Below are 115,343 nucleotides of genomic sequence, written 5' to 3'. Positions count from 1 at the left end.
GATCGCGGCGCGCATCATGTGATTGACCACAGTAAACCGCTCAGCGAGGAGCTGGCGCGCATCGGCATCAAACAGGTGACGCATGTCGCCAGCCTGACCAATACCAGCGATCACTATCAACAGCTGATTGATGCGCTGATGCCGCAGGGAAAACTGGCGCTGATTGACGATCCCGACACCCTGGACGCCCGTCCGCTGAAAGCGAAAAGTATCTCCCTGCACTGGGAATTTATGTTCACCCGCTCCATGTTTGAAACCCCGGACATGATCGAGCAGCACCACCTGCTGACCCGCGTGGCCTCCCTTATCGACAGCGGCGTGATTGAAACCACGCTGGGTGAGCATGGCGGCACTATTAATGCGGAAAATCTGCGTAAGGCGCATAAGCTGATCGAGACACAACGGGCGGTGGGCAAGATTGTCCTTGAAGGTTTCTGAGCCAGGAATCATCCCAAAAGCCTTTCCACGATGAAAGCGGAGCGCGGTTAACGCGCTTCGCTGCTTCTGCTTTGCCCCGCCTTTGCTTACACTTTTTCGCAAAGCGCTGTTGCTTTCAGTCATAAATCGCAGCAATGTTAGCGCGCATGATTTACCAGAGGGCGGTAGAAAAATAAAACGCCTGTCAAAAACGGAGAGATTATGGGTAAGACGAAGATGTTACTTCTGGGCGCGCTGTTGATGACCTCAGGCGCGGTACTGGCTGCGCCGCAGGGAACCGGTATTCAGAAGTATGAAATTCAGGAATTTATTGCCGACTTCACGAAATTTAAACCAGGCGATACGGTGCCGGAAATGTACCGCACCGAAGAATACAATATTAAACAGTGGCAGGCGCGTAACCTGCCGGCGCCGGATGCCGGAAGCCACTGGACCTATATGGGCGGCAACTACGTGCTGATCACCGATGCCGACGGGAAAATCCTTAAAGCCTACGACGGTGAGATTTTCTACCACCGCTGATCGACAGGCCGGGATAAGAGATGCGCATACGCAACTGGACAGAGAGCGATCGCCCTTTTTTACGCACGCTTTATTTGCAGGCACGTCGTCACAGCTGGACATGGCTTGAGGGCGAGGAGTGGCAACTGGAAGATTTCGACGCCGCCACCCTGGGCGAACAGATTTGGGTTGCGGAAGAAGACGGGCACCGGCTGGGCTTTGCCTCGGTTTCGGTGAGCAATAACTTTCTGCACAATCTGTTTGTGGATCCCCACGCGCAGGGAAAAGGCGTCGGCAGCGCGCTGCTGAAAAAGGTGCAGTCGGAATTTACCAGCACCGGGGCGCTGAAATGTCTGGCGCAAAACAAGGCTGCGCTGGCATTTTATCAGCGTCATGGCTGGCATGTGGAAGCGAAAGGCGAGTCGCCGGAAGGGGAATATGTGCTGCTGCACTACCGGCTAAGCTGATGAACGAAAAAGAACCCCTCACCGGACGGCAAGGGGTTTTGTTTTACAGCGCGCGGAATGCGATTTCCGCCGGGATCACATCGCCCTGCCAGTACAGCTGCGCGGCGACACGCCCCGCCAGCTTACGGTACATTGCCGTAAACTCGCTGTCCGGACGGCTGACCACGGTCGGCGTGCCGTTATCCAGATCTTCACGCAGGCTGATGTGCAGCGGCATCTGGCCCAGAAGCTGGGTGTGATACTGCTCCGCCAGCTTCTCTGCGCCACCAGTGCCGAAAATTGGTTCGTGGTGACCACAATTGCTGCAAATGTGCACGCTCATGTTTTCCACGATGCCCAGCACCGGCACTTCCACTTTCTCAAACATCACGATGCCTTTTTTCGCATCGATCAGCGCAATATCCTGCGGCGTGGTGACGACCACCGCGCCGGTCACCGGCACGTTCTGCGCCAGCGTCAGCTGAATGTCACCGGTGCCCGGCGGCATATCCAGCACCAGATAATCCAGATCCGGCCACAGAGATTCCTGCAACAGTTGCAGCAGCGCTTTGCTGGCCATTGGCCCGCGCCACACCATCGCGTTCTCGTCGGTAACCAGATAGCCAATGGAGTTGGTGGCAAGGCCGTGGGCCATGATTGGCGCCATGTGCGTACCGTCCGGCGATGTCGGACGTTCACCTTCGGCACCCAGCATGGTGGGGATCGACGGGCCATAAATATCGGCATCGAGAATGCCAACTTTCGCCCCTTCCGCCGCCAGCGCCAGCGCCAGGTTGACCGCAGTTGAGGATTTCCCTACCCCGCCCTTACCGGAACTGACCGCGATGATATTTTTCACGCCGTTGATGCCCGGCTGATTTTTCACGCGCTTTAAGGTGGCGACCGTGTGCGACAGCTTCCAGTCGATGGCTTTCGCGCCGGTAAGGCGCAGCAGCTCGGCGCTGCACTCCTCTTTCAGCTCTTCAAAAGCGCTGCGCCACGGGAACGGCATCAGCAGTTCGATGTGCAGCGTGTCATCCATCCAGGCGACATGATGGACGGCTTTCAGGGCCGTAAGATTATGGGTCAGCGTGGGGTGCTGGAAATTTGCCAGGGTTCCGACAACTATTGCGCGCAAGGCTTCCGGGGATTTGGCCTGGGATTGCGAGTTCATCCCGACTCCTTTGTATTTGTATGATTAGCTCGTCATGCAAGTTTACCTGAAAGAGGCGGGTTTGTGCTTACTTAATAATTGCTGTTTTGGTAATATCAAAACCCCTTTTTTCACAGAAGAAGTAATGTTCACTATGACTCAAGTCGCGAAGAAAATTCTGGTAACGTGCGCGCTGCCGTACGCCAACGGCTCCATCCACCTCGGCCATATGCTGGAGCACATCCAGGCTGATGTCTGGGTCCGTTACCAGCGAATGCGCGGCCACGAGGTAAACTTCATCTGCGCCGACGATGCCCACGGCACGCCAATCATGCTGAAAGCTCAACAGTTGGGTATTACTCCGGAGCAGATGATTACCGAAATGAGTCAGGAACATCAGACTGATTTTGCCGGCTTTAACATCAGCTACGACAACTATCACTCCACGCACAGCGACGAAAACCGCGAGCTGGCCAGTGTGATTTACGGTCGCCTGAAAGAGAACGGGTTTATTAAGAACCGCACCATCTCTCAGCTTTACGATCCGGAAAAAGGCATGTTCCTGCCGGACCGTTTTGTGAAAGGCACCTGCCCGAAATGTAAATCTCCGGATCAGTACGGTGATAACTGCGAAGTGTGCGGCGCGACCTATAGCCCGACCGAACTTATCGAGCCGAAATCCGTGGTGTCCGGCGCGACGCCGGAAATGCGTGATTCCGAGCACTTCTTCTTCGATCTGCCGTCCTTCAGCGAAATGTTGCAGGCGTGGACCCGCAGCGGCGCGTTGCAGGAGCAGGTGGCGAACAAAATGCAGGAGTGGTTTGAATCCGGTCTGCAACAGTGGGACATCTCCCGCGATGCCCCTTACTTCGGCTTCGAAATTCCGGACGCGCCGGGTAAATATTTCTACGTCTGGCTGGATGCGCCTATCGGTTATATGGGTTCCTTCAAGAACCTGTGCGACAAGCGCGGCGATAGCGAAAGCTTCGACGCTTACTGGAAAAAAGACAGCGATGCCGAGCTGTATCACTTCATCGGTAAAGACATTGTCTATTTCCACAGCCTGTTCTGGCCGGCAATGCTGGAAGGCAGCGGCTTCCGCAAGCCGACCAACCTGTTCGTCCACGGCTATGTGACGGTGAACGGCGCGAAGATGTCCAAATCCCGCGGCACCTTTATCAAAGCCAGCACCTGGCTGAACCATTTTGACGCTGACAGCCTGCGCTATTACTACACCGCCAAGCTCTCCTCGCGAATCGACGACATCGACCTGAACCTGGAAGATTTTGTCCAGCGCGTGAACGCCGACATCGTTAACAAAGTGGTCAACCTGGCATCCCGTAACGCAGGCTTTATCGCCAAACGCTTTGACGGCGTGCTGGCGTCTGAGCTGGCTGATCCGGCGCTGTATAAAACCTTCACCGATGCCGCACAGAGCATTGGCGAAGCCTGGGAGAGCCGCGAATTTGGCAAAGCGGTGCGTGAAATCATGGCGCTGGCTGACGTGGCGAACCGCTACGTTGACGAGCAGGCACCGTGGGTGGTGGCGAAACAGGAAGGCCGCGACGCCGATCTGCAGGCCATCTGCACCATGGGTCTGAACCTGTTCCGCGTGCTGATGACCTGGCTGAAGCCGGTGCTGCCGGAGCTGAGCGCCCGCGCCGAAGCTTTCCTCAACACCACCTTCGAATGGGATGCCATTAACCAGCCGCTGCTGGCGCACAAGGTCAACACCTTTAAGGCACTCTACAACCGTATCGAAATGAAACAGGTTGAAGCGCTGGTGGAAGCCTCTAAGGAAGAAGTGAAGGCGGCAAGCGCACCGGTTTCCGGCCCGCTGGCAGACGATCCGATTCAGGACACCATTACCTTTGATGATTTCGCGAAAATCGATCTGCGCGTGGCGCTGATTGAAAACGCCGAATTTGTGGAAGGTTCAGATAAGCTGCTGCGCCTGACGCTGGATCTGGGCGGCGAGAAACGTAACGTCTTCTCCGGTATTCGCTCTGCATATCCGGATCCGCAGCCGCTGATTGGCCGCCTGACGGTCATGGTCGCCAACCTTGCGCCACGTAAAATGCGCTTTGGCATTTCTGAAGGCATGGTGATGGCCGCAGGCCCTGGCGGCAGCGACATTTTCCTGTTAAGCCCGGATGATGGCGCAAAACCCGGCCAGCAGGTGAAATAATCCCAAATATGCTTAACCGGGCGCTGTTTATACAGCGCCCTTTTTTTATTGCACTATGATTTCAGGGATGGTGATTTTTTCTCATATTAAGGAGCAGTATGAACATCTTAAAAAAATTAGGCGCACTCGTGTTCACGGCGTTCGTGGTTGTCGCGCTGAGCGGCTGTGGCGATAAAGAAGAAAGCAAAACCTTTACCTGGTCAGACGGTAAAACCGATTTATCCCTGACCTATTACTACAAAAATGACGTAGTACTGCGTCAGACAGCGAAAAATACCCTGCACTATGCGGGTCTGGGCGTGGCGAATAAAGAAGAAGCGATGCAACGTCTGGGGCCAATCAGCGAAAAATATAAAGAGATTAAGGGCGTGGAAGAGAGCCTGGAATATGGCGATACCTCTGCAACCGAAACCCTGACCGTGGATTACAGCAAAGTTGACCGTGACGCGCTGCAAAAAATTCAGGGCGCGGAGTTTACCGGTGATGTGAAAGAAGGCGTCAGCATGTCCAAGTCTGAAGCCCTGCTGAAATCTCGTGGTTTTAAAGAAGTTCAAGAGTAAGTGTGATATTGCCCGGCGGCGCAAGCTTGCCGGGCCTACACAAACCTCATCGCCCTGTAGGCCGGTGTAAGCGCAGCGCCACCCGGCAAAACCGCGCAAATTCCACCCTACCTGTAGGCCGGCGTAAGCGAAGCGCCACCCGGCAAATCCCACGCCAGTTCACCCTACCTGTAGGCCGGCGTAAGCGAAGCGCCACCCGGCGCAAAATCCTTATTTCGCGGCGTGCACACGTACCGCCAGACCACGCAGGAAATAGCGCAGGAACTGATCCCCACATTCACGGAAGTTTTTATGATCCGCCGCGCGCATCATGGCGGTGATCTCCGGCATCGACACACGGAACTGCTGCGCGGTTAAAATCGCCAGAATATCGTCGGTTTTCAGGTTATAGGCGATACGCAGTTTTTTCAGCACGATATTGTTATTCACGCGACGCTCTACCGCCAGCGCAGGCGCCGATTCATCCCGGCCACGCTTTTCATAAATCAGACCATTCAGGAAGCAGGCGAGCAGAATATCCGGGCAGCGCACAAAGCCCTCTTCATCTTCCTTGCGCAGCCATGGCACCAGCTGTTCTGCGGTGACATCCGCTTCACCCAGCGCGAAAATACGCAGCAGATCTTGATTGTTGAATTTAGAGATATAGCGGACGCTTCGTAAAATATCGTTACTGATCATAGTGCCTTCGGTGGAGAAAAATACAAAAACGCAGTTTACCACGATCCCCGCGTTTTACAGACCCAGCGCTTCTTTTAGATTTTTCAGATAACGACGGCTGACCGGCACGGTATGCCCTTCGCGCAGCAGTAATTCAGCCTGACCATTATCCTCAAAGCGGATCTCTTTTAAGTGCGCCATATTCACCAGATATTGCCGGTGACAGCGCATCAGCGGCGTACGGCTTTCCAGAGTGCGCAGCGTCAGCTCGGTAAACCCCTCTTTGCCTTCGTGACTGGTCACATACACCCCGCTCAGGCGGCTGCTGACGTACGCCACATCGTCCATCTGCAACAGATAAATGCGGCTGTGCCCGGTGCAGGGAATAAACTTCAGCGGCGCCTGATTTTCCGGCAGCACAGAGACGTCCTGCACGCCGCGCTCCTGGCGTAAACGCGTCAGGGTTTTTGCCAGTCGCGGCGATGCAATGGGTTTGAGCAGATAATCAAAAGCATGCTCTTCGAAAGCCTTCACCGCATATTCATCAAAGGCGGTGAGAAATACCACGTAAGGCCGGTGCTCAGGATCGAGCATGCCCACCATCTCCAGCCCGCTGATGCGCGGCATCTGAATATCCAGAAACAGTACGTCCGGGCGCAGTTTATGCACCGCGCCTATGGCTTCCACGGCGTTGGCGCACTCGCCGACGATCTCAATATCGCTTTCATCTTCCAGCAGAATACGCAGATTTTCCCGCGCTAAGGGTTCGTCATCGACGATCAGCACTTTTAACATGCGCTTTCCTCCACAGGTAAACGTAGGGTAATTCGGGTAAATCGATCCGGCTCGCAGGCCACGGCGATACCGCAATCATCGCCAAAACGCGCCCGCAGGCGCTTATCCACCAGGCTCATGCCCAGCCCGCTGGCATTGGCCTTCGGCTGGTACAGACCCGCGTTATCTTCAATATCCAGCACCATATACTGCCCGTCGAGACTCGCCCGGATAGTGATTTCCCCCACGCCCAGCAGCTGTGAAGTACCGTGCTTAATGGCATTTTCAACGATGGGTTGCAGCGTAAAGGCGGGCAGTTTGTGCCAGGACAGCGCCTCCGGCACAAACAGCTGCACCTGCAAACGCGACTGGAAACGCGCCTGCTCGATTTGCAGATAGGCGTTCACATGCTCCACTTCATCCGCCAGCGTCACCACTTCCGACGGGCGTTTTAAGTTTTTGCGGAAAAAGGTCGACAGGTACTGCACCAGTTGCCCGGCCTGCTCGCTGTCGCGGCGGATCACCGCCTTCAGCGTGTTAAGCGCATTAAACAGAAAATGCGGGTTCACCTGCGCATGCAGCAGTTTGATCTCCGACTGGGTGAGCAGCGCTTTTTGCCGCTCGTACTGCCCGGCAAGGATCTGCGCCGACAGCAGCTGCGCGATCCCCTCCCCCAGCGTGCGGTTAATGGAACTGAACAGGCGGTTTTTCGCTTCATAGAGTTTGATGGTGCCCATTACCCGCTGATTCTCGCCGCGCAACGGGATCACCAGCGTCGAGCCCAGCTTGCACTGGGGATGCAGTGAACAGCGGTACGGCACTTCATTGCCATCCGCATAGACCACTTCCCCGGTTTCCAGCGCTTTTTGCGTCCAGCGTGAGGAAATAGGCCGCCCCGACAAATGGTGATCGTCGCCGATGCCTTTAAAGGCCAGCAGCTTTTCGCGATCGGTGATGGCCACCGCGCCAATGTCCAGCTCCTGATAGAGCACCTGCGCCACCTTCATGCTGTTTTCTTCGTTAAACCCCTGGCGTAAAATGCCTTCGGTGGAGGCCGCCACCTTCAGGGCAGTGGCGGAAAAGGCGGAGGTATACTTCTCAAACATCGCCCGTTTATCCAGCAGGATGCGCATAAAGAGCGCCGCGCCGACGGTATTGGTTACCATCATGGGCGCGGCGATGCTGCTCACCAGATGCAGCGCGTCTTCAAACGGGCGGGCGATCAGCAGAATGATCAGCATCTGCACCAGTTCCGCCACCAGCGTAATGGCCCCGGCGGTCAGCGGACTGAATACTTTATCGGTGCGGCCGCGTTTGATGAGGAAGCTGTGCACCAGGCCGCCCAGCAGCCCTTCGACGATGGTGGACACCATGCAGCTGAGCGCCGTCATGCCGCCCATGGAGTAACGGTGTAATCCACCGGTCAGCCCCACCAGCCCGCCGACCACCGGCCCGCCGAGCAGACCGCCCATCACCGCGCCAATGGCGCGCGTGTTGGCGATGGAGTCTTCAATGTGCAGGCCGAGATAGGTGCCCAGAATGCAGAAAATGGAGAAAGTGACATAGCACAGCAGTTTATGCGGCAGCCGGACGGTGACCTGCATCAGCGGAATAAACAGGCGCGTTTTGCTCATCAGCCAGGCGATGACCAGAAACACGCACATCTGCTGCAGCAGCAGTAACACCAGATTAAACTCGTACATACCCAAACACCGAAACCGCATAAAGCGCGTAACATACAGGGCGTCGGGGATCCTTTCTGTGAAACCGCCGGAAAAAATCAAAAAAACGTGCCCGCCATCACAATAACGCCGCCTGTTGTCACCCTTTCGTATGCCTGGCGAATAAAAAACAAGCAAATGAGAGCCGTTCGCATAACAGCGTCTACAGTTAGACCAGGACCCGTGCAAAGGTGAAACTATGGCGCTATACACCATCGGTGAAGTGGCTCAGCTGTGCGACGTTAATCCTGTTACCCTGCGGGCCTGGCAACGCCGTTACGATTTGCTGACGCCACAGCGCACTGATGGCGGGCACCGGTTATTTAATGATGCGGACATAGACCGCATCCGCGAAATCAAACGCTGGATCGACAGCGGCGTGCAGGTCGGCAAAGTCAAAACCCTGCTGTGGAATGGCGCGACGGACAGCGAATATAACTGGCGGGAGCAACAGGAGCGTCTGCTCGGTTACCTGCAATGCGGTAATCTTCCCCGCCTGCGGCTGTGGATCAAAGAACAGGGGCGCGCGTTCCCGGCCCATACTCTCATCACGCAATTACTCATTCCTTTGCGTCTGCGCCTGCGCTGCCAGGATCCGACGCTGCTCGCCATGCTGAGTCTGCTGGACGGCGTGCTGATCAACCATATTTCGCTGTGTCTTACCTCGTCGCGGAAGAAAAGCAGCAATGATGCGCTGGTGGTCGGCTGGAATATTCACGATACCACGCGGCTGTGGCTGGAAGCCTGGATCGCAAGCGAGCAGGGCTGGCGCACCGGCGTGCTGGCACATTCCCTGACGCAGTTGCGCCCGGAACAGTTTACCGGGCATACCTTAATGGTGTGGTGCGGCGATGCGCCGACGATTTCACAGATGCAGCAGATGGCCAGCTGGCGGGATGCCGGGCATGCGATCCAGATGCTCGGCATTTAATGGTTCGTTAACACTTGCGCTTCACGTTATACTCCCTGCGTTAATCATCAGGAGTAAAACATGAAGGCGTCCAAAATCCTTGTCACCACCCTCTTTCTACTTATGGCTATCGGCGGCACAGGCGGCGTGATGCTGGCGGGTTACTTCTTTATTCTGCGTGCTTAGTCATTGCCCGCGCCAGGCGCTCGAATCCGCGATCGACAATAATCGCGGCCAGCGCCACCAGTAGCGCCCCCTGAATGACATAGGCGGTATTAAAGCCGGAAAGTCCGATGATAATTGGCGTGCCGAGGGTATTCGCCCCCACGGTCGAGGCGATCGCCGCCGTGCCAATGTTGATGATCACCGAGGTGCGCACGCCGGCTAAAATCACCGGCGCCGCCAGCGGTAATTCCACTTTCATCAGCCGCTGCCAGGCGCTCATCCCCATGCCTTCCGCCACGCTTATCACCCCCGCCGGTACGGCGCTAAGCCCTGCCAGCGTGCCCTGCAAAATCGGCAATACGCCGTAGAGGATCAGCGCGATTATCGCCGGATCCCTGCCAAAGCCCATCACCGGCACGGCAATCGCCAGCACTGCCACCGGCGGAAAGGTTTGCCCGACCGCGGCGATGGTTTCCACCAGCGAGCGAAATTCCAGCCCTGCCGGACGCGTCACCGCGATCCCCGCGCCGACGCCGATGATCACCGCTATCACGCTGGAAATCCCCACCAGCCAGAAATGCGCCAGAGTTAAGGTAAGAAAGGATTCCTGCTGATAAACCGGGCGCGGCAGCTGCGGAAACCAGGCGCTGAACAGCGTGGCGCTGTGCGGCAGCGCCAGCAGCAACGCGATAAAGAGGGCGATAAGCCACAACAGCGGATCACGGATGACCTTCACGGTTGGCCTCCGTACTGAGCAGATCGCGAAAATGCAGGCTGCCGCAGGCAATGCCCTGCGCATCCACCACCGGCAACACGTCGCGCTGCTGTGCCACAAAGGCCGAGAGGGCGTCGCGCAAGGTCAGGTTTTCACTGAGCGGTTCGCCTGCGGTCGCATCCCCGGCGCGCTGATAATCTCCTACGCGGCGCAGGGAGAGCAGACGCACGCCCAGTTCGCTGCGACCGAAGAATTCGCGCACGAATGGCGTGGCCGGACGGGTGAGCATCTCCAGCGGCGTGCCCTGTTGCACCACTTTGCCGTTATCCATCAGCACCAGATGATCCGCAAGCTGTAAGGCTTCGTCGATGTCGTGCGTCACCAGCACGATGGTGCGCCCGAGCAGCTGATGAATGCGGCGCATCTCCTGTTGCAGCGCCGCGCGCGTCACCGGATCGAGCGCGCCAAACGGCTCGTCCATCAGCAGCACTTCCGGATCTGCTGCCAGCGCCCGCGCCACGCCGACACGCTGCTGCTGCCCGCCGGACAGTTCATGGGGATAACGCGAACGCAGGCCGGGATCCAGCCCCAGCAGCGCCATCAGCTCATCCACCCTTGCGGCGATGCGCGCCCGCGGCCATTTCTGCAACTGCGGCACGGTGGCGATGTTTTCCGCCACCGTCCAGTGGGGAAACAGACCGATGGACTGAATGGCGTAGCCCATGCGCCTGCGCAGCGTCAGCATCGGAAAAGAGCGGATCTCCTCACCGGCAAACAAAATGGTGCCGGTATCGTGCTCCACCAGCCGGTTGATCATCTTCAGCGTGGTGGATTTACCGGAGCCGGAGGTGCCGATCAGCACCGTGAACGCCCCGGTTTTGAAATGCAGATTCAGATCGCTGACCGCGTCCTGACCATTAAATGCTTTGCTGACCTGTCGAAATTCAATCATGCCTGTTTTACCTTCAGCAGCGCGAGCCACAATCCGAATAATGCGTCCACCACCACTGCCAGCGCGATCACCGGGATCACGCCGAGCAGCACCAGATCCAGCGCGCTACTCAGCAATCCCTGGAACACCAGCGCGCCAAACCCGCCTGCGCCAATGAGCGCGGCGATCACCGCCATGCCGATGGTCTGCACCGTCACCACCCGCAGACTGCGCAGCAATAAAGGCAACGCCAGCGGCAGGCGCACCTGCAAAAAGCGCTGCCGGGCGCTCATGCCCATGCCGGCGGCGCTTTCCAGCACCTCGCGCGGCACCTGATTTAATCCCGCCACCACGCCGCGCACCAGCGGCAGCAGCGCATAGAGAATGAGCGCGATCAGCGCGGGCGTCAGGCCGGTACCGGCAATGCCAAGCTGTCCCAGCACCGGAAAGCGTTGCACCAGACCGGCAAGGGGCGCGATCAGCAGACCAAACAGCGCCACCGAGGGCACTGTCTGAATGACGTTAAGCACCGCGAACACCGGCCCCTGGCGCGACGGATGGCGGTAACACCACAACCCCAGCAGCCCGCCCACCAGTAGCGCAGGCAGCAGCGTGCCGACCAGCAACAGCAGATGGCGGGCCAGCGCATCATCAAACACGTCCTGACGGTTGGCGTACTCTTTCAGCAGGGAGAGATCGTTAAGATAGCCATAGTGCAGCAGAAACAGCGGCAGGATCCAGAGTTGCGCATGTAATAGCCAGCGCCAGACCGGGCCTGCCGTCAGGCGACGAATGGTATCGCTGGCGGCAAGCAGCGCCAGCGCCAGCCACAGCCACAGACCGCTGCCCATGGACGTACGGGCAAGCGTACTGCCCTGCTGCGCCAGATCCGTCGCCGCCCGGCCTGCCGCCCATACCAGCACAATAAACAGCCCTTCCGCGAGGATAAGCGTGGCGGCCTGCGGCCAGCGGCGCGGCAGAAAACAGAGCGCCATCAGCAGCAACGGCGCTGCCAGCCACAGCCATGACGAGGCCGGCCAGACCTGCCATAACAGACGGCTTTCGCCGGATACCAGTCGGTTCGGCGCATAATTAACGAAGGGCAGCAGCGAGGCTGCCAGCGCGATCAGCGCCAGCAGCAACACCACGCGATTATGACAACGGATCAATACCATCCCATCCTGTGATTACTTCACCAGTCCTTTTTGCTTCAGGTAGTCAGCGGCGACTTTCTTCGCGTCCAGGCCTTCCACGGCGATGCTGGCATTCAGCTGTTGCAGCGTTTTTTCATCAAGGCTGGCGAAGACCGGCTTCAGCCATTCGTCCAGCTGCGGATACGCTTTCAGCACCGCCTCGCGCACCACCGGCGTTGGGGCGTAAATCGGCTGTACGCCTTTCGGATCGCTCAGGGTTTGCAGACCCAGCGCCGCCACCGGGCCGTCGGTGCCGTAGGCCATGGCGGCATTCACGCCGGAGGTTTGCTGCGCCGCGGCTTTGATGGTAACGGCGGTATCGCCGCCTGCCAGCGACAGTAGCTGATCCTGACTCAGGTTAAAGCCATAAGCTTTTTCAAAGGCAGGCAGCGCATCGGCGCGTTCGATAAATTCCGCCGACGCCGCCAGTTTGAAGGTGCCGCCCTCTTTCAGGTAACGGCTCAGATCGTCAAGGGAGGTCAGCTTGCCCTTCTCTGCCACGTCCTTACGCACGGCGATAGTCCAGGTGTTGTTGGCGGGCGCAGGCGTCAGCCATACCAGCTTGTTCTGTTCGGCATCCAGTTTTTTGACTTTTTCATAGCCCTGCTGCGCGTTTTTCCACGCCGCGTCGTTTTCATCTTTAAAGAAGAACGCGCCATTGCCGGTGTATTCCGGATAAATATCCAGCTCGCCGGAGGTGATCGCCCCGCGCACCACCGGCGTGGTACCGAGTTGCACTTTATTAACGGTCTTCACGCCGTGGCTTTCCAGCACCTGCAAAATGATATTGCCCAGCAGCGCCCCTTCGGTATCAATTTTGGATCCGACTTTAATCGGCTCTGCCGCCAGCGCCGGCAGGCTCACCGCCGCAATTAACGCCAGTGAGCCGAGCATCCCCTTCTTGATTGTCATCGTGCTTTCCTCGTTATTTGCCGACTGCTATCAGCAGCTTGTGTAAAAAGCGTAGACGATATATCGCTAGTCTGCGGCCTTCCCTGGCAGCTTTAACGGTACGGTCATGATACTGGCCGAAAAATAGAGCAGCGCAATGACCCACAGCGTGCCTTCCACGCCCAGCGGCCCCACGCACAGCGTGACGATAACAGGCCCGGCAAAATTGCTTAGCCCCGAGCCAAGATTAAGACAGGAAATGGCAGCACCTTTGTTATCCGGCAGCAGCGAGGGGATCAACGCGCTCAGCGGCCCAAAGGCGCCGACGCCGATGGCATAGAGCGCAAGCGCCATGAACAGCGCGGCATTGCTGTGACCAAAGATCACCGGCGCATAACAGACCGCCAGCGACGCCAGCCCGCAAAGGGTGCCGGAAAACCACATCACCGTATTGCGCCAGCCGATAGTGTCCCCCAGCCAGCCGAACAGATAGCTGGCGAAAATGTTGACCACATTGACCAGCCCCCAGATGGTCAGCCATTCGGCAATGCTGAAGCCGAAGCGCGGCAGATACACCGGCATGAGGATCACCAGCGAAAATTTGCCGATGTCATTGATGGTTTTGACGATCACCGCGAGACGCATTTTCGGCTGGCGCACCAGCACCATGATCCCCTCGCCCATTGCCTGACGGATGCTCTGGCTGCGGGGAAAACGGGGTCTGTCGCTATTGAGGATCAGCGCGCATACGGCCCCCAGCGCAACAAAAATAAAACCGCTGGCCAGGGTGGCGGTTTCCCCGATGGCAGGCAGCATCAGTCCTGAATACCAGGGTCCGACAATGGTCATGCCGACGCCAAAGGCGATCCAGAACCACGATACCGCGCGGCCTAATATCCGCGCTTCGCAGCGCTGGTTGATCCACACCAGAAAGGAGTAGGCAAAAAGCGGATAGGCCACACCGCGCAGGGCATAGCTGACGATCATCATCGGATAGTGGTTATCCGGCAGAGCGACAAAAATAAAGGGCACCGATCCGGCGAAATAGCACACCGTCGCCGCCCACATCAGCCGCCGCACGCCCAGTACGCCCGCGCCGATGCCGGAAAACCACGACACCGCCGCCACGCACAGGCCGAAAACCGAGGACAGCAGGCTGATATCGGTGGCCGCGAAGCCGCGCGTTTGCAGCATCGACGCCAGCCAGCTCTGTTCGATGGTCGCGCCGGTGATAAAGAGAAAGACGCCGATAAATCCCCAGCAAAGCTCGCGGGGCAAGCCGAGGCGCGCCCAGACGCCCCGCTGGATAAAAAGGCTTTGATCCATGATGTTATCCTTAACAAGATTTTCGTCCCTGAGGGTGAAGGCCGCATTATGTGGGTTTTGTCATGCCATTTTTGTGACGCGCTTTCGGAAAGTGTTTGGCACATCGCCCGGCGGCGCAGGCTTGCCGGGCCTACAAAATAGTCCGCAGACCGGATAAGCCCGTAGGCCGGGTAAAACGGTAGGCCGGGTAAGACGCAGTCGCCACCCGGCGAAAACTGAAAAGCAAAAAAAACGCCACTGGACGGTGGCGTTGGGGATTACGGAAAAAGGATCACAGCAGTTCGAACTCGCCCTGCTTCACGCGGGCGGAATCGGTGCCGATAAAGACGTTAAATTTTCCCGGTTCCGCATCGTATTTCATCTGCTGGTTCCAGAACTTCAGCGCATCAATATCGATTGGGAAGCTGACGGTCTGGGTTTCACCCGGTTTCAGGGTGATTTTCTCAAAGCCTTTCAGCTGTTTCACCGGACGGCTCATCGAGGCGGTCACGTCCTGCAGATACATTTGCAGTACCGTTGCGCCTTCGCGTTTGCCGGTATTAGTCACCTCAACGCTTGCCGTCACCGTGCCGTCACGCTTCATGGTTGGCGCAGACAGTTTCACATCAGACACGCTGAACGTGGTGTAGCTCAGGCCATAGCCAAACGGATACAGCGGGCCGTTTGCTTCGTCGAAGTAGCGCGAGGTGTACTTGTTCGGCTTATCGGCGTTATACGGACGACCGGTGTTCAGGTGGCTGTAGTACACCGGGATTTGCCCGACAGAGCGCGGGAAGGACATCGGCAGCTTGCCGGACGGGTTGTAATCGCCAAACAGCACATCGGCAATGGCGTTACCGCCTTCGGTGCCGGCAAACCAGGTTTCAAGGATCGCATCCGCCTGCTGATCTTCTTTCACCAGCGCCAGCGGACGACCGTTCATCAGCACCAGCACCAGCGGTTTACCGGTGGCTTTTAGCGCCGCGATCAGATTGCGCTGGCTTTGCGGCAGGGTGAGATCGGTACGGCTGGAGGCTTCATGGGCCATACCCTGGGCTTCGCCGACCACGGCCACCACCACGTCAGACTGATTCGCCGCTTTTACCGCTTCGTCGATCATCGCCTGCGGGGTGCGTTCATCCACCTGCACCGCCGGTTCGTACTGGTTTAAGAAGGTGACAATGTCTTTGTCATCGGTGATGTTCGCGCCTTTCGCGACTATCACTTTGCCCTGATCGCCAATGGCATTTTTGATGCCGGTCAGCACAGTCACGGACTGATCCGCCACCCCTGCCGCCGACCAGCTGCCCATCACGTCACGCTTGCTGTCAGCCAGCGGGCCCACCACCGCGATGGTGGCGTTCTTTTTCAGCGGCAGCGTATCAAGACGGTTTTTCAGCAGCACCAGGCTTTCGCGCGCCACTTCACGGGCTTCTTTACGATGCAGACGGCTTTCGGCGTTGGTGTCCTGCGGATCGGTCTCTTTCGCGCCCAGGTGGCTGTACGGATCGTTAAACAGCCCCATATCATATTTCACGTTCAGCACGTGACGGGTGGCGTCATCCAGCTCAGCCATGGTCACTTTGCCGTTTTTGATCAGATCCGGCAGGTATTTGCTGTAATACTCATCGGCCATGCTCATATCGACGCCGGATTTCAGCGCCACGCGCACGGCGTCTGCCGGATCGGCAGCGGTGCCGTGTTTAATCAGCTCTTTGATCGCGCCGTGGTCAGAAATGGTGATGCCTTTAAAGCCCCACTCCTTGCGCAGCAGATCTTTTAACAGCCAGGGATCGGAGGCCGCAGGGGTGCCGTTAAGGGAGTTCAGGGCGATCATCACCCCGCCGCTGCCCGCGTCCAGCGCCGCTTTGTACGGCGGCATGTAGTCGTTGAACAGACGCTGCGAGCTCATGTCGACGCTGTTGTACTCTTTACCGCCTTCCACCGCGCCGTAAGCGGCGAAGTGTTTCACGCTGGTCATTACCGAATAGCGATCCGCCGGGCTTTTACCCTGCATGGATTCCACCATGGTTTTACCCATGCTGGCGGTCAGGTAAGTATCTTCCCCGAAGCCTTCGGAACCCCGTCCCCAGCGCGGATCGCGGGAGACGTCGACCATCGGCGCCCAGGTCATGTTCAGGCCATCGTCAGCGGCTTCATAAGCGGAAATGCGGCCGACGGTTTTCACCGCCTCAAGGTTAAAGGAGGACGCGAGACCGAGGCTAATCGGGAAGACGGTGCGCTGACCGTGCACCACGTCGTAGGCAAAGAACAGCGGGATTTTCAGGCGGCTGAGCTGCATCGCCTGATCCTGCATGGCGCGAATGTCCTGGCGGGTAACGGTGTTAAAAATCGCCCCGACCTGACTTGCTTTGATCATCTCGCGGATGGCTTCTTTCGGGTTATCCGGCCCGACGCTGATAAGACGTAACTGACCGATTTTTTCATCGGTGGTCATTTTGCCGAGTAATTCGGTGACAAAGGCATCACGCGCTTCCGGCGTAAGGGGATGATTGCCGGTCGTTTCTTCCGCCAGCGCGGGTTGCAGCGCCAGACTCACAGCGACACCTACAGAACATAGCCATTTCATGTCGTATATCTCTCGTAATTACAGCCGTATCAGCGGCAGAGCGTGCGAAAAACGCAGTGTGCCATAATCGTAGTAGCTGTTGCAGGGTTATTCTCTTATTTTTCTGACGATTACTTCCGCGTGATGCATTTTCCCGCGCTATGCTTTAAAGCGTCAATTTTGCCCCGCCACAAGGAGTGGATCATGTCTGGTCATCATCCTGATAATAACGCTGCTTTTTTGCAGGAACTTACCCGCCTCGTGGGCCACGCCCATCTGCTGACTGAACCGGCCAAAACCGCGCGCTACCGTAAAGGCTTCCGCTCGGGCCAGGGCGATGCGCTGGCCGTCGTCTTCCCCGGCTCGCTGCTGGAACTGTGGCATGTGCTGAGCGCCTGTGTGCGCGCCGATAAAATTATTCTTATGCAGGCGGCAAACACCGGTCTTACCGCAGGATCAACGCCGGACGGCAATGATTACGACCGCGAGATCGTCATCATCAGCACCCTGCGTCTCGATAAGCTGCACCTGCTGGAAAAAGGCGAGCAGGTGCTGGCCTATCCGGGCACCACCCTTTATTCGCTGGAAAAAGCGCTCAAACCGCTGGGACGCGAACCCCACTCGGTGATTGGATCCTCATGCATAGGCGCGTCGGTCATTGGCGGCATCTGTAACAACTCCGGCGGCTCGCTGGTACAGCGCGGTCCGGCCTACACCGAAATGTCGCTGTTTGCGCGTATTAATGAAGACGGCCAGTTACAGCTGGTGAACCATCTGGGCATTGATCTCGGCAGCACGCCGGAGCAGATCCTCAGCAAGCTGGATGATGATCGCATTAACGACGCCGATGTGCGTCACGATGGCCGGCACGCCCACGATCACGACTACATTACCCGAGTGCGGGACATTAACGCCGACACCCCGGCGCGCTATAACGCCGATCCGGATCGCCTGTTTGAATCCTCCGGCTGCGCGGGCAAGCTCGCGGTCTTTGCCGTGCGTCTGGACACCTTCCCGGCGGAAAAACGCCAGCAGGTATTTTACATCGGCACCAATCAGCCGGAGGTGCTGACGGAGATCCGCCGTCATATTCTGGCGAACTTCACCCATCTGCCGGTGGCGGGTGAGTATATGCATCGCGATATTTACGACATCGCCGCGCGCTACGGGAAAGACACTTTCCTGATGATCGACAAGCTCGGCACCGACAAAATGCCGATGTTCTTCACCCTGAAAGGCCGCACGGATGCGATGCTGGAAAAAGTGCCGCTGGTGAAACCGCACTTTACCGACCGGGCGATGCAGAAGCTGGGCAATCTGTTCCCGAACCATCTGCCGCCGCGCATGAAAACCTGGCGGGATAAGTACGAACATCATCTGCTGCTGAAAATGTCCGGCGAGGGCATTGCGGAAGCACAGAGCTGGCTGAAGTCCTACTTCGCTGATGCAGAGGGCGATTTCTTCGCCTGTACCACCGAAGAAGGCAATAAAGCCTTCCTGCACCGCTTTGCGGCGGCGGGGGCGGCAATCCGTTATCAGGCAGTGCATGCGGAGGAAGTGGAAGATATTCTGGCGCTGGATATTGCCCTGCGGCGCAACGACGAGCAGTGGTTTGAAACGCTGCCGCCTGAAATCGACAGCCAGTTAGTTCACAAGCTCTATTACGGGCATTTCATGTGCTACGTCTTCCATCAGGATTACATCGTGAAAAAAGGCGTCGATGCCCATGCGCTGAAAGAGCAGATGCTGGCGCTGTTGCATGCGCGCGGGGCGCAGTATCCGGCGGAACATAATGTCGGTCACCTGTACGAAGCGGCAGAAAGTTTAAAACAATTTTATCGCAGCAATGACCCGACAAACAGCATGAACCCCGGCATCGGCAAGACTTCAAAGCTAAAAAACTGGGCGTAATGCAAACCGAAAGCGTAACCGCATAGCGCAAGCCCGGCGCTATGCATTGCACTGTGATGTATGGGGTATTCCGTGTTCCTTTTTCGTACTAGAGTAGCGCTATGTCGCCATAGAAACGTTTCTATGGCATGCCATTCAGGAGCCTATGCCCATGTCTGTTATTGATGTTTTAACGGGAATTGAAGTGGAGGTTCGCGATGCACGGCCTGACGATGCCCATGCCGTAGCCGCGATCTACGCCTGGCATGTGCTCCACGGGCGTGCCTCTTTTGAAGAAGTCCCGCCCACCGTCGATGAGATGCGCGAACGCATCGAGGCGGTGACCGCCGACGGGCTGCCCTGGCTGCTGGCGCTCTATCGCGGCATTGTGGTCGGCTACTGCTACGCCAGACCTTATCGTCCGCGCCACGCCTACCGTTTCACTATTGAAGAATCCATTTATGTGGACGCCAGCATGACCGGTCACGGCATTGGCGGCGCGCTGATGGATGCGCTGATCGCGCGCTGCGAAGAAGGCCCGTGGCGGCAGATGATCGCCATTGTCGGCGACGGCCATAATAATGCCGGTTCCCTGCGCCTGCATGAAAAACACGGCTTTACCGTGGCAGGCCAGCTGCGCAGCGTCGGCTATAAGAAAGGTGACTGGCGGGATACGTTGATTATGCAGCGCCCGCTCAACGACGGTGACTGGACGCTGCCGGAATAATTAATCGTTCTGCGCGGTTTGCTCGCCTGCGGTACTGCCGCCGCCGCTGACCATTTGCGCCGCTTTCTGGCGCTTATAGGCCAGCGCCGCCGCCGGTACAGGCTGCGCTTTACCGGTTTCGATCCAGGTGCGCAGACGGCTGGCATCCGCAAAGTGGGTGTATTTGCCGAAGGCATCCATCACCACCAGCGCCACGGATTTGCCGTTAATCACCGTACGCATCACCAGGCAATGACCCGCCGCATTGGTGAAGCCGGTTTTGGTCAGCTGAATATTCCAGTTATCGCGGTATACCAGATGGTTGGTATTACGGAACGGCAGCGTGTAGGCCGGGCTGCTGAAGGTCGCCATCTCTTCCCGCGTGGTGCTTAACTGACCGAGCAGCGGATACTGTTTGGTTGCCACCAGCAAGCGCGTCAGATCCCGCGCCGTAGAGACGTTATGGATCGACAGCCCCGTCGGCTCCACAAAGCGCGTGTTACGCATTCCCAGGGCTTTGGCTTTGGCATTCATGGCGCGGATAAAGGCGTCATAGCCCCCCGGATAATGGTGCGCCAGGCTCGCCGCCGCGCGGTTCTCCGAAGACATCAGCGCCAGCAGCAGCATATTCTTACGGCTGATTTCACTGTTTAAGCGCACGCGGGAATAGATACCTTTCATCTCCGGCGTATGGCTGATATCCACTTTCAATTTTTCATCCAGCGGCAGGCTGGCGTCCAGCACCACCATCGCCGTCATCAGCTTGGTAATGGACGCGATCGGACGCACCAGATCGGGGTGACTGGAATAGATCACCTCATTGGTTTTCAGATCGACAATCATCGCGCTGCCGGAGGCAATTTCGGGCTGGGCAGAAGTCGCGACTGCGGAGGTTTTCGCCAGCGCCTGTGGCATGACAGGCACGCTCAGTAATAACGCAAGGCTTAATAAGGAAACACGGAATTTCAGCATGGTGAGGCTTCTGATAATTATTCACGCACGTAATAACGCGCACCGCTAATGTCGGCAATTAAAAAATAACAAAAGCTGGCTAAGGCATGATAGCCGCCCGTTCGGGTTGTCGCCACAGAAGAATCGTTGCATAAGGTTGCATTGCTGGCATTCACGCCAGCAATGCAATTAGCTCAGAACAGCCGGTAACCGTAGCCCCAGAGGATCACCGTCAGCGCCAGCAGCACTTCCAGCACCAGCACGCCGATGGCGAGGGTCGAACCGGAAAAGTTTAGGCTTTCTTCACGATTGATATTGAGGAAGGTGGGAATGCCGACATAAAGCAGATAACCGGTCCACAACAGCGCCGCGGTGCCCACCAGCGCGCACAGCCAGACCAGCGGATAAAGCGCGACGATACCGCTTAAAAACAGCGGCGTGGCGACATAACCGGCAAACACCATACAGCGCGCCAGCGACGGACGCTGCGGTATGTTACGCGCCATCCAGTAAATCACCCGGCCCATCACCGCCACCCCTGCCAGCATCAGGGCGTAAAACAGAACGCCCAGATAAAAGCCGGTGAACAGCGAGAGTTGCATGACGTTGCCATCGCCAAAGTCCCAGCCGATCTGCGTGGTGCCGATAAAGGCGCAGATCACCGGAATGGCGGCCATCAGTAAAACGTGGTGCGTATAGTGGTGCGAAACCGTTTCGTTTTCGCGTTTAATTACCTGCATTTCACGATCGGGATGGGAAAAGAGTCCCCAGACATGGTTCATAACGCCCCCTTGCAGTCAGCCCGAGCTTCGACCCTGTAAGTATAATGCAGATATTGGTTATTTTTTGAGCGAAACGATAAGTCTGATAAATAACCAGACGCCCGTTGTTGCGATCCGGTTCGCGTTTGAGGGTGTATGCTTTAAAAAATGGATGTAAACAATGAGTTGAATTTGTCGTGGATATAAACGGTCTGATAGCCCAGTACGGCTATGCGGCGCTGGTGATCGGCAGCGTGGCGGAAGGTGAAACCATTACCCTGCTCGGCGGCGTGGCGGCCCATCAGGGTTTGCTTCGTTTCTGGCTGGTGGTGGCGGCGGTGGCGCTCGGCGGTATGATTGGCGACCAGCTGTTGTACCTGCTCGGGCGGCGTTACGGCGAGCGCATTCTGCGGCGCTTTTCCCGTCACCAGAAGAAAATCACCCGCGCGCAGAAACTGATCCAGCGGCGGCCTTATCTCTTTGTGATCGGCACGCGCTTTATGTACGGTTTTCGCATTATCGGCCCGCTACTGATTGGCGCGAGCCGCCTGCCGCCAAAAGTCTTTCTGCCGCTGAATATTCTGGGGGCCATTGTCTGGGCGCTGATTTTCACCACCCTGGGCTATGTGGGCGGCGAGGTGATAGGTCCCTGGCTGCACCATCTGGATCAGCATCTGAAGCATGGGGTGTGGATCGTTCTGGCGCTGGCGATTGCCCTGGCGCTGCGTTACTGGTTTACCCGCCGTCGCGGTAAAGACGACGAATAAGCCGGGCTGCTGCCCGGCCTGTAAAGCTTATTTTGCGTTGAACTGCGGGTTCGCCAGCATAAAGCCGCCATCGACGATAAATGACTGGCCGGTGGTGTAGCTCGACTCTTCCGAGCACAGCCAGCCCACCAGGCTTGCGATCTCCTGGGTTTTACCAGGGCGGGTCAGGGGGACAATCGGCAGCGAGCCGTCTTTGGCGTCTTCGTCGTCCATATCGTTCATTGGCGTGGCGATAGCGCCAGGGGCGACGGCATTAACCAGAATACGGTGATCCACCAGCTCCAGCGCCATGGATTTGGTCAGCCCGCCCAGCGCATGTTTGGCGGCGGTGTAGGCGCTGGCTTCCGGCAGCGGGGTGTGTTCATGCACCGAGGTGATATTTACGATGCGTCCACCCTGCCCCTGCTCCGCCATTTTGCGCGCGGCGATTTGCGAGCACAGAAACGCGCCATCGACATCAACGGTAAACACCTTACGCCAGTCGTCAAACGCCACTTCAAGGAAGGGCGCTTTACTCATCGCCCCGGCGTTATTCACCAGCGCATCAATACGACCGAAACGTTCGATCAGCGTGTTGATGGCCTCTGCACCTTCCGGCAGGTTTCCCAGATCAAGGTGCACATGTTCTGCGCGTCGCCCCAGCGCCTCCACTTCCTTAGCGGTGGCTTTGGCGCCTTCCTCATCGGAATGCCAGGTGATACCAATATCGAAGCCCTGCTTAGCCAGCACCAGCGCGCACTGTTTGCCGATACCTGAATCTGACGCCGTAACGATGGCGACTTTATTCGTCGAAACCATGTAGAACTCCTCCGGGAAATGAGCCTTTAGCGGCAAAGAGGTAAGTATAGGTAATTCACGAGGGTTAACAGGCTGATGCAGAAACGATCTTCGCGATCGACCAGGCAAAGCTGCCAATGTGTGCCTAAACTTATTCGTGCAGGCATATGACTCTTAAAAGGAAAGGACGATGAAAATTTTACTATGGGCGGTTTTGATTATTTTTCTGATTGGGCTGTTGGTGGTGACCGGCGTGTTTAAAATGATTTTCTGAAAATTGCCCCCGTTACGGGGGCAAGTCATTTATAAAGCTACCGAATCTATCGCCGCCGCAATGGCGGCCGAATGTTTCAGGATGCGCACCTGTTCAAAGAGCGCGGTGGCTTCAGCATATTCTTTGCGTAAATACCCTAACCACTGCTTGATACGCGCCACGTGATACAGCCCGGTGTCGCCCTGCTTTTCAAGCTGGCTGTAGCGCTGCAACAGTTGCACCACTTCCGGCCACGGCATGCGCGGCGCGTTGTATTTCACCACCCGGCTTAAGTTCGGCACATTGAGCGCCCCGCGGCCAATCATCACCGCATCGCAGCCCGTTGCCGCCATGCAATCCTGCGCGCTTTGCCAGTCCCAGATCTCACCGTTGGCCACCACCGGAATGGTCAGGCGTTTGCGGATCTCGCCAATCGCCGCCCAGTTGATGCGCTCGGCTTTGTAGCCGTCTTCTTTGGTACGGCCATGCACCACCAGCTCGCTGGCCCCTGCCTGCTGCACGGCATCGGCGATTTCAAACTGTTTATCGCCGGAATCCCAGCCGAGACGGATTTTTACCGTCACCGGCAGATGCGCAGGCACCGCTTCGCGCATCGCTTTTGCGCCCCGGTAAATGAGGTCGGGATCTTTCAGTAAGGTGGCCCCGCCGCCGCTGCCGTTGACCAGTCGCGATGGGCAGCCGCAGTTGAGATCGACGCCCCAGGAGCCCAGCTCGACGGCGCGGGCGGCGTTTTCAGCCAGCCATTGCGGATATTGTCCCAGTAACTGCACGCGCACCGGCGTGCCGCTGGGGGTACGGCTTTGATGCTGTAATTCCGGGCAGATTTTATAGAAGGATTTTACCGGCAGCAGCTGATCGACCACGCGCAAAAATTCGGTGATGCAGTGGTCGTAATCGTTCACGCTGGTCAGCAGCTCACGCACCAGCGAATCAAGCACGCCTTCCATCGGAGCCAGTAATACACGCATAACAGTACCCAATAATTAAGAGGCGCGTATGGTAGCGTCTCTGTGGCAGGGAGGAAAGAGGCCAGCCGCCGGAGGGCGGGCGGTTTTACGCCTAATCTTGTGTGAATGCATAACGTTAATCTCAGGATTCTTTGTTATGCTCGGCTGCATGTTGTGATCGGTAGCACATTTCAGATTTTAATTGTATGATGAATGCATCTCGTCAAGGGTAGTCACCATGAATAAATCACTCATTGTTGTCTGGCAATATCTGCGTGCGTTTGTCCTGATTTATGCCTGTCTGTACGCGGGTATCTTTATCGCCTCACTGCTGCCGATCACCATTCCGGGCAGCATTATTGGTATGCTGATCATGTTCCTGCTGCTGGCGCTGCAAATTCTGCCGGCAAAATGGGTGAACCCCGGCTGCTATGTGCTGATCCGTTATATGGCGCTGCTGTTCGTGCCTATTGGCGTCGGCGTGATGCAATATTATGACGTGCTGATCGCCCAGTTCGGGCCGGTAGTGGTCTCCTGCGCCGTCAGTACGCTGGTGGTATTTCTGGTGGTCAGCTGGAGCTCGCACATTGTGCACGGCGAACGCAAAATCGTCGGTGAAAAGGAGCAGAAACAATGATGGCTTCGATCTGGTGGTCTTTGCCGCTGACGCTGGCGGTCTTCTTCGCGGCGCGCAAGCTGGCGACCCGTTTTCGTATCCCGTTACTGAACCCGCTGCTGGTTTCCATGGTGGTGATCATCCCTTTTCTGCTGCTGACCGGCATTCCTTATGAGCGCTACTTTCAGGGCAGTAAAATTCTCAACGATCTGCTGCAACCGGCGGTGGTGGCGCTGGCCTATCCCTTATACGAACAGCTGCATCAGATCCGCGCCCGCTGGAAATCCATCATCACCATCTGTTTTGTCGGCAGCCTGGTGGCGATGATCACCGGCACGTCTATCGCGCTGCTGATGGGGGCAACGCCGGAAATCGCCGCCTCCATCCTGCCCAAATCCGTGACCACGCCTATTGCCATGGCGGTAGGCGGCAGCCTCGGCGGTATTCCCGCCATCAGCGCCATGTGCGTGATTTTTGTTGGTATTCTGGGCGCGGTGTTCGGCCATACCCTGCTTAATGTGATGCGTATTCGCACCAAAGCATCGCGCGGCCTGGCGATGGGTACCGCCTCGCACGCGCTGGGCACTGCCCGCTGCGCGGAGCTGGATTATCAGGAGGGCGCGTTCAGTTCGCTGGCGCTGGTGATCTGCGGCATTATCACCTCGCTGCTGGCCCCCTTTGTCTTCCCGCTGATCCTCGCGGTGATGGGCTAAAATTTGCGATGCGTCGCGCATTTTTCATTTGAATTTCATAAGTTGCATATACAGTGTGATATGAATCACATATAAAGGCCTGACCGGCCCGTAAACTACGCTCCCATTACACTGTTATGAGGCAATGCCATGCATTCACGTTTTCACGCTGCTTTCGCAAGTCTCGCGGCGGATCTGCAATCCGCGCTGGCGCCGGTTCTGGCGGATGAGCACTTCCCTGCCCTGCTGACCGCGGAGCAGGTCGCCATGCTTAAAAACGCAACGCGACTGGACGAAGACGCACTGGCTTTCGCGCTGTTACCCCTCGCTGCGGCCTGCGCACGCACGCCGGTGTCGCATTTTAACGTCGGCGCTATTGCCCGCGGCGTCAGCGGCACCTGGTATTTTGGCGGCAATATGGAATTTATCGGCGCGACCATGCACCAAACGGTACATGCCGAGCAGAGCGCCATCAGCCATGCCTGGCTGCGCGGCGAAAAATCCCTCGCGTCCGTCACCGTTAACTACACCCCTTGCGGCCACTGCCGTCAGTTTATGAACGAACTGAACAGCGGCCTGTCGCTGCGTATTAACCTGCCGGGGCGCGATCCCCATACGCTGGCGGATTACCTGCCGGATGCCTTCGGGCCGAAGGATCTGGAGATTAAAACGCTGCTGATGGACGAAGAAGATCACGGTTTCGCCGTTACCGGCGATGCGCTGGCGCAGGCGGCCATTACTGCGGCGAACCAGAGTCATGCGCCTTACAGTCAGGCTCCGGCCGGGCTGGCGCTGGAGTGTCGCGACGGCACGGTATTCTCCGGCCGTTACGCCGAAAACGCCGCCTTTAACCCGTCGCTGCCGCCGTTGCAGGGCGCGCTGAACCTGCTCAGCCTGAATGGTTATGATTACCCGGACATTCAGCGCGCGGTGCTGGCCGAAAAAGCCGATGCGACCCTGACCCAGTGGGACGCCACCGCGGCCACGCTGAAAGCCCTTGGCTGCCAGAATATCGATCGCGTACTGCTGGCCTGATCCCCTTTACTGCGGGCGTTCGCGTCCGCAGTGATGAAAATCCCCGCAATCGAACCGCCGTTTCTTGCGCAAAACCGGCGCGTAAAGTAGCCTGAGTGAAATTTCTTCCTTTACTGAGCTATCTGCATGTTGAAGCGTTTGTTTTACAGCCTGTTAGTCCTCATCGGCTTGCTGCTGTTTACTGCGCTTGGACTGGACCGCTGGATCAGCTGGAAAACTGCGCCTTATATCTACGACGATTTGCAGGATTTGCCCTACCGCCAGGTGGGGGTGGTGCTCGGCACCGCCAAATATTACCGCACCGGCGTCATCAATCAGTATTACCGTTACCGCATTCAGGGGGCGCTCAACGCCTATAACAGCGGCAAGGTGAATTACCTGTTGCTGAGCGGCGATAACGCCCAGCAGAGCTACAACGAGCCGGTGACCATGCGTAAGGATTTGATTGCCGGTGGCGTCGATCCGCAGGATATCGTGCTGGATTACGCGGGCTTCCGTACGCTGGATTCCATTGTGCGCACGCGTAAAGTCTTCGATACCAATGACTTTATTATTATCACCCAGCGTTTTCACTGCGAGCGGGCGCTGTTTATCGCCCTGCATATGGGGATCCAGGCGCAGTGTTATGCCGTGCCGTCGCCGAAAGATATGCTGACCGTGCGCATCCGTGAATTTGGCGCGCGGCTCGGCGCGCTGGCGGATCTGTATGTCTTCAAACGCGAGCCGCGTTTCCTGGGGCCGCTGGTGCCTATTCCGAACGTCAGTGAAACTACTGACGACGCGCAGGGCTATCCGGCGGTGACGCCGGAGCAGCTCAGCGAGCAGCTGAGCAAGCCTAAAGGCCGTTAAGCCGAGATATTATCGGCCCACTCAATCGACTGCTGCATCGCCCCGATAACCGTCGCCTGATCCAGCTTAAAGCTGTCGAGCAGCGCTCCGGCGCTCTCCCAGTCCTGTTCCTCGTAAAGACGGGCCAGCGTCAGGAATTGCCAGATCACCCCTTCGTGCTTCGTTAACGCGTTCATGACGTTCTCCGGCAGCAGAATTTGCCGGAACAGATCTTCCATGGAAATGCCGAGAATGGTGTCGAGCAGCGAGAACAGGCCGCAGAAAAAGGCATCGCCCGAAAGCCGGGCGTTGCCGGTTTCTTTCGCCATCAGTTCACAGAACATGCCGCGCACCAGGCTCATATGATAGAGCTGGTCAGTTTTCACATCCGCCATATTGGTCAGGCAGGAAATGGAGACAAAGCGCCGCACTTCGTTAATGCCTAAATAAAGTAGCGTATCTCTGAGAGTGGCGTTTTTACCCAGTACAATGCCGCGGTTTTTAAACAGCACATTTTTGGTGTAACGCATCAGGGTATAGGAGAGGGTCAAATCACGCTTGAGGTAATTCTCAACTTTAAACATATCAGGATTAGGGGTGTTCACTTCCTGAATAAGCTGAAGCTGTAATACCTTACCGGGTGCCAGGCGCTTGTTTTTGATAATTTCCGGCTTACTGTAGAAATAACCCTGATATAAGTGAAAACCGAAGGCTTTGTAGCGCTCAAATTCCTCAGCGGTTTCGACTTTTTCCGCCAGCAATTTTACCTTACTGAGGTGTTTCTTATGCTGATTGATGTACTGGGTAATTTCTTCAAAGGAGTAAGCGCGGATGTCGAACTTCACAATGCTGATGTACGGCATAAAGCGTTGCCAGCCGTTCTCCAGCGTAAAGTCATCCAGGGCAATCTTGAAGCCCCAGCCAAACAGACGACGTACCGCGTCAAAGAGCTCATCGGTGGGTTTTGCCGTTTCGAGGATTTCGATCACCACTTTGTCATGAGGCAGCGTATCCGCAAAGCCCTGGACGATCATCTCCGGCGGGAAATTGATAAAACAGTTATTATTGCCGACCAGCTTGGGTAGTGAGGTCGAGAGAAACAGATCGGAGATGATCTGTCTGGTGGCGTATTCCGGCGAGACATCCGGAAACCGATTCGTCATGCCGTCGCGAAAGAGCAACTCATAGGCGACCGTCGACATGTTCTTGTCAAATACCGGTTGCCGGGCGATGAATGAATACATGAGGTTGCCTCCATGGCGTATACGCATTGACGGAAATGACTGTCGCGATCCGCCCTCTTAAAACCTGTTTTATCTTATACCATGATTTGGCAATTTATTCCCGGCACGCACGGTGACCAGCTTTAATAGTAATAGCATAGTCTGGCAGCTTTAAACGCGCCTCGTTAAACATCTCACCTATACTGATGGCAGGATTTACAAAACATGACGAATTAGTACGTTTTCCATTTTGCATGGAGAGGCTATGAAAATCAGGTCATCATCTTCCACACCCCCTTCCCCTTCACAACCCGTATCGGAAAATGCGTTCTGGCTGAATTTTGAAGCTAACGCCCGACGCTACGGCTTTTTTCTGCTGTTGTTAATCGTCATCGCGGCGCTGTGCGGCGCGTTTTCTAAAGGCTGGCTCAGCCACCAGCAACGTACCACGGCGGATGGCGGCCTGACGCTGGAGTATGAGCGCTTTAACAGGCTGATGAGCGATACGGAAATGAAAATTGTCGTCCATGCAGACACCGGTAAAGAGGTCACTGTGGTGCTGGGAGGGGATTTTATGGAAACCTTCCAGATTACCACTCTCCAGCCGCAGCCCGATCGTATGCAGGCGCAGAACAACCGGCTGGTGCTGAGCTGGTCACGTGACGCACTTCCGGCAGACCATGCCATCTGGCTGGGCGTGCAGCCTTTACAGTGGGGCAAAAGCCAAAGCACGGTGGCAGTGGATCAGGGGCCCTCTCTTCCCTTCTGGCAATTTATTTACCCGTAGGAGCTTGTCATGGATATGGTTTTAAGAGCGATTGCTATCTATCTGATCCTGGTGGTGGTGTTCAAGATCGCCGGACGGCGGGCGCTGCTGCAAATGACCTCCTTTGATTTGATTTTACTGCTCATCATCAGCGAAGCGACTCAGCAGGCGCTGCTCGGTAATGACTTTTCCGTGACTGGGGCGGCGCTGACCATCATTACGCTGGTGGTGGTGGACATTCTGTTTGGCTTACTGAAAAAATATCTGCCGTCCGTGGAAGCCGCCATTGACGGTACGCCGGTGATCCTCGTCGAAAACGGGCGTCTGCTGGAAGCGAAAATGAAGAAAGCAGATATTTCCTGTGCTGATATTATGGTGTCCGCCCGCAATAACCACGGCATTGATAAGTTGTCAGATATTAAATTCGCTATTCTTGAACAAAACGGGCACATCTCGATTATTCCGCTGTCAGAGTCTTCATAAAGGCCGACAGGCACATCTTAAGGTTACCTTAAGCTGATAAGCACTATACTTACTGAGGCTTTAACATATTTTTTACACTGAGCCAGCAAGAAGGGGCCTCACCATTGACAGAATAGCCAAAATCGCACTGCGTCGCCGGGGCATTGGCGTAAGAGAAAAAATTGTTCGCTATCGCGGTCAGTCGGTCTTATTCCGGCTGAACGGCGAGGCGTATGATGTGTATACCAACGAAGAAAAGATCGCTTCTCTTGAAACCAATAATATTAACGAAGCCATCCAGCTATATAAAATTTTAGAAGCGAAACATTAAGTTGCCGGGTGGCGCTGCGCTTACCCGGCCTACATCGTTCAATTGCAGCCCCGGCAAACAGAGCCATAAAAAAACCCACGCTAACGTGGGTTTTTTGTTTATGCCGTTACTTATTTTTTGCGCGCGTACTTCAGGGAGTCCAGCGCCACGGCGAAGATGATGATGCCGCCTTTAATAATGTACTGCCAGTACGGGTTCACGCCGATATAGGTCAGGCCGTAGTTGATGACGGTAAAGATGATCACACCAGTCACCACGCCAAACACCGTACCCACGCCGCCGCTGAAGGAGACGCCGCCCACCACGCAAGCTGCGATGGCGTCCAGTTCATACATAAAGCCAAGGTTGTTGGTTGCAGAGCCGATACGCCCCGCTTCCAGCATCCCGCCGAAGGCGTAGAACACGCCGGACAGGGCATAGATCATCAGCAGGTTCAGCGCCACGTTCACGCCGGAAACTTTTGCCGCTTCCGGGTTGCCGCCGATAGCAAAAATGTTTTTGCCGAAGCGGGTTTTGTTCCACAGCACCCAGACGAAGGCTACGGCGATCAGGGCGTAGAAGGTGATGTAGGACAGACGGAAGGTGCCGAGCGCCACAAAGCCCTGGGTAAAGGTCGAGAAGCCGCTGTCAAAGCCGGAAATCGGCGACGCGCCCACGAAGTCGTAGTACAGGGAGTTGATGCCGTACACGATGATCATGGTGCCGAGGGTGGTGATAAACGGCGTCACGTTCAGGTACGCAATGATGATGCCGTTGATAAGGCCGATGATCGCGCCAATCACGCAGACGATAGCCACGACGGCAATAATCGGCATGGTCGCCATTTCCGGGAACACTTTGTTGGCGTTCTCCATCGATTGCAACAGCGTCGCCGCGACCACCGCCGCCAGACCGACCTGACGACCAGCCGACAGGTCAGTACCCTGGGTGACGATCAGCCCTGCCACGCCCAGCGCGATGATAATACGCACTGAAGACTGGGTAAGAATGTTACTTAAGTTCAGCAGGCTTAAGAAGGTTGGATCCTGGAAAATAATAATGGCCAGTAACACTAAAAGAACGACGTAAATACCGCCCTCTTTCAGATAAGTGAGAAAGCTTTTTTTATTTAACGCACTCATGAGGAGCCCCTGATCTTAAAGGTGCAAAGACGCAAGACGCAAAATTTCGTTTTGCGTTGTCGTTTTAGTGTCAACAATTCCGGAAACGAGGCCATTGCTCATTACCAGAATACGGTCAGTGATCCCTAACAATTCCGGCATTTCAGACGAAATGATAATGATCCCTTTGCCTTTCTTAGCCAGCTCTGCAATCAACTGGTAAATTTCGAATTTCGCACCCACGTCGATACCGCGCGTCGGTTCATCGAGCATCAGGATTTCCGGCTGGGTCAGCAACCAGCGGCCAATAATGACTTTCTGCTGGTTACCACCGGAGAGGGAACCAATCTGCGTGCGATGACCCGGCGTTTTAACACGCATGGCGTCAATTACCCACTGGGTATCGCTCTTCATGCGGGAGTTATCCAGCAGACCGACTTTGTTTTTGTAGTTCTGAATATTGGAAATAAGTGAGTTAAATCCAATGTCCAGATAGGCGTAAATGCCCGTTGAGCGGCGCTCTTCCGTCACCAGCGCAAAGCCGTTATTAATGGCTTCGTTAGCGGTGTGGTTATTAATCGGCTTATCGTGCAGCTTAATGGTACCGGATGATTTTTCGCGGATACCAAACAGGGTTTCCACAATATCGGTACGCTTCGCCCCCACCAGCCCGGCAATACCGAGGATTTCGCCTTTACGCAGATCGAAAGAGACATCGCGAATGGAAGGCTGGCGCAGTGAGGTCAGGTTGCGCACTTCCAGAATGGTTTCGCCGGGGACGTTTTGTTTGTCCGGGAAACGCTGGTTCAGCGAGCGGCCTACCATCATGGCGATGATCTTGTCCATATCCAGCCCTTCCAGCGGCTGGGTGGCAATCCACTGTCCGTCGCGCAGAATGGTGATTTCATCACACAGCTGGAAGATCTCTTCCATTTTGTGCGAGATATAGACGATGCCGCAGCCGCGATCTTTCAGCTTGCGGATAATTTTGAACAGATGATTAACTTCTTTTTCCGTAAGCGATGAGGTCGGTTCATCCATGATGACGATTTTGGCGTCATAGGAGAACGCTTTAGCGATCTCAATCATCTGCATTTGCGAAACAGATAAGGTACCGACGCGCGCTTTCGGGTCAATATCAATATCCAGTTCGTCGAAAATATCTTTGGTGTCTTTATACATTTTGTCCTGATCGACAAACACGCCTTTGGTGGGATAACGTCCCAGCCACATGTTGTCCATTACAGAACGCTGTAATACCAGGTTTAATTCCTGGTGAACCATAGAGATACCGTTTTCCAGTGCTTCTTTAGTAGAATGGAAATCGATCTCTTTCCCCTGAAAAAGAATGCTGCCGGAATCTTTTTGATAGATCCCAAAAAGGCATTTTAATAATGTGGATTTGCCCGCCCCGTTCTCACCCATTAATGCATGGATGGAATGTGGACGAACTTTTAAATTCACATTATCGAGCGCCTTAACGCCAGGAAACGACTTGTTGATACCGCTCATTTCCAACAAGAATTCGCCTGACGACTGAGTAGTATTGCTGACCATATTTATACCTTGTTGGCCTGGCACATCGCGTTATAAAAGGGCGCAAATTAATGCGCCCAGTGGAACGTTCTTATTTGTTGCTGAACTGAGAGAGGTTTTCTTTATCAACACCAACGTAAGGAATACGGACAACTTTATTGTCGAGTTTCCAGTTGGTGCCGGCAGTGGCTTCTTTACCGTCGGCCAGGTTTTTCGCCAGATCGAAGGTGGCTTTCGCCTGGTTGTTGGCATCGTTCAGAACGGTACCGGCCAGCGCGCCAGATTTAACCAGTGCCAGCGCTTCTGGCAGGGCATCCACGCCAAATACCGGCACGGCTGATTTGTTGTGGGCTTTCAGCGCTTCTACCGCGCCCATTGCCATCGCATCGTTGTTGGCGATAACCACTTCGATTTTGTTAGCGTTCGGGCCAGAGAGCCACGCGTCCATTTTGTCTTTCGCCATTGCGGTATCCCACATGGCGGTATCCATTTGCAGCTGCTGGGTTTTGATGCCCTTGTCATTCAGCTCTTTGATAACGTAAGTGGTACGTGCTTCAGCATCCGGGTGGCCCGGCTCGCCTTTCAGCAGCACGAACTGGATCTGGCCGTCTTTGTTCAGATCCCAGCCCTGGTTAGCCGCCCAGTGTTTGGCAATCAGATCGCCCTGGATAATACCGGACTCTTTAGAGTCAGTACCGACGTAATAAGCTTTGTCGTAGCTGTCCAGCGCTTTACGTGAAGGTTCTTTGTTGTAGAAAACGATAGGAACGTTTTGACCACGTGCTTTTTCGATAACCGTGCCCGCCGCTGCCGGGTCAACCAGGTTAATAGCCAGGGCTTTCACGCCTTTTGCCAGCAGAACGTCGATCTGGTCGTTCTGTTTGGACTGGTCGTTCTGCGAGTCGTTCATCAGCAGTTCAACGCCCTGCGCTTCTTTAGCATCTTTCTCAATTGCTTTACGTACAACAGACATGAAGTTGTCGTCGTATTTATAAATGGTCACACCAATACGGGTATCCGCAGCATTTGCAGCCGCGCCAAAAAGCATGCTTGCCATAACAGCAGACAGAGTCAAAACCTTCTTATTCATGGTATCTCCGGGTTTATGCAGGGTAGTTCTTGTGAATAATGATCGGCAGGACAGCAGGTTGGTGAAACGTTACTGTCGCCGAAGGTCACTTAAAATTATTTTCTTCCGTGTTCGGTAACGCTCCAGAATTCGAACGGTTCGTCGTTTTGGGGCCACGGTACGACGAATTAGCTTCATTACCGTTACATGATGTTTCAGCCCCTGGAACGCTGACATCATAGACATGGCGATGTTAAGATACTGTGAATTTACTCACAGATTGAAAACGGTTACATACAACATCGTTATAAGTTAGTGATCGGCGACACAGTTTGCCGCACCGCCACGGAATGACGGCGTACCAGCGTGGGCATAAAGCAATGAGAATCAGCAGGATCCAGCATTCCCGCCGCGCCCTGCAGGGCCAGCTCCGTCGCCAGTTTCGCCATAGAGGCTATCGGATAACGCACCGTGGTAAGCTGCGGATCGGTGTAGCGGGCAATGGGAATATCATCGAAGCCAATGAGTGATAAATGCTGCGGCACCGCAATACCGTTATCTTTCAGCGCCGTTAGCGCGCCGGCGGCCATACTGTCGTTATAGGCAAAGACAGCAGTCAGTTGCAGGTTGCGGCCCAGCAGTTCCACCATCGCCGCTTCCCCGCCCTGCATGTCCGGCTCGCCGGTACCGATCCAGTTCTCCGGGGCCACAATCCCCTGCTCTGCCAGCGCCCGCTGCCAGCCTTCACGACGTAAGTCGTTGTCTTCAATCTGATGTCTGGACGCCAGATAGCCGATGCGCTGATGGCCCTGGCTCAGCATCATGCGCGTGGCCATCATCGCCCCGCTGACGTTATCCAGCGCCACGCAGCGATGGGCATAGCCCGGCACCACGCGGTTGATTAATACCATACCGGGGATCTGCTCCATAAAACCGGCCAGCTCTTCATCACTTAAGGCTTTTGAGTGCACAATCAAAGCGTTACAGCGTTGACGTATCAGCACCTCAATGGCATGACGCTCTTTTTCCGCTTCATGATAACTGTTGCCAATCAGCACATATTTTTGATGCTGCTGGGCGACCATATCTACCGCTTTGACCAGCGCGCCGAAGAAGGCATCGGAGACATCCATCACCACCACGCCAATGGTATCGCTGACCTGCGTCGCCAGCGCCTGGGCGTTGGCATTCGGGCGATAGCCCAGCTGCGCCACGGCTTTCATGACGGTTTCACGCGTATCAGGGCTGACCAGCGCGCTGTTATTCAGCACACGGGAAACCGTCGCGACGGAAACGGCCGCAAGGCGGGCCACGTCACGAATGGTGATCATAGATATTTTCCTTTCTCAGGTTGCAACAGCTCACAGACACCCCCTGTGTTAAGCAAGGGGGTATTCTGTCAGGCAGAGCGGACAACCAGCGTGAAGGACATCACACAGATGGAAACGGTTACATCCGTTTTGTTAATGATTGTGATCCAGATCGTTATCTGGATGTATGGGACAATGAAACGCCTGACGCCCGCGCGGTAAGCTGACGCCATAGCCATTCCACCGGTCCCTGACGGAAGCGGCGCAGCCACCAGACCGAGAGCAACAGATTAACGGCCCATATGAATGGCACAAAGGCCAGCAGTTGCAGACGGTCAAATTTCATAAACAGACCCAGCTGATAAAACAGCGTGGTGCAGATGAGGGTTTGCAGCAGATAGTTAGTGAGCGCCATGCGGCCGACGCAGGCCACCGCATGCACCAGCTTCAGGCGGCTTAACTGCGGCCAGTAGCCATAGGCCAGCGCGGCATAACCCAGAGTTTGCAGCGGCGCGCTCAGTTCGCGCGGTACCTGCAGAAAGAAGGCGCACCAGCGATAATCCCAGCCGAGCTGCCACTGGACGAGGGTTGACGGAAGGTTGATCAACAGGCCGACCGCAATCAATACCACGGCGGTGCGGCGATAATGACGCAGGCTGAACTGCCCTTTTAACCAGCCGCTGCGCATCAGCGCCGCGCCCACCAGCATCAGCCCCGCCAGCTGCCAGCCATACTGCGCGCCGATGGCGAGCAGCGTGTCGGACAGCATATCCGCCCGGTTGCCGATAGCTTCCAGACCGCCGGTGGTTTTCCACCAGGCTTCATATTGCAGGTTAGCCGCATCGGGGATCCAGGCGCGGTTCGGCTCATTGCCGGCGATAAATCCCAGCAGCAACAGCACCGCAATACCGATGAGATAGAGCGCCACGCCGGTGTTAAACAGCGTTTTCAGGGATGACGCATCGCGTATCATGCGCCAGCACACCAGCCCGACCAGGCCATAGGCGAGCAAAATATCCCCGTCCCAGAACAGCAGCCCGTGGATAAATCCCAGCAGCACCAGCAGCGTTAAGCGACACTGGATCCAGCGCTTGCCCCGCCCCTGCAACAGTTGCAGCCCGGCGCCGAACAGAATGGCAAATAAAGAGAGGAATTTCGCCTGCGCGAAGATGTCGAGCAGCGCCCAGGTCCAGGCGTCCCGCGAGGTGATCTCGCCATACCAGGCCGGATTCAGATAGGCCGCCTTCGGCAGGCCGAAGGCGTTAATATTCAGCAGCAAAATACCCAGAATGGCAACGCCACGAATGAAATCCAGCGTGACATGACGTTCCATGGGATTTGCCTGCCTCAATTATTGTGATGACGCACAGCGCGCAGGAACTCCTGGCGGGTGTTCTGGCTGGATTTGAATAACCCGCCCAGCGAGGTGGTGGTAGTGGCGCTGGTGGCATCGCGAATGCCGCGCGCTTTAACGCAGTAATGCACCGCATCAATAGACACAGCCACATTGTTGGTGCCAAGCAGCGTTTGCAGGGCGATGAGGATCTGCTGGGTTAAGCGCTCCTGCACCTGCGGACGCTGGGCAAAAAACTGCACAATGCGGTTAATTTTGGACAGGCCAATCACCGCATCTTTCGGGATATAGGCCACGGTCGCTTTGCCGTCGATGATCACAAAATGGTGCTCGCAGGTGCTGGTCAGCGTGATGTCACGCACCGTCACCATCTCGTCGACTTTCATTTTGTTTTCAATAACGGTGATCTTCGGGAAATTGGCGTAATCGAGGCCGGAGAAGATCTCATCGACGTACATTTTGGCGATACGCTGCGGGGTTTCCATCAGGCTGTCGTCGCTCAGATCGAGGTTTAGCAGTTGCATGATCTCGGTCATATGCCCGGCAATCAGGCGTTTACGGGTTTCGTTGTCCAGGTCGGCCGGTGCGCGCAGCGGGGTTTCCAGGCCGCGGGCGACAAGGGCTTCGTGAACCAGCGCGGCTTCTTTACTCAGTGATGGCATGTCTTTATTCTCCTGCAGGTGTCGCTACCTTTGCCGCTCAGCAGGCAAAGTGCGCAGTCATTGTGCGTGAGGTCACGCACATAATCCAGTGTATTCACCGCGATAATTAGTGAAATCGTTACGGCCTTTCATGCTGACGTTTCCACACCAGCCCGCCGCCGATAAACAGCGCCGCCCCCGCCAGGCCAAGGGCAGGCTCCAGCTGATGCGTCAGCCAGGTGGAGAGCGCAGAGGTCATCGGGCCGACCAGTTGTCCGATGGCGTAACCGGTGGTCAGCAGCCCGGCCATATAGCGCGCATGGGCCGGAGCCAGTTCACGACCACAGACCAGCGACAGCTGCACCGCGCACAGAAAACCGCCGCCCACCAGCAGCGCCCCGCTCACCAGCCCCGCCATACCCGGCAGCAGCCAGGCGGCAATCACGCCCGCACCCTGTAACCACAGCACCACCGCCAGCCGCTGATGGCTGTGTCCGACATGACGTAAGGCGATGCTGAGCGCAATGCCGATCACCGCCGCCGCGCCGAACACCGGCCAGACAAACTGGGCGAAGACGCTGCCGGGGAAGCGTTGCGCCGCCATCTGCGATAAAAAGGTAGCCGGAAGGATGTAGCCAAAGCCCGCCAGACTGTAGCTCCAGACCAGCCGTTTAATATCGGTGGTGAGCTGCAACGGCTGCGGTTTGTCGCCGCTGCGGTGTAACTGTCCCGGTCGCGGCAGCCAGCGGGCGATGAACGCGATCAATACCAGCGCCAGCACGCCGTACACCTGCCAGCCCGCTGAGGCGGACAGCGCCTTTGACTGGATGCCGATGGCCAGCAGACCGCTCAGGGCGATACCTGCCCCCGGCCCGGCAAACACCGCCGCGTTCAGGCCCGGCTTGCCCGCATGGGCCAGCTGGTCGGTGATCCAGGCTGCGGTCAGCACCATCGCCCAGCCGCTCATCATGCCGATCACCAGCCGCAGCAGACCGTGTGCAATGGCGGTATCCGCCAGCGCGGAAAGAAAAGTCAGCGCCACCGCCCCGAACACACCGGCATACAGACGGCTTTCCACGTGCCGGTGCGCGCGCATGGCATCCCATGCGCCAAGCAGATAACCGAGATAGTTCATGGCGGCCACCAGCCCGGCGCTGGTCAGACTGAGCTGACCGTCACGGATCATCAGCGGAACCTGCGGCGTAAAGGCGAAGCGGCCAATTCCCATTGCCACAATCAGCACCACAAATCCACTGAGCGCAATTCTGAGCGCCATCGTTATCCCGTAAGTTAATGTAAAGTTGTGTTTATGATGCAATATGTTGCAGGGATGCGGAAGTGAAAGTTACTCACAGCAAAGTGAATGCCTGTATGATGATGCCTTCATTCTGAGTATGACGAGTAGAGGAACTTCGCATGGAAATGCTTGAAGAACATCGTTGTTTTGACGGCTGGCAGCAGCGCTGGCGTCATCACTCCGCCGTACTGAACTGTACGATGACGTTCAGCGTGTTTTTACCGCCGGAACGCCGGGAAACGCCGCCGCCGGTGCTCTACTGGCTCTCCGGTCTGACCTGTAATGACGAGAATTTCACCACCAAAGCCGGGGCGCAGCGCGTGGCGGCAGAGCTGGGGATTGTGCTGGTGATGCCGGATACCAGTCCGCGCGGCGAGGATGTTGCCGACAGCGAGAGCTATGATCTGGGCAAAGGCGCAGGTTTTTATCTGAACGCCACGCAGCAGCCGTGGGCGGCGCATTACCGGATGTATGATTATCTGCGTGATGAGCTGCCGGATCTTATCCGTGAGCAGTTCAACGTCAGCGATCGCTGCGCCATCAGCGGACATTCGATGGGCGGTCACGGGGCGCTGATCATGGCGCTGAAAAATCCGGGCCGTTATACCAGCGTGTCGGCCTTTGCGCCTATTGTGAATCCCTGTCAGGTGCCCTGGGGGCAGAAAGCCCTCAGCGCCTATCTTGGGGATAATCCTGCCGACTGGCAGGCGTGGGACAGTTGCGCGCTGATGCTGAACAGCAAGCCGGATGATGCGATCCCGACGCTTATCGATCAGGGCGACAGCGATCAGTTTCTGGCCGATCAGCTACAGCCTGCCCGTCTTGCGGAAGCTGCCCGTCAGACCGGCTGGCCGCTGACCCTGCGCGTGCAGCCAGGCCACGATCACAGCTATTACTTTATTGCGTCCTTTATTGAGGATCATCTGCGCTTCCATGCGCAGCATTTGTTGAAGTGACGTTTTGCCCGGCGGCGCAAGCTTGCCGGGCCTACAAATCTGTCCGTAGGCCGGGTAAGGCGTAGCCGCCACCCGGCAACACGCCAACCCCAGGCCGGGTGAGGCGCTGCCGCCACCCGGCCCCCCCATCAGAACCGGTAATCCACCGCCATAAAGTAACGACGTCCGTCTTCGTTATAGCTGTAGTCGTTGCGGCTGAGATCTTTATCCATCAGGTTCAGCACACCCGCACGCAGCTTGACGTTTTTCGTCGCCTGCCACGCACCGCCGGTATTCCAGATCACATAGCCGCCCGGCGTGGTGCCGGTGGCGCTGATATTGCGTTTTTCGCCGCTGTAATTCCCGGACACATAGAATGACCAGTCCTGCACCGGCTGCCAGTCCAGGGTACCATTAGCCGTATGGAACGGCAGCTCCTGCAACGGCGTATTGCCGCCGTTACTCAGATCGCGCCCGTCGTTATAGGTGTAATTCAGCGTCAGCTTCCACTGATCGTCAAACGGCACTTTCAGCTCGGTTTCCACCCCGCGGATACGCGCCTTGTTAACGTTGTAATAGCGGAAAATCGGTTCACCATCGGCATTCAGACCGACGTAGTTCGGGTAGCCCTGCGCCGCGTTGACGTCGGCCGTACGGCTGATGCTGATACGATCTTCCACGTCATTCTGGAAGGTAGTGATGCTCGCCTGCACGCCTTCCAGCCAGCCCTCTTCCCCGGCGTAATACAGACCGAATTCGTAGCTTTCGCTGGTTTCCGGCTTCAGATCCGGGCTGCCGACGATTTCGCACGCGCCGCGGCAGGAGCCGGTGACCCAGTCCGGGCTGAGCTGTAACAGCGATGGCGCTTTGAAGGCTTTCGCCCAGCCGCCTTTCACCGTCAGCGTGTCGGTAGCGTTGTACACCAGATAAGCACGCGGGCTCCAGTGATCGCCATAGGTCTCGTGATCGTCCATACGCACGCCGGTGGTCAGCGCCAGCGGCTCAAGGAGACGCCATTCATCTTCAACAAAGAGTGCGTACTGACTGGTGGAGGTTTCGCTGCTACTGCTGCCGGTAATGTTGACGGGATCTTTCAGCTTATCGTGCCGCCATTCACCGCCAAAGGTGACGAACTGATTAATCGCCTCCACCGGCAGCACGTATTTGCCGTCGATGGTGTTGCTTTCAGAGGTGATGGTGTGGCTGTTGCCGGGGTTTTTGTTATCGACTTTCTCGCCGTAATATTTCAGCTCGCTGTTACCCAGATCCCAGCGTCCGTTGTGGCTCAGGGAGAAGTTCTGCCGCTCCAGGCGGTTCTGGTCGAGGGAGTCGGAGCTGCGATCCTGGCGGTCAAAACCATAACCGGCAGTGAAATCGTGATTGTCATTCGGCGTCCAGGCGAACTCCACGTTCGCATCGCGGCTGGTAAAGCCTTCAATTCGCGGCGTTTCGCCTGTGGCAGCCGTGTCTGAGGGTTCCGCTTTATCTTTTTCGCGTTTCGCCACGCTGCCGAACGCTTTCATGCCGAGCACGCCGTCAATCAGCGGGCCGCTGGTGAAGAACTGACCGTTCCAGGTATCGCCGCGATCGCGTTTTTCCTGAATAGTGGTGTCGGCGGTGAGGCTACCGGTCCACTGTTGACCAATTTTTTTGGTGATGATGTTGACCACCCCGCCGAGGGCATCTGAACCATACAGCGACGACATCGGTCCGCGTACCACTTCGATGCGCTCAATGGCATCCACCGGGATCCAGTTCAGGTCGAAATCATTGTGACGGAATACGGCGTTGCGGGAATTCACGCGTTTACCGTCGACCAGGATCAGCGTGTAGCTGCTGTCGAGGCCGCGAATGCTGACGCCTTTGCGGTTATCGCCTTCGTTGGTGAGCTGTACGCCGGGTACTTCCTGCAGTACATCTTTGAGGTTCTGTACCGGCCTGCGTTGCAGATCCTGCTGCGTGATCACGCTGATGCTGGCCGGCGCGTCTTTCACATTCTGCTCGGTGGCAGCGGCAGTGACCACCATGGTTTCACTGGCAAAGGCTGGCAGCGCGAGTGAAATTGCGGACGCACAGAGTCCTCCCCGCACGACGGGATTCAGGGTAAACATTCCAAATTCTCCATGAACTAAATACAGCAAATAAAAAAGAAGTTGCTCACAATGCGCAGATTCCCGCCCGCTACGGTGGCGAAGGCGGTGATAATAATGCAGGTGACCCGCCGCGTTACGCCGGGTTTTTATCATTCTGAAAACGAGCGTAACGATAATGCAAACAATAACAATTATCAATTGAATTGTTAAAAGTTATGTCAATATGGGAGATTAAGGAGAAGGGATAGCAAAGAAAAGGCCGGGTGGCGCAAGCCCCACCCGGCCTGATAACATCGATTACTTCTTAACGCGTTCCGGGAATTCCATCTCGCGATAGCTGACGAACTTAGTACCGCGACTCAGTTTGTAGCCAAACCAGATGATCAGGAACAGCGGAATACCGATATAGGTCGCCGCCACGCCGCCCCAGTCAATGGTATCTGACAGGAAGGCTTCGTAATTCTGACCGAGCGTGATGATAAGGCACAGCACAAAGGCGAAGATTGGCCCCAACGGGAAGAAACCGGAACGGTACGGCAGTTCGCTCAGATCGCGCCCCTGCACCTCATATCCACGACGGAAGCGGTAATGGCTGATGGCAATGCCGAGCCATGCGATAAAGCCGGTCATGCCAGAGGTGTTCAGCAGCCACAGGTAAACGGTCTGGTTACCAAACATGGAGGTCAGGAAACAGAGTCCGGCGATCACCGTAGTGGCATAGAGCGCATTACGCGGCACCCCGCCCTTCGACAGCTTGCTGAAAATGCGCGGCGCTTTGCCGTCACAGGCCAGGGTATAGAGCATACGGGTTGACGCGTACATGCCGGAGTTACCCGCCGACAGCACCGCCGTCAGGATCACCGCATTCATGATCGCCGCCGCCGACAGCAGGCCCGCATGCTGGAACACCAGGGTGAACGGGCTGACGCTGATGTCTTTCACATCGTTACGCAGCAGGCTCGGATCGGTGTACGGAATAATCAGGCTGATCACCAGAATGGCGAACACATAGAACAGCAGGATACGCCAGAACACCTGACGCACCGCGCGCGGGATGTTCTTCTCCGGATCTTCGGATTCACCGGCGGCAATGCCGATCAGTTCGGTGCCCTGGAAGGAGAAGCCGACGATCATCGCCACGCCAATCATGGCAGCGAAACCGCCCGCGAACGGCGCTTCGCCGATGCCCCAGTTGCTCCAGCCCGCAGGCTCTGCGCCCTGGAAGATACCGAAAATCATCATCACGCCGACGATAATAAAGATAATGACGGTGGTAACTTTGATTAAGGAGAACCAGTATTCGGCTTCGCCGAAACCTTTCACCGAGATCCAGTTGAGCAGGAAAATAACGCCGAGGAACAGCGCGCTCCAGATCCAGCCTGGCGTGTCCGGGAACCACCAGCTCATCACCAGCTGTGCCGCCACGAGATCCACGGCGATGGTCACCGCCCAGTTGTACCAGTAGTTCCAGCCCAGCGCGAAGCCAAAGCCTTCTTCGACGTATTTTTGGCCGTAGGTGGCAAAAGAGCCGGAAACCGGCATATAGGCTGCCAGCTCGCCCAGACTGGTCATCAGGAAGTAGACCATCAGACCAATCAAAATATAGGAGAACAGTGCGCCGCCCGGCCCTGCCTGGGAGATGGTCGCGCCTGATGCAACAAACAAGCCTGTGCCGATAGAACCGCCAATGGCGATCATCGTCAGGTGACGCGCCTTGAGTTCACGACGGAGCGTGGGCGCTTGTGTGGTTTTAGATTCGGAAACCATGGGAAAATGCTGTCCTTCCAAAAAATGAGGCCGGATTGTAGCAGACCAGACGGCATCCTTCCGGCAGAAATGCGCTGTTATAAGAGACCTTCATGACCGGCCCTGGATTATAAGTAAAGCAGTGGATGGGCCGCTTTTCGATAATAAAATGCAATGACGCTATTCACCGCAATAACGTAAAAACCGCTTCAGGGCGCTGGAGAGATGTTTTTGCCGGTGATGAATACGCCACAGCGTGCGCACCAGGCGCGGCAGCGGGATCGGCACTTCCACCAGCGAGCCGGATTCGAGCTGCTCGGCGATCACCCGCCGGGATAAACAGCTGATGCCCAGCCCGTGGCGCACCGCATGTTTAATGGCTTCGGAATTGCCCAGCTCCATCGCCAGCTGAAACTGCGGCAAATGTGACAGCAGCAGATAATCCACCAGCTCACGGGTGCCGGAGCCGCGTTCGCGCAGGATCCAGGGCGCGGCCGCCAGCTGTTCCAGCGTCACGTCATGTTTTAACAACGGCGATGATGGCGCGGCAAAGACCACCAGTTCGTCCTCAAGCCAGGGTTCGGCGATGATTTCCGCCGTGTGGCATGGGCCTTCGATAAGCCCAATATCCACGCGAAAATCCGCCACGGCGTTGATCACGTCCAGGCTGTTACCGACGCTCATCTCCAGCGGCAGATCGGGAAAATCGCGGCGATAGCGGGCGATCACTTCCGGGAGAATATAGTTGCCGATGGTGCTGCTGGCAGATACGCGGATCGCGCCGTTATCTTCGCGGAACAGCTGCTCGATCTCCGTGGCCTGCTCCAGCAGCGCCAGCGCGCGGGGATACAGCAGCCGCCCGTGTTCATTGACCACCAGGCGTTTGCCGACACGATCGAACAATTGCACGCCGAGTTGCCCTTCCAGGTCGCTTAACGCCGCGCTGACCGCCGACTGAGACAAGGCCAGCATTTGCGAGGCCTGCGTTGTCGATCCACTTTTCAGCACTTCCACAAATACGGCCAGCTGCCGCAACGTAATATGCATGATTCACCGCATCCGGTAAGGCGTTGCTTACCACTTATAAAGATTAATTATAAATATATAATCAATTTTATTTTTAAGCCAGCAGGCCTTACGCTTTGTCCACACAAAGGAGAGAGGTTATGACTGAGCTTACCTTACACACACATTCGTCTTTTCATCGTTACGCGCCCGGCCTTGCGCTCAGCGCGCTGGTCGCGGGCTTTGCCCTGTGGGCTGGCAGTATCCCGGCCATTGCCGGTGCCGGATTCAGCGCGCTGACGCTGGCGATCCTCGCCGGGATGGTTCTCGGCAACACGCTCTACCCGCAGGCCGCGCACCATTGTGATACCGGCGTGCTGTTCGCGAAACAGCATTTATTACGGCTGGGGATTATTTTGTACGGCTTCCGGCTGACCTTCTCGCAGATCGCCGATGTCGGCATCAGCGGGATCATCATTGACGCCCTCACCCTTTCCAGCACCTTCGCGCTGGCCTGTTTTCTGGGACAAAAAGTTTTCGGGCTGGATAAACAGACCAGCTGGCTTATAGGCGCGGGCAGCAGCATTTGCGGCGCGGCGGCGGTGCTGGCAACCGAACCGGTGGTAAAAGCGCAGGCCAGCAAAGTTACTGTTGCCGTGGCGACGGTGGTCATTTTCGGGACGCTGGCGATCTTCCTTTATCCGGCGATCTATCCGCTGCTGAGCACGGTTTTCAGCCCGGACGCCTACGGCGTTTATATGGGCTCGACCATACATGAAGTGGCGCAGGTGGTGGCTGCCGGTCATGCGGTTGGCCCGGAAGCCGAAAACGCTGCGGTGATCGCAAAAATGCTGCGCGTGATGATGCTGGCGCCCTTCCTGATCCTGCTGGCAATGCGCGTCAAACGCCTCGCGCCCACCGATAATGCTCAGCCCGGCAAGATCACCATCCCGTGGTTCGCCGTGCTGTTTATCGTGGTGGCGGGTTTTAACTCCTTCAATCTGTTGCCCGCCGCGCTGGTGCAGGCGCTAATCACGCTGGATACCGTACTGCTGGCCATGGCGATGGCGGCGCTCGGCCTGACCACCCACATCAGCGCCCTGAAAAGCGCCGGGGTGAAACCTCTGCTGATGGCGCTGGCGCTGTTTGTCTGGCTGATTGTCGGCGGCGGGATGATTAACCTGGCGGTGGAGGCAGTTTTATCCCCAGCCATAACCCCCATGTAAAATTCCTGTTAACCCGTTATCATAGCGTTTTTGCCCGGCCGGGTTTGCCAGGAGTTTTTATGAAATACATTGGAGCGCACGTCAGCGCCGCGGGCGGTGTCGCCAATGCCGCAATGCGCGCGGCGGAAATCGGGGCCACGGCCTTTGCTCTGTTCACCAAAAATCAGCGACAGTGGCGCGCCGCACCACTGACCAGCGACACTATTGATGACTTTAAAGCCGCCTGCGAAAAATACGGCTACACCTCAGCGCAGATCCTGCCGCACGACAGCTACCTGATCAATCTGGGGCATCCGGTGAGTGAAGCGCTGGAAAAATCCCGCGAGGCGTTTCTTGATGAAGTGACCCGCTGCCAGCAGCTCGGCCTGAGCCTGCTGAATTTTCACCCCGGCAGTCATCTGATGCAGATCCCGGAAGAGGAATGCCTGGCGCGCATCGCCGAGTCGATCAATATCGTGCTGGATAAAACCGAAGGCGTCACCGCGGTGATCGAAAACACCGCCGGTCAGGGCAGTAATCTGGGCTTTAAGTTTGAACATCTGGCGGCGATCATCGACGGCGTGGAAGATAAATCCCGCGTCGGCGTCTGTATTGATACCTGCCATGCCTTTGCCGCCGGTTACGATCTGCGAAGCTTTGCAGAGTGTGAAAAAACCTTCGCAGAATTTGAACGCATTGTCGGCTTTAAATATCTGCGCGGTATGCACCTGAACGATGCGAAAAGTGCGTTTGGCAGCCGCGTTGACCGCCACCACAGTCTCGGTGAGGGCAATATTGGCCATGATGCGTTTCGCTGGATCATGCAGGATACGCGTTTCGACGGCATCCCGATGGTGCTGGAAACCGTTAACCCTGATATCTGGGCGGAAGAGATCGCCTGGCTGAAAGCGCAGCAGTTTAGCGAAGTGACCGTATAAAAAAAGGACAGCCAGGGCTGTCCTTTTTGCACGCCTCTTCAGGGCGATGTAGGCCGGGTAAGCTTTGCGCCACCCGGCAACTCGTCCTCAGGCGACTTTCTCAGCCACTACCGTTTCCGGACGTTTCAGGAAGGCGTAAGCCAGACCAGCCAGCAGGGTACCGGCAATAATCGCCAGCAGATAACCCACTACCGGTGTGATTGCGCCGGGGATCAGCAGCACGAACAGACCACCGTGCGGCGCCATCAGCTTCGCGCCAACCGCCATCGAGATAGCGCCGGTCACCGCGCCGCCCACGATACAGCAGGGGATCACACGCATCGGGTCACGGGCCGCGAACGGGATCGCGCCTTCAGAGATAAAGCACAGACCGAGCACCAGCGCGGCTTTGCCCCCTTCCTGCTGACCTTTGTCGAACTTTTTACGGGCAATCAGGGTGGCCACACCCATCGCCAGCGGCGGCACCATACCGGCGGCCATAATGGCAGCCATAGGCGCGTAAGTCTGGGTACTCAGCAGGCCCACGCCAAAGGCGTATGCCGCTTTGTTCACCGGGCCGCCCATATCGGTACACATCATGCCGCCGAGGATAGCGCCCAGCAGAACCGCGTTAGCGGTGCCCATGGTTTGCAGCCAGTGGGTCAGACCCGTCAGGATGCCCGCGACCGGTTTGCCGATCAGGTAGATCATCGCCAGGCCAACCACCAGGCTTGAGAACAGCGGAATGATCAGGATCGGTTTCAGCGCTTCCATGCTCGGCGGCAGCTTCAGTTTCTGGCTGATGGCTTTCGCCACGTAACCGGCAATAAAGCCTGCGATAATACCGCCAATAAAGCCGGAGCCGGTGCTTACCGCCAGCATACCGCCGATCAGACCCGGCGTCAGGCCCGGACGGTCAGCAATGGAGAACGCAATGTAACCCGCCAGTACCGGCACCATCAGCGCGAAGGCTGAACCACCACCGATTTGCATCAGCGCGGCGGCAAGGGTATCCGGGGTTTTGAAGGCTTCAATACCAAACGCAAAGGAGAGCGCGATACACAGACCGCCCGCCACTACCATCGGCAGCATGTAGGACACGCCGGTCAGCAGGTGACGATAAGCACCGCCGCCCTCTTTCTTCCCTTCGCTTGCCGCCTGCGGTTTACCCGACGGTTGATACGGCTTCGCTTCCGCCTGAGCTTTATCCAGCTCCTGCGCGGTTTTCTTCAGCGCCAGACCGGTCGAGGTGCGGTACATCGGCTTACCAGCGAATTTCGCCAGATCCACTTCGATGTCGGCCGCCACGATCACCAGATCGGCTTCCGCCACTTCTTCCGGGGTGATGGCATTGCCTGCGCCCACGGAGCCGCGGGTTTCCACTTTCACCCACCAGCCGCGTTTTTTGGCTTCGGTTTCAATGGCTTCAGCCGCCATAAAGGTGTGCGCCACGCCCGTCGGGCAGGCGGTGACCGCCACGACGCGCTTCACGCCGCTGGTTGCAGCCGGTGCGGGTGCAGCCGCTGGCGCGCTGTACGGCGCGGCGTGGTTTTTGGCTTCACTTAAAAACAGCTCCGGGTGCGCCACGGCGCGATTAATATCGCCCAGCCACACTTTTTTGCCGTTCAGCGCGCTGTCGTCCGGCACGCGGGTTCCTAATACGATAGCCAGTTCTGCATCATGGGGATTGTCGATGATTTCGACATTGGCTTTTTGCGCCGCCACTCCCAACAAGGTTTTCGCCATGTAAGCGCGGGCCTGGCCGAGACTGGAGTCAATTATCAGCAGCGTTTTCATTATGCTCTCCTGCTGTTAGTTAAAGGGTTTTAAGTCAACGCGCGCCATCATCGCGGCCAACTGGGTACGGTCGGTAATGCCGACGTTGCTCTGGCTGACAGCCAGGGCGGCGACGGCGGTAGCAAGACGTAATGTATGCTCACTGGATTCACGCATCAGCAGGCCATAAATCAGGCCGCCAACCATTGAATCCCCTGCGCCAACGGTGCTGACCACTTCCATTGACGGCGGTTTGGCGATCCATTCGCCAGAGGCGTTAACCCACAACGCCCCTTCAGCGCCCAGAGAAATCACCACATGGGCGATGCCCTGCTCACGAAGTGCATGCGCCGCTTCGATAACATCTTTCAGTTCCGGTAATTTACGACCGGCCCAGATTTCCAGCTCGCGGCGGTTTGGTTTAACCAGCCATGGCGCGGCTTTAAGACCGGCGACCAGCGCTTCGCGGCTGCTGTCAAAAATGATGCACGGACACTGGCTGCGCAGGCGCGTCATCCAGTCGGTGAAGGCTTCCGGGCTGACGCCAGCGGGCAGGCTGCCGCTCACGCAAACCATGTCGAACTGGCCCAGCCAGCTCAGGGAATCCGCAACGAAACGCTCCCAGTCCGCCGGGGTAACATCAAAGCCGGAGAAGTTAAAGTCGGTCACTTCGCCGTCTTTTTCGGTCAGCTTGACGTTGATACGCGTACGGCCCTGCACCACCTGAAAACGGTTGGCGATACCTAATTCGCTGAACAACTGCTGAAAGCCGTCCTGGTTATCTTTACCGAGGAAGCCGCCAACGGTGACATCGATGCCGAGGTCTTTCAGCACTTTAGCCACGTTGATGCCTTTACCTGCCGCATGCAGACCGGTTGTCCGCACCAGGTTGACTTCGCCGCGCTCCACTTCCGGGGTGTAACCCACCAGATCGTAAGCCGGGTTAAGGGTGATAGTCGCAACACGTCTGCTCATTATGCGCCCTCCCCAAGACCAGCCGCGATGGCGTCGCCAATCGCTTTCAGCGCCTGTTCAGCATCTTCGCCCTGTGCGGTAAAGCGCAGGCGATGGCCTTTTTTCACGCCCAGCGCCACCACTTTCATCAGGCTGCGGCCATTGGCAGGTTTGCCGCTGCCGTCGAGGTTGGTGACGGTCACATCGCAGTTAAACTGCTTGATGGTGTTGACCAGCATGGTGCCCGGACGGGCATGCAGGCCGTGTTCGTTACGCACCACGAACTCCGCGCTCAGCACGTCTTCCGCCAGCGCGTCGTCGCTGGTCAGCAAGGCCAGCAGCGTGGCGGCATCCGCCGTCAGCAGACGGTCAGCTTTATTGTTCAGCAGCAGATCCGTCAGACGGTTGAGCACGGCGACCGGCTGGTCGTCGGTCATCGCCACACTGATCAACAACTGGGCGTTTTCACCGTCAACGGTAAAGGCGCTGGCGGCGCGGCTTACGGCAATAGCGCTGCCGAGGTTGCCTTCGGCGCTGTCGTTCAGCCATACACCCTGGCCGAGGTTCAGCGGTTTTTCATTAATGGCGCGGGTCACGAAAGCGGTGTCAACGGCACCCGCTTCTTTCAGACGTCCGGCGTTTACGGCCTGGAGCGTCACAATATCGCTGGCAGTAATGTCGAGCGTCAGCAAATCGTTATCCAGCTTCAGCGCTTCACTCTGTTTTTCACCCATCAGCAGGGCGCGCAGCTCTTCCGCCGTGGTGGCAGACTGCAACTGCGCCGCCACCGCATCGTCGCTTAACACGTGCGTCAGCTGACGCAGCAGGCCGAGGTGTTCGTCAGAACTGGCGGCGATGCCAATAGCGACGTAAGCCACCTGCCCTTCGCCCCACAGCACGCCCTGCGGGAACTGATAAACCTGAACGCCTGTTTTCAGCACCTGATCGCGGGTATCGGTCGTGCCGTGCGGAATGGCGATGCCATTGCCGAGGAAGGTGGAGGTTTGCTGCTCGCGGGCGAGCATACCGTTAACATAGCCATCAGCCACGTTGCCAGCCTGCACCAGGGCAGCGGCGATCTGACGGATAGCGTCTTCTTTACTGGTGGCCTGCTGGCCGGGATGAATATCCTGAACGGATAACTGGAACATAGATTTCCACTCCTGCTGAAGTTGAATCGTTTCAGCCTTCTGGTGAATTAACGCGCCAACCGGTAACGGGGAAGTTAAAGGATAGCGCTGAAACGTTTCAAGAAGTCTTGCTCTTTATCCGTCAGCACGCAAGAAATCTCGTCTTTCCGCTTAAAGAATTTAGATGTACAGCACATTTTTGCTGCGGCGCTGGTTTTTTGCTGATGCTGCTGACGCCGCCGCTGCGTCTGTTTCAGCAACTTCAGCCGTAATGAGAATTATTTTGAAATGCTATTTTGATTTTTTGTGGCACTTTTTCGTTAGCGTCTGTCTATTTTCTGAGTAGCGGCGTAAACTCCGCGTCTTCTTCAGAACGCAGAACCGAAAAGATGCACATTACCCCCGCAGCCGCCTCTCCCAAACCGTTTGACGTCACCTCCACGGCGTTTTTGATTGTGGCCTTTCTCACCGGCATTGCTGGTGCCCTGCAGACGCCGACGCTGAGCTTATTTCTGACTAACGAAGTGCATGCCCGCCCGGCGATGGTTGGCTTTTTCTTCACCGGCAGCGCGGTGATCGGCATTCTGGTCAGCCAGTTCCTTGCCGGGCGTTCGGATCGCAAAGGCGACCGTAAAAATCTCATCGTATTTTGCTGTCTGTTCGGGGTGCTGGCCTGTACGCTCTTTGCCTTTAACCGTAACTATTTCATTCTGTTGTTTATCGGCGTCTTCCTGAGCAGCTTTGGCTCAACCGCAAACCCGCAGATGTTCGCCCTTGCCCGTGAACATGCGGATCGCACCGGCCGCGAAGCGGTGATGTTCAGCTCGATCCTGCGCGCGCAGGTGTCGCTGGCCTGGGTGATCGGCCCGCCGCTGGCCTATGCGCTGGCGATGGGATTCGGCTTTACGATGATGTATCTGAGCGCGGCTATTGCCTTTGTGGTGTGCGGGATCATGGTGTGGTTTTTTCTGCCGACCATGCGCAAAGAGCCGGTGCTGGCGACCGGCGTGCTGGAAGCGCCGCGCACCAACAGACGCGATGCGCTGCTGCTGTTTGTCATCTGCACGCTGATGTGGGGCACCAACAGCCTCTATATCATTAATATGCCGCTGTTTATCATTAATGAGTTGCATCTGCCGGAAAAGCTGGCGGGTGTGATGATGGGTACCGCCGCCGGGCTTGAGATCCCGACCATGCTGATTGCGGGTTACTACGCTAAACGCTTCGGCAAGCGCTTTCTGATGCGCATCGCGGTGGTCGCCGGGCTGATTTTTTACGCCGGGATGCTGACCGTGCATACACCGGTATTGCTGCTTGCTTTACAGCTGCTGAACGCCATTTACATCGGTATTCTTGCCGGTATCGGCATGCTCTATTTTCAGGATCTGATGCCAGGCCAGGCGGGGGCCGCCACCACGCTTTATACTAATACCACCCGCGTCGGCTGGATCATCGCCGGGTCGCTGGCGGGCGTGGTGGCAGAATTCTGGAGCTATCACGCGGTATTCTGGTTTGCGCTGGTGATGATCGTCGCCACCATGGCGTGCCTGGCGCGCATAAAAGATGTTTAAGGCGCGGTCTGTCTTTCCAGATCGATAAGGTAAACCATCGCCTGCGAGCGCGTGCTGCCGCACATCTCGCGGGAGGGTTGCAGTCCGGCGCAGACTTTCGGGCGCAGCGGCGAGCGGAACAGCTTACAGCGCTGCTGCTCGTCAAGCTGAACACAGGGGGTATTGGCGGGTTTGCCGTCCGGCATACCGGGGATCGGGCTGCTGATGGATGGCGCGGTACAACAGGCTCCGCAATCGCTGCGACACTCCATAAACGGCTCTCTTTTGTCGGGGGTGATCGGGGTTGTCATCCCACGTTTGCGCACGCTATCACTTTTTGTGGTGAACATGCAAAACATGCTGATTCCCCTTGCCTGAAACGCCCCTCGCGAGTAATTTGTCGCGATATTTTTACCCTTTTCCCAAACAGGATTAATAATGCCAAGAGCGAATGAAATTAAAAAAGGTATGGTGCTGAATTACAACGGCAAACTGCTGATTGTGAAAAATATCGATATTCAGTCACCGAGCGCCCGTGGCGCAGCGACGCTGTATAAAATGCGTTTTTCTGACGTCCGTACCGGGATGAAAGTTGAAGAGCGTTTTAAAGGCGACGACATCGTGGATACCGTGACGCTGACCCGTCGTTTCGTTGACTTCTCTTATGTCGACGGCAACGAATACGTATTTATGGATAAAGAAGATTACACGCCGTATATCTTCACCAAAGAGCAGATCGAAGACGAACTGCAATTTATTCCGGAAGGCGGTATGCCGGACATGCAGGTGTTAACCTGGGATGGTCAGCTGCTGGCGCTGGAGCTGCCGCAGACGGTGGATCTGGAAATTGTGGAAACGGCACCGGGCATTAAAGGCGCTTCAGCCAGCTCCCGTACCAAGCCTGCCACCCTGAGCACAGGTCTGGTGATCCAGGTTCCGGAATACCTGACCACGGGCGAGAAGATCCGCATTCATATCGAAGAAAGCCGTTATATGGGCCGCGCGGATTAACAGCTATTAGCCGGGTGGCGCTGCGCTTACCCGGCCTACACGTAGGCCCGGCAAGCTTGCGCCGCCGGGCGTTCTGACAAGCTACAGCAGTTCCGGGAACAGCGTATGTTTCAGCGCCAGTTCCACGCCGCGTACTTCCGCCATCCCTTTCAGACGACCAATTGCCGAATAGCCAGGGTTGGTTTTCTTACGCAGATCGTCCAGCATCTGGTGCCCGTGATCGGGACGGAACGGGATCGGTCGTAAATCTCCGGCCTTCTTACGACGCAGTTCTTCAGTGAGGATCGCTTTCACCACCGCCACCATGTCAACGTCGCCCTGTAAATGCGCGGCTTCGTGGAAGGTTTTCGGGTTCGCCTCGCGGCAGGTGGAACGCAGATGCGTAAAGTGAATACGGTCGCCAAAGGTTTCCACCATCTTCACCAGATCGTTATCTGCCCGCACGCCGTAAGAGCCGGTGCACATGGTGAAGCCGTTGTGAATGCTGTCGACGCACATTTTCAGCCACTGCATATCTTCAATGGTGGAAACAATACGCGGCAGGCCAAGGATCGGGCGCGGCGGATCGTCCGGGTGAACGGCCAGACGCACGCCCACTTCTTCCGCCACCGGCACAATGGCTTTCAGGAACACGGCCATGTTTTCACGCAGCTGTTCTTTATTAATGCCATCGTATTCTGCCAGGCGCGCGCGGAACTGATCCAGCGTATAGCCCTCTTCCGCCCCCGGCAGACCGGCAATGATATTACGCGTCAGCTTTTCAATTTCCGCGTCGCTGGCGGCGTTAAAGAATTCCAGCGCCTGACGCTGCTCTTCTTCGGTATAGTCTGCCTGCGCCCCTTCGCGTTTCAGGATATGCAGCTCGAAAGCGGCAAAGGCAATCTGATCAAAACGCAGGGCCTTGGAGCCGTCCGGCAGCGTGTATTCCAGGTCGGTACGCGTCCAGTCGAGGATCGGCATAAAGTTGTAGCAGACGGTATCGATGCCACAGGCCGCCAGATTACGGATACTCTGCTGATAATTGGCAATCCAGGTTTTGTATTCGCCGCTGTGGGTTTTGATGTCTTCGTGTACCGGAATACTTTCCACTACCGACCAGGTAAGGCCTTTTTCAGCCAGCTGCGCCTGGCGCTGTTTGATTTCTTCCACCGGCCATACCTGACCGTTAGGAATATGATGCAGTGCGGTGACCACGCCGGTTGCGCCCGCCTGACGGACGTCATCAAGAGATACCGGATCGTTCGGTCCATACCAACGCCAGGTTTGTTCCATCGCCTAACCCTCTAAAAGTTGTTATACCAATACAGCCAAAGCCAATGACGACTACCATACATGTTTATTTCCGGCGATCAAACCCCACCGTATCCCAGATTGATCCAGCTCACATTCCCCGTAAAATTAAGGCATACCAATTCAATTTGCTGTCATATAACTTTACACTGCATCTTGTTAATTATTAGTTAATCAGGTGTTTATTAATGAAGACAATCGCCTTGCAAACGCTGCCGGAAAACGTCCGCTTACCGCAGTATGATCGCTCCCTGCTGCGCTCGCGCATCGTGCATTTCGGTTTTGGCGCTTTTCATCGCGCGCATCAGGCGCTGTTAACGGACCGGGTGCTGAACGCCCGGGGCGGCGATTGGGGGATCTGCGAAATCAGCCTGTTCAGCGGTGACCGGTTAATGACGCAATTGCGTGAGCAGGAGCACCTGTTCACCGTGCTGGAAAAAGGCGCGACGGGCAACGAGGCGATTATCGTCGGCGCGGTTCACGAATGCCTGAACGCCAAACTGGACTCCCTGCCCGCCATCATCGAAAAATTCTGCGAGCCGCAGGTGGCGATTGTGTCGCTGACCATCACGGAAAAAGGTTACTGCATCGATCCGGCGACCGGCAAACTGGATCTTAACCAGCCGCGTATCATGCACGATCTGCAAAATCCCGCCGAGCCGCACTCTGCGCCGGGTATTCTGGTGGAAGCGCTCGCCCGCCGTCGCGATCGCGGCCTTGCGCCTTTTACCGTCCTCTCCTGCGACAATATTCCCGACAACGGCCATGTGGTGAAAAACGCCGTGCTCGGCATGGCGCAGCAGCGCTCCGCTGAGCTGGCACAGTGGATCAACGACAAAGTGAGCTTCCCCGGCACCATGGTCGATCGCATCGTACCTGCGGCAACGGATGAATCGCTGGCGGAAATTACCCGCACGCTGGGGGTGGAAGATCCCTGTGCCATCAGCTGTGAGCCTTTTATTCAGTGGGTAGTCGAAGATAACTTTGTTGCCGGACGCCCGGCATGGGAAGTGGCTGGCGTGCAACTGGTGCAGGATGTGCTGCCCTGGGAGCAAATGAAGCTGCGTATGCTGAACGGCAGCCACTCTTTCCTTGCCTATCTGGGCTATCTGGCGGGTTTTGCCCATATCAGCGACTGCATGCAGGATGCGCATTTTCGCCGCGCCGCCCGCCGTCTGATGCTGGAAGAGCAGGCACCGACGCTGCGCATCACCGATGTGGATCTCACCGCTTACGCCGACAGCCTGATCGACCGTTTTGCCAACCCGGCGCTGCAACACCGGACCTGGCAGATCGCCATGGACGGCAGCCAGAAATTGCCGCAGCGTATGCTGGACGGGATCCGCGTGCATCTGCAACGCGGTACGCCCTGGCCGCTGCTGGCGCTGGGCGTCGCTGGCTGGATGCGCTATGTCAGCGGCGTTGACGATGCCGGGCAGGCGATTGATATTCGCGATCCGCTGGTGGAAAAATTCCGCGCCATCGTCGAAACCAGCGAGCCGGACGATCGCGTACCCGCCCTGCTGACGCTGACGGAAATCTTCGGCAGCGACCTCCCTGCCGATCCGGCGTTCGTCAATGCGATCCAGGCGGCCTGGCAGCAGATTGCTGATAAAGGCGCGCATCAGGCGGTGATTGACATGCTCGCTCATTAACAATTCCTGCCATTAAAGCGGACAGATAAGCCTTCTGTCCGCCCTTTCACTTCTCTTTTCCTTCTTTTTTCGCCAGGATTAGCATTATTGTTACTTAATAACAGTTAACAGATCTAATCATGGAGCTTATATGACCAGGACCAACCTGATCACCGGTTTTCTGGGTAGCGGTAAAACCACCTCTATTTTGCATCTGCTGGCGCAGAAGGATCCCGCCGAAAAATGGGCCGTGCTGGTGAATGAATTTGGTGAGGTCGGCATTGACGGCGCATTGCTGGCGGACAGCGGCGCGCTGTTAAAAGAGATCCCCGGCGGCTGTATGTGCTGCGTGAATGGTTTGCCAATGCAGGTGGGGCTGAATACCCTGCTGCGCCAGGGTAAGCCGGACCGTTTACTGATCGAGCCTACCGGCCTGGGCCATCCGAAGCAGATCCTCGATATGCTTACCGCCCCGGTTTATGAGCCGTGGATCGAATTACAGGCCACCCTCTGCCTGCTCGATCCGCGTCAGCTGCTGGATGAAAAGGCCGTGAATAATGAGAACTTCCGCGACCAGCTGGCGGCGGCAGATATTATCATCGCCAATAAAGCGGATCGCCGCACGCCGGAAAGCGAGCAGGCGCTGGCGCAGTGGTGGCAGCAGTACGGCGGCGATCGGGAGTTATTCACCGCCACCCAGGGAAATATCGACCCCGCCCTGCTGGATCGCCCGCGCCGCAACCAGCGTGAGCTGCCCGAAAGCGCCGCGCATCAGCATGGGCATGGCGATAAAAAAGGCCTTGCCGCGCTGAGTCTGCCGTCCCACCAGCGCTGGCGTCGCAGCCTCAACAGTGGGCAGGGCCATCAGGCCTGCGGCTGGATCTTTGATGCTGAAACCCGTTTCGACACCATTGGCCTGCTGGAGTGGGCGCGACTGGCGCCGGTGGATCGCGTAAAAGGCGTGATGCGCATTCCCGAAGGGCTGGTGCGTATTAATCGTCAGGGACAGGATTTGCGTATCGAAACGCAAAATGTATCGCCGCCGGACAGCCGTATTGAGCTGATCACCGCTGATGAAGCGGACTGGAATGCACTTCAGTCAACTTTGTTGAAGCTTCGTTTAGCCGACGAGAATTAACGTTACGGTTGATACCTTAGTTTCTGATGAATACATGAAAACGCGACTTCCCCTGATTTTACTGTTAAATGCCGCCGGTCTGGCGCTGTTTTTATCCTGGTACCTGCCGGTAAACCATGGCATGTGGTTTACCCTCGACTCGGCTATTTTTCATTTCTTTAATGAAAAGCTGACAGAAAGCCGTGCCTTTCTGTGGCTGGTCGCTGTCACCAACAACCGCGCCTTTGATGCCTGCTCCCTGCTGGCGATGGGCGCGCTGATGGTGAGCTTCTGGCGTAACGCCGATGCGGCGGGCCGTCGCCGCGTGGTGATGATAGGCCTGATGATGCTGCTCACCGCCGTGGTGATCAACCAGCTGGCGCAGGCGCTGTACCCGGTTAAACGCGCCAGCCCGTCGTTATTCTTTGAGCATGTCAACCGCGTCAGCGATTTGCTGAGCGTTATTCCTACTAAAGATGCCTCGAAAGACAGCTTCCCTGGGGATCACGGCATGATGCTGCTTATTTTTTCAGCAGTCATGTGGCGTTATTTTGGTAAAGGCGCCTTTGCCATTGCCCTGCTTATTGTGGTGGTTTTCGCGTTCCCGCGGGTAATGATAGGCGCGCACTGGTTTACTGATATTGTCGTCGGCTCCCTTTCTGCCGTGCTCATTGGCTTACCCTGGTTTTTGTTGACACCCCTTAGCGATAAAATCGTTTCACTGTTTGACTATTATTTGCCTTATAAAAACAAACAACTTTTAAACAAATAAATAACTTCTTTTTACCGCCATTGCAGGGATCGACAAGGATCCCTGCAAAATAAAGTTGGCTCTTTCTCCTTTCCGTCATACGCCTGTCACAAAATTTCTCCAGCTAAATGAGCGGCATGCATGGTTTTTAAGCTAAATTGCTTGCTTTTTGTACAAAGATTTATTTTCACTTTCGGTATCATAATTTCTTATAAAAAAACACATAAAAAGTCTCGCATTGCCTGGGGTGATAAGGTAATCTCGACTGCGTTTCGCCTCACAGACATAAAATATTCCCACTGTGAATAAATTTGTGCGTTAAACCACAGATTTGACCTGGAGGAATTGTGTCGTAGTGCGCAGGTAATTAATCTCGTCACGTTTGGCATTTATATAGCGATATTTATCGTTAAGGACTTCAAGGGAAAATAAACAACATGGTCAAATCTCAACCGTTTTTGAGATATCTCGGGCGGGCGATCCCCGCGTTAGCAGTAGCGGTACTGCTTTCAGCTTGTTCAACTAATACCGCAAAGAATATGCACCCTGAGACGCATGTTGTGGGCACCGAAGATGCCTCGTCACTGCAAGCCTCTCAGGATGAATTTGAGACGATGGTTCGTAATCTGGATGTTAAATCCCGCCTTATGGATCAATACGCAAGCTGGAAAGGCGTTCGTTACCGTCTTGGCGGCGATACCAAGAAAGGTATTGATTGCTCCGGTTTCGTACAGCGTACTTTCCGCGAACAGTTTGGTTTAGAACTGCCGCGTTCCACCTATGAACAGCAGGAAATGGGCAAATCCGTTTCACGCACCAGCTTACGCACCGGCGATCTGGTCCTGTTCAGAGCCGGTTCTACCGGACGTCACGTTGGTATTTATATTGGCAACAACCAGTTTGTCCATGCCTCTACCAGCAGCGGTGTCGTGATTTCAAGTATGGACGAGCCATACTGGAAAAAACGTTATAACGAAGCGCGTCGCGTTTTAGTCCGCAGTTAACGTATCGCCTGTTAGTTTCCCTTGACTGACATGACGACATAAAAAAGAAGCGCTGCTCCGGCAGTGCTTTTTTTTTGCCTGCTGACGGCTGAAGTCTTTCCAGGCTATAGTCTGACAATTCAAAGCGATCCTCTGTCTTATCTGGATACCGTACCCCTATGCCGATCCGCTTAACGCATGCCAGCCGCAAAATTCTGATCATCAGTATTCTGACAGGCATTCTGACGGGCATCGTGGCAGGAGGCCTGCAATTTAGTATTGCGCAACACCATCGTGAAATTCAGTTAGATCGTTTATTCAGCGATATTAAAGCTAACGTTGAACATTATTTTAGCGATCTGCATACCACCAGCGATTTACTGCAACCGTTAGCCTTAAGCCCCTGTGAAAAAGTCAGCAGCGAATTAACATCGCGGGCGGCATTTAGCGTGAACGTACGGGCGTTTTTACTGGTACGTAACCATAATGCGTTCTGCTCCTCCGCCACCGGCGCGATGGATGTGCCGCTGACCGATCTGATACCGGGTATAGATGTCAGCAAAAAGCTCGATATGGTGATCCTGCCCGGCACGCCGATGATGCCCGATACTCCCGCCATCGGCATCTGGTATCAAAGCCCGCTGCGGGATGAACACGGGGTTTTCGTCTCCGTTAACGTCAATCTCGCCCCTTCGTTGATCAACGCTTCCCTGCGGGATAATTATCAGGGCGTTGCGCTGGCGACAGGCGATAACGCCATCTCCACCTTTTCCGCCCGGCTGATTTCCCCGGGGGATGTCTCTGCGCAGTCGGTACGCCATGCGGCCATCGACAGCCTGCCGCTCACCCTCTGGCTGTATGCCGAACGCTGGACGCCGCAGGACATTCAGCTGGCGCTGCTGCCCGCGCTGATGGCGGGTCTGCTGGCGGGTTTACTCTGCGCCCTGTTGCTGCACCGGCGTCTGCGGCCGGGCAGAGAGATTTTGCAGGCTATTAAGAACGACCAATTTTATGTGGTGTATCAACCGGTGGTGGATGCGGGCACGCTGCGCGTCAGCGGCGCGGAAGTGTTGCTGCGCTGGAAGCATCCGACGAAGGGTGAGATCTCCCCGAATACCTTTATTCCCCTCGCTGAAGCGCAAAAACTGATGGTACCGCTGACGCAGCACCTGTTTCGGCTGATCGCCCGTGACGGCGCGGCTTTACAAAGCGTGCTCCCCGTGGGCGGCAAGCTCGGCATCAATATCGCCACCGGCCATCTGCATGCCGCCAGCTTCATTGAGGATCTTGACTGTCTGAAGGCCACCCTGCCCGCGCAGCATTTCAACATCGTACTGGAAATTACCGAGCGTCATATGCTTAAGCATGGCGAAGCGGCGACTCTGTTTAAGGCCCTGCATCAGAAAGGCTATGAAATTGCCATTGATGATTTCGGCACCGGCCACAGCGCGCTGATTTATCTGGAGCGTTTTACCCTGGATTACCTGAAAATCGATCGCGCCTTTGTGAGCGTCATTGATATGGAAACCGCCGCCTCGCCGGTGCTGGACACCGTGCTGCTGCTGGCGAAACGGCTGAACATGCAGACCGTTGCGGAAGGCGTGGAAACCGCTGACCAGGCCAGATGGCTGCGCGCCCGTGGGGTAAACTTTTTGCAGGGCTACTGGTTTTGCCGCCCGATGACGCTGGCCCAGCTGCAAAACTGGCAGCCACCGCCTTTTTCTGTTCAGCTTCAGGGGTGAAGCATTTACCATCCACCAGCCTGTACCTTATTATTCACCGGTCTTAGCGCTGGTAAAAGGAAGCCGCCCGATGATGTCTCTGCGCGTAATAATGATGCTGTTCGCCATGTTGAGCCTGACCGCTCAGGCACAGACCATAAAAGAGAGCTACGCCTTTTCGGTGATTGGCGAGCCGAAATACGCCGCGGATTTCAGCCATTTTGATTACGTCAATCCGGCAGCGCCGAAGGGCGGCAACATCACCCTGGCAGTGATCGGCACCTTTGATAACTTCAACCGCTACGCCCTGCGCGGTAATGCCGCGGTACGCACCGAGGCGCTGTATGACACCCTATTCACCACTTCGGACGATGAGCCGGGCAGTTACTACCCGCTGATCGCGGAGATGGCGCGCTACGCGGATGACTTTTCCTGGGCGGAGATCGCCATTAATCCAAAGGCCACCTTTCAGGACGGTACGCCCGTCAAAGCCAGCGACGTGGCCTTTTCCTTTCATAAATTCATGACCGAAGGCGTGCCGCAGTTTCGGCTGATTTACAAGGGCACCACGGTCAAAGCCATCGCGCCGCTGACCGTACGCATTGCGCTGGCCAAACCCGGTAAAGAAGATCTGCTGAGCCTGTTCAGCCTGCCGGTGATGCCAGAAAAATTCTGGAAAAACCATAAGCTCAGCGATCCCTTGTCCGTGCCGCCATTAGGCGGCGGGCCGTACCGCATCAGCCAGTGGCGTATGGGGCAGTATATCGCCTACACCCGCGTGCGGGATTACTGGGCGGCGGATCTGCCGGTCAATCGCGGACGCTGGAATTTCGATAATATTCGCTACGACTACTATCTGGACGATAACGTGGCTTTCGAAGCCTTCAAGGCCGGAGCGTTTGATTTCCGTCAGGAAGGGGATGCCAAAAACTGGGCAACGCGCTATACCGGCAAAAATTTCGCCAACCACTTTATTGTTAAGGACGAGCAGAAAAACGAATCGGCGCAGGATACGCGCTGGCTGGCGTTTAATAACCAGCGGCCGCTGTTTCAGGATCGCCGGGTTCGTGAAGCGCTGACGCTGGCTTTCGATTTTGAATGGATGAATAAGGCGCTGTTCTATAACGCCTATTCACGAACCAACAGCTATTTCCAGAATACGGAATACGCCGCCCGTGGCTATCCGGATGCCGCCGAGCTGACGCTGCTGGCGCCGATGAAAGCCGGACTGCCGCCGGAGGTGTTTACCTCCATCTACCAGCCGCCCGTCTCGCAGGGCAACGGCTTTGACCGCAATAATCTGCTGAAAGCAAGTCAACTGCTGGATGCGGCGGGCTGGGTGCTGAAGGGCAAACAGCGTGTGAATGTGAAGACCGGAAAACCCTTCATCTTCGAGTTGCTGCTGCCCGCCGGGAGCAACAATCTCTGGGTGATGCCCTTCCAGCATAATCTGGCGCGGCTTGGCGTAACGCTCAACGTACGCCAGGTGGATAACTCCCAGCTCACCAACCGTCTGCGCAGCCGTGATTTTGACATGATGCCGCGCACCTTGCAGGCACGGCCATGGCCGGATACCGATCTGCAAATTTCCTGGGGCTCGGCCTACCTGAATTCCACCTACAACACGCCGGGCGTCACCAGCCCGATTATCGATGCACTGCTTGAAAAAATCATTGCCGCTCAGGGCGATAAAGAAAAACTATTGCCGCTGGGCCGGGCGCTGGATCGGGTGCTGACGTGGAATTATTACATGCTGCCGATGTGGTTTATGGCATCCGATCGCCTCGCTTACTGGGATAAATTTTCCATGCCCGCGCAGCGCCCGGTCTATTCCATCGGGTTTGATACCTGGTGGTACGACGTCAACAAAGCGGCGAAACTGCCCGCTGCCAGACGTTAAGGAGAGGCTATGGGCGCTTATTTACTTCGTCGTTTACTGCTGCTGATCCCCACCCTGTGGGCGATCATCACCATTAACTTTTTCATCGTGCAGATCGCCCCCGGCGGCCCGGTGGATCAGGCGATTGCCGCTATTGAGTTTGGTCAGAAAGGGGCGATGCCCGGCAGCGGCGATGGCGGTATGGGCGCGTCCCATGCGCGCACCGGCGTGGGCAACATCGGCGAGGGCAACTATCGCGGCGGCCGCGGCCTGGATCCGGAAGTTATCGAAGAGATCACCAAACGCTACGGCTTCGACAAACCGCTGCATGAGCGCTATTTCACTATGCTGTGGAATTACCTGTGCTTTGATTTTGGCGACAGCCTGTTCCGCAGCGCCTCCGTGCTACAGCTCATCAAAGAGAGTATGCCGGTGTCGGTGACGCTCGGGCTTTGGGGCACGCTGATTATCTATCTGGTGTCCATTCCGCTCGGCATCCGCAAGGCGGTGCACAACGGCAGCCGCTTCGATACCTGGAGCAGTGCCTTTATTATAATCGGCTATGCGATCCCGGCCTTCCTGTTTGCCGTGCTGCTGATCGTGCTGTTTGCCGGCGGCAGCTATTACGATCTCTTCCCGCTGCGCGGGCTGGTGAGCGCTAACTTTGATACCCTGCCCTGGTATCAGAAAATCACCGATTACCTGTGGCACATCACGCTGCCGGTACTGGCGACGGTGATCGGCGGCTTTGCCGCCTTAACCATGCTGACCAAAAATTCCTTTCTTGATGAGATCCGTAAGCAGTACGTGGTCACCGCCCGCGCCAAAGGGGTGAGCGAGCGCAATATTCTGCATAAACACGTCTTTCGTAATGCGATGCTGCTGGTGATCGCCGGTTTCCCGGCCACCTTTATCAGCATGTTTTTTACCGGCTCGCTGCTGATTGAAGTGATGTTTTCGCTGAACGGCCTGGGGCTGCTCGGCTACGAAGCCACCGTCTCGCGGGATTATCCGGTGATGTTCGGCACGCTCTATATTTTCACCCTGATTGGCCTGCTGCTGAATATCCTCAGCGATATCAGCTATACGCTGGTGGATCCACGTATCGATTTTGAGGGTCGCTGATGCGTCAATTAAGCCTCGTTAACCAGGCCCGCTGGGCACGCTTTCGCCATAATCGTCGCGGCTACTGGTCCTTGTGGATTTTCCTTGTGCTGTTTTCCCTCAGCCTGTGCGCGGAGCTTATTGCCAACGATAAGCCGCTGCTGGTGCGCTATGAAGGCCAGTGGTACGCCCCGGTGCTGAAGGATTACAGCGAAACGGTATTCGGCGGGCAGTTCACCACCCCGGCGGATTATCAGGATCCCTGGCTGCAAAAGCAGCTGGATGACCACGCCTGGGTATTGTGGGCGCCGGTACGCTTCGGCGCGCGCAGCATTAATTTCGCCACCGACACGCCTTTCCCGTCGCCGCCGTCCGCACAGAACTGGCTGGGTACGGACGCCAACGGCAGCGACGTGCTGGCGCGCATTCTCTACGGCACGCGCATTTCCGTGCTCTTTGGCCTGATGCTGACGCTCTGCTCCAGCGTGATCGGCGTGATGGTCGGGGCGATCCAGGGCTATTACGGCGGCCGTATCGATCTCTTTGGCCAGCGGGTGATCGAGGTGTGGGCAGGAATGCCGACGCTGTTCTTGATCATTCTGCTCTCCAGCGTCATTCAGCCGGGCTTCTGGTGGCTGCTGGCGGTGACGGTGCTGTTCGGCTGGATGAGTCTGGTGGGGGTGGTGCGGGCAGAGTTTTTACGCACCCGTAATTTTGATTATATCCGCGCGGCGCAGGCGCTGGGGGTCAGCGATCGCAGCATTATCCTGCGCCATATGCTGCCCAACGCCATGGTCGCCGTGCTGACCTTTATCCCCTTTATTCTGTGCAGCTCCATCACCACCCTCACCTCGCTGGATTTTCTCGGCTTCGGCCTGCCGCTCGGCTCGCCGTCGCTGGGAGAGTTGCTGTTACAGGGCAAAAATAATCTTCAGGCCCCCTGGCTGGGCATCGCGGGCTTTTTATCGGTGGCGGTGCTGCTGTCGCTGTTGATTTTCATCGGCGAAGCGGTGCGCGACGCCTTCGATCCGAACAAGGCGGTGTAAGATGAGCGCTCCCCTGCTGGCGATAAATTCCCTGACGGTAGCCTTCCGCCATCAGCAACAGCTGCGCACCGTAGTCAGCGATCTGTCGCTGACTATCCATGCCGGTGAAACTCTGGCGCTGGTGGGCGAATCCGGCTCCGGCAAAAGCGTCACCGCGCTGTCGGTATTGCGGCTGCTGCCCGCGCCGCCGGTGGAATATCCCACGGGCGATATTCTGTTTAAAGGCGAATCGCTGCTGCATGCAAGCGAAAAAACCCTCCGCTCCGTGCGGGGCAATAAAATCGCGATGATTTTCCAGGAACCGATGGTCTCCCTTAACCCGCTGCATACGCTGGAAAAACAGCTGTATGAAGTGCTGTCCCTGCATCGCGGGATGCGACGTGAGGCGGCGCGCAGCGAAATGCTTGACTGCCTGGATCGCGTCGGCATCCGTAATGCCCGCTCCCGGCTGCACGATTTTCCGCATCAGCTTTCCGGCGGCGAGCGGCAGCGGGTGATGATCGCCATGGCGCTGCTGACCCGCCCGGAACTGCTGATCGCCGATGAGCCGACCACCGCGCTGGACGTTTCCGTTCAGGCGCAGATCCTGCAACTGCTGCGCGAGCTGCGTGATGAGCTGAACATGGGGCTGCTGTTCATCACCCATAACCTGAGCATTGTGAAAAAGCTGGCGGACAGCGTGGCGGTGATGCAAAACGGCCGCTGCGTGGAGCAGAACCGCGCAGCGGAACTGTTCGCCCGCCCGCAGCATCCTTATACGCAGCGGCTTCTGGACAGCGAACCGGTTGGCGATCCGGTGCCGCTCACCTCTGCCCTGCCGCCGCTGTTGCAGGTCAAAAATCTGAACGTCGCCTTTCCGGTACGCAGCGGCCTTTTCCGCCGCGTGACCGGGAAAAAACCGGTGGTCAACAACTTAAGCTTCAGCCTGCGGCCCGGCGAAACGCTTGGGCTGGTGGGCGAGTCCGGATCGGGAAAAAGCACCACCGGGCTGGCGCTGCTGCGGCTGATTGCCAGCGAAGGGCAAATTGAATTCGATCATCATCCGTTGCACCGCTGGGATCGCCGTCAAATGTTGCCGGTGCGTCACCGGATGCAGGTGGTGTTCCAGGATCCGAACTCCTCGCTGAATCCCCGGCTGGATGTGCAGCAGATCATCGAAGAAGGGTTACGGGTGCATCAGCCGGCCCTGTCGCGGGCGGAGCGGGAAGAACAGGTGAAAGCGGTGATGGTGGAAGTGGGTCTTGATCCCGATACCCGCCATCGCTATCCGGCGGAATTTTCCGGCGGCCAGCGGCAGCGTATCGCCATTGCCCGGGCGCTGATCTTAAAGCCTGAGCTGATCGTGCTGGATGAGCCGACGTCATCGCTGGATCGCACCGTGCAGGCGCAGATCCTCGCGCTGTTAAAATCCTTACAGGAAAAACACCGCCTGGCGTACATCTTTATCAGTCACGATCTGCGCGTGGTGCGCGCGCTCTGTCATCAGGTGGTGGTACTGCGGCAGGGCGAGGTGGTGGAACAGGGAGAGTGCGCGCAGGTGTTCAGCCAGCCGCAGCAGGCTTACACGCGCCAGCTGCTGTCGCTGAGCTAACTCAGAAAGGATTGTTGTTCGAGAACGGTTCGGCGATGGCGACGCCAAAGTTTTTCAGGCGGCAGGTGGCCGCAAACTCGTCCTGACGATTAACAAACAGGCAGGGCTCGCCTTCGCATTCCAGCACCGAGCAGTCCACTTCGATATCGTTTAACGCCTGGCTGAGCTTATGCATCACCGGCCACGCGCTATCGCCATCCGGGCTTAACAGTTTCAACGCGACCAGACAATTTTCGCCGCTCTGTCCATTGTGCGGAATCGGTTCAACCTGCGAACCTGCGCTTCCCGCCAGCCAGCGATAATTCTGCGGCAACCGGTGCACGATAGAGAGGTTTAATGTATTCACGTTATTTCCCTGAAAGCAAAATCTTCACAATTAATTTACATCTGTAACTACACAGGCTATATGTACCCGTTTATGAGATCTAACTCAACCTTTTTAACTACAACGGTGTGACTTTTTACACAAATACATTTTACATAAAAGAAACAAATCGGGGAAATACGATCGCGGGATCCGTTGATATGCATCAACGAAGGGGGCAGTTTTTGCCCCCTGGAAAGGATTAGACAGCGCGCTTTTTCGAGCGACTGGCGTAGAAATAGAAGAGTACAGAGCTGGCCGCGCAAAAGGCGATAGACCAGATCATCGGCCAGGCGCTGTTAAAGGTCGCCAGCGACAGTAACGCGCCGACAATGGCACCGATGCCGAAACGGAAGGTGCCCGCCAGCGACGAGGCCGTGCCCGCCATATGGGGAAATTCATCCAGGATCACCGCCATGGCGTTTGAGGCCACCAGCGACACGCAGCCGATAAAGGCCGCCACCCCTACCACCAGCGCCCAGAATCCGACGTCCAGCGCCGCGCACACTACCATCCATATCGCCATCGCCAGTTGAATGTACAGCCCGGCGCGGAACATATTGATCGCCCCGACCCGGCGCACGAAACGCCCATTAATGATGGTCATAATGAACAGGAAGACGATGTTCAGCGCGAAGTAATAGCCGAAATCCTGCGGCGAAACATGGTTGATCTCGATGTAGACAAAAGGCCCGGCGCTGAGGAAGGAGAACATCCCGGCGAAGCTGAAGCCGCTCGCCAGCATATAGCTCAGCACCCGCTTGTGGCGGAACAGCGTGGCGAAATTCCCGAGCGTGGTGCGAACGCGGAATTTTTGTCGCCGCTCCACCGGCAGCGTCTCTTTAATGAAAAAGAAGATCATCAGCGAGGCCAGCAGCGCGGCAATGGCGAGGATCCAGAAAATCGCATGCCAGCTCATCCACACCAGCACCGCCCCGCCGATCATCGGCGCCAGCAGCGGCGCGATGGTGGTCACCAGCATCACAAAGGACATCATCCGTGAGAACTCCTCTTTCGGATAAATATCCCGCATCAGGGCGTTGATCACCACGCTGGCAGCGGCCGCCGCCAGCCCGTGGAAGAAGCGCATGGTGATCAGCTGCTCAATGCTCTGCGCCAGCGCGCAGGCGACGGCGGCGGCGGCAAAAATCAGCGTCCCGCCGAGGATCACCGGCTTGCGCCCGATGCTGTCGGCCATCGGGCCATACAACAACTGCCCCAGCGCAAAACCCAGAATATAGGTGCTGAGCGTCATCTGCGCGCTGCCTGCCGGCACGGCGAACTGCTCTGCGATCACCGGCAGCGCGGGCAGATACATGTCGATGGAGAGCGGCATCAGCATGGCCAGCAGGCCAAGGATAAAGACGATACTCAGAGATGAGTTTTGCCTGGCGGTCACTCAGGACTCCTGGGAAAGTTCAGAAGGCATGCCAATGCTGGCAATCTCTTCGTCTGTTAACGGGCGGTATTCACCGGGGGCTAAATCATCGTCAAGGGCGATGGCGCCAATACGTTCCCGGTGCAGACCGACAACGTGGTTACCCACGGCGGCAAACATGCGTTTCACCTGATGGTAGCGCCCTTCGCTGATGGTCAGGCGCACCTCGGTCGGGGTAATCACTTCCAGCACCGCCGGTTTGGTGAGATCCTTTTCGTTATGCAACTGGACACCCTCCGCGAACTGTTCGGCGGTATCATCGCTGACCGGGGATTCGAGGGTAACCAGGTAAGTTTTTTCGCAGTGGTGACGCGGCGAGGTGATACGGTGCGACCACTGACCGTCATCGGTCATCAGCACCAGGCCGGTGGTATCTATATCCAGACGTCCGGCGGCATGCAGTTTGTGCGCCACCGGCTCGTCGAGGAAATAGAGCACCGTCGGATGATCGGGATCTTCGGTGGAACAGACGTAACCCTGGGGTTTATTGAGCATAAAATAGCGCGGGCCATTCTGCTGCGCCAGCGGGTTGCCGTCGAACGCCACTTCATGTTCGGGCAGCAGTTTAAACGCAGCCTGTCGCACAATTTCGCCGTCAATGGTGATACGGTTGCCGCGGATCTCACGCCCGGCAATAGCACGGCTTACGCCAAGCTGCTGAGCGATAAACTTATCAAGTCGCATGAAATTTAATTTGCCTGTAAAGGGTGCCGGAGTCGGGCTAACTGCCCGAAAAAAAGAAGCAATATTGCATGGCTAAGTATAACGGGCTGCGCGTATCGCTCAAGGGAAAAAAACCGTGGCATACTATTAGCCTGCTGATGAATATTAAAGAGACCATGACTTTTACACTCCGCCCCTACCAACGTGAAGCTGTCGACGCCACCCTCGCCCACTTTCGCCATCATCGTCACCCGGCAGTGATCGTCCTGCCCACCGGGGCCGGTAAAAGCCTGGTGATTGCCGAGCTTGCCCGGGTGGCGCGCGGACGTGTGCTGGTGCTGGCTCACGTCAAGGAGCTGGTGGCGCAGAACCACGCGAAATATCTGGCGTTAGGCCTTGAGGCGGACATCTACGCCGCCGGGCTGAAACGCAAAGAGAGCCACGGCAAAGTGGTGTTCGGCAGCGTGCAGTCGGTAGCGCGTAATCTCGACCATTTCCAGGGGGAGTTCTCGCTGCTGATTGTTGATGAATGTCACCGCATCAGCGATGACGATGACAGCCAGTACCAGCAGATCCTCGCACATCTCACGAAAGTGAATCCGCAACTGCGCCTGCTGGGGCTGACCGCCACGCCCTTTCGTCTGGGCAAGGGCTGGATCTATCAGTTTCATTATCACGGCATGGTGCGCGGCGATGAGAAAGCGCTGTTCCGCGACTGCATTTATGAGCTACCGCTGCGCTATATGATCAAGCATGGCTACCTGACGCCGCCGGAGCGGCTGGATATGCCGGTAGTACAGTATGATTTCAGCCGCTTACAGGTGCAGCGCAATGGCCTGTTCAGCGAGGCGGATCTCAATGGCGAGCTGAAAAAGCAGCAGCGCATTACGCCGCACATCATCAGCCAGATTGAGGAGTTCGCCGCCACCCGCAAAGGGGTGATGATTTTTGCCGCCACCGTTGAGCACGCCCGGGAGATCACCGGCCTGCTGCCGGCGAATGAGGCGGCGCTGATCACCGGTGAAACGCCGGGCAGCGAGCGCGATGCCCTGATTGAGGCGTTCAAAGCGCAGCAGTTTCGTTATCTGGTGAACGTCTCGGTACTGACCACCGGCTTTGACGCCCCGCATGTCGATTTGATCGCCATTCTGCGCCCGACCGAATCCGTCAGCCTGTATCAGCAGATCGTGGGCCGCGGCCTGCGGCTGGCTCCCGGTAAAACCGACTGCCTGATCCTGGATTACGCCGGTAACCCGCACGATCTCTTCGCGCCGGAAGTGGGCGCGCCAAAAGGTAAAAGTGATAACGTGCCGGTGCAGGTCTTCTGCCCGGACTGCGGTTTCGCCAACACCTTCTGGGGAAAAACCACCGCCGACGGCACCTTAATCGAGCATTTTGGCCGCCGCTGCCAGGGCTGGTTTGAAGACGACGAGGGTCATCGCGCCCAGTGCGACTACCGCTTCCGCTTTAAAAACTGCCCGCAGTGCAACGCAGAAAATGATATTGCCGCCCGCCGCTGCCGCGAGTGCGACACGGTGCTGGTGGATCCTGACGATATGCTGAAAGCCGCGCTGAAGCTGAAAGACGCGCTGGTGCTGCGCTGCAGCGGCATGGACTTACAGCACGGCGCGGATGAGAAAGGCCAGTGGCTGAAAATTACCTATTACGATGAGGACGGCGCGGACGTCAGCGAGCGCTTCCGTCTGCAAACGCCTGCCCAGCGCACGGCTTTCGAACAGCTTTTTATTCGGCCCCACACCCGCACGCCGGGCGTGCCGCTGCGCTGGATAGTCGCGGCGGATATCGTCGCGTCCCGCGCGCTGCTCAGGCACCCGGATTTTGTCGTCGCGCGCAAAAAAGGCCAGTTCTGGCAGGTACGTGAAAAGGTTTTCGGTTACGAAGGTCGCTTCCGGCGCGCCAATGAATTGCGCGGCTAGCGGCGCTTTTCGTTGAAGTCACATACGTTCGGGTATAGAATACCGCCCGCTTTACAACCGTAAAGCCGATCATCTGCCTGTTGCTGGGTCGCCTGTAACAGGATTAATTAGAGAGATTCAAATGTTTACTATTGAAGCACAAGCACGTAAAGAGCAGGGTAAGGGTGCGAGCCGCCGCCTGCGTACCGCTAACAAGTTCCCGGCAATCATCTACGGTGGCGCTGAAGCACCGATTGCTATCGAACTGGACCACGACAAAGTGATGAACATGCAGGCCAAAGAAGGTTTCTATGGCGAAGTTCTGACCCTGGTTGTTGACGGTAAAGAAGTAAAAGTTAAAGTTCAGGCTGTACAGCGTCACGCGTTCAAGCCGAAACTGACTCACATCGACTTCGTTCGCGCGTAATCGCCAACAGGTTGAATAAAAAACCCCGCTCCGGCGGGGTTTTTTTATGGCTGTTATTTGCCACCGCTCAGACGGCGCTGCAACTGGTCGCGCAGATTGGGCGGCGTGCCTTTAATGGTCAGCGTATCGGTGGCGGGATCCCAGAAAATACGCTCACCCAACAGCATGGCGTCGAAATTAATGGTCAAACCGCCGCCGCTGCCCGCGTATTTGGTCAGCTGACGCAGCGTACTGCGATCCGCCGGGAAGCTCTCTTCCAGCTCGTAGCCCTTTTCCGCGGTAAAGTCCTGGAAGCTGACCTCGCTGACGCCTGCCAGCTCTTTCGACAGGGATCCCAGTTCGATCTCCTCCCCGGCCTGTAACTGTTCGTTGCAGTAGCTGTACACCTGCTGACGCACACTCTGGCGCTCCGCTTTATCCAGATCCGCTTCAGCGGTAAAGTCGTCCACCGCCTGTAACAGCCCGCGGTTCTGCGCTTTGGCATTCAGACCTTCGCTGGCACCAAGGAAATCCATAAAGAAATCGGCAACTTTGCGCCCTACCCGCCCCTTCAGGAACGTCAGGTAGCGGGTCGATTCTGGCCTGGTTTCCCATTCGGTTAAATCTATGCGCGCCACGATGTCGGCATGGTTGATGTCGAGATAGTGCGTGGAGCTGATATCCAGCTCCTCATTCACCCGCATGCTGCTTAAATTATTCAGCACGGCAATGAGAAGATACTCTACCGCCAGATAGCGATAATGGCAGAACAGCACTATCCCGCCGTCAGCGAAGGGGTATTTTGACAGCTCATCCCGCAGACGGCCGGTTGCCGCACGGCTGAAAGCGAGAAAATCTTCGTCACCCTTGCGTTGCAGGCGCAGCGTTTGCGCCAGTTCGCTCTCTTCATTAAACAGGCCATAGGCTTTATTTTTGGCGCTGTAGACCCGGTGCAGCTCGGCCACCATGTCGTTGACGGTAGCCGTCGGTTCCAGCAATGAATCGCGTAACACCAGCTCAAGGGTTTGCTCATCGCGCTTGATAAGCTGGTGCAGGGCAATCTGGTTGATGTCCAGACTCATGATAAACTCTCCTTTTAGACCGGGCGGTATTCAACCACCGCCAGCACATCTGTGCAATAGCGGATAAAAATGCAGAAAAAAAGCTGTTGCTACGGTAATATGTTGCCCTTTCATGAACAAACTGATTCCGAATTTATGCCACAGATTTCCCGTTATAGTGATGAACACGTTGAACAACTGCTGAGTGAACTGGCAAACGTGCTGGAAAAACATAAGACGCCAACCGATCTTTCCCTGATGGTGCTGGGAAACATGGTGACCAATCTTATCAACACCAGCGTTGCGCCTGCCCAGCGTCAGGCTATCGCCCGCTCTTTTGCAGAGGCGTTGCAGTCGTCCGTTAACGACGATAACGCGCACTAAGGAACACGACGACATTTTATGGTGACTCATCGTCAGCGCTACCGTGAAAAAGTCTCCCAGATGGTCAGCTGGGGGCACTGGTTTGCCTTGTTCAACATTTTGTTGTCCATGGTTTTCGGCAGCCGCTATCTTTTTGTCGCCGACTGGCCGACCACGCTTGCCGGGCGGTTTTACTCCTACCTGAGCGTTGTCGGGCATTTCAGCTTTCTGGTGTTCGCCACCTATCTGCTGATCCTCTTTCCCCTGACCTTTGTCATTATGTCGCAGCGGCTGATGCGGCTGTTGTCCGCTATTCTGGCCACCGCCGGCATGACGCTGCTGTTGATCGACAGCGAAGTCTTTACCCGCTTCCACCTGCATTTGAATCCCATCGTCTGGGAGCTGGTGATCAACCCCGATCAAAACGAGATGGCCCGCGACTGGCAGCTGATGTTTATCAGCGTCCCGGTCATATTGCTGATCGAAATGCTCTTTGCAACCTGGAGCTGGCAGAAACTGCGCAGCCTGACGCGTCGTCGCCATTACGCCAGACCCGTCGCCGCCTTCTTCTTTGTGGCCTTTATCGCCACGCACGTGATGTACATCTGGGCGGATGCGAACTTCTATCGCCCGATCACCATGCAGCGCGCTAACCTGCCCCTCTCCTATCCGATGACGGCCCGCCGTTTTCTGGAAAAACACGGGCTGCTGGATGCGCAGGAGTATCAGCGTCGTCTGGTGGAACAGGGCAATCCGGAAGCGGTGTCGGTGCAGTATCCGTTAAGCGATCTGCATTACCGCAGCATGGGCGCGGGGCAGAACGTCCTGCTGATCACCGTCGATGGCCTCAACTATTCGCGTTATGAGAAACAGATGCCTGCGCTGGCGAGCTTCGCCCAGCAGAACGTGACCTTTACGCAGCATATGAGTACCGGCAACGGCACCGACAACGGTATCTTTGGCCTGTTCTATGGTATTTCGCCCGCCTATATGGACGGCGTGCTGTCGTCGCGTACGCCTGCGGCGCTGATCACCGCGCTGAATCAGCAGGGTTATCAGCTTGGCCTGTTCTCCTCCGATGGCTTCAGCAGCGCGCTGTATCGCCAGGCCCTGTTGTCGGACTTCTCGCTGCCGCCTGCGAAATCGCAGTCGGACAAACAGACCGCCGATCAGTGGATCGACTGGCTTGGCCGCTATGCCGCCGAAGACAACCGCTGGTTCTCCTGGGTGGCGCTTAACGGCACCACGCTGGATGAGACGCAGCAGCAGGGCTTTGCCCGCCGCTACGCCCGCGCCGCCGGTGATGTGGATGCGCAGATTGCGCGCGTGCTTAACGCCCTGCGTGATGCCGGTAAGCTGGACAATACGGTGGTGATTATTACCGCCGGACACGGCCAGCCGGTGGATAAAGCCGAGCAGACTTTTGACTGGTCGCGCACGAATCTGCACGTGCCGCTGGTGATCCACTGGCCGGGTACGCCTGCGCAGCGCATCAACCTGCTGACCGATCATAAAGATGTAATGACCACGCTGATGCAGCGGCTGTTGCAGGTGACCACGCCAGCGAACGAATACTCGCAGGGTCAGGATCTGTTTAACGCCAACCGTCGCCATAACTGGGTGACGGCAGCGGATGCCACCACGCTGGCGGTCACCACGTCCAGTATGACGCTGGTGCTGGATCATAACGGCACTTATGAAACCTATAACCTGCGCGGCGAGAAAATCCGCGATCAGAAACCGCAGCTCAGTTTGTTGCTGCAGGTGCTGACGGATGAAAAAAGGTTCATCGCTAACTGATTGATTAATTATAAATCAGTCAGCGTTACCCGGCTTGCAATCAGCCGCAAAACGGGTACTATTATCGCCACAGTTCGGCACGTAGCGCAGCCTGGTAGCGCACCGTCATGGGGTGTCGGGGGTCGGAGGTTCAAATCCTCTCGTGCCGACCAAAAATCCCGGAAAAACCAACCTTCGTGGTTGGTTTTTTTATATCAGCATTGTAGTTCATTCAGCCTCTTCCCTTATCTTTTCCCCTCATTAAAGTTTTCTATCCACAGCAGTGCTGAATGTATATATACCCTTCGGCCTGCGATTGAGACCGCTCTTTCACTCACGACATGTTATTTGCACAATAATAACCTGATAGTTACAAAGACAATGTTGCGACAATGATAATAAAACTGGCATCTGCCAGGCTGCGCGGCTACTATTTTGCGCTTTGCTAAACCGCATGGATGCCTGTTTGCCCGCACTGTATGCGGCGCGCCTAATCTGCGAAACCTTATGCCTGATCCAATATCATCTGTAACGGCCAGCCACGATGGCCGTGTAAATACTGTTCTTCGCTCTCCTTCGCTGCTGATGCGCGAAACCCTGGCCGGGGTGATCACGGCCCTTGCGCTGATCCCGGAAGTGATTTCGTTTTCAGTGATCGCCGGTGTGGATCCGAAAGTCAGCCTGATCGCCTCCGTGGTGCTGTGCCTGTCGATGTCGCTGCTCGGCGGACGTCCGGCAATGGTCACCGCGGCGGCGGGTTCCGTGGCGCTGGTGATCGGCCCGATGGTGCATCAGCATGGTGTGGAGTACATCCTGCCAGCGGTGCTGCTGGCCGGGCTTATCCAGATCCTCTTTGGCCTCGCGGGCATGGCGCGTCTGATGCGCTTTATTCCGCACAGCGTAATGACCGGCTTTGTTAACGCCCTCGGCATCCTGATTTTCTTCGCCCAGGTGCCGCACTTCTGGAGCCGGGAACCGCTGATCCTCGGGCTGTTCGGCCTGACGCTGCTGATCGTGCTGTGGTTGCCGCGCTGGGTGAAAAGTATCCCCTCCCCGCTGGTGGCCATTGTGCTGCTGACGCTGTTTACCGTGACCACCGGTCAGATTTTGCCGACCGTCGGCGATGAAGGCCCGATGCAGGGTGGTCTGCCGGGCTTCACGCAGTGGCTGGTGCCGTTCAATCTGCACACGCTGAGTATCATCTGGCCGTGCGCGCTGAGTATCGCCTTTGTCGGTCTGATGGAATCCCTGCTCACCGCCAAACTGGTGGACGATCTCACCGATACGCGCTCCAGCAAGCGTCGGGAAAGCGCCGGTCTGGGCGTCGCCAATATCCTTGCCGGCCTGTACGGCGGTATCGCGGGCTGCGCGATGATCGGTCAGACCATCGTAAATGTGGAAATGGGCAAAGGCCGTAGCCGCATCTCCACGGTGGCGGCGGGTCTGGTGCTGCTGCTGTTAGTCACCGCCCTCAGCGAGGTGATGGCAAAAATTCCCATGGCGGTGCTGGCGGGCATTATGGTGATTGTGGCGGTGAAAACCTTCAGCTGGCACAGCATCCGTCCGGCAGAGCTGAAACAGGCACCGGTGGCGGAAACCCTGGTGATGCTGGTGACGGTGGCCGCCACCGTCAGCACCGGTAATCTGGCGATTGGCGTGGCTGCCGGCGTGGCGCTGATGTTTGTGCTGCCAGGCCGCCGCCAGCGCGCCGCAGACGCTAAAGCAAAAACAGCGTCGCCAGACCCAGAAAAATAAAGAAGCCGCCGGTATCCGTCAGGGCAGTGATCATCACGCTGGAGCCGACCGCCGGGTCGCGCCCCAGCCTGACCATAATCATCGGGATCAACACCCCCATTAAGGCGGCCACCAGCAGATTCAGCACCATGGCGAGGGTCATCACCCCGCCAAGGGCCATATCACCGTACAACCACCAGGTGATGCCGCCCATGATCCCGCCCCACACCAGGCCGTTAATCAGCGCCACCCCCATCTCACGAAAAATCAGAAAGCGGAAGTTACCAGGGTGGATCTTTTGCAGCGCCAGCGCGCGCACGATCATGGTGATGGTCTGATTGCCGGTGTTACCGCCGATGCCAGCGACAATAGGCATCAGCGAGGCCAGCGCCACCAGCTGTGAAATGGTGTGCTCAAAGCCGTCGATCACCCTGGAAGCGATAAACGCAGTGCAGAGATTTATCGCCAGCCACGCCCAGCGGGTACGCACCGCTTTGCCTACCGGCGCGAAGACATCCTCTTCGGCGCTCAGACCGCCCATCAGACGCATATCGTTATCGGTTTCCTGATACACCACGTTCACGATCTCATCGATGGTCAGACGGCCCATCAGCGTGCCGGTGGTGTCCACCACCGCGGCGCTGAGCAGGTTGTCACGCTCAAAGGTACGGGCGGCATTTTCGGCGTCGTCTTCCGGCGAGAAGATCACCGGATCGCTTTCCATCACTTCACTGACCTTCACCGATCCGATATTGAGCAGGATGGTCTGCAACGGCAGCTCGCCCAGCAGCACGTTGTCCCGCCCGGTGACAAAGAGTTTGTCGGTGTTTTCCGGCATTTTGTCGAGACGGCGCAGAAAGCGCTGCACGGTGGCCAGCGTCACATCCGGGCGCACGGTGATAACGGCGAACTCCATGTTCGCGCCGACGCTGGTCTTCGGGTAGTGCATGACCTGATGCACCCGCGCGCGCTCCCCCGCCGGTAGCGAGGCGACCAGCCGTCCGGTCAGGTTACGCGGCAGGCGCTGAACAAGATAAATCTGCTCGTCGATGTCGAGGGTTTTCAGGGCATCGAGCAACGCTTTGTCGCTCATGCCCTCAATAAGGTCGTCCCAGACGTTTTCCGAGGCTTCCAGCAGCACTTCGCCGCGTTTGGTGTGGTCGATCAGCTGCCAGACCGCGTGACGGGCATCGGCGGGCAGCGCCTCCAGCGCATCCGCCAGATCCGGCGGCGGCAAATGCGCAACCAGCGCGCCCACTTCCGCCATATCTTCCGCCAGCGTGCCGACGTCATACTGTTCGGCGAGCGTCAGCTTGTTGAGTAAGGTGGAGGTGATCGCTTTATCGGTGGTGAGCAGCCAGATCAGGCGCGCTCGTTCTTCATCGCGCAACCGGGCGCTGTTGTTTGGTATGACTGACATAGGACATCCCTGCATTCATAATCATGATGACAGGGTAAAGCATAGCGGCAGGTAAGATAAATAAATGGAATGAATAAAAAAACCCGGCGCAACGAGCCGGGTTTTTTAGATCAGGCGGTACGGGACACCGCATCGCGTGAGGCGGCATCGCGCTCTGCGCCGGTCAGCTCTGACAGTTTGCCGTCCCGCATCTCCAGCAGACGATCGGCGTGAATAAAGTAGTGATCGTCATGGCTGATGGCGAAAATGGTTTTACCCATTTCTTTCATCAATGGCAGCAGCACCTGATAGAACTCGCGGCGGAAATGCGGATCCTGATCGGCGGCCCACTCATCCAGCAGAATGATGTCACGATCTTCCGCCAGCGCCAGCAGCAGGGCGACGCGCTTCTTCTGCCCTTTCGAAAGCTTGAGATTGAGGATTTTGCCGTCCTTCAGCTCCAGCTTGTGGGACATTTTCAGCTGATTAAGCCATTTGTCCACCAGCGCCGGATCGGCAGATTTGCCCTGCGGGCCAAGCAGTTGATCAAACAACCAGACATCGGTAAACACTGCCGAGAACAGCTGACGATAGTCTTCCGGTTTGTTTGCCGCCAGCGGCTTGCCGTCGATAAGGATTTCACCGGACACCGGCTGATACAGTCCGGTAAGCAGCATCGCCAGCGTCGATTTGCCGCTGCCGTTGCCGCCGATCAGAAATACCAGCTCGCCCCGGTGCAGCGTCAGATTCAGCGGGCCGACGGCAAAGGCGTTGTCCTGATAGGTAAAGGTGACATCGCGCATTTCAAGCGTCTGCCAGCCCTGTAGCGACACCGGACGCGGGAATTCTTCTTTATAAGGCGCGAGATCAAACTGGTTCAGCTTGTTGAACGCCACCTGCGCGCTGAGCAGCGTCGGCAGCGCGCCGACCGCCGACAGCAGCGGCGTGCGCAGGAACAGCACGGTAAGGGAGAAGATCGCCGCGACATTGGTATCCGCCCAGCCGAGGCTGTTCGCCATCCAGAACACCAGGCCAATCGCCCCCAGCATCATAATGTTTGACCAGTTCACCGCGCTCAGGTGGAAAGTGTCGGCGCGAATAATATGGTGGCGGTATTCCCGCGCATCCGGTAGATAGAGCTGGTTATAGATGTATTCGGCGCGTTCGCGGTTGAGGGTCAGTTCTTTACGCCCTTCCAGCACCGTCTGGTAATCGTTATGCAGTTTGTCTTCGGTTTCACGCAGCGTGGCGATATGTTTGTACACCCGCGCCACCAGCACAAATCCCACCCAAATGGTGATCGCCATCCATACCGCGGTGACCATCAGCATTTTACCGGACAGCCAGCCCATGTAAGCCGCGCAGCCGACGGTCAGAATAATGCCCTGCACCAGTTCCGGCAGACGGACAAAGGCGATGGTGATATTACGCACGTCGCTGGTCAGCCCCGCCAGCAGAGAGGCGCTGCCGAGCTGCTCAATACGCTCGACGTGAGTATCCAGAATACGCTTGATAAATTCACTGCGCAGACGGTAAACGAAATGGTGACCGAGGGTGGTCAGCGCCAGCTGGGAGCCGAGGGTAACCGCCATCAACAGGATCAGCAGCCCGAGGAATTCCGGTAGCACGGAGAGCGAAATATCAACGTTTTCAATCAGCCGCTGGTTGATAAAGGCAATCAGCCCGATACCCAGCGCGGCGCTGGCAAGGCTTAACGCCAGCACGGCAATAAAAGGCCAGCGATATTGTCGCCAGACGAGAAGAAGAAGTGGCATAAAAGCGATCCGCACAGAGTAAAAACAGCGTGCAGTGTAAACGGCTCTTGTACTGGATCAAGAATAATTGCTATTTATGTTCGCAATAACCCCGCCTGGCGGAACGTCAGGTTGTAGCGGTACTCGCCGGTGTCCGGATGCTGCCCGGCTTTGAGCGGCAGAATGCCATGATAAAAGAGACGCGATTCGCCGCCCCATACCACCACATCCCCCTGCTCCAGCATCACCCGGGCGACAGGATCGTTACGTTTCAGGCCGCCAAACTGAAAAACCGCGGGCAGCCCCAGCGAAACGGACACAATAGGCGCGCGCAGATCCGGCTCGTCTTTATCCTGATGCAACGAGAGTTTCGCGCCCGGCGCATAGCGGTTAATTAGACAGGCGTCAGGGGTAAAATCGGGATAGCCCGCCGCCTGCGCCGCACGATCGCACAATGCGCGGAACACCTCCGGCATCAATGGCCACGGGCGCTGCGTGAGGGGATCTTCCGTCGCATACAGATAACCCCGCGCATTGGTCGCCCAGCCGAGGTTACCGCAGTTGGTCATCGCCACCGACATGGTGTAGCCGCCGGGGGTGATCATATGGCGAAACGGCGACTGCGCCGCTACCTGCGCGATGCCGTCCAGCAACGCCTGCGCCTCGCTGACGGCAAAACGGCGCAGGATCACCGCGCCCGGTGCGAGTGGCTCCTGCCAGGGTTCTTCATCGGCAAACAAATCCAGCATTACGGCTCCTCCTGTTCAGATTCACGGGCCAGCAATTGCGCTTTACGCGCCAGTCCCCAGCGATAACCGGAAAGCGCGCCATTGACGCGCAGCACGCGGTGACAGGGGATCACCACGGCCAGCGTATTGGCCGCACAGGCGCTGGCGACGGCGCGCACGGCACGGGGTTTGCCGATGGCTTGCGCCACCCGCTGATAGCTGACGGTTTCCCCGGCAGGGATCTGGCGTAGCGCGTTCCATACCTGACGCTGAAAGGCGGTGCCGCGCAGATCCAGCGGCAGCGCCAGGCTATGTCGCGGGTTATCCAGTACCGCAATCACCTGATGCACCCGTCGGGTGAAATCCTCATCGCCCGCTTCTCTGTGTGCGCCGGGAAAGGCGCGCGCCAGTTCGGCAAGCAGCTGCTGGTCGCTGTCAGCCAGCAAAATGGCGCAGATACCGCGCTCGCTTTCCGCCACCAGGCAGCGCCCCAGTGTACAGCCTTCCAGCGCATAGCGGAGGGTGGTGTCCCTGCCGCCGCTGCGGTATTGCTGCGCCGTCATGCCAAGCGCCCGATCCGCGTGACGATAATAGCTGCTGCTGTCCGGGAATCCGGCAGCCAGCACGGCGTCGGTCACCGTTGTGCCTGCGGCCAGATTTTGCCGCAGACGTTCTGCGCGATATGCCAGTTGCCAGGCTTTGGGCGTCATGCCGGTAGTGGCTTTAAAAAGGCGATGGAAATGATAAGGGCTCATCGCCACCTGCCGCGCCAGCGCGTCGAGGGTGACGGGGGTGTCCTGCTCCAGCAGGCGACAGGCCTGTTCGATTTTATCGAGGCGGTGCTGACCGGCGGCAGGAAGATCCGGCTGGCAGCGTTTGCAGGGACGAAAGCCCGCCGCCCTGGCGCTGTCGGCATCCGGAAAAAAACGCACGTTCTCCCGCAGCGCATGACGGGCGCGGCACGACGGGCGGCAGTAAATCCCGGTGGTGATCACCGCAAAAATAAAGTGACCATCAGCGTCGGGATTGCGATCCAGCACCGCCTGCCAGCGGTGCGCATCGTTTTGCAACAGTAGTTCAGACATGGCGGGCTCCTCCGTTAAGTGTAGCCTGAGGATGAGCCACACCGGCAGCCTTCGCACCCGCAATCTTGCGGTTTAATTTTTTTCGCTCACCAGGAAGGCCTGGAACTGCGGCGTCATCCAGGGAACAAATTTATCCCCCTCTTTGGTGATCATATACACCGCCAGCCCCTCGCGGCGCGCCACTTCTTTCGCCTGCTGCGGTCCGAGCACCATCAGCCCGGTGTCCCAGCCATCCGCCTCCAGCGCCGTTGGCGCGATCACCGTCACCGACACCAGATTATGCGTAATCGGACTGCCGGTCTGCGGATCGATAACGTGGGAAAGCCGTTTGCCGTCCAGCTCATAGTAGTTGCGGTAGCTGCCGGAGGTGCTGATACCGTGGCCGTTAATATCGACAATGGCCTGCACCGCGTTTTCACGGTCGGTTGGCTTCTGGATCGCCACCCGCCAGGGCTTGCCGTCGCCGTTCATGCCGCGGCTGGCGAGCGCGCCGCCTACGGATACCAGATAGCGCGGGATACCCTCCTGCGCCATCAGATGCGCCAGATGATCGGCGGCGTAGCCTTCGCCGACGGTGGAGAGGTCAACAAACAGATCCGGCAGATCTTTTTGCAGATACTGTCGCCCGGCCTCCTGGGTGACCGTCAGATGTTGCAGACCGGTACGCGCTTTCGCCGCGTCGATTTGTTCCTGCGACGGGATGGTGACCGGCTGTTTGTCCGGGCCAAAGCCCCACAGATTGACCAGCGGGCCGACGGTAATATCCATCGCGCCCTCGGTTTTATAGCCGATGCGCAGTGAGGTGGTGACAATATCCGCCATCGCTTCGCTCACAGGCCAGGGCGTCAGGCTGGAGGAGGCGTTAAAGCGCATCAGGGCAGAGTCATTTTTCCAGGTCGACATCATCTGATCGTCAGCATCGAGCTGCGCCTGGATTTTTTGCCGGAGTTCGTCGGCGCGCGGTTTTTCCAGGTTCACAACGCTGACGCGCCATGAGGTGCCCATGGTTTTACCTTCCAGCACGGTGACCGCTGACGCCGCCGGTTGTGGGCTGGATACCGCGTCACAGCCCGCTAAAAAAACTGAAGCCGCGAGCATCGCGGCACGAAGAAAACGCAGATCCATGTCTTTTCCCCCCTTGCTGAATGCGCGCAAGGGTACACTAAAAGTCTAAGTTTGTGAGCAATAAAAAAAGGGGCCATGCGGCCCCTTCGCTAAGCGTCTCAGTTGATTAGAACTGGTAAACCACGCCCAGCGCAACGATATCATCCGTGCTGATGCCAGCCTGACGGGTGAAGGTGTTGTCGTCCAGCAGGTTGATTTTGTAATCAACGTAGGTGGAGAGGTTTTTGTTGAAGTAGTAAGTGGTGCCCACATCAACATATTTCAGCAGATCCTGGTCGCCGAAATCACGGCCGTTAGCGCTGCTGATGTCTTTCCCGCGGGATTGCAGGTACGCGATGGACGGACGCAGGCCGAAGTCGAACTGGTACTGTGCAACGGCTTCGAAGTTCTGTGCTTTATCCGCAAAGCCCCATGCGGCAGTACGGCCGGAACCGTTAGAGGTACCGAAACGGGTCGCGTTGTAAGTCTGGGAGAACTGCGCTGCCAGGTAAACGTTGTTGGCATCGTATTTCAGGCCGCCGCTGTAGACGTCAGCGCGGTCGCCGTTACCGTAAGCGTCTGCCACGTTCTGGTCAGAGGTACGTTTGGAGGAGGACATTGCGCCGCCCACGCTGAAGCCTTCGCCCAGATCGTAGGTCAGGGACATGCCGTAGCCGTCGCCGTTCTGTTTCAGGGTGCTGCGACCATTGTCGTTTTCACCGCTGGTGCTGCCGTTTTTGCCCTGGTACTGCACCGCAAAGTTCAGGCCATCAACCAGACCGAAGAAGTCGGTGTTACGGTAAGTCGCCACGCCGTTAGCACGGGACTGCATGAAGTTGTCCGCGCCGTAGGTATCGCCGCCGAATTCCGGCAGCACGTCGGTCCAGGAGGTCACATCGTAGATCACGCCGTAGTTACGACCGTAATCGATGGCACCGGCATCACCGAAACGCACACCGGCAAAGGCCAGACGGGTCCATGCCTGGTCGCTTGCGCCTTCGGCTTCGTCCGCCTGTACGTTGTATTCCCACTGGCCGAAACCGGTGATCTGGTCGTTAACCTGAGTTTCGCCCTTGAAGCCGAAACGTACGTAGGTTTTGTCGCCGTCGTCGCCATCGTTATCAGAGAAATAGTGCAGGCCGTCGACTTTACCGTACAGATCTAATTTGTTGCCGTCTTTGTTATAAATTTCAGCCGCATTTGCAGCGCCTGCTACGAGCAGAGCAGGCACCACCAGGGAAAGGACTTTGCGTTTCATGTTATTAACCCTCTGTAATATGCTTATTTTTATATGCCACTGCTTACTGATTAACCTGCTAACCAGTCGGCGAGTTCATTCTCCCTAAAAATACAGAATAATCCAACAACATTATGATACGAAAAATCTAAAGGTGTTTCTTTTTACCGCTTAGATGTTTCAATATGTAAATTGCACGGAACTTTTTTTAGCACTAATAGCTAAAAAATAGCGCACGGAAAATCAAAGATGATAATTAAATCAATATAATCAATAATTTGAAATGACAAACAATGATAGCACTGAATGATAAAACAAAATCATAACCTGCGACTAAAATAATCTGGCTATCATCATTAACTTTTATTTATTACCTTCATTCGGCTTCGAATGACTGTTTACCCCTATTACAACCGGATGCTCTGCATTCGGTTTTTTTTTGCCCCGCACCGCCCGGATAACAGAAAAAGCGGTACCGCAGGTAAATTATAATGACTATTAATTAATCACTTAGCCGCAGAGTGATATTAGCTGCCAATACTCCGTGAATTAATTTCTTGATTAAAAGTGCTATCCCTTTACTTTTCAGAGTTAATAACGGGAAAAATGGCGATTAATTGTACGTGCCTTGCCGATCCGCTGTGCCGCCTCCCTTTTTGTCCCCCCGCTGCGGCCTTTACCTGCAAGAGAGTCTGGAAATTCATTCATTAGGCTTTATACTGCCTGCTGTACACTGCCGTGTAACATAACAACTACAAGCCCGACGCAGGCGCGAGCGGCGCGGTAGTCTCCTGTCTTAGTCTTACGAAAGGCGCTAAATGGCTTTTTCTTCGCGTGTTGGCATAACGGGTTACACACACTAATGAGTCGATCTGACACCATGAACCCTGGAAAATTTTCCCTGATACCGGGCAGCATTACCCGTTTCTTTCTTCTGTTGATCATCGTTCTGCTGGTCACCATGGGTGTAATGGTGCAAAGCGCCGTTAATGCCTGGCTGAAGGATAAAAGCTATCAGGTGGTGGATATTACGCATGCCATGCATAAGCGCATTGATACCTGGCGCTACGCCACCTGGCAGATCTATGACAATATCGCCGCGGCGCCCGCCTCCCCGGCGGATGGTCTGCAGGAAACCCGCTTAAAGCAGGATGTCTATTATCTGGAGAAGCCGCGCCGTAAGACGGAAGCGCTGATTTTCGGCTCCCATGACGGCTCGACGCTGGAGATGACCCAGCGCATCTCAACCTATCTGGATACGCTGTGGGGCGCGGAAACCGTGCCCTGGTCCATGTATTATCTCAACGGCCAGGATAACAGCATGATCCTGGTGTCGACGCTGCCGCTGAAAGATCTCTCCTCCGGCTTTAAAGAATCATCCATTGGCAGCATTGTCGATGCCCGTCGCGCGGAGATGCTGCAACAGGCCAATGCCCTGGATGAGCGGGAAAGCTTCTCGCCGTTGCGCCGTCTGACCTGGCAGAATGGTTACTATTTCACGCTGCGCACTACTTTCAACCAGCCGGGACATCTGGCGACGGTGGTGGCCTTCGATCTGCCGATCAACGATTTGATCCCGCCGGGCATGGTGCTGGACAGCTTCCGTCTGGAGAGCGATGCCTCCCAGAGCGCCCTGCGCACCGCGGATAAAGAGATGGCGGACAGCGCGTCGGTGAATTTCAACAGCTCGCAGATTGAGATTTCCTCCTCACTCAACTCTACGGGCATGCGGCTGGTGTGGCAGGTGCCCTTTGGCACGCTGCTGCTGGACACGCTGCAAAACATCCTGCTGCCGCTGCTGTTAAACATCGGCCTGCTGGCGCTGGCGCTGTTTGGCTATACCACCTTCCGCCATCAGCCGGGCCGTCTGAGCGAAAACGCCGCCCTGCCCGGCGCGAATAACGAACTGCGCATGCTGCGGGCCATCAACGAAGAGATCGTGTCGGTGCTGCCGCTGGGACTGCTGGTGCACGATCAGGAAGCTAACCGTACGGTGATCAGCAATAAAATCGCCGACCACCTGCTGCCGCATCTTAATTTGCAGAACATCACCAGCATGGCCGACCAGCATCAGGGCGTGATCCAGGCGACGGTCAACAACGAACTTTATGAGATCCGCCAGTTCCGCAGCCAGGTTTCGCCGCGCACGCAGATTTTTGTCATCCGCGATCAGGACAGAGAAGTGCTGGTGAATAAAAAGCTCAAGCAGGCGCAGCGTCTGTATGAGAAAAACCAGCAGGGTCGCACCGCCTTTATGCAGCATATCGGCGCGGCGCTGTCGCAGCCTGCGAAACAACTGGCGCAGGACGCGGCGGCGGTAGATAGCGAAAACGCGCAAAAGCTGGCAGCGCAGGCTGACCGGCTGGTACAGCTGGTGGATGAGATCCAGCTTGCCAATCTGCTGGAAAACGACGGCTGGAAAAGCGCCGCCAGCATGTTCTCGATTCAGGATCTGATCGACGAGGTGGTGCCCGCGGTGCTGCCGGTGGTCAAACGTAAAGGGTTGCAGTTGTTGATCAACAACCATCTGCCGGCCAATGAACAGCGCCACGGCGATCGCGACGCCCTGCTGCGCATTCTGACCATGCTTATCCAGTACGCGGTGACCACCACGCAGATTGGCAAAATCACGCTTGAAGTGGACGCCGATGAATCCGCAGGGGATCGCCTGACCTTCCGTATCCTCGATACCGGGGAAGGCGTGACGGCGAGCGAAGTGGATAATCTGCATTTCCCGTTCCTCAACGACACCCAGGAGGATCGCTATGGCAAAGCTAATGCCCTCACCTTCTGGCTGTGCGATCAGCTGGCGCGTAAACTTGGCGGCCATCTGAATATTAAAGCGCGTGAAAGTTTAGGAACGCGCTATTCTTTACACGTTAAAATGGATGCACGTCCGCAGGCAGACGATGAGGAAGAGAAATTACTGGATGATGTCGTCGCCATGATTGATATTACGTCCAGCGATATTCGTAATATCGTGGTGCGTCAGCTGGAAAACTGGGGCGCAAGCTGCATTACCCCGGACGAACGCCTGGCGAGTCAAGAATATGATCTCTTTTTAACGGATAATCCGTCTAATCTTACTGCCTCGGGCTTGCTTTTAAGCGATGATGAGCCCGGCTCGCGTAAAATCGGCCCAGGCCAGTTGCGCGTGAACTTTAATATGAGTAATGCAATGCAGGAAGCGATATTGCAACTCATTGAAGAGCAACTGGCACAGGAAGATGTTCCGGCGTCCCCGCTGGGGGGCAATGAAAATGCCGAACTCCATGCCAGCGGCTATTACGCACTGTTTGTGGATACAGTACCCGACGATGTTAAGAGGTTGTATACTGAATCCGCCGCACGCGATTTAGCGGCGCTGGCGCAGACGGCACACCGCCTGAAAGGCGTGTTTGCCATGCTTAACCTGGTACCCGGCAAACAGTTATGTGAAACGCTGGAACATTTAATTCATGAGAACGATGTTCCAGGCATAGAAAAATACATCAGCGACATTGACGATTATGTCAAAAGCTTGCTGTAAGCAAGGTAGCCTTATACATGAACAATATGAACGTAATTATTGCCGATGACCATCCGATCGTACTGTTCGGTATTCGCAAATCACTCGAACAAATCGAGTGGGTGAATGTAGTCGGTGAATTTGAAGATTCTACACAGCTGATCAATAACCTTCCCAAGCTTGATGCCCATGTACTGATTACCGATCTTTCCATGCCGGGCGACAAGTACGGTGACGGGATCACCCTGATTAAATATATCAAGCGCCACTTCCCTAACCTGTCAGTGATTGTGCTGACGATGAACAACAACCCTGCCATTTTAAGCGCCGTACTGGAGCTGGATATTGAAGGGATTGTATTAAAACAGGGCGCGCCAACCGATCTGCCGAAAGCGCTGGCCGCATTGCAGAAAGGGAAGAAATTTACCCCGGAGAGCGTTTCCCGTCTGCTGGAGAAAATCAGCGCGGGCGGCTATGGCGACAAACGCCTGTCTCCGAAAGAGAGCGAAGTGCTGCGTCTGTTCGCAGAAGGTTTCCTGGTGACGGAAATCGCCAAGAAGCTGAACCGCAGTATTAAAACCATCAGTAGCCAGAAGAAGTCGGCGATGATGAAACTGGGCGTGGAAAACGACATTGCCCTGCTTAACTACCTCTCGTCCGTAACGCTGAGCGCGGCGGATACCAAAGAGTAACTGCCATACCGACGTTACCCCGCCCGGCGGGGTAACGCCTTTTCCTGCTCTATCCCCGCGCTTTTCTTACCCGCTCCGCATAGACCGCCAGCGTCTGCTGGATCACGTCCAGCGTTACCGGCTTCGACAGACAGCTGTCCATACCAGATTCCAGACAACGCTGCTTCTCTTCCGCCAGCGCGTTCGCCGTCACGCCCACCACCGGCAGCGTCAGCCCGAGCTGACGAATACGCTGCGTCAGGCGATAGCCATCCATGTTCGGCATGTTCACATCGCTCAGAATGATGTCGATATGGTTTTTGCTCAGCACATTGAGCGCGTCGACGCCATCGTTCGCCGTTTTGCACTGATAGCCCAGCGAACCGAGCTGATCCGCCAGCAGGCGACGGTTAATCGGATGGTCATCCACCACAAGGATCATCATGTCGTCATTGCTGGCGACCAGCGAATCCGACAGTTGCAGCGCACGTGAGGCGTCGTTGTTTTCCATGGTAATACTGTAAATACGCGCCAGCAGCGCGATCAGCTCATGGGGTGAGGCAACACTGTGCACCCACTGTCCGGCCGCCCGCTCCTGCGGAATGCCGATATGGCGACGGCAGAAGGTAATGGTGGCGCGGCCCGGCCATGGCGTATCCAGATCGTCGTCGGTGATCAGGGTATCGTTGGCGTCCGGCGTTTGCCCTTCGTAACGCAGCACGCGGATGCCGTTCTGCGTCAGCAAGGAGTCAATAAAAGCGCTTAACGCCGCATTGCGCACTGCCAGCCAGCAGGTGGTTTTCTTCAGGCCGTCAACGTCCAGCGGCTGCGCTGGCTGCGCGGCATAAAGCGGAATACGCACCGAGAACTGACTGCCCATGCCCGGCTCGGTATCCACGGCAATATCGCCATCCATCATGCTGATCAGCTTTTCGCAGATCGCCAGCCCCAGCCCTGTGCCCTGGAAATTACGCTGCACGCCCGTACCCACCTGGAAGAAGGGATCGAAGAGTCGCACCACTTCTTTACCCGGAATACCCACCCCGGTGTCCCGCACGCGGATACAGAGATATTCCCCGGCGCGCTGCACATGCAGCACAATACAGCCGACATCGGTAAACTTGATGGCGTTGCTCAGCAGGTTGGAGATCACCTGTTGCAGACGCATCGGATCGCCCTGAAGCGCCACCGGCACGTCCGGCTCGATAAAGCAGTACAGGCCGAGCTGTTTACGCACCACCAGCGGCAGATAGTTGGCGGTGATATGGCTCATCAGCTCACGCGGCGAGAATTCGCGCGGCTCGATTTTCAGCTGCTCCGATTCGATTTTGGAGAAGTCGAGAATATCGCTGATGATTTTCAGCAGCAGACTCGACGAGTTGTTCATCGCCGTCACCAGGCGATCCACCCCTTTCGGCAGCTCTTTGGTTTGCAGCAGATCGAGGTTGCCGATAATACCGTACAGCGGCGTACGCAGTTCGTGGCTGACGGTGGCAAGGAACATGGATTTCGACTGGCTGGCCTGCTCAGCCGCCTGCGCCATATCCTGCAACGACTCTTCCATCTTCACGCGCGCGCTGACGTCAACCAGCACGCAGATCGCCACGTTTTCGTTGCGATAGCGGGAGTGCACGAAGCTGATTTGCAGATTGGTATTGTTGCTGGTCAGCACATCCACAAAATTGACCTGCTGGCCGCAGATGATCTGCGTCAGCCGCTGCCTGTCCTCGTGGGTGAGCATATTGAGATAATTATGCGCCAGCTCGTTACTGAGGATATTGGTGCCGTCAATGGTACGCAGAATACAGATCCCGACTGGTGCGGAGGCGACAATTTTGCGGTTGAACTGCTCATGCTCTTCCAGTCGCTGGGCATCGGCCTCGGCGGGAATAAAGATCCGCCGCTCGTACATGCGCGCCAGGGTGAACAACGCCACGCCCACCAGCACGTTGAGCAGTACCGCGTTGAGGATAAGGATGCGCACGCGCTCCAGCACCAGATCGACAGGCACGGAATAGACCACGCTCAGGGACGACGGCGGCAGGCTCTTTTTCAGCACCAGCTCGCGGAAGCCAGAGGAGTAGCCGAACCAGGTGCGCTCCTGTATCCACTCCGGATCGATCTCCAGGCCGTTTTCCGGCCCGGTCAGGGAAATCAGTTGATGCCCGTTTTCATCGAGAATGGTCACGCCCACCGGCAGATTGCCCGGCGTGTAAAAGTTATCCATGCGGATGGTCTGCTCTGATCCCAGCAGCGCCTGTAAGCGGTTGCCCAGATAGACCGGCGTTAAGGCATAGAAATAGCCGATGCCCGGACGCGGCCCCTGACTCATCCAGAAGATATTATTGCCGCGCTCTTCCTGCGGGGCATTACGGTATTTGAGAATACGCTCGTGCAGGCTTTTCAGCGCCGTTTCACGCTCCAGCGGTACGTTGCGCAGGCCGAAGTCCGCCATACAGAGGGATTCGTTGCCAATGAGGAACACGCGGTTCAGCTCATAAGCGGCAGAAAAGTTATCGCGCCAGTAGCGCATAAACCACGCCAGCGATTCCAGCGAGCCGCGCCAGGTGTTGCCCATGGCCGAGCAGTCGGAATCCGCAAACAGCGGCGCAAACTCCGGCACATCGTTGCGGGCGTTGGGTCCCCGGGACGTCATAATGCCGTTTTCAGCGGTGAGGCGATTTTCGGCAATGTACTTAAGCTCTTTCATCACGTCTGAGGTGCGCTGGACATAGCGTTGCGCCTGCTCAGAACTGAGATTAAGTTCTTTGCGAATGTCGGACTCTTTGTTCTGCAAAGCGTTAACGATATAAAACACCGAACACAGGGCAATCAACAGCCAGAGCAGCAGCGCCAGCGCCCGGAACAGGTATCGTGATACTTTGAGGGTGGTGCGGAAAGAAACAAGGTATTTCAAGGGGGCGAAGCTCCGCCGCAGAATGTAAAAAGAATGTGGATAAAGTAGCGGTAAAACGTCATACCCGCAACGCTAAAGAAAACGCCAATAAAAAGGGCCGGAAGCCCGGCCCTTTTATCGACAAAGCTGATTATTCTTCAGCGTCGTCTGCGACATCATCATCGGTGTCCGCTTCCGGCACGATCTCGTCGTCACCTTCCGCTACGCTGCCGTCGATGGCGTCCAGCTCTTCTTCATCCACCGGCTCAGCCACGCGTTGCAGCCCCACCACGTTCTCATCTTCCGCGGTACGGATGAGGATCACGCCCTGGGTGTTACGACCCACAATGCTGACTTCAGACACGCGGGTACGCACCAGCGTACCCGCATCGGTGATCATCATGATCTGATCGCTGTCGGCCACCTGCACCGCACCCACCACGGAGCCGTTACGCTCGGTGACTTTGATGGAGATAACGCCCTGGGTGCCACGGGATTTGGTCGGGTATTCCGTTTCCGCCGTACGTTTACCGTAGCCGTTCTGGGTGACGGTCAGGATCGCCCCTTCACCGCGCGGTACGATAAGCGACACGACTTTATCTTCGCCCGCCAGTTTGATACCGCGCACGCCCGTTGCGGTACGGCCCATGGCGCGCACCGCGTTCTCTTTAAAGCGCACCACTTTACCGGCGGCAGAGAACAGCATCACTTCATCAGAGCCGGACGTCAGGTCAACGCCAATCAGCTCGTCGCCGTCGTTCAGGTTCACCGCGATAATACCGGCAGAGCGCGGACGGCTGAATTCGGTCAGCGCCGTTTTCTTCACGGTACCGCTGGCGGTGGCCATAAAGACGTTTACGCCCTCTTCGTACTCGCGTACCGGCAGAATTGCGGTGATACGTTCGTTCGCTTCCAGCGGCAGCAGGTTGACGATTGGACGTCCACGCGCGCCACGGCTCGCTTCCGGCAACTGGTACACTTTCATCCAGTACAGACGGCCACGGCTGGAGAAGCAGAGGATGGTGTCGTGGGTGTTGGCCACCAGCAGACGGTCGATAAAGTCTTCTTCTTTAATACGGGCGGCGGATTTGCCTTTACCGCCGCGACGCTGCGCTTCGTAATCCGTCAGCGGCTGATACTTCACGTAGCCCTGGTGAGACAGGGTGACCACCACGTCTTCCTGGCTAATCAGATCTTCGATGTTGATATCAGCGGTATTGGCGGTGATTTCGGTGCGACGCGCATCGCCAAACTGTTCACGAACCAGTTCCAGCTCTTCGCGGATCACTTCCATCAGACGATCGGCGCTGCCCAGAATGCGCAGCAGTTCGGCGATCTGCTCCAGCAGCTCTTTGTATTCGTCGAGCAGTTTTTCGTGCTCAAGGCCGGTCAGTTTCTGCAGACGCAGATCCAGAATCGCCTGTGCCTGCTGTTCAGTCAGATAGTACTGACCGTCACGCACGCCGAATTCCGGCTCCAGCCACTCAGGACGCGCAGCGTCATCGCCTGCACGTTCCAGCATGGCAGAGACGTTGCCCAGCTCCCAGGAACGCGCCACCAGACCGGCTTTCGCTTCGGCCGGGGTCGGCGCGCGGCGGATCAGCTCGATAATCGGGTCGATGTTGGCCAGCGCAATCGCCAGCGCTTCGAGGATGTGCGCACGATCGCGGGCTTTACGCAGTTCGAAAATAGTACGACGGGTCACCACTTCACGGCGGTGGCGCACAAACGCAGAAAGAATATCTTTCAGGTTCATGATCTTCGGCTGACCATGGTGCAGTGCCACCATGTTAATACCGAATGAGACCTGCATCTGAGTCTGCGAATAGAGGTTGTTCAGCACCACTTCGCCAACGGCATCGCGCTTGATCTCAATGACAATGCGCATCCCGTCTTTATCAGACTCGTCGCGCAGGCCGCTGATGCCTTCCAGACGTTTTTCTTTCACCAGTTCGGCGATTTTCTCAATCAGGCGCGCTTTGTTCACCTGATACGGAATTTCATGCACGATAATGGTTTCGCGACCGGTTTTGGCGTCGGCTTCCACTTCCGCGCGGGCGCGAATGTAGATTTTGCCGCGACCGGTACGATAGGCTTCTTCAATACCGCGGCGACCATTAATAATGGCGGCAGTCGGGAAGTCAGGCCCCGGGATGTGCTCCATCAGCCCTTCGACGCTGATATTTTCATCGTCGATATACGCCAGACAGCCGTTGATCACTTCCGTCAGGTTGTGCGGCGGAATGTTGGTCGCCATACCTACAGCGATACCGGAGGCCCCGTTTACCAGCAGGTTAGGGATTTTAGTGGGCATCACGTCCGGAATTTTTTCCGTGCCGTCATAGTTGTCCACAAAATCAACGGTTTCTTTTTCCAGATCGGCCATCAGTTCGTGGGCGATCTTCGACATACGGATTTCCGTATAACGCATCGCCGCCGCGGAGTCGCCGTCTACGGAACCGAAGTTACCCTGGCCGTCGACCAGCATGTAACGTAAGGAGAATGGCTGCGCCATACGAACGATAGTGTCATATACCGCGGTATCACCATGAGGATGGTATTTACCGATGACATCACCGACGACGCGGGCAGATTTTTTGTAGGCTTTATTCCAGTCATTGCCCAATACGTTCATGGCGTATAGTACGCGACGGTGAACCGGTTTTAAGCCATCGCGGACATCCGGCAGCGCACGGCCAACAATGACCGACATCGCATAGTCCAGATAGGAGCTCTTCAGCTCTTCCTCGATGTTAACCGGTGTAATTTCTCTCGCAAGGTCGCTCATGTAACCGCTATCCCTCTACTGTGTCCCGGATTCAAAGGTCGCAAATTATAACACAGCCCGCGCGTGAGAGGTAAACCAATCGGTTTATTCACGCCCGTGGCCTGATATACTTCACGGTCTTGATGATAAAGGAGTAAAAGCGCCCATGAATGTCGAAAAACCGTCGGTGGCTCATAACGTCGACCACGATGAAATTGCGAAATTTGAAGCGGTCGCGTCTCGCTGGTGGGATCTGGAAGGCGAGTTCAAACCATTGCACCGTATTAACCCGCTGCGCCTGGGCTATATTGCCGAACGCGCTGGCGGCCTGTTTGGTAAGCAGGTGCTGGACGTAGGCTGCGGTGGCGGCATTCTGGCGGAGAGCATGGCGCGCGAAGGCGCAACCGTGACCGGCCTGGATATGGGCTTTGAGCCGCTACAGGTGGCGCGCCTGCATGCCCTGGAATCCGGCGTCAACGTTGACTACGTGCAGCGGACAGTGGAAGAACACGCCGCCGCCCACCCGCAGCAATATGATGTAGTGACCTGCATGGAGATGCTGGAGCACGTGCCGGATCCACAGTCCGTGGTGAACGCCTGCGCAAAACTGGTGAAACCCGGCGGCCACGTCTTCTTCTCTACCCTTAACCGCAACGGCAAAGCCTGGCTGATGGCGGTGGTCGGTGCGGAATACGTACTGCGCATGGTGCCGAAAGGTACGCACGACGTGAAAAAATTCATCAAGCCGGCAGAGCTGCTGGGCTGGATCGATGACACCGTGCTGAAGGAGTGCCATATCACCGGCCTGCACTACAACCCGCTGACCGACAAATTCAAGCTCGCGCCAGGCGTTGACGTTAACTATATGCTGCATACAAAAGCACGAAACGACTAACGTCATGCGAAATTGTTATGAAGATTGCGTGACAGGACGTTACGCATTTTCTCCGGCCGATGAAGAAATCAGCACTCGATCAAATTTCTTATTTTTTTTGCAAATGATTGACTTTCCCTGGAGGCCTTACAGTTCGGGGACTTAGCGATTCTTACCTTTTCGCAACCTTAAATTAACGCCAAAATCAACTCTTGTACTCAAAAGAATCCCTACTAGAATACTCACCATATAGCGTTTCTCTTATCGCAAACCCCCTACATGTAGTATTTATCCACAGAGTTAGCCACAGCGCGGACTTGTGGATAAACGGGGGATATTTTTTCTATTTCACGGACAGGTAAATCCCACATGAATCAGAGTCTGCTGGTGACAAAGCGTGATGGTCGTACTGAGCGCATCAATCTGGATAAAATCCACCGCGTACTGGATTGGGCGGCAGAAGGGCTGAATAACGTCTCCATCTCTCAGGTTGAACTGCGTTCACACATTCAGTTTTATGACGGCATTAAAACCTCCGACATTCATGAAACCATCATCAAAGCCGCCGCCGATCTGATCTCCCGCGACGCGCCTGATTATCAGTATCTGGCCGCGCGCCTGGCGATTTTCCACCTGCGCAAAAAAGCCTACGGCCAGTTTGAGCCGCCGACGCTGTTCAACCACGTGCTGAAAATGGTTGAGCTGGGCAAATATGACCACCATCTGCTGGAAGACTACAGCGAAGAAGAGTTCCGTCAGATGGACGCCTTTATCCAGCACGATCGCGATCTGACCTTCTCCTACGCTGCCGTGAAGCAGCTGGAAGGCAAATACCTGGTGCAGAACCGCGTGACCGGCGAAATCTACGAGAGCGCGCAGTTCCTGTATATTCTGGTGGCCGCATGCCTGTTCTCGAACTACCCGCGTGAAACCCGCCTGGACTACGTGAAGCGTTTCTATGACGCGGTATCCACCTTTAAGATTTCACTGCCGACGCCGATCATGTCCGGCGTGCGCACCCCGACCCGTCAGTTCAGCTCCTGCGTGCTGATCGAGTGCGGCGACAGCCTGGATTCCATCAACGCCACCTCCAGCGCCATCGTGAAATATGTCTCCCAGCGCGCCGGTATCGGCATCAACGCCGGTCGCATCCGTGCGCTGGGCAGCCCGATCCGTGGCGGCGAAGCCTTCCACACTGGCTGTATCCCGTTCTACAAACATTTCCAGACCGCGGTGAAGTCCTGCTCCCAGGGCGGCGTGCGCGGCGGTGCAGCCACCCTGTTCTACCCGATGTGGCATCTGGAAGTGGAAAGCCTGCTGGTGCTGAAAAACAACCGTGGCGTGGAAGGCAACCGCGTACGTCACATGGATTACGGCGTACAGATCAACAAACTGATGTACACCCGTCTGCTGAAAGGCGAAGACATCACCCTGTTCAGCCCGTCTGACGTGCCTGGCCTGTACGACGCCTTCTTCGCCGATCAGGACGAGTTTGAGCGTCTGTATACCCAGTACGAAAAAGACGACAGCATCCGCAAGCAGCGCGTAAAAGCGGTAGATCTGTTCTCGCTGATGATGCAGGAACGTGCTTCCACGGGCCGTATCTATATTCAGAACGTTGACCACTGCAACACCCACAGCCCGTTCGATCCGGCTATTGCCCCGGTGCGCCAGTCTAACCTGTGCCTGGAAATCGCCCTGCCGACCAAACCGCTGATGGACGTGAACGACGAAAACGGCGAAATCGCGCTGTGTACGCTGTCTGCGTTCAACCTCGGCGCTATCGATTCGCTGGACGAGCTGGAAGAGCTGGCGACCCTTGCGGTACGTGCTCTGGACGCCCTGCTAGACTATCAGGATTACCCGATCCCGGCCGCCAAACGTGGCGCAATGGGCCGCCGCACGCTGGGTATTGGCGTGATCAACTTCGCTTACTATTTAGCGAAACACGGCGTGCGTTACTCCGACGGCAGCGCCAACAACCTGACGCATAAAACCTTCGAAGCCATTCAGTACTTCCTGCTGAAAGCCTCTAACGAGCTGGCGAAAGAGCAAGGTGCATGCCCGTGGTTCAATGAAACCACCTATGCGAAAGGTATTCTGCCGACCGATACCTACAAGAAAGATCTGGACGCGATTGTCACCAAAGAGCTGCATTACGACTGGGAAGCGCTGCGCGAATCCATTAAAACGCACGGTCTGCGTAACTCCACGCTCTCTGCGCTGATGCCGTCCGAGACCTCGTCGCAGATCTCCAACGCCACCAACGGTATTGAACCGCCGCGCGGCCACGTGAGCATCAAAGCGTCGAAAGACGGTATTCTGCGTCAGGTGGTGCCGGATTATGAGCACCTGAAAGACAGCTATGAACTGCTGTGGGATATGCCGAATAACGACGGTTATCTGCAACTGGTGGGCATCATGCAGAAGTTTATCGACCAGTCGATCTCTGCCAACACCAACTACGATCCGACGCGCTTCCCGTCAGGGAAAGTCCCGATGCAGCAGCTGTTGAAAGATCTGCTCACCGCCTACAAATTTGGCGTGAAGACGCTGTATTACCAGAACACCCGCGATGGCGCAGAAGATTCACAGGATGATCTGGTGCCGTCCATTCAGGATGATGGCTGCGAAAGCGGCGCGTGTAAGATTTAATAAATTGCCCGGCGGCGCAAAGCCTGCCGGGCCTGAGGTTAGGTTTTGTAGGCCGGGTAAGCTTTGCGCCACCCGGCGTATCATTGCAGGACAGGAAATACTCGCATGGCATACACCACCTTTTCACAGACGAAAAATAACCAGCTGCTGGAACCGATGTTTTTCGGCCAGCCGGTGAACGTTGCACGCTACGATCAGCAAAAATATGACATCTTCGAAAAGCTGATCGAGAAACAACTCTCTTTCTTCTGGCGTCCGGAAGAAGTTGACGTCTCCCGTGACCGTATCGACTTCCAGGCCCTGCCGGAACACGAAAAGCACATCTTTTTAAGCAACCTGAAATACCAGACGCTGCTGGATTCCATTCAGGGACGCAGCCCGAACGTGGCGCTGCTGCCGCTGATCTCTATTCCGGAACTGGAAACCTGGGTGGAAACCTGGGCGTTTTCAGAAACCATCCACTCCCGCTCTTATACTCATATCATTCGCAACATTGTGAACGATCCGGCGGTGGTGTTTGACGATATCGTGACCAACGAGCAGATCCTCAAACGCGCCGAAGGTATTTCTCACTACTACGACGATCTGATCGAGCTGACCAGCTACTGGCATCTGCTGGGTGAAGGCACGCATAACGTCAACGGCAAAACCGTGACCGTTAACCTGCGCGAGCTGAAAAAGAAACTGTACCTGTGCCTGATGAGCGTCAACGCGCTGGAAGCGATCCGCTTCTACGTCAGCTTCGCCTGCTCTTTCGCCTTCGCCGAGCGCGAGCTGATGGAAGGCAACGCCAAAATCATCAAGCTGATCGCCCGTGACGAAGCCCTGCACCTGACCGGCACCCAGCATATGCTGAACCTGCTGCGCAGCGGCGTGGACGATCCCGAGATGGCCGAGATCGCCGAAGAGTGTAAGCAGGAGTGCTATGACCTGTTTGTACTGGCGGCGGAACAGGAAAAAGAGTGGGCAGCCTACCTGTTCCAGGGCGGCTCCATGATCGGCCTGAACAAAGACATTCTTTGCCAGTATGTGGATTACATCACCAACATCCGCATGCAGGCCGTGGGTCTTGATCTGCCGTTCCAGACCCGCTCGAACCCGATCCCGTGGATCAACGCCTGGCTGGTGTCCGACAACGTGCAGGTCGCGCCGCAGGAAGTGGAAGTCAGCTCTTATCTGGTCGGTCAGATTGATTCCGAAGTGAATACTGACGATCTGAGTGACTTCCAGCTCTGATGAGCCGCGTCATTCTGCGCATCACTGGCACAGAACTCCTGTGCCAGGATGAACATCCGTCGTTACTGGCGGCGCTGGAATCGCACCAGGTGGCGGTGGAATATCAGTGTCGTGAAGGCTATTGCGGCTCCTGCCGCACGCGGCTGGTGGCCGGTCAGGTTGACTGGCTGACCGAGCCGCTGGCCTTTATTTCCGCCGGTGAAATCCTTCCCTGCTGTTGCCGTGCGCGTGGCGATATTGAAATCGAGTTATAGCGCGTCAGATTTTCCGCAAATGAATTAATTTCCGGCGTTTATTATTTCAGCTCCCCAAACATCAGCAGCTACTGCAAATAATATAAAAAAACCCTGAACAGCACTGTTCAGGGTTAAATTCCTGGTTGACATCACTCACACAGGAATAACTAGCTCTCCTTTATTTCTTCCGGATGATGATGGAGTTCACTCACCCGATAATAAATAGGGGTAATATCGACATAATTGATGCAGTAACCGCTTCCGCGCACGCTGGTGATAAAATCTTCCGGCAGCCCTAACAGACTAAGACGACGGTTAAGATTCTTCAGAACCTGCCACAGACGCTGGGTGGACGGAACCAGATCGTTCTCCTCCCACACCACGCGCAGCAGTTCCTCTTTGGTCACGATGTTCTGGCGGCCATGCTGGAGTAAATAGATAAATAGCTGCAACATCGTATGATTAAATAATACTGAGCCGAACATAAAATATTTCTCAGTACTTCCCTGCGGAAGGCGGTAAAGTCTTCCGTTGTCAATTTCGAAGTGAACTTCTTTGCCTATCACATAGCCGTACAGCCGATATCCCATCGTGTCGTTGCTCATTTGTCCTGAAACTTTGCAAGGAATGCCTTTTTTATTCCTGTTCATAGGCCATACTGTCAATAAGGTCGATTATATGGCTATGGGAATTAGTTTCAACATACAGGGGGAAGGTTATTTTGGCACAGGCCATCGCACGTCGACAAAATATTTACACAACCTAAGTAAAATATTAAGCATCTATCCGCGCAAATTGAACTACAAAAAGTCCAGACACCCGCAAGATGATCGCTATCCGGATCATTAACTTTAAATATTAATTTATGCCTTTTTTGCAGGATAAAATGCTGGTCAGGAATATCGCGCAAAAAAATGCCCCTCCGGACGGAGAGGCATCAGACCAGGGTTAACCGCGTTTACGGGCTATTGCTTCGTGATGCTTTTTCTCACCGATCATCACCACCAGCAACAGCAGCACAGCGATGACGCTACCGCCAATCATCACCATAAAGCCGCCGTCCCAGCCGAAGAAATCGACGGTATAGCCGACAATGGCGCTGGCCGCCACCGAGCCGCCCAGATAACCAAACAGGCCGGTAAAGCCTGCCGCCGTCCCTGCCGCTTTTTTCGGTGCCAGCTCCAGCGCATGCAGACCAATCAGCATCACCGGGCCGTAAATCAGGAAGCCGATGACGATCATGCAGATCATGTCCACCGTCGGGTTGCCCGGCGGGTTCAGCCAGTACACGACGGTGGCGATGGTCACCAGCGTCATAAAGAATACGCCGGTCGCGCCACGGTTGCCCCTGAACACTTTATCCGACATCCAGCCGCACAGCAGCGTGCCCGGAATACCGGCATATTCATACAGGAAGTAAGCCCATGACGACTTATCCAGCGCGAAGTGTTTCACCTCTTTCAGATAGGTCGGCGACCAGTCGAGAATGCCGTAGCGCAGCAAATAGACAAAAACGTTCGCAATGGCGATATACCACAGCAATTTATTCGGCAGCACATACTGCATAAAGATCTGCTTCGCGGTCAGCTCTTCTTCCGTTTTTTCGCTGTAATCATCCGGATAGTCATTCTTATATTCCTCAATAGGCGGTAATCCGCAGGACTGCGGGGTATCGCGCATCAGGGCAAAGGCTATGAACGCCACGACGATAGCCGCGAACGCCGGCATATAAAGCGCGGCTTTCCAGTCGTTAAACCACGCCATACCGAGCAGGAACAGCAAGGGCGGGATGCCGCCGCCGACGTTATGCGCGCAGTTCCACACCGACACGATGCCGCCGCGCTCTTTCTGCGACCACCAGTGCACCATGGTACGTCCGCACGGCGGCCAGCCCATCCCCTGGAACCAGCCGCATAAAAACAGCAGCACAAACATAATGGCAATGCTGGAGGTCGCCCAGGGCACAAAGCCCATAAACAGCATTACGGCGGCGGCCAGGATCAGCCCCGCCGGTAAGAAGACGCGCGGATTCGAGCGATCCGACACCGATCCCATGATGAATTTGGAAAAGCCGTAGGCAATGGAAATCCCTGACAGCGCAAAGCCCAGATCGCCGCGGGAAAAGCCCTGCTCCACCAGGAACGGCATCGCCAGCGCAAAGTTTTTCCGCACCAGGTAATACGCCGCGTAGCCGAAGAAAATGCCCATAAAAATCTGCCAGCGTAAACGCCGGTAATACGGATCGATCTGCTGCTCCGGTAACCGGGGTTGATGCGCGGCAGGTTTAAAGATGCTCAACATAAAGCCTCCGTGGCATGTGTTGTTTTGTAATGAGTGAAAACGAGCGTCACGCCGCCTCAAAAGCGTGCGACGAGTGAAGACTGGACGTTAACGCAGGAAAAGTCGCGTCGAATGTTACAGAAATATGACAAGGCGCTCAATTCACGCAACAAATGTTCTTTTACTTTCGTTTTATGCGCGAATATGCGCGCAATCAAACAAACCACACAAGGAATGTGGCTAAATGCGCAATAAGGGTCATTAAGATAAGAGGGAAGCGAAAATGCGCGACGTGACTGAGTACGACGTCATCATTATCGGCGGCGGCGCAACCGGGGCGGGGATCGCCCGCGACTGTGCGCTGCGCGGGCTGCGTGTGGTGCTGCTGGAACGCCACGACATCGCCACCGGCGCCACCGGGCGCAACCACGGCCTGCTGCACAGCGGCGCGCGCTATGCGGTAACGGATGAAGAATCGGCGCGGGAGTGCATCAGCGAAAACCAGATCCTGCGCCGGGTCGCCCGCCACTGTATTGAACCCACCGGCGGTCTGTTCATTACCCTGCCGGAAGACGATCTGGACTGGCAGCAACAGTTTATCAGCGCCTGTACCCGCGCCGGGATCGCCGCTCATCCCCTGTCAGCGGAAGAAGCGCTGCGCATCGAACCCTGCGTGAATCCCGCGCTCATTGCCGCCGTGCAGGTGCCGGACGGCACCATCGATCCCTTTCGCCTGACCGCCGCCAACATGCTGGACGCCCGCGAACACGGCGCGATTATCTTAACCGGCCATGAAGTGATCGGCCTGCTGCGGGATAAAGATCGGGTGAACGGCGTGCAGATCCGCCATCCCTCAACGCAGGCGGTGCAGTCCCTGTACGCGCCTGTGGTGGTAAACGCCGCCGGGATCTGGGGACAGCGCATTGCAGAGTATGCGGATCTGAGCATCCGCATGTTCCCGGCGAAAGGCGCGCTGCTTATTCTTGATCACCGCATCAACCAGCAGGTGATCAACCGCTGCCGCAAACCTGCCGACGCCGATATTCTGGTGCCGGGGGATACCATCTCGCTGATTGGCACCACCTCCACGCACATTGATTACCGTGATATTGATAACACCCGCGTCACGCCGGAAGAGGTGGACGTGCTGTTGCGCGAGGGGGAAAAACTGGCCCCGGTGATGGCGACCTCGCGCATTCTGCGGGCTTATGCGGGGGTGCGCCCGCTGGTGGCCAGCGACGACGATCCTACCGGGCGTAACGTCAGCCGCGGCATTGTGTTGATGGATCACGCCGAACGCGACGGTATGGAAGGCTTTATCACCATTACCGGCGGCAAGCTGATGACCTACCGGCTGATGGCGGAGTGGGCCACCGACGCCGTGTGCCGCAAACTCAACAATACCGCACCCTGCCGCACCGCCAGCGAACCGCTGCCGGGATCGCGCGAGTCCACCGATCGGACGCTGCAAAAAGTGGTTTCCCTGTCAGCGCCGCTGCGCGGCTCGGCGGTGTGGCGGCATGGCGATCGCACCCCGGAATGGCTCGGCAACGCACGTCATACCCGCAGCCTGATCTGCGAATGCGAAGCCGTCACTGCCGGGGAAGTGGAGTACGCGGTGGATAATCTTAACGTCCGTTCCCTGCCCGATTTGCGGCGTCGCACCCGCGTCGGCATGGGCACCTGCCAGGGCGAACTCTGCGCCTGCCGGGCGGCCGGGTTACTGCATCGCCTCAACGTCACCAGCGACGCGCAATCCATCGCGCAACTGTCCGCATTTTTAAACGAGCGCTGGAAAGGCATCCGCCCTGTCGCCTGGGGCGATGCGCTGCGGGAAAGCGAGTTTACCCGCTGGGTATACCAGGGATTATGTGGTCTGGAAAAGGAGACGACAGATGAAGTTTGATACGGTGATCGTCGGCGGCGGGCTGGCGGGTCTGCTGTGCGGCATCAGGCTAAGCCGCGGCGGGCAGCGCTGCGCCATTGTCAGCCGCGGACAGAGCGCGCTGAGTTTTTCTTCCGGCTCGCTGGATCTGCTCTCGCGCCTGCCGGACGGCACAGCGGTGCAGGATACCGCCGCCGGGCTGGCCGCGCTTGAAACCCTTGCCCCGGAACATCCTTACAGCCTGATCGGGGCCGGGCGCGTGTACCAGTACGCCCGCGAGGCGCAAAACCTGCTGGCAGAATGCGGGCTGAAATTTCAGGGTGATGCCAGCGCCTCGCACCGCCGCGTGACGCCGCTCGGTATGACGCGTCCGGCGTGGCTCAGCCCGCCGGAAGTGCCGCTGTCGCCGCGCAAAGGGGAGCATATCTGCGTGGTCGGCATCAACGGTTTTGCCGATTTCCAGCCCCATCTGGCGGCCGCAACGCTGCGTAAACAGGGCCTGCGCGTCACGGCAACGGACATCGATTTACCCCTGCTTGATAAACTGCGCGACAACCCCAGCGAGTTCCGCGCCGTCACTATTGCCCGCCAGCTGGATCAGGATAGCCATTTCGCTGAACTTTGCGCCGCCCTGCGCCCGCTCAGCGAAACCAATGACGCCATCTGGTTTCCCGCCTGTTTCGGCCTGACTGACGATAAGGTTTACGCCCGGCTTAACGCTGAACTCGCCTGCCCCCTGTACCTGCTCCCCACCCTGCCCCCGTCGGTACCGGGCATGAGAATGCAGACGCTGCTACAGCAGCAGTTTATCCGCAGCGGCGGCGCATGGATGCCGGGGGATGAAGTGCTGCGCGCCACCCTGGATAACAACATGGTCAGCCAGCTGTGGACGCGCAGGCATGAGGATATTCCGCTGCGCGCCGATCATGTGGTGCTCGCCAGCGGCAGCTTTTTCAGTAACGGGCTGGTGGCCGGGCGCGACGGCGTGCGGGAAAAGGTATTCGGCCTCGATGTGCTGCACAGCCCCGATCGCGCCAGCTGGTATCGTGATGACGTGTTTGATGCCCAGCCGTGGCAGCAGTTTGGCGTGCGCACCGATGCCACCCTGCGCGGACAATTACAGGGCGAAACCCTGCGAAATTTATATGTTATCGGCTCGGTACTGGGCGGCTATGACGCCATTAACCAGGGCTGCGGCGGCGGAATTTGCGCCGTGACCGCGTTACATGTCGCGCAGCAAATCTGCGCGCCGGGAGGATCCGAATGAACACCACCCACTTCGACAGCTGTATCAAGTGCACCGTCTGCACCACCGCCTGTCCGGTAAGCCGCGTCAATATCGACTATCCTGGCCCGAAACAGGCGGGGCCGGACGGCGAACGCCTGCGCCTGAAAGACGGCACGCTGTACGATGAGGCGCTGAAGCACTGCACCAACTGTAAACGCTGCGAAACCGCCTGTCCGTCCGGCGTGAAGATCGGCGACATTATCCAGCGCGCCCGCAGCCAGTTCGCGCCGCGCAAGCCTTCCCTGCGTAACGCCATTCTCAGCCATACCGATTTGATGGGAAGCCTGTCCACGCCAGTCGCCCCGCTGGTGAATGCCGCCACCGGCCTGAAACCGGTGCGGCTGCTGCTGGATAAAGCGCTGAAAATCGATCACCGCCGTACCCTGCCGAAATACTCCCGCGGCACCTTCCGCCAGTGGTATCGCAAACAGGCGGCCGCGCAGTCTGAATTTGACGACCAGGTGGCCTTTTTTCACGGCTGTTTTGTCAATTACAACCATCCGCAGCTGGGAAAGGATCTGCTGCGGGTGCTGAACGCGATGCAGATAGGCGTACAACTGCTGGAGGGTGAAAAATGCTGCGGCGTGCCGCTGATCGCCAACGGCTTTTTTGAGAAGGCGAAAAAGCAGGCCAACGCCAACGTCGCGTCGTTAACGCGCGCCATCAGCGGCAACGGCCTGCCGGTGATCGCCACCTCATCCACCTGTACTTTTACCCTGCGGGATGAATACCCGCATCTGCTGGATATTGATAACCGCGCGCTGCGTCCGCATATCGATCTGGCGACGCGCTGGCTGTGGCGCAAACTGGAGGAAGGCCGCCGTCTGCCGCTGCGCCCGTTGCCGCTGAAGGTGGTTTATCACACGCCCTGCCATATGGAAAAAATGGGCTGGACGCATTACACCCTGGAACTGCTGCGTAAAATCCCTGAACTGGAGCTGACGGTGCTGGATTCACAGTGCTGCGGCATTGCCGGTACTTACGGGTTTAAAGCGGAGAATTATACGACCTCACAGGCGATTGGCGCGCCGCTGTTCCGGCAGATTGAGGAGAGCGGCGCGGATTTGGTGATCTCAGACTGTGAAACCTGTAAATGGCAGATTGAAATGTCTACCCGTCTGCGCTGTGAACACCCGGTGACGCTACTGGCGCGGGCGCTGGGATAACCTAACGTTGCCCGGCGGCGCTGCGCTTGCCGGGCCTACGACATTGTCACCGTAGGCCCCGTAGGCCGGGTCAGGCGCAGCCGCCACCCGGCAGACCATCACATTCCGTAGGCCGGGTCAGGCGCAGCCGCCACCCGGCATTCTGCTACTTCGTCCCCGCCGTCACCAGCGTATCCACAACATTGATCCAGCCATGATCGCTGGCGACGTCTTTACCCAGCAACCAGCGACGCAGCATATTCAGCGCCATCATCGCGCAGACTTCCTGGCGAACCGCCAGACCGTGGCGGTTGACGCTGAACTGCACCCGCAGCGCATGCACGCCATCCGGCGTCGCCAGCGCAAAGTTCAGGTGCTCGTCATCCATACCCCCAACAAATAACGCCAGACCGGCCAGATGACGATCGCGCAGCGCCGCCGCCCAGCGCGCCGACTGCTCCAGATTATCTGCCTGCGACGGCAGCACTTCGCTGGCCAGCAACGGCGCTTCCGCACGGGAAAGTTGCAGCGCCACCAGCCCGCTGGTGAACTGCTCGCTCAGGGTCAGGCTCAGCTGTCGTTCCCGTAGCTGACGGGCGATCAGCGCCGGTAACCCTTCGGTGCCTTCAAAAATCAGGCTTTCGCCCGCCACGCGCTGCACTTCAGGCCACAGGGCTTCCATCTGCTCGCGCGCGTCTGCCGGACCGGTCAGCTTGAGTTCAATAATCGGCATGGACGAGCGATAGCCCATCACCACGCCGTCCGGCAGTTGCAGATGTTCCAGGCTCTGGGCGAGATCGCTTTCGGAGCGACCAAAAGTGGTCAGACGCAGGCACAGCGGCGGCGAGGGCAGCGTAAAACGCTCGCGCAGGCGCGGCAGAATTTCGCGCTCCACCATCACTTTGAATTCAGAGGGCACGCCAGGGGTGAAAAACATCAGGCAGCGGTTAAGCTGCATGGCAAAGCCGCAGGCGGTACCCACAGGGTTATCGACCATCTCGGCGCTGGAGGGAATTTCCGCCTGTTTGCGGTTGCTCGGCGCCATCACCTTGCCACGTTCAGAGAAAAAACGCTCCATGTGCGCAAGCCAGTCTTCATGCAACACCAGCCCCTCGCCCGCCGCCGTAGCGGCAGCCAGCGCGCTCAGATCGTCGCTGGTCGGCCCGAGGCCGCCGTTCACAATCAGCACATCGGCATGTTCGCTGCGCTCGCGCAGTATGGCGACAAGGCTGTCGAGATCATCGCCGACGGTCTGGCGGCGCGTTAAGGGTAATCCCTGATTAAAGAAAACATCAGCCAGCCACGCGGCGTTAGTGTCCACAATTTGTCCGTGCAACACTTCATCGCCGGTTGACAGCATTTCCACATTTAACATTCTTTTCTCCAGCATTAGCGGTCAAAACACTATAACGCATGGCGGGGGAATGCAGGAGGGAAACTGGCGCGGCAGGGTGCCGCGCCGGAGGATCAGAAGCTGGCGCTCACGCCGACGTACGGGCCGTCGGCCAGTTTGCTGTCGCCGTTGCCGTCTTTGCCGCTCAGATCGATATAGCGGTAACCCACTTCGACGCTCAGCGGACGCAGCACGGAAATACGCGCGCCAGCGTTGGCTTCAGAGAAATCTTTCACGCCGCTGGAGAGCGAGTCCGGCGAGTAATAATATTCACCAAACAGCTTGATGCTCTCGCCAATCGGCAGCTGTAAACCACCACCCACGGCGGCGGCATAACCTTCGTCGCCTTCGTTCGGGTTCAGGTACACGCCTTTACCGCCGACGGTTGCCATAAACGGGCCGAGGGGGAGATTAAGGCCGAGGCCCAGACCGGCAATATCGCCGTGATCGTCGTTGTGCGCCCAGTTGCCGCTCAGCGCCAGGCCGCTGGTTTCGGTGCCCATTCCCACGCCAATATTGGTGTAATCTTCACCCGCCTGGCCGCTGATGCTCAGGGCATTGGCGCCCGCAGAAACAAACAGCAGGCTGGTCAGGGTCATTAATGCAATCTTTTTCATCGTTCACTATCCGCGCAAGTAATTGTTAGACGTTCTGAAAAGCGCCGCTAGTGTACAGGGCTTTGCCTTAACACTCTGCACCAAAAGTGATTTTCCCGCTTCGTTGTCATCTCAATGCTTTTGGGTATCTCTCTGATAGACAGAGCCAGATTGCCCGCGATCAAGACTCCCGGTAAAAACAAGCCCTAAAGTGATTTCTGAAGTTATACGGAAACACAGCCGTTTTTTTGACTTCCACCAGGAGATGTATGATGAATAAAAAAGGATTAACCACCGCCGCTGGCGCGCCGGTTGCCCATAATAATAACGTGATGACCGCCGGGCCACGCGGCCCGATGCTGTTGCAGGACGTATGGTTTCTGGAAAAGCTGGCGCATTTTGACCGCGAAGTGATCCCGGAGCGCCGTATGCATGCCAAAGGCTCTGCCGCTTACGGCACCTTTACCGTCACCCAGGATATTTCCCGCTATACACGCGCTAAAATGTTTTCTGAACCGGGTAAAAAGACTGACCTTTTCCTGCGTTTCTCCACCGTTGCCGGTGAGCGCGGCGCCGCTGATGCGGAACGTGACATCCGCGGTTTTTCGATCAAATTCTATACCGAGGAGGGGAACTGGGATCTGGTGGGCAACAACACGCCGGTATTCTACCTGCGCGATCCGCTGAAATTCCCCGATCTCAACCACGTGGTAAAACGCGATCCGCGCACCAACCTGCGTAACCCGACCTACAAATGGGATTTCTTCTCCCATCTGCCGGAATCACTGCATCAGTTAACCATTGATTTCAGCGACCGCGGCCTGCCCCGTTCTTACCGCAATATGCACGGTTTTGGCAGCCACACCTTCAGCTTTATTAATCACAATAACGAACGCTTCTGGGTGAAATTCCATCTTAAAACCATGCAGGGCATCGATAACCTGATGGACGATGAGGCGAAACGCCTGGTGGCGGAAGATCGTGAGAGTTCGCAGCGCGATCTGTTTAACGCCATCGAAACGGGAGATTTCCCGCGCTGGAAGTTTTTCGTGCAGATCATGCCGGAAGCCGAAGCCTCACAGGTGCCCTATAACCCGTTCGATCTGACGAAAGTGTGGCCGCACGGCGATTATCCGCTGATCGAAGTGGGCGTTCTGGAGCTGAACCGCAATCCGGATAACTACTTTGCGGAAGTGGAACAGGTGGCGATGTCCCCGGCGAACATCGTGCCGGGCATTGGTTTCTCACCGGATCGTATGTTGCAGGGCCGTCTTTTCTCTTATGGCGATGCGCACCGTTATCGTCTGGGGGTGAACCATCACCAGATCCCGGTCAACCAGCCGCGCTGCCCGTTCCATAATTATCACCGCGACGGCGCGATGCGTGTGGACGGCAACAGTGGCAACGGTCCGACCTACGAGCCTAACAGCTTCGGCGTCTTCCAGGAGCAGCCGGACTACAGCGAACCGCCATTGTCGGTGGAGGGCGCTGCGGATCACTGGAATCACCGGGAAGATACGGACTATTTCAGCCAGCCGCGCAAGCTGTTTGCCCTGATCGGTGAAGAAGAACGCCAGCGCATGTTTGCCCGCATCGCGGGAGATATGAAAGATGTGCCGGAATTTATTCAGCAGCGGCAGATCGGTTTATTCAGCGAAGTGGATCCGGCGTACGGCGCGGGTGTCGCCGCCGCGCTGAACGCCATTAACGCAATCCGATAACATCAACGAATTGCCCGGCGGCGCAGGCTTGCCGGGCCTACAATGTCAAAAGAGTAGGTCGGGTAAGCGCAGCGCCACCCGACATTGAGTTTATACCGTCGCCACCCAGTGCTGTAAGGCGCGGCGGGAGATTTTGATGCCGCCCTGCGCCAGGTGCTCGGGCAACGCCAGCCAGCGGATCGGTTGCTGGAAGCGGGCCAGTTTATCCCGGCACCAGTCGGCCAGCGCTGAAGACGGGTAGCCGTCCTGCAACTCCACCACCGCCACGGATCGATGACCAAATTCGGCGTCCTCTTTGGGGACGATAAACACCTGCCGCACCTGCGGATGTGCGGCAATTACGCGTTCCACCTCTTCCGGCTGGATCCCTTCGCCGCCGCTGAAAAACAGATTATCCATGCGGCCAGCAATGGTCAGACGATCGCCCTCCGACAGGCCACGATCGCGGGTGGCAAACCAGCCGTCGGCATTGCCCAGCGGCACCAGATTACCGTCACGCCAGTAGCCCGCCGCCATGCTGGCCGCACGCAGCCAGACTTCGCCATCGACGATTTTCACTTCGCGCCCAGGCAACGCACTGCCCACATCCGGCAGCCCGTCGGCTTCTTTGGCGCACACCGTGGAGGCGAATTCCGTTAAGCCATAACCGCACCAGCTGCGAATGCCGCGCTTGCGGGCGAGTTCTGTCAGCTCCACCGGGATGGCCGCGCCGCCCAGCAGCACCGCTTTCAGCGCCACGCTGGCGTTCTCGTTGAGCAGACGCCACAGCTGTGTCGGCACCAGCGAGGCATGGGTGCAGCCCTGCAACGCCTGCTGTAGCGGCATTTTTTCGCGCACGGTGATGCGCGCCCCCGCCAGCAGCCAGCGCCATAAAATCCCCTGCCCGGAGACGTGGTACAGCGGGAGCGAAAGCAGCCAGTCGTCCTGTTCACTAAAAGGCATCAGCGACAGCACGCCCGCCGCGCTCGCCAGATGCGCATCTGGCGTATGCACCGCCGCTTTGGGCAGACCGGTAGAGCCGGAGGTCAGCGTCATGGTGGCGAGCCGCTGCCCGTCCCATGGCACGGCATGATGGCCGCTAATTACGCCAGGTTCCAGACGCGAAAGCCCGGCGTAGTCGCCGTAATCCGCCAGATCCAGCGCATGGCGCAGCGTCATTGATGGCAATAATTCCCGAAGCAGCGTGTCCGGTTGCTGCGGATTTACCGGCAGAATACGCGCGCCGCATTGCAGCAGCGCCAGCCACGACAGCAGGGTCAGCGGATGATTGCAGGCGCGCAGCATCACGCCGTCGCCGCACTGTACGCCCTGGGCGGCAAAGCCGCTCGCCAGCGCGTCCACCCGCTCGCACAGCGCCTGCCAGCTCAGGATCTCATCACCGGAGCGGATCGCTACCGCATCCGGGCGCTGTTCGCGCCAGTGTCGCCAGGGCCAGTCGTGAAAGGTCACAGCAGCGGCTCCAGGACGTCTGTTTGCAGACAGGGCAGCGCGCTGCCCGGCCAGCGGCGCAGTAATTGCGCCTGCATCAGGTTAAGCGTATCCAGACCTGGCGTGGTAGCTGGCGTCAGCCAGGCGGCGATGCGCGCCAGCTGCGTCAGGCCCAGGCTGGATTCAAGAGAGGAGCTGATCACCGCCGTCAGGCCGAGGGCGTGGGCCGCTTCAACCTGTTCGCGCACTTTTTCAAGGCTGCCGGTCAGCGTGGGCTTGATCACCACCGCGCTTACGCCCTCCTCCGCCACAAAGGTAAAATCATCCTCGCGCAGGCTTTCGTCCCAGGCGATGGCGATACCGGTGTCACGGGCAAAGGCACGGGAATCCTCGCGGGTTTTGCAGGGCTCTTCGAGAAAGGCGATGCGCTGGCGATGGGCCGGATTAACGTATTTCGCAAACTGCTGTGCTTTGAGCGGCGTCCAGGCGCGGTTGGCGTCGAGGCGCAAATGCAGCTCCGGCACCGCCTCCAGCAGCAGATTGACCACCATGCCATCGCGTACCGCTTCATACAGTCCGACTTTCACCTTCGCCACTTTCTCGCCCGGCATGGCGGCCAGAGCGACAATCAGCTCGTCCGGATCGCCGGTACAGAGCGGCGCAGCGCGATAGTTGCCTGCAACGGGTAATTCATCGTGCAGCTCCGCCAGCGCGCAGCTTAATCCAAAGGCGGCGGAAGGCGCTGAGGGCCAGGCCGGTGAGTCGCCAGCCAGCCAGGCGTTTACCCAGTCCAGCGCGGCGCGCTCTGCGTCCGCCAGTGATTCACGGCTGAAGCCCGGCAGGGGGGCGATCTCGCCCCACCCTTCCCGCCCGCCGTCACGCAGCTGCACCAGCAGGCCATCGCGGGTTTTCAGACGCTGTTCACGCAGCACGACGCCCGCATCCATCGGCAGCTGCCAGCGATAAACCTGCGCCTGACGCATTACGGATTCCGTTTGTATTTGCTGAAGTCCGGCTGGCGTTTTTCGTTAAACGCGTTGCGGCCTTCCTGACCTTCTTCGGTCATGTAGAACAGCATGGTGGCGTTGCCCGCCAGTTCTTGTAAACCAGCCTGGCCGTCGCAGTCGGCGTTCAGCGCCGCTTTCAGGCAGCGCAGCGCCATCGGGCTGTTTTGCAGCATTTCGCGGCACCAACGCACGGTCTCTTTTTCCAGATCGGCCACCGGCACCACGGTATTGACCAGCCCCATTTCCAGCGCCGCTTTCGCATCATACTGACGGCACAGGAACCAGATCTCACGCGCTTTCTTCTGCCCGACGATGCGCGCCATATAGGATGCGCCCCAGCCGCCGTCGAAAGAGCCGACTTTCGGGCCGGTCTGGCCGAAGATAGCGTTTTCTGCCGCGATGGTCAGATCGCACATCATATGCAGCACATGGCCGCCGCCGATGGAATAACCCGCCACCATCGCCACTACCGGTTTCGGACAGGTGCGGATCTGGCGCTGGAAATCCAGCACGTTGAGATGATGCACGCCGGAGTCATCCTGATAACCGCCGTAGTCGCCGCGCACTTTCTGATCGCCGCCGGAACAGAAGGCTTTATCGCCTTCGCCGGTGAGGATGATCACGCCGACGTTATCGTCGTAACGCGCATCTGCCAGCGCCTGCATCATCTCTTTTACCGTCAGCGGACGAAACGCGTTGCGCACCTGCGGACGGTTAATGGTGATTTTCGCAATGCCATCGGTGGACTTGTGGTAGCGGATATCGGTGTAGCCTTCGGAACAGTCGAGCCACTCAACCGGCGCGTAAAGCATTGTTTCATCTGGATAGATCATAAAGATTCCTTAGTGAAGACGCAGAATATGCGCCAGACGGGCCGCCACAGCGGCGGGGTTTTCCCGGTGGGCGTTATGTCCGGCGTCAGCAATTAACAGGCAGGGCGCGGCGAGTTCATCGCCGATGGCGCGGAATTTCGCGTCGTGCTCGCCACATAAGTAGTAAAACGGGAAAGGTCGCTCACTTAGCGCGGCGCGCAGATCCGGCTGGCGTGACAGCGAGGTGGCGTCGAGCATGGCGGCAAGCGCGGTACCACTGTTGTGCTGACGTAACGCCACCAGCGCGCGGCGCTGTTCAGCGCTGAGGGACGCAAAAACCGGCTGCTGATACCAGTCGGTGAATACGTCCTCTGATGGTTCATGGCGAAACCGCGACGCCCAGCGGGCGTCGTTTTCCGCGCGCTGGCGACGGGCGGCGGCACCGGTTAATCCCGGATGCGCCCCTTCGACAATCAGCCCTGCCAGACCCGGCGGTATCGCACAGGCGTGATACATCCCGAGGCGACCGCCGAGGGAGTAGCCGATGAGCCAGTATTTGAGTATGTTGTAACTAAGAAGGGTGTCACTGAGCAACGCGCTGACCTGCGCGAAATCCGCCACTTTAATATCTGCCGAGCCGCCGTGCCCCGGCAAATCAATATACAGCCGGGAATGATCGCGAAACTGCTCGCCCACCGGCTGCCATTCGCGGTGATCGCCGGAAAAACCGTGCAGGAACACCAGCCACGGCAGCGCGGCGTTAGCGGCTTCAGCGCGGGCATGCAGGATCATAGCTGGCTGACTCCCGCCAGCAGCTGCTGGAGCGTCTGCGCGCCGTCGGTTTCGCTGACCACCAGTTCGATAATCGTCGCCTGCGGCCTGCGCCACGCCTGCGTCAGCGCCCCGTCCAGCGCCTGCCAGCTTTCCGGGCGATGGTAATGCAGGCCAAACATGGCGGCGGCATGTTCAAAATGGACGTTCTGCGGCATCTGGTAAAAACGCTCCCGCTCGGCTGGCGGCGTGGGCAGCAGGGAGAAAATCTGCCCGCCATTGTTGTTTACCACCATCAGCACGAAGGGCGCGGAGACCTGGCGCAGTAACGCCAGGCCGTTGAGATCGTAGAGCGCGGAGAGATCGCCGACGATGGCCAGCGTCGGTTTACCGCTGGCGCGCTGCACGCCCGCCGCGGTGGAGAGTAAGCCGTCGATACCGCTCGCCCCGCGGTTGCTGTACACCGGATAACCCGCGGGCAGCTGCCCGAGCGCATCCACCAGACGCACCACCAGACTATTGCCTAAAAAGAGCTGCCCCTGTTCCGGGAGATAGTCCGCCAGACGGTGCGCCAGCTGCGCCTCGCCGAACGTCTCACGCTGCGCTTCCACCGCCTGCCAGGCCTGTTGCGCCAGCGCCGGGATGTCGCTGCACCAGGACGCGCGAGGTTCCGCCGGATGTTCATCCAGCCAGTCGCCGATGGCGGATACCAGCCGCCGTCCGCGATGATGCGCGGGATCAAGCCGTCCCGGCAGGTTGTCCACCAGCCAGTACTCTTCCGGCTCGCAGGCGGCCTGCCACTGAAGCAGCCGTTTTCCGGTCAGGCTGCTACCTAACTGGATAACAATCTGCGCCTGCGCCAGCTCGGTTACCGCGCGGGCATTGCCCAGCCACAGATCGGCACAGGGCAGCGGTTGGCCGGTCTGCGACAGCACGTCGCCAATCAGCGGCCAGCCGAGCGTCTGCGCCCATTCCGCAGCCTGTTTGCCTTCGGCAGCGCTCATCCGCCCGGCCACCACCACGCCGCGCTTTTGCCGCCAGAAAAACCAGTCGCGCTGGCGGGCGCTGTGTAGCCGGGTGTTTTCCCGCAGCCAGGGCTTATCGCTGCGCCACCAGTCGCCAAGCTGTTGTTGCCAGTCGAGGCCGGTGGCATCCAGTTCGCCATACAGCGGTTCGGCAAAGGGGCAGTTAATGTGTACCGCGCCGCAATGCAGCGATCCGAGAAGATTATCAATCGTACTCACCAGCCAGCGGGCGGGAATGTCCTGGGTCGGGCGCGGAAGCGACAGCGCCTGTGAGGGATGGGAGGCGAAGATACCAGGCTGGCGGATCGCCTGATTCGCGCCGCAGTCGATCAGCTCCGGGGGGCGATCGGCGGTGAGCAGGATCAGTTTTTCGCCGGTCAGCCCCGCCTCGATCAGCGCCGGATAAAGATTGGCGACTGCGGTACCGGAGGTGACGATAACCGCCACCGGCTCGCCGCTGACCTTCGCCAGCCCGAGCGCCAGATGGCCGAGGCCACGCTCATCAAAATGGGTATGGTGAACGAAGGCTTTTTTTCCTGCGGCGGCCAGCGTCAGCGGCGTCGAGCGCGAGCCCGGCGCGATGCAGACGTGTCGCACGCCATGGCGGGTTAAGGCTTCGAGAATGACGTCGGCCCAGCGTCGGTTGAATGAACTTACTGACATAAGTTTGTCCGGTATCAATATTGCGACACAGTATAAAGAACACAGAACGCCGGGTTTTTGATATGAATCGGTAATGAGTGAATCTGTCTTAATCCATCAGGAGTACGGAGCGCAAACCGGCCGCTTTGTTTTCGATCTCCTGCCACTCGAGTTGAGGATCGGAACCGGCGACGATCCCGGCCCCGGCGTAGAGCCGCACCCTGCCGCCTGAGACATGCGCCGAACGCAGCGCCACGCAAAATTCCGTCTGCTGACCGGAGAGGTAGCCTGCGGATCCGGCATACCAGTCGCGGGAAAAGGGCTCATGCTGCCGGATAAATTCCCGTGCCGCCTCGCGGGGCAGCCCGGCCACCGCCGCGGTGGGTTGCAGCTGATACAGACAGTGCGCGTCGTCCGGCGCGTTTAACGTCATCCAGATGCAGCGGCGCAGATGCTGGACTTTTCGCAGGCGCACGACCTGGGCGGGAAGAATATCGTAGCCGTTACCCAGCGGTTCCAGCCGCTGACAGATATCCTCCACCACCAGCTGATTTTCCCGCTGGTTTTTGTCGTCTGCCAGCAGCCACTGGCCGAGGGCATGGGCGCGAGCGTCGTCGGCATGGTTTTCAATAGTGCCCGCCAGCGCTTCGGTGCGCAGCGCGCGGTCAATGCGCCGCCACAGCCGTTCGGGGCTGGAACCCAGAAACGCCTCCTGCGGGCTGAACGCCATATAAAAGTGATAACAGCTGAAATTGACGCTTCGGCTGGCGGCCATCAGCGCCGCAGCGTTCACCGGCTGGCTGAAGTGCAAATCGCTGGCGCGCGCCAGCACCACTTTGTCCATCTGCTGCCGTTCTATGGCCTCTGTAGCGAGACGCACCCGCTGGCACCAGCCGTCGTGATCCGGGCTGTGCTGCTCGCCGGTCAGATGAAGCTTCAGGGGTGAAAACGGCATGGCGGGGCGTAGCTGGTCAAGGAATGCTGCGGCGCAAATGGCATCGTCGCGCAGGGAGGTTTCACTCCACAGATTAAGACAGAGCCAGCCGTTTGCGCCCACGCGACGCCATTCTAGACGCGGCAGGAACAGATCGCCACGCTGTGGATCGAAGGCGTTCAGCCCCCATATGCGCAGTTGCGCATCGTCGCTGTGCTGTAGAAATGTTTGTGCGTCGGCAAGAGAGCGAAAGCGCCGGAGCGCGCCCAGCGCGGCAGCCTCGTCTTCATTGCCGCGCTGCTGCCAGTAAAACTGTGGAAAATGAGGTTGTCCGGCAAGCCAGGCGAGGGGATCGCGGGACTCGTCAAACGCCAGCGGAATGCACAGGCGGCGCAGACCGGGCTGGTCCGGCAACGGCGTTGCCAGTTGCTGTCTGAGCTGCCACAACGCTTCATCTATTATCGCCACGAATGATCCCACCCTTTTGCATAAACCCGGACATTATACGGGGTTGTTCGTGTAAAAAAAGACACCCCGCCGGGGCGGGGTGTCTTGGTTTGATGAGCTGGTTTTTGCCCGGCGGCGCTTCGCTTGCCGGGCCTACAGGTTGTGGCAGGCCGGGTAAGGCGCTGCCGCCCCCCCGGCAGACCGTCA

General features: G+C 57.1%; 98 protein-coding genes and 1 tRNA gene (1 of these 99 running past the window's edge). 47 read left to right on the top strand and 52 right to left on the bottom strand.

From position 1 onward, the window contains the following. The 3 genes from ACQUTD_RS03060 to ACQUTD_RS03050 form a co-directional block, all read left to right on the top strand. Positions 1–438: the 3' end of a zinc-binding alcohol dehydrogenase family protein gene (locus ACQUTD_RS03060; protein ID WP_473273667.1), read on the top strand. The gene continues 570 nt to the left of window position 1, outside the view; only the last 438 of its 1,008 coding nucleotides appear in the window; its start codon lies beyond the left edge, outside the window; its stop codon occupies positions 436–438. Between the two features lie 201 nt (positions 439–639). Beyond that, entirely contained in the window at positions 640–960 is a 321-nt protein-coding gene (locus tag ACQUTD_RS03055; protein ID WP_072569095.1) for an RcnB family protein, read from the top strand. A gap of 20 nt (positions 961–980) precedes the next feature. Continuing rightward, on the top strand, positions 981–1,406 hold the full coding sequence (locus ACQUTD_RS03050; RefSeq protein ID WP_072569096.1) for a GNAT family N-acetyltransferase: 426 nt from the start codon (positions 981–983) through the stop codon (positions 1,404–1,406). Between the two features lie 43 nt (positions 1,407–1,449). On the opposite strand, the gene apbC is transcribed toward ACQUTD_RS03050, so the two are convergent. Continuing rightward, complete coding sequence (gene apbC / locus ACQUTD_RS03045) at positions 1,450–2,559, bottom strand: iron-sulfur cluster carrier protein ApbC (protein ID WP_072569097.1); 1,110 nt, start codon at positions 2,557–2,559, stop codon at positions 1,450–1,452. 133 nt (positions 2,560–2,692) lie between these two features. Between apbC and metG the strand changes: the two genes are divergently transcribed. Beyond that, positions 2,693–4,726 carry a methionine--tRNA ligase gene (gene metG, locus ACQUTD_RS03040; protein WP_072569486.1) on the top strand — a complete coding sequence of 678 codons (2,034 nt, stop codon included), beginning with the start codon at positions 2,693–2,695 and terminating at the stop codon, positions 4,724–4,726. Between the two features lie 98 nt (positions 4,727–4,824). Next, positions 4,825–5,286 carry a YehR family lipoprotein gene (locus ACQUTD_RS03035; protein WP_318364019.1) on the top strand — a complete coding sequence of 154 codons (462 nt, stop codon included), beginning with the start codon at positions 4,825–4,827 and terminating at the stop codon, positions 5,284–5,286. 210 nt (positions 5,287–5,496) lie between these two features. On the opposite strand, the gene ACQUTD_RS03030 is transcribed toward ACQUTD_RS03035, so the two are convergent. Genes ACQUTD_RS03030 through ACQUTD_RS03020 form a run of 3 tightly spaced genes read right to left on the bottom strand, consistent with a single transcriptional unit; the run spans position 5,497 to position 8,420 of the window. Further along, complete coding sequence (locus tag ACQUTD_RS03030; RefSeq protein ID WP_318376592.1) at positions 5,497–5,964, bottom strand: YehS family protein; 468 nt, start codon at positions 5,962–5,964, stop codon at positions 5,497–5,499. A 54-nt stretch (positions 5,965–6,018) separates the two neighbouring features. Then, the gene (gene btsR, locus ACQUTD_RS03025) at positions 6,019–6,738 is read right to left on the bottom strand and encodes a two-component system response regulator BtsR (protein ID WP_072569100.1); all 720 of its coding nucleotides are present in this window, start codon (positions 6,736–6,738) and stop codon (positions 6,019–6,021) included. Then, positions 6,732–8,420: a sensor histidine kinase gene (locus tag ACQUTD_RS03020; protein WP_318376590.1), complete on the bottom strand. Its 1,689-nt coding sequence runs from the start codon at positions 8,418–8,420 to the stop codon at positions 6,732–6,734. Before ACQUTD_RS03020 ends, btsR begins: the two co-directional genes overlap by 7 nt. Before the next feature lie 217 nt (positions 8,421–8,637). Between ACQUTD_RS03020 and mlrA the strand changes: the two genes are divergently transcribed. Then, complete coding sequence (gene mlrA / locus ACQUTD_RS03015) at positions 8,638–9,369, top strand: HTH-type transcriptional regulator MlrA (RefSeq protein ID WP_318364023.1); 732 nt, start codon at positions 8,638–8,640, stop codon at positions 9,367–9,369. A gap of 60 nt (positions 9,370–9,429) precedes the next feature. Beyond that, entirely contained in the window at positions 9,430–9,534 is a 105-nt protein-coding gene (locus ACQUTD_RS03010; RefSeq protein ID WP_072569103.1) for a protein YohO, read from the top strand. On the opposite strand, the gene ACQUTD_RS03005 is transcribed toward ACQUTD_RS03010, so the two are convergent. The 6 genes from ACQUTD_RS03005 to bglX form a co-directional block, all read right to left on the bottom strand. Continuing rightward, the gene (locus tag ACQUTD_RS03005) at positions 9,518–10,249 is read right to left on the bottom strand and encodes an ABC transporter permease (RefSeq protein ID WP_072569104.1); all 732 of its coding nucleotides are present in this window, start codon (positions 10,247–10,249) and stop codon (positions 9,518–9,520) included. The two genes, ACQUTD_RS03010 and ACQUTD_RS03005, sit on opposite strands and share 17 nt — an antisense overlap. Next, positions 10,233–11,180: an ATP-binding cassette domain-containing protein gene (locus ACQUTD_RS03000; protein WP_473273661.1), complete on the bottom strand. Its 948-nt coding sequence runs from the start codon at positions 11,178–11,180 to the stop codon at positions 10,233–10,235. The genes ACQUTD_RS03005 and ACQUTD_RS03000 overlap by 17 nt, the downstream gene beginning before the upstream one ends. Continuing rightward, a complete protein-coding gene (locus tag ACQUTD_RS02995) occupies positions 11,177–12,334 on the bottom strand; it encodes an ABC transporter permease subunit (protein ID WP_473273659.1) in 1,158 nt (385 codons plus the stop codon). Before ACQUTD_RS02995 ends, ACQUTD_RS03000 begins: the two co-directional genes overlap by 4 nt. A 12-nt stretch (positions 12,335–12,346) precedes the next feature. Beyond that, entirely contained in the window at positions 12,347–13,264 is a 918-nt protein-coding gene (gene osmF, locus ACQUTD_RS02990; RefSeq protein WP_318374708.1) for a glycine betaine ABC transporter substrate-binding protein OsmF, read from the bottom strand. Positions 13,265–13,330: 66 nt separating this feature from the next. Further along, positions 13,331–14,569 carry an RbtT/DalT/CsbX family MFS transporter gene (locus tag ACQUTD_RS02985; protein WP_473273657.1) on the bottom strand — a complete coding sequence of 413 codons (1,239 nt, stop codon included), beginning with the start codon at positions 14,567–14,569 and terminating at the stop codon, positions 13,331–13,333. A 271-nt stretch (positions 14,570–14,840) separates the two neighbouring features. After that, a complete protein-coding gene (bglX, locus tag ACQUTD_RS02980) occupies positions 14,841–17,138 on the bottom strand; it encodes a beta-glucosidase BglX (protein ID WP_321987770.1) in 2,298 nt (765 codons plus the stop codon). 183 nt (positions 17,139–17,321) lie between these two features. Between bglX and dld the strand changes: the two genes are divergently transcribed. Together dld and ACQUTD_RS02970 are read left to right on the top strand one after the other, a co-directional pair. After that, positions 17,322–19,028 carry a D-lactate dehydrogenase gene (gene dld, locus ACQUTD_RS02975; protein WP_473273655.1) on the top strand — a complete coding sequence of 569 codons (1,707 nt, stop codon included), beginning with the start codon at positions 17,322–17,324 and terminating at the stop codon, positions 19,026–19,028. Between the two features lie 151 nt (positions 19,029–19,179). After that, complete coding sequence (locus ACQUTD_RS02970) at positions 19,180–19,734, top strand: GNAT family N-acetyltransferase (protein WP_072569111.1); 555 nt, start codon at positions 19,180–19,182, stop codon at positions 19,732–19,734. On the opposite strand, the gene pbpG is transcribed toward ACQUTD_RS02970, so the two are convergent. Continuing rightward, positions 19,735–20,685: a D-alanyl-D-alanine endopeptidase gene (gene pbpG / locus ACQUTD_RS02965; RefSeq protein WP_473273651.1), complete on the bottom strand. Its 951-nt coding sequence runs from the start codon at positions 20,683–20,685 to the stop codon at positions 19,735–19,737. Between the two features lie 173 nt (positions 20,686–20,858). Continuing rightward, on the bottom strand, positions 20,859–21,446 hold the full coding sequence (locus ACQUTD_RS02960) for a Yip1 family protein (protein WP_072569113.1): 588 nt from the start codon (positions 21,444–21,446) through the stop codon (positions 20,859–20,861). 176 nt (positions 21,447–21,622) lie between these two features. On the opposite strand from ACQUTD_RS02960, the gene ACQUTD_RS02955 reads away from it, so the two are divergent. Beyond that, positions 21,623–22,192, top strand: coding sequence for a VTT domain-containing protein (locus ACQUTD_RS02955; RefSeq protein ID WP_473273648.1), 570 nt, complete (start codon positions 21,623–21,625; stop codon positions 22,190–22,192). A gap of 27 nt (positions 22,193–22,219) precedes the next feature. Here the strand turns inward: ACQUTD_RS02955 and ACQUTD_RS02950 are convergent, their stop codons facing one another. Continuing rightward, positions 22,220–22,990, bottom strand: coding sequence for an SDR family oxidoreductase (locus ACQUTD_RS02950; RefSeq protein WP_072569115.1), 771 nt, complete (start codon positions 22,988–22,990; stop codon positions 22,220–22,222). 169 nt (positions 22,991–23,159) lie between these two features. Here ACQUTD_RS02950 and yohP point away from each other — a divergent pair, with 169 nt between their 5' ends. Continuing rightward, a complete protein-coding gene (gene yohP / locus ACQUTD_RS02945) occupies positions 23,160–23,243 on the top strand; it encodes a small membrane protein YohP (RefSeq protein WP_071785213.1) in 84 nt (27 codons plus the stop codon). A gap of 29 nt (positions 23,244–23,272) precedes the next feature. Here the strand turns inward: yohP and dusC are convergent, their stop codons facing one another. Further along, entirely contained in the window at positions 23,273–24,211 is a 939-nt protein-coding gene (dusC, locus tag ACQUTD_RS02940) for a tRNA dihydrouridine(16) synthase DusC (protein WP_318362870.1), read from the bottom strand. A 217-nt stretch (positions 24,212–24,428) separates the two neighbouring features. Between dusC and ACQUTD_RS02935 the strand changes: the two genes are divergently transcribed. The 4 genes from ACQUTD_RS02935 (at position 24,429) to sanA (ending at position 27,382) form a co-directional block, all read left to right on the top strand. Further along, positions 24,429–24,827 carry a CidA/LrgA family protein gene (locus ACQUTD_RS02935; protein ID WP_072569117.1) on the top strand — a complete coding sequence of 133 codons (399 nt, stop codon included), beginning with the start codon at positions 24,429–24,431 and terminating at the stop codon, positions 24,825–24,827. Further along, positions 24,824–25,519, top strand: a complete 696-nt coding sequence (locus ACQUTD_RS02930) for a CidB/LrgB family autolysis modulator (protein WP_072569118.1) — start codon at positions 24,824–24,826, stop codon at positions 25,517–25,519. Before ACQUTD_RS02935 ends, ACQUTD_RS02930 begins: the two co-directional genes overlap by 4 nt. Before the next feature lie 129 nt (positions 25,520–25,648). Further along, the gene (gene cdd, locus ACQUTD_RS02925) at positions 25,649–26,533 is read left to right on the top strand and encodes a cytidine deaminase (protein WP_473273644.1); all 885 of its coding nucleotides are present in this window, start codon (positions 25,649–25,651) and stop codon (positions 26,531–26,533) included. Between the two features lie 126 nt (positions 26,534–26,659). Next, positions 26,660–27,382: an outer membrane permeability protein SanA gene (gene sanA, locus ACQUTD_RS02920; RefSeq protein WP_072569120.1), complete on the top strand. Its 723-nt coding sequence runs from the start codon at positions 26,660–26,662 to the stop codon at positions 27,380–27,382. On the opposite strand, the gene ACQUTD_RS02915 is transcribed toward sanA, so the two are convergent. Further along, the gene (locus ACQUTD_RS02915) at positions 27,379–28,605 is read right to left on the bottom strand and encodes an EAL domain-containing protein (protein ID WP_473273641.1); all 1,227 of its coding nucleotides are present in this window, start codon (positions 28,603–28,605) and stop codon (positions 27,379–27,381) included. The two genes, sanA and ACQUTD_RS02915, sit on opposite strands and share 4 nt — an antisense overlap. Positions 28,606–28,849: 244 nt before the next feature. On the opposite strand from ACQUTD_RS02915, the gene ACQUTD_RS02910 reads away from it, so the two are divergent. Together ACQUTD_RS02910 and ACQUTD_RS02905 are read left to right on the top strand one after the other, a co-directional pair. Beyond that, positions 28,850–29,371, top strand: coding sequence for a hypothetical protein (locus tag ACQUTD_RS02910; RefSeq protein WP_473273639.1), 522 nt, complete (start codon positions 28,850–28,852; stop codon positions 29,369–29,371). Positions 29,372–29,380: 9 nt separating this feature from the next. Further along, on the top strand, positions 29,381–29,833 hold the full coding sequence (locus ACQUTD_RS02905) for a DUF421 domain-containing protein (protein ID WP_318362867.1): 453 nt from the start codon (positions 29,381–29,383) through the stop codon (positions 29,831–29,833). 420 nt (positions 29,834–30,253) lie between these two features. Here the strand turns inward: ACQUTD_RS02905 and mglC are convergent, their stop codons facing one another. From mglC to ACQUTD_RS02870, 7 genes are all read right to left on the bottom strand, one after another. After that, positions 30,254–31,264, bottom strand: a complete 1,011-nt coding sequence (mglC, locus tag ACQUTD_RS02900) for a galactose/methyl galactoside ABC transporter permease MglC (protein ID WP_072569125.1) — start codon at positions 31,262–31,264, stop codon at positions 30,254–30,256. A 15-nt stretch (positions 31,265–31,279) separates the two neighbouring features. Next, entirely contained in the window at positions 31,280–32,800 is a 1,521-nt protein-coding gene (mglA, locus tag ACQUTD_RS02895; RefSeq protein WP_072569126.1) for a galactose/methyl galactoside ABC transporter ATP-binding protein MglA, read from the bottom strand. A gap of 70 nt (positions 32,801–32,870) precedes the next feature. Next, the gene (mglB, locus tag ACQUTD_RS02890) at positions 32,871–33,869 is read right to left on the bottom strand and encodes a galactose/glucose ABC transporter substrate-binding protein MglB (RefSeq protein WP_072569127.1); all 999 of its coding nucleotides are present in this window, start codon (positions 33,867–33,869) and stop codon (positions 32,871–32,873) included. Positions 33,870–34,153: 284 nt separating this feature from the next. Continuing rightward, positions 34,154–35,179, bottom strand: coding sequence for an HTH-type transcriptional regulator GalS (galS, locus tag ACQUTD_RS02885; RefSeq protein ID WP_072569128.1), 1,026 nt, complete (start codon positions 35,177–35,179; stop codon positions 34,154–34,156). A 154-nt stretch (positions 35,180–35,333) separates the two neighbouring features. After that, positions 35,334–36,491 carry a DUF418 domain-containing protein YeiB gene (gene yeiB, locus ACQUTD_RS02880; RefSeq protein ID WP_473273636.1) on the bottom strand — a complete coding sequence of 386 codons (1,158 nt, stop codon included), beginning with the start codon at positions 36,489–36,491 and terminating at the stop codon, positions 35,334–35,336. Positions 36,492–36,505: 14 nt separating this feature from the next. After that, positions 36,506–37,174 carry a GTP cyclohydrolase I FolE gene (folE, locus tag ACQUTD_RS02875; RefSeq protein WP_072569131.1) on the bottom strand — a complete coding sequence of 223 codons (669 nt, stop codon included), beginning with the start codon at positions 37,172–37,174 and terminating at the stop codon, positions 36,506–36,508. Between the two features lie 118 nt (positions 37,175–37,292). Then, the gene (locus tag ACQUTD_RS02870; protein WP_318362864.1) at positions 37,293–38,429 is read right to left on the bottom strand and encodes a YbfB/YjiJ family MFS transporter; all 1,137 of its coding nucleotides are present in this window, start codon (positions 38,427–38,429) and stop codon (positions 37,293–37,295) included. A gap of 140 nt (positions 38,430–38,569) precedes the next feature. On the opposite strand from ACQUTD_RS02870, the gene fghA reads away from it, so the two are divergent. Further along, positions 38,570–39,406, top strand: a complete 837-nt coding sequence (gene fghA, locus ACQUTD_RS02865) for an S-formylglutathione hydrolase (RefSeq protein WP_473273633.1) — start codon at positions 38,570–38,572, stop codon at positions 39,404–39,406. A 128-nt stretch (positions 39,407–39,534) separates the two neighbouring features. Here the strand turns inward: fghA and cirA are convergent, their stop codons facing one another. From cirA to yieE, 3 genes are all read right to left on the bottom strand, one after another. Continuing rightward, complete coding sequence (gene cirA / locus ACQUTD_RS02860) at positions 39,535–41,496, bottom strand: catecholate siderophore receptor CirA (RefSeq protein WP_473273630.1); 1,962 nt, start codon at positions 41,494–41,496, stop codon at positions 39,535–39,537. Between the two features lie 279 nt (positions 41,497–41,775). Continuing rightward, complete coding sequence (locus tag ACQUTD_RS02855; protein ID WP_318372965.1) at positions 41,776–43,245, bottom strand: amino acid permease; 1,470 nt, start codon at positions 43,243–43,245, stop codon at positions 41,776–41,778. Between the two features lie 159 nt (positions 43,246–43,404). Next, positions 43,405–44,271 (bottom strand): DNA-binding transcriptional regulator YeiE, encoded by an 867-nt coding sequence (yieE, locus tag ACQUTD_RS02850; protein WP_473273628.1) that lies wholly within the window; start codon positions 44,269–44,271, stop codon positions 43,405–43,407. 119 nt (positions 44,272–44,390) lie between these two features. Here yieE and ACQUTD_RS02845 point away from each other — a divergent pair, with 119 nt between their 5' ends. Both ACQUTD_RS02845 and nfo read left to right on the top strand, forming a co-directional pair. After that, positions 44,391–45,455 (top strand): YeiH family putative sulfate export transporter, encoded by a 1,065-nt coding sequence (locus ACQUTD_RS02845; protein ID WP_473273626.1) that lies wholly within the window; start codon positions 44,391–44,393, stop codon positions 45,453–45,455. A gap of 59 nt (positions 45,456–45,514) precedes the next feature. Then, on the top strand, positions 45,515–46,372 hold the full coding sequence (gene nfo, locus ACQUTD_RS02840) for a deoxyribonuclease IV (RefSeq protein WP_473273624.1): 858 nt from the start codon (positions 45,515–45,517) through the stop codon (positions 46,370–46,372). A gap of 87 nt (positions 46,373–46,459) precedes the next feature. On the opposite strand, the gene fruA is transcribed toward nfo, so the two are convergent. The 3 genes from fruA to fruB are packed head-to-tail and all read right to left on the bottom strand — an operon-like array spanning position 46,460 to position 50,232. Beyond that, entirely contained in the window at positions 46,460–48,148 is a 1,689-nt protein-coding gene (gene fruA, locus ACQUTD_RS02835) for a PTS fructose transporter subunit IIBC (protein ID WP_473273621.1), read from the bottom strand. A 15-nt stretch (positions 48,149–48,163) separates the two neighbouring features. Further along, positions 48,164–49,102 (bottom strand): 1-phosphofructokinase, encoded by a 939-nt coding sequence (gene fruK, locus ACQUTD_RS02830; protein WP_072569143.1) that lies wholly within the window; start codon positions 49,100–49,102, stop codon positions 48,164–48,166. After that, positions 49,102–50,232, bottom strand: a complete 1,131-nt coding sequence (fruB, locus tag ACQUTD_RS02825) for a fused PTS fructose transporter subunit IIA/HPr protein (protein WP_473273618.1) — start codon at positions 50,230–50,232, stop codon at positions 49,102–49,104. Before fruB ends, fruK begins: the two co-directional genes overlap by 1 nt. A 368-nt stretch (positions 50,233–50,600) precedes the next feature. On the opposite strand from fruB, the gene setB reads away from it, so the two are divergent. Next, the gene (gene setB, locus ACQUTD_RS02820) at positions 50,601–51,782 is read left to right on the top strand and encodes a sugar efflux transporter SetB (RefSeq protein ID WP_318362856.1); all 1,182 of its coding nucleotides are present in this window, start codon (positions 50,601–50,603) and stop codon (positions 51,780–51,782) included. On the opposite strand, the gene ACQUTD_RS02815 is transcribed toward setB, so the two are convergent. Then, complete coding sequence (locus ACQUTD_RS02815; protein ID WP_473273943.1) at positions 51,779–52,033, bottom strand: YkgJ family cysteine cluster protein; 255 nt, start codon at positions 52,031–52,033, stop codon at positions 51,779–51,781. The genes setB and ACQUTD_RS02815 overlap by 4 nt on opposite strands. A gap of 166 nt (positions 52,034–52,199) precedes the next feature. Here ACQUTD_RS02815 and yeiP point away from each other — a divergent pair, with 166 nt between their 5' ends. Further along, positions 52,200–52,772 carry an elongation factor P-like protein YeiP gene (yeiP, locus tag ACQUTD_RS02810; protein WP_072569146.1) on the top strand — a complete coding sequence of 191 codons (573 nt, stop codon included), beginning with the start codon at positions 52,200–52,202 and terminating at the stop codon, positions 52,770–52,772. Between the two features lie 81 nt (positions 52,773–52,853). On the opposite strand, the gene uxuA is transcribed toward yeiP, so the two are convergent. Continuing rightward, positions 52,854–54,044, bottom strand: a complete 1,191-nt coding sequence (gene uxuA, locus ACQUTD_RS02805) for a mannonate dehydratase (RefSeq protein WP_321987782.1) — start codon at positions 54,042–54,044, stop codon at positions 52,854–52,856. A gap of 206 nt (positions 54,045–54,250) precedes the next feature. Between uxuA and ACQUTD_RS02800 the strand changes: the two genes are divergently transcribed. The 9 genes from ACQUTD_RS02800 to yejF all read left to right on the top strand — a co-directional run bounded on the left by ACQUTD_RS02800 (position 54,251) and on the right by yejF (position 65,888). Beyond that, complete coding sequence (locus ACQUTD_RS02800) at positions 54,251–55,717, top strand: fructuronate reductase (protein WP_473273616.1); 1,467 nt, start codon at positions 54,251–54,253, stop codon at positions 55,715–55,717. 130 nt (positions 55,718–55,847) lie between these two features. Next, complete coding sequence (locus tag ACQUTD_RS02795) at positions 55,848–56,834, top strand: CobW family GTP-binding protein (RefSeq protein WP_318362854.1); 987 nt, start codon at positions 55,848–55,850, stop codon at positions 56,832–56,834. A gap of 34 nt (positions 56,835–56,868) precedes the next feature. Beyond that, complete coding sequence (locus ACQUTD_RS02790; RefSeq protein WP_473273613.1) at positions 56,869–57,585, top strand: phosphatase PAP2 family protein; 717 nt, start codon at positions 56,869–56,871, stop codon at positions 57,583–57,585. Positions 57,586–58,001: 416 nt separating this feature from the next. Continuing rightward, entirely contained in the window at positions 58,002–58,568 is a 567-nt protein-coding gene (mepS, locus tag ACQUTD_RS02785; protein ID WP_072569151.1) for a bifunctional murein DD-endopeptidase/murein LD-carboxypeptidase, read from the top strand. 158 nt (positions 58,569–58,726) lie between these two features. Then, a complete protein-coding gene (locus tag ACQUTD_RS02780) occupies positions 58,727–60,289 on the top strand; it encodes a cyclic di-GMP phosphodiesterase (protein WP_473273611.1) in 1,563 nt (520 codons plus the stop codon). Between the two features lie 73 nt (positions 60,290–60,362). After that, positions 60,363–62,168, top strand: a complete 1,806-nt coding sequence (locus tag ACQUTD_RS02775) for an ABC transporter substrate-binding protein (RefSeq protein ID WP_473273941.1) — start codon at positions 60,363–60,365, stop codon at positions 62,166–62,168. Positions 62,169–62,177: 9 nt separating this feature from the next. Further along, on the top strand, positions 62,178–63,272 hold the full coding sequence (locus ACQUTD_RS02770; RefSeq protein ID WP_473273609.1) for a microcin C ABC transporter permease YejB: 1,095 nt from the start codon (positions 62,178–62,180) through the stop codon (positions 63,270–63,272). Continuing rightward, complete coding sequence (locus ACQUTD_RS02765) at positions 63,272–64,297, top strand: microcin C ABC transporter permease (RefSeq protein WP_473273607.1); 1,026 nt, start codon at positions 63,272–63,274, stop codon at positions 64,295–64,297. The genes ACQUTD_RS02770 and ACQUTD_RS02765 overlap by 1 nt, the downstream gene beginning before the upstream one ends. A gap of 1 nt (position 64,298) precedes the next feature. Next, positions 64,299–65,888, top strand: a complete 1,590-nt coding sequence (gene yejF / locus ACQUTD_RS02760; RefSeq protein WP_473273604.1) for a microcin C ABC transporter ATP-binding protein YejF — start codon at positions 64,299–64,301, stop codon at positions 65,886–65,888. Between the two features lies 1 nt (position 65,889). Here yejF and ACQUTD_RS02755 read toward each other — a convergent pair whose 3' ends face one another. The 3 genes from ACQUTD_RS02755 to rsuA all read right to left on the bottom strand — a co-directional run bounded on the left by ACQUTD_RS02755 (position 65,890) and on the right by rsuA (position 68,374). Beyond that, a complete protein-coding gene (locus ACQUTD_RS02755; protein ID WP_318372984.1) occupies positions 65,890–66,234 on the bottom strand; it encodes a YejG family protein in 345 nt (114 codons plus the stop codon). A 220-nt stretch (positions 66,235–66,454) separates the two neighbouring features. Continuing rightward, positions 66,455–67,651, bottom strand: a complete 1,197-nt coding sequence (locus ACQUTD_RS02750) for a Bcr/CflA family multidrug efflux MFS transporter (RefSeq protein WP_318362848.1) — start codon at positions 67,649–67,651, stop codon at positions 66,455–66,457. Then, entirely contained in the window at positions 67,652–68,374 is a 723-nt protein-coding gene (rsuA, locus tag ACQUTD_RS02745; protein WP_473273600.1) for a 16S rRNA pseudouridine(516) synthase RsuA, read from the bottom strand. A gap of 155 nt (positions 68,375–68,529) precedes the next feature. Between rsuA and radD the strand changes: the two genes are divergently transcribed. Continuing rightward, positions 68,530–70,290 carry a DNA repair helicase RadD gene (gene radD, locus ACQUTD_RS02740; RefSeq protein WP_473273939.1) on the top strand — a complete coding sequence of 587 codons (1,761 nt, stop codon included), beginning with the start codon at positions 68,530–68,532 and terminating at the stop codon, positions 70,288–70,290. Positions 70,291–70,411: 121 nt separating this feature from the next. Beyond that, complete coding sequence (rplY, locus tag ACQUTD_RS02735) at positions 70,412–70,696, top strand: 50S ribosomal protein L25 (RefSeq protein ID WP_072569159.1); 285 nt, start codon at positions 70,412–70,414, stop codon at positions 70,694–70,696. 53 nt (positions 70,697–70,749) lie between these two features. Here the strand turns inward: rplY and yejK are convergent, their stop codons facing one another. Beyond that, entirely contained in the window at positions 70,750–71,757 is a 1,008-nt protein-coding gene (gene yejK / locus ACQUTD_RS02730; protein WP_473273597.1) for a nucleoid-associated protein YejK, read from the bottom strand. 135 nt (positions 71,758–71,892) lie between these two features. Between yejK and ACQUTD_RS02725 the strand changes: the two genes are divergently transcribed. The 4 genes from ACQUTD_RS02725 (at position 71,893) to ACQUTD_RS02710 (ending at position 75,633) form a co-directional block, all read left to right on the top strand. Next, positions 71,893–72,120 carry a YejL family protein gene (locus tag ACQUTD_RS02725; protein WP_072569491.1) on the top strand — a complete coding sequence of 76 codons (228 nt, stop codon included), beginning with the start codon at positions 71,893–71,895 and terminating at the stop codon, positions 72,118–72,120. An 18-nt stretch (positions 72,121–72,138) separates the two neighbouring features. After that, a complete protein-coding gene (gene yejM / locus ACQUTD_RS02720; protein WP_072569161.1) occupies positions 72,139–73,899 on the top strand; it encodes an LPS biosynthesis-modulating metalloenzyme YejM in 1,761 nt (586 codons plus the stop codon). A 75-nt stretch (positions 73,900–73,974) separates the two neighbouring features. Next, positions 73,975–74,051, top strand: a tRNA-Pro gene (locus ACQUTD_RS02715). Positions 74,052–74,385: 334 nt separating this feature from the next. After that, positions 74,386–75,633 (top strand): SulP family inorganic anion transporter, encoded by a 1,248-nt coding sequence (locus ACQUTD_RS02710; protein ID WP_473273594.1) that lies wholly within the window; start codon positions 74,386–74,388, stop codon positions 75,631–75,633. Here ACQUTD_RS02710 and mgtE read toward each other — a convergent pair. From mgtE to ACQUTD_RS02680, 6 genes are all read right to left on the bottom strand, one after another. After that, positions 75,596–77,032: a magnesium transporter gene (mgtE, locus tag ACQUTD_RS02705; protein ID WP_473273592.1), complete on the bottom strand. Its 1,437-nt coding sequence runs from the start codon at positions 77,030–77,032 to the stop codon at positions 75,596–75,598. The genes ACQUTD_RS02710 and mgtE overlap by 38 nt on opposite strands. Positions 77,033–77,142: 110 nt before the next feature. Continuing rightward, positions 77,143–78,786 (bottom strand): multidrug ABC transporter permease/ATP-binding protein, encoded by a 1,644-nt coding sequence (locus ACQUTD_RS02700; protein WP_473273590.1) that lies wholly within the window; start codon positions 78,784–78,786, stop codon positions 77,143–77,145. 74 nt (positions 78,787–78,860) lie between these two features. Then, positions 78,861–79,514, bottom strand: a complete 654-nt coding sequence (gene alkB / locus ACQUTD_RS02695; RefSeq protein WP_318362841.1) for a DNA oxidative demethylase AlkB — start codon at positions 79,512–79,514, stop codon at positions 78,861–78,863. Beyond that, complete coding sequence (ada, locus tag ACQUTD_RS02690; RefSeq protein ID WP_473273588.1) at positions 79,514–80,578, bottom strand: bifunctional DNA-binding transcriptional regulator/O6-methylguanine-DNA methyltransferase Ada; 1,065 nt, start codon at positions 80,576–80,578, stop codon at positions 79,514–79,516. Before ada ends, alkB begins: the two co-directional genes overlap by 1 nt. A gap of 72 nt (positions 80,579–80,650) precedes the next feature. Continuing rightward, a complete protein-coding gene (gene apbE / locus ACQUTD_RS02685; RefSeq protein WP_321987791.1) occupies positions 80,651–81,703 on the bottom strand; it encodes an FAD:protein FMN transferase ApbE in 1,053 nt (350 codons plus the stop codon). 106 nt (positions 81,704–81,809) lie between these two features. Next, positions 81,810–82,940, bottom strand: coding sequence for a porin OmpC (locus tag ACQUTD_RS02680; protein ID WP_072569168.1), 1,131 nt, complete (start codon positions 82,938–82,940; stop codon positions 81,810–81,812). 841 nt (positions 82,941–83,781) lie between these two features. On the opposite strand from ACQUTD_RS02680, the gene rcsD reads away from it, so the two are divergent. Continuing rightward, positions 83,782–86,448 (top strand): phosphotransferase RcsD, encoded by a 2,667-nt coding sequence (gene rcsD / locus ACQUTD_RS02675; RefSeq protein WP_083580939.1) that lies wholly within the window; start codon positions 83,782–83,784, stop codon positions 86,446–86,448. A gap of 17 nt (positions 86,449–86,465) precedes the next feature. Continuing rightward, positions 86,466–87,119 carry a response regulator transcription factor RcsB gene (gene rcsB, locus ACQUTD_RS02670; RefSeq protein WP_072569170.1) on the top strand — a complete coding sequence of 218 codons (654 nt, stop codon included), beginning with the start codon at positions 86,466–86,468 and terminating at the stop codon, positions 87,117–87,119. A gap of 49 nt (positions 87,120–87,168) precedes the next feature. On the opposite strand, the gene rcsC is transcribed toward rcsB, so the two are convergent. Then, the gene (rcsC, locus tag ACQUTD_RS02665) at positions 87,169–90,015 is read right to left on the bottom strand and encodes a two-component system sensor histidine kinase RcsC (protein WP_473273581.1); all 2,847 of its coding nucleotides are present in this window, start codon (positions 90,013–90,015) and stop codon (positions 87,169–87,171) included. Between the two features lie 130 nt (positions 90,016–90,145). Next, the gene (gene gyrA, locus ACQUTD_RS02660; RefSeq protein WP_072569172.1) at positions 90,146–92,782 is read right to left on the bottom strand and encodes a DNA topoisomerase (ATP-hydrolyzing) subunit A; all 2,637 of its coding nucleotides are present in this window, start codon (positions 92,780–92,782) and stop codon (positions 90,146–90,148) included. A gap of 145 nt (positions 92,783–92,927) precedes the next feature. On the opposite strand from gyrA, the gene ubiG reads away from it, so the two are divergent. From ubiG to yfaE, 4 genes are all read left to right on the top strand, one after another. Continuing rightward, positions 92,928–93,656 (top strand): bifunctional 2-polyprenyl-6-hydroxyphenol methylase/3-demethylubiquinol 3-O-methyltransferase UbiG, encoded by a 729-nt coding sequence (gene ubiG, locus ACQUTD_RS02655; protein ID WP_318376963.1) that lies wholly within the window; start codon positions 92,928–92,930, stop codon positions 93,654–93,656. A 348-nt stretch (positions 93,657–94,004) separates the two neighbouring features. After that, a complete protein-coding gene (nrdA, locus tag ACQUTD_RS02650; protein WP_072569174.1) occupies positions 94,005–96,290 on the top strand; it encodes a class 1a ribonucleoside-diphosphate reductase subunit alpha in 2,286 nt (761 codons plus the stop codon). A 105-nt stretch (positions 96,291–96,395) separates the two neighbouring features. After that, positions 96,396–97,526 (top strand): class Ia ribonucleoside-diphosphate reductase subunit beta, encoded by a 1,131-nt coding sequence (gene nrdB, locus ACQUTD_RS02645; protein WP_072569175.1) that lies wholly within the window; start codon positions 96,396–96,398, stop codon positions 97,524–97,526. Then, positions 97,526–97,780, top strand: coding sequence for a class I ribonucleotide reductase maintenance protein YfaE (yfaE, locus tag ACQUTD_RS02640; protein ID WP_072569176.1), 255 nt, complete (start codon positions 97,526–97,528; stop codon positions 97,778–97,780). Before nrdB ends, yfaE begins: the two co-directional genes overlap by 1 nt. A 149-nt stretch (positions 97,781–97,929) precedes the next feature. Here the strand turns inward: yfaE and ACQUTD_RS02635 are convergent, their stop codons facing one another. Next, on the bottom strand, positions 97,930–98,247 hold the full coding sequence (locus ACQUTD_RS02635; RefSeq protein WP_234007197.1) for a winged helix-turn-helix domain-containing protein: 318 nt from the start codon (positions 98,245–98,247) through the stop codon (positions 97,930–97,932). Positions 98,248–98,710: 463 nt separating this feature from the next. Continuing rightward, the gene (gene glpT, locus ACQUTD_RS02630) at positions 98,711–100,063 is read right to left on the bottom strand and encodes a glycerol-3-phosphate transporter (protein WP_072569177.1); all 1,353 of its coding nucleotides are present in this window, start codon (positions 100,061–100,063) and stop codon (positions 98,711–98,713) included. Positions 100,064–100,325: 262 nt separating this feature from the next. Here glpT and glpA point away from each other — a divergent pair, with 262 nt between their 5' ends. The 3 genes from glpA to glpC are packed head-to-tail and all read left to right on the top strand — an operon-like array spanning position 100,326 to position 104,381. Next, the gene (gene glpA / locus ACQUTD_RS02625; protein WP_473273575.1) at positions 100,326–101,948 is read left to right on the top strand and encodes an anaerobic glycerol-3-phosphate dehydrogenase subunit A; all 1,623 of its coding nucleotides are present in this window, start codon (positions 100,326–100,328) and stop codon (positions 101,946–101,948) included. Further along, positions 101,938–103,194 carry a glycerol-3-phosphate dehydrogenase subunit GlpB gene (glpB, locus tag ACQUTD_RS02620; protein WP_473273572.1) on the top strand — a complete coding sequence of 419 codons (1,257 nt, stop codon included), beginning with the start codon at positions 101,938–101,940 and terminating at the stop codon, positions 103,192–103,194. Before glpA ends, glpB begins: the two co-directional genes overlap by 11 nt. Continuing rightward, positions 103,191–104,381 carry an anaerobic glycerol-3-phosphate dehydrogenase subunit GlpC gene (glpC, locus tag ACQUTD_RS02615; protein ID WP_473273569.1) on the top strand — a complete coding sequence of 397 codons (1,191 nt, stop codon included), beginning with the start codon at positions 103,191–103,193 and terminating at the stop codon, positions 104,379–104,381. The genes glpB and glpC overlap by 4 nt, the downstream gene beginning before the upstream one ends. 145 nt (positions 104,382–104,526) lie before the next feature. On the opposite strand, the gene ACQUTD_RS02610 is transcribed toward glpC, so the two are convergent. Both ACQUTD_RS02610 and ACQUTD_RS02605 read right to left on the bottom strand, forming a co-directional pair. Continuing rightward, on the bottom strand, positions 104,527–105,735 hold the full coding sequence (locus ACQUTD_RS02610) for a nicotinamide mononucleotide deamidase-related protein YfaY (RefSeq protein WP_072569181.1): 1,209 nt from the start codon (positions 105,733–105,735) through the stop codon (positions 104,527–104,529). Positions 105,736–105,827: 92 nt separating this feature from the next. After that, the gene (locus tag ACQUTD_RS02605; protein ID WP_072569182.1) at positions 105,828–106,370 is read right to left on the bottom strand and encodes a YfaZ family outer membrane protein; all 543 of its coding nucleotides are present in this window, start codon (positions 106,368–106,370) and stop codon (positions 105,828–105,830) included. Positions 106,371–106,618: 248 nt separating this feature from the next. Here ACQUTD_RS02605 and katA point away from each other — a divergent pair, with 248 nt between their 5' ends. After that, a complete protein-coding gene (katA, locus tag ACQUTD_RS02600) occupies positions 106,619–108,070 on the top strand; it encodes a catalase KatA (RefSeq protein WP_473273566.1) in 1,452 nt (483 codons plus the stop codon). Between the two features lie 90 nt (positions 108,071–108,160). Here the strand turns inward: katA and menE are convergent, their stop codons facing one another. The 6 genes from menE to menF all read right to left on the bottom strand — a co-directional run bounded on the left by menE (position 108,161) and on the right by menF (position 115,157). Beyond that, positions 108,161–109,519: an o-succinylbenzoate--CoA ligase gene (gene menE, locus ACQUTD_RS02595; protein WP_473273563.1), complete on the bottom strand. Its 1,359-nt coding sequence runs from the start codon at positions 109,517–109,519 to the stop codon at positions 108,161–108,163. Continuing rightward, positions 109,516–110,481, bottom strand: a complete 966-nt coding sequence (menC, locus tag ACQUTD_RS02590) for an o-succinylbenzoate synthase (protein WP_473273559.1) — start codon at positions 110,479–110,481, stop codon at positions 109,516–109,518. The genes menE and menC overlap by 4 nt, the downstream gene beginning before the upstream one ends. Next, the gene (gene menB / locus ACQUTD_RS02585; RefSeq protein WP_072569186.1) at positions 110,481–111,338 is read right to left on the bottom strand and encodes a 1,4-dihydroxy-2-naphthoyl-CoA synthase; all 858 of its coding nucleotides are present in this window, start codon (positions 111,336–111,338) and stop codon (positions 110,481–110,483) included. The genes menC and menB overlap by 1 nt, the downstream gene beginning before the upstream one ends. 9 nt (positions 111,339–111,347) lie before the next feature. Then, positions 111,348–112,109, bottom strand: a complete 762-nt coding sequence (gene menH, locus ACQUTD_RS02580) for a 2-succinyl-6-hydroxy-2,4-cyclohexadiene-1-carboxylate synthase (RefSeq protein WP_473273555.1) — start codon at positions 112,107–112,109, stop codon at positions 111,348–111,350. Beyond that, a complete protein-coding gene (gene menD / locus ACQUTD_RS02575; RefSeq protein ID WP_473273552.1) occupies positions 112,106–113,776 on the bottom strand; it encodes a 2-succinyl-5-enolpyruvyl-6-hydroxy-3-cyclohexene-1-carboxylic-acid synthase in 1,671 nt (556 codons plus the stop codon). Before menD ends, menH begins: the two co-directional genes overlap by 4 nt. 88 nt (positions 113,777–113,864) lie before the next feature. After that, positions 113,865–115,157 carry an isochorismate synthase MenF gene (gene menF, locus ACQUTD_RS02570; RefSeq protein ID WP_473273548.1) on the bottom strand — a complete coding sequence of 431 codons (1,293 nt, stop codon included), beginning with the start codon at positions 115,155–115,157 and terminating at the stop codon, positions 113,865–113,867. Positions 115,158–115,343: the final 186 nt, after the last annotated feature.

This window comes from Enterobacter sp. K510, from assembly GCF_055804875.1.
Note: the sequence above shows the minus strand (reverse complement) of the source record. Positions and strands in the feature narration are given on the sequence as shown.

Coding starts and splice junctions, on each gene's coding strand:
- ACQUTD_RS03055 (WP_072569095.1), top strand. CDS start 640: ATGGGTAAGACGAAGATGTTACTTCTGGGCGCGCTGTTGATGACCTCA.
- ACQUTD_RS03050 (WP_072569096.1), top strand. CDS start 981: ATGCGCATACGCAACTGGACAGAGAGCGATCGCCCTTTTTTACGCACG.
- apbC (WP_072569097.1), bottom strand. CDS start 2,559: ATGAACTCGCAATCCCAGGCCAAATCCCCGGAAGCCTTGCGCGCAATA.
- metG (WP_072569486.1), top strand. CDS start 2,693: ATGACTCAAGTCGCGAAGAAAATTCTGGTAACGTGCGCGCTGCCGTAC.
- ACQUTD_RS03035 (WP_318364019.1), top strand. CDS start 4,825: ATGAACATCTTAAAAAAATTAGGCGCACTCGTGTTCACGGCGTTCGTG.
- ACQUTD_RS03030 (WP_318376592.1), bottom strand. CDS start 5,964: ATGATCAGTAACGATATTTTACGAAGCGTCCGCTATATCTCTAAATTC.
- btsR (WP_072569100.1), bottom strand. CDS start 6,738: ATGTTAAAAGTGCTGATCGTCGATGACGAACCCTTAGCGCGGGAAAAT.
- ACQUTD_RS03020 (WP_318376590.1), bottom strand. CDS start 8,420: ATGTACGAGTTTAATCTGGTGTTACTGCTGCTGCAGCAGATGTGCGTG.
- mlrA (WP_318364023.1), top strand. CDS start 8,638: ATGGCGCTATACACCATCGGTGAAGTGGCTCAGCTGTGCGACGTTAAT.
- ACQUTD_RS03010 (WP_072569103.1), top strand. CDS start 9,430: ATGAAGGCGTCCAAAATCCTTGTCACCACCCTCTTTCTACTTATGGCT.
- ACQUTD_RS03000 (WP_473273661.1), bottom strand. CDS start 11,180: ATGATTGAATTTCGACAGGTCAGCAAAGCATTTAATGGTCAGGACGCG.
- ACQUTD_RS02995 (WP_473273659.1), bottom strand. CDS start 12,334: ATGGTATTGATCCGTTGTCATAATCGCGTGGTGTTGCTGCTGGCGCTG.
- osmF (WP_318374708.1), bottom strand. CDS start 13,264: ATGACAATCAAGAAGGGGATGCTCGGCTCACTGGCGTTAATTGCGGCG.
- ACQUTD_RS02985 (WP_473273657.1), bottom strand. CDS start 14,569: ATGGATCAAAGCCTTTTTATCCAGCGGGGCGTCTGGGCGCGCCTCGGC.
- bglX (WP_321987770.1), bottom strand. CDS start 17,138: ATGAAATGGCTATGTTCTGTAGGTGTCGCTGTGAGTCTGGCGCTGCAA.
- dld (WP_473273655.1), top strand. CDS start 17,322: ATGTCTGGTCATCATCCTGATAATAACGCTGCTTTTTTGCAGGAACTT.
- ACQUTD_RS02970 (WP_072569111.1), top strand. CDS start 19,180: ATGTCTGTTATTGATGTTTTAACGGGAATTGAAGTGGAGGTTCGCGAT.
- pbpG (WP_473273651.1), bottom strand. CDS start 20,685: ATGCTGAAATTCCGTGTTTCCTTATTAAGCCTTGCGTTATTACTGAGC.
- ACQUTD_RS02960 (WP_072569113.1), bottom strand. CDS start 21,446: ATGAACCATGTCTGGGGACTCTTTTCCCATCCCGATCGTGAAATGCAG.
- ACQUTD_RS02950 (WP_072569115.1), bottom strand. CDS start 22,990: ATGGTTTCGACGAATAAAGTCGCCATCGTTACGGCGTCAGATTCAGGT.
- yohP (WP_071785213.1), top strand. CDS start 23,160: ATGAAAATTTTACTATGGGCGGTTTTGATTATTTTTCTGATTGGGCTG.
- dusC (WP_318362870.1), bottom strand. CDS start 24,211: ATGCGTGTATTACTGGCTCCGATGGAAGGCGTGCTTGATTCGCTGGTG.
- ACQUTD_RS02935 (WP_072569117.1), top strand. CDS start 24,429: ATGAATAAATCACTCATTGTTGTCTGGCAATATCTGCGTGCGTTTGTC.
- ACQUTD_RS02930 (WP_072569118.1), top strand. CDS start 24,824: ATGATGGCTTCGATCTGGTGGTCTTTGCCGCTGACGCTGGCGGTCTTC.
- cdd (WP_473273644.1), top strand. CDS start 25,649: ATGCATTCACGTTTTCACGCTGCTTTCGCAAGTCTCGCGGCGGATCTG.
- sanA (WP_072569120.1), top strand. CDS start 26,660: ATGTTGAAGCGTTTGTTTTACAGCCTGTTAGTCCTCATCGGCTTGCTG.
- ACQUTD_RS02915 (WP_473273641.1), bottom strand. CDS start 28,605: ATGTATTCATTCATCGCCCGGCAACCGGTATTTGACAAGAACATGTCG.
- ACQUTD_RS02910 (WP_473273639.1), top strand. CDS start 28,850: ATGAAAATCAGGTCATCATCTTCCACACCCCCTTCCCCTTCACAACCC.
- ACQUTD_RS02905 (WP_318362867.1), top strand. CDS start 29,381: ATGGATATGGTTTTAAGAGCGATTGCTATCTATCTGATCCTGGTGGTG.
- mglC (WP_072569125.1), bottom strand. CDS start 31,264: ATGAGTGCGTTAAATAAAAAAAGCTTTCTCACTTATCTGAAAGAGGGC.
- mglA (WP_072569126.1), bottom strand. CDS start 32,800: ATGGTCAGCAATACTACTCAGTCGTCAGGCGAATTCTTGTTGGAAATG.
- mglB (WP_072569127.1), bottom strand. CDS start 33,869: ATGAATAAGAAGGTTTTGACTCTGTCTGCTGTTATGGCAAGCATGCTT.
- galS (WP_072569128.1), bottom strand. CDS start 35,179: ATGATCACCATTCGTGACGTGGCCCGCCTTGCGGCCGTTTCCGTCGCG.
- yeiB (WP_473273636.1), bottom strand. CDS start 36,491: ATGGAACGTCATGTCACGCTGGATTTCATTCGTGGCGTTGCCATTCTG.
- folE (WP_072569131.1), bottom strand. CDS start 37,174: ATGCCATCACTGAGTAAAGAAGCCGCGCTGGTTCACGAAGCCCTTGTC.
- ACQUTD_RS02870 (WP_318362864.1), bottom strand. CDS start 38,429: ATGGCGCTCAGAATTGCGCTCAGTGGATTTGTGGTGCTGATTGTGGCA.
- fghA (WP_473273633.1), top strand. CDS start 38,570: ATGGAAATGCTTGAAGAACATCGTTGTTTTGACGGCTGGCAGCAGCGC.
- cirA (WP_473273630.1), bottom strand. CDS start 41,496: ATGTTTACCCTGAATCCCGTCGTGCGGGGAGGACTCTGTGCGTCCGCA.
- ACQUTD_RS02855 (WP_318372965.1), bottom strand. CDS start 43,245: ATGGTTTCCGAATCTAAAACCACACAAGCGCCCACGCTCCGTCGTGAA.
- yieE (WP_473273628.1), bottom strand. CDS start 44,271: ATGCATATTACGTTGCGGCAGCTGGCCGTATTTGTGGAAGTGCTGAAA.
- ACQUTD_RS02845 (WP_473273626.1), top strand. CDS start 44,391: ATGACTGAGCTTACCTTACACACACATTCGTCTTTTCATCGTTACGCG.
- nfo (WP_473273624.1), top strand. CDS start 45,515: ATGAAATACATTGGAGCGCACGTCAGCGCCGCGGGCGGTGTCGCCAAT.
- fruA (WP_473273621.1), bottom strand. CDS start 48,148: ATGAAAACGCTGCTGATAATTGACTCCAGTCTCGGCCAGGCCCGCGCT.
- fruK (WP_072569143.1), bottom strand. CDS start 49,102: ATGAGCAGACGTGTTGCGACTATCACCCTTAACCCGGCTTACGATCTG.
- fruB (WP_473273618.1), bottom strand. CDS start 50,232: ATGTTCCAGTTATCCGTTCAGGATATTCATCCCGGCCAGCAGGCCACC.
- setB (WP_318362856.1), top strand. CDS start 50,601: ATGCACATTACCCCCGCAGCCGCCTCTCCCAAACCGTTTGACGTCACC.
- ACQUTD_RS02815 (WP_473273943.1), bottom strand. CDS start 52,033: ATGGAGTGTCGCAGCGATTGCGGAGCCTGTTGTACCGCGCCATCCATC.
- yeiP (WP_072569146.1), top strand. CDS start 52,200: ATGCCAAGAGCGAATGAAATTAAAAAAGGTATGGTGCTGAATTACAAC.
- uxuA (WP_321987782.1), bottom strand. CDS start 54,044: ATGGAACAAACCTGGCGTTGGTATGGACCGAACGATCCGGTATCTCTT.
- ACQUTD_RS02800 (WP_473273616.1), top strand. CDS start 54,251: ATGAAGACAATCGCCTTGCAAACGCTGCCGGAAAACGTCCGCTTACCG.
- ACQUTD_RS02795 (WP_318362854.1), top strand. CDS start 55,848: ATGACCAGGACCAACCTGATCACCGGTTTTCTGGGTAGCGGTAAAACC.
- ACQUTD_RS02790 (WP_473273613.1), top strand. CDS start 56,869: ATGAAAACGCGACTTCCCCTGATTTTACTGTTAAATGCCGCCGGTCTG.
- mepS (WP_072569151.1), top strand. CDS start 58,002: ATGGTCAAATCTCAACCGTTTTTGAGATATCTCGGGCGGGCGATCCCC.
- ACQUTD_RS02780 (WP_473273611.1), top strand. CDS start 58,727: ATGCCGATCCGCTTAACGCATGCCAGCCGCAAAATTCTGATCATCAGT.
- ACQUTD_RS02775 (WP_473273941.1), top strand. CDS start 60,363: ATGTCTCTGCGCGTAATAATGATGCTGTTCGCCATGTTGAGCCTGACC.
- ACQUTD_RS02770 (WP_473273609.1), top strand. CDS start 62,178: ATGGGCGCTTATTTACTTCGTCGTTTACTGCTGCTGATCCCCACCCTG.
- ACQUTD_RS02765 (WP_473273607.1), top strand. CDS start 63,272: ATGCGTCAATTAAGCCTCGTTAACCAGGCCCGCTGGGCACGCTTTCGC.
- yejF (WP_473273604.1), top strand. CDS start 64,299: ATGAGCGCTCCCCTGCTGGCGATAAATTCCCTGACGGTAGCCTTCCGC.
- rsuA (WP_473273600.1), bottom strand. CDS start 68,374: ATGCGACTTGATAAGTTTATCGCTCAGCAGCTTGGCGTAAGCCGTGCT.
- radD (WP_473273939.1), top strand. CDS start 68,530: ATGACTTTTACACTCCGCCCCTACCAACGTGAAGCTGTCGACGCCACC.
- rplY (WP_072569159.1), top strand. CDS start 70,412: ATGTTTACTATTGAAGCACAAGCACGTAAAGAGCAGGGTAAGGGTGCG.
- yejK (WP_473273597.1), bottom strand. CDS start 71,757: ATGAGTCTGGACATCAACCAGATTGCCCTGCACCAGCTTATCAAGCGC.
- ACQUTD_RS02725 (WP_072569491.1), top strand. CDS start 71,893: ATGCCACAGATTTCCCGTTATAGTGATGAACACGTTGAACAACTGCTG.
- yejM (WP_072569161.1), top strand. CDS start 72,139: ATGGTGACTCATCGTCAGCGCTACCGTGAAAAAGTCTCCCAGATGGTC.
- ACQUTD_RS02710 (WP_473273594.1), top strand. CDS start 74,386: ATGCCTGATCCAATATCATCTGTAACGGCCAGCCACGATGGCCGTGTA.
- mgtE (WP_473273592.1), bottom strand. CDS start 77,032: ATGTCAGTCATACCAAACAACAGCGCCCGGTTGCGCGATGAAGAACGA.
- ACQUTD_RS02700 (WP_473273590.1), bottom strand. CDS start 78,786: ATGCCACTTCTTCTTCTCGTCTGGCGACAATATCGCTGGCCTTTTATT.
- alkB (WP_318362841.1), bottom strand. CDS start 79,514: ATGCTGGATTTGTTTGCCGATGAAGAACCCTGGCAGGAGCCACTCGCA.
- ada (WP_473273588.1), bottom strand. CDS start 80,578: ATGTCTGAACTACTGTTGCAAAACGATGCGCACCGCTGGCAGGCGGTG.
- apbE (WP_321987791.1), bottom strand. CDS start 81,703: ATGGATCTGCGTTTTCTTCGTGCCGCGATGCTCGCGGCTTCAGTTTTT.
- ACQUTD_RS02680 (WP_072569168.1), bottom strand. CDS start 82,940: ATGAAACGCAAAGTCCTTTCCCTGGTGGTGCCTGCTCTGCTCGTAGCA.
- rcsD (WP_083580939.1), top strand. CDS start 83,782: ATGAGTCGATCTGACACCATGAACCCTGGAAAATTTTCCCTGATACCG.
- rcsB (WP_072569170.1), top strand. CDS start 86,466: ATGAACAATATGAACGTAATTATTGCCGATGACCATCCGATCGTACTG.
- gyrA (WP_072569172.1), bottom strand. CDS start 92,782: ATGAGCGACCTTGCGAGAGAAATTACACCGGTTAACATCGAGGAAGAG.
- ubiG (WP_318376963.1), top strand. CDS start 92,928: ATGAATGTCGAAAAACCGTCGGTGGCTCATAACGTCGACCACGATGAA.
- nrdA (WP_072569174.1), top strand. CDS start 94,005: ATGAATCAGAGTCTGCTGGTGACAAAGCGTGATGGTCGTACTGAGCGC.
- nrdB (WP_072569175.1), top strand. CDS start 96,396: ATGGCATACACCACCTTTTCACAGACGAAAAATAACCAGCTGCTGGAA.
- yfaE (WP_072569176.1), top strand. CDS start 97,526: ATGAGCCGCGTCATTCTGCGCATCACTGGCACAGAACTCCTGTGCCAG.
- ACQUTD_RS02635 (WP_234007197.1), bottom strand. CDS start 98,247: ATGTTCGGCTCAGTATTATTTAATCATACGATGTTGCAGCTATTTATC.
- glpT (WP_072569177.1), bottom strand. CDS start 100,063: ATGTTGAGCATCTTTAAACCTGCCGCGCATCAACCCCGGTTACCGGAG.
- glpA (WP_473273575.1), top strand. CDS start 100,326: ATGCGCGACGTGACTGAGTACGACGTCATCATTATCGGCGGCGGCGCA.
- glpB (WP_473273572.1), top strand. CDS start 101,938: ATGAAGTTTGATACGGTGATCGTCGGCGGCGGGCTGGCGGGTCTGCTG.
- glpC (WP_473273569.1), top strand. CDS start 103,191: ATGAACACCACCCACTTCGACAGCTGTATCAAGTGCACCGTCTGCACC.
- ACQUTD_RS02610 (WP_072569181.1), bottom strand. CDS start 105,735: ATGTTAAATGTGGAAATGCTGTCAACCGGCGATGAAGTGTTGCACGGA.
- ACQUTD_RS02605 (WP_072569182.1), bottom strand. CDS start 106,370: ATGAAAAAGATTGCATTAATGACCCTGACCAGCCTGCTGTTTGTTTCT.
- katA (WP_473273566.1), top strand. CDS start 106,619: ATGATGAATAAAAAAGGATTAACCACCGCCGCTGGCGCGCCGGTTGCC.
- menC (WP_473273559.1), bottom strand. CDS start 110,481: ATGCGTCAGGCGCAGGTTTATCGCTGGCAGCTGCCGATGGATGCGGGC.
- menB (WP_072569186.1), bottom strand. CDS start 111,338: ATGATCTATCCAGATGAAACAATGCTTTACGCGCCGGTTGAGTGGCTC.
- menH (WP_473273555.1), bottom strand. CDS start 112,109: ATGATCCTGCATGCCCGCGCTGAAGCCGCTAACGCCGCGCTGCCGTGG.
- menD (WP_473273552.1), bottom strand. CDS start 113,776: ATGTCAGTAAGTTCATTCAACCGACGCTGGGCCGACGTCATTCTCGAA.